This window comes from Williamsia sp. M5A3_1d (assembly GCF_053345315.1).
Genome location: NZ_JBKEZX010000004.1, coordinates 288358 through 403700, shown reverse-complemented (window position 1 = coordinate 403700; position 115343 = coordinate 288358). Strand labels below are relative to the sequence as shown.

Genomic DNA, 115343 nt, shown 5'->3' with positions numbered 1-115343 from the left:
ACGCCGCACGAGGCGCCGTCGAAGCCCTTCGACGACGAGTCGTACCCGATCTCGAGGACCTTGTCTCGCACGATCTTCGGGATGTCGGCGTAGGCCGAGGTGGTGACCTCACCGGCGACGTGGACCTGGCCCGTGGTGACCAGGGTCTCGACGGCGACGCGCGAGTGCTTGTCCTGCGAGAGGAGGGCGTCGAGGATCGAGTCGCTGATGGCGTCACAGATCTTGTCTGGATGCCCCTCGGTGACCGATTCGCTGGTGAAGAGCCTGGATGCTCCGGCAGAACTCATCTTTTCCTCTCGAACCTCGCGACGAGGTGCAGTCGTGGTGTGGTCGCTACAGATTTGTGCAGGCACGCCCGGGCGTGACCTGTCCCCCGTGACAATCGTTCAAGGTACACACCCCCACCGACGGTCGGTGATGGCGCGTACCACCGTTGGGCTACATCGGGTCCCGCCCGAGCAGCTCACCGACGGCGTCCAGTATTCGGCTCGCCATGAGTGTTTTCGAACCGAGCGGCAGTGCGGTCTCGCTGCCGGTGTTCGCCAGCAGCCATCCGGTGTTGTCGTCGGTCCCGAAGGCCTTGCCGTCCCCGACGGCGTTGACCACCAGCAGGTCGCATCCCTTGCGGGCCAGTTTCGCCCTGCCGTGGTCGAGCACCCCGCCCGAGGCGTCGCCCGTCTCGGCCGCGAAGCCCACGATGACGGTCCGGTCACCGAGTTCGCCGCGGTCGCGGGCACCGACGATGCCGCGCAGGATGTCGGGATTGGTGTCGAGTTCGATCGGCGCGGGCCCCGAGGCGCCCTTCTTGATCTTCGACTCCGCCACGCTCACCGGTCGGAAGTCGGCGACAGCCGCGGCCATGATCACCACGTCGGCGTCACCGGAACGTTTGCCGACCTCCTCGGCGAGTTCGGTCGCCGTCACGATCGGTACCACCTCGACGCCGGCGGGAGGCGCGAGTTCGGTTGTGGCGCCGGCGATCAACGTGACCGACGCCCCGCGATGGGTGGCGGCGCGCGCCAGGGCGTACCCCTGCTTCCCGGAACTGCGGTTGCCGAGATAGCGCACCGGATCGAGCGGTTCGCGCGTGCCGCCGGCGGTGATGAGCATCCGCACCCCGGCCATGTCGTGGGGCAGGGCGTCGGGGCGATCGAGGAGTACGTCGCCGAGCAGACCGATCTCGCTGGGTTCGGGGAGACGGCCGGGTCCGGAATCGCGACCGGTGAGCCGTCCCGACGCGGGACGCAGGACGATGGCGCCGTGACCGCGCAGCGCGGCGACGTTCGCGACGGTCGCGGGGTGGTCCCACATCTCGGTGTGCATCGCGGGGGCGTAGACCACCGGGCATCGCGCGGTGAGCAGGGTGGCGGTGAGCAGATCGTCGGCGCGACCGGACGCGGCGCGGGCCATGAGATCGGCGGTCGCCGGTGCGACGACCACGAGGTCGGCGCCCTGGCCGATGCGCACATGCGGCACCTGCTCGACGTCGGCGAACACGTCGGGTGTGACCGGGTTGCCGCTCAGTGCCTCGAACGTGGCGCGGCCGACGAACTCGAGCGCGGCGCGGGTCGGGATCACCCGCACGTCGTGTCCGGCCTCGGTGAAGTGGCGGATGATCGAGCACGCCTTGTAGGCCGCGATCCCGCCGCCGACACCGACGACGATGCGCCGCGACGGGCCGCTCCCGGTCACCGGCATCGCCTCGCGTCGCTGTTCGCGATCGACCTACTCGCCTTCGGTGTGCTCGAGCAGGTCGCTGTGGATCTCGCGCATGGCGATCGACAGCGGCTTCTCCTGCAGACCCGGCTCCACCAGGGGGCCGACGTACTCGAGGATGCCGTCGCCGAGCTGGTTGTAGTAGTCGTTGATCTGGCGTGCGCGCTTGGCGGCGTAGATCACCAGGGCGTACTTCGACGATGCGCGGTCGAGCAGCTCATCGATCGGCGGATTGGTGATACCGAGCGGCGTGTCGTAGGCCGGGGCGTCGACGACGCCTGTCGCCGTGGCGTCGGAGCCGAAGGCTGCACTGCTGGTCGGGTTGCTCACGCAAAGTCCTCACTTCGTTGTCGATCGGGCGCATCAGCGGGCAATCGGATGCAAACGCGCTGTTCAGGGGATTCGGCCGGCGTCCGCAACGTGCAGATCACACCGCGGACGACCGTGAGTCCTCACGCCCGACCAGCAAGGATACCAACTCGTGGGCCACGCGGTCGACTTCGTCGTTGACGATCACGTGGTCGAACTCGTCGGCGATGGCCAGTTCGGCGCGTGCGGTCTGTAGTCGGCGCTCGATCACCTCGGGGCTCTCGGTGCCGCGGCCGGTGAGCCTCTCGACCAGCACCTCCCAGCTCGGCGGGGTGAGGAAGACGGTGATGGCGTCGGGGAGGCGGTCGCGGACGGCGCGCGCGCCGGCGATGTCGACCTCCACGAGGACCGGTAGGCCGGCGTCGAGGGCGTCGAGCACGGGGCGGGCGGGGGTCCCGGATCGTTGCAGGCCCCCGTGGATCTCGGCCCATTCGAGCAGCTCGCCTGCGGCGATCATCGTGTCGAAGCCGTCGGTGCCGACGAAGTGGTAGTCGCGGCCGTCGACCTCACCGGCGCGCGGGGCGCGGGTGGTGGCCGAGACGCTGAACACCAGGTCGGGCATCAGTTCGCGCAGACGTCGCACGACACTGGACTTGCCGACGGCGGAGGGGCCGACCAGTACCACCAGTCGGCCCCTCCGGTCGTGCGATGCCATCTAGTTCTGATCAGTCCTGATCGAACTTGGCGAGCAGCGCCTTGCGCTGCCGATCGCCCAGACCGCGCAGACGGCGGGTGGGGGCGATCTCGAGTTCGGTCATGATCTCCTGCGCCTTGACCTTGCCCACCTTGGGCAGGGCCTCGAGCAGGGCCGAGACCTTCATCTTGCCGAGGATCTCGTCGGTCTCGGCATCCTTCAGCACCTGCGTGAGGTTGGTGCCTCCACGCTTGAGCCGCTCTTTGAGCTCGGCGCGCGCCTTGCGAGCGGCTGCTGCCTTCTCCAGAGCAGCGGCGCGCTGCTCAGCGGTCAACTGGGGAAGGGCCACGGGTTCCTCCGTATTCGTAGAACTGGGTCGAGTCGCCACCGGGTGGGCAGCGGATGCTGTGGTTTGCCACAGCGACTGCGACCGTACCGACGTGAGCTGGGATTTGCGACCCCCACCCCACCATTTCCGCACTAGAGACCGTGTTGTAGAGGTTTCCGCCCCGGTTCGGCGGCGCGAGCGCCGCCGCCCGCCGACCAGACGGATCCGTCGTCGAAAAGCCCTGTAAGACAACACATGACGGCGAACTACCCGTTCGACGCCGGTCGACGACCCTGACGGTGCGCGTGGGGCGGGTGTGACGGATGGTTCGAGCCCGGATCAGCGGTAATCGTCCGACCCCGTCGAGCGTGTCGCTTTGCGGTCCTGAGCTGCGGCGAGAGCGCAGGCGGCTCAGCTGTGCAGGGCCGACTCCACCGCGTCGCGCATCGACTCGGTCGCCGTCACCAGCTCCGCACGCCCGGGTCCGGCACCGAGGATCTCCCGCGACACCGCGGGCAGCACCCAGCGGTGGACGCCGGCGAAGATGCGGGCGACATCCGACGGCGTTCCGCCCTGGGCACCGACCCCCGGCGCCAGGATGGGGCCTTCGAGCGCCTCGAGCGCCAGCCCGTGCGGACGTGTCGCACCGACCACCACGCCAAATGCGGCAGGACCTGCGGCGTTGCGGGCCGCGACGGCATCGATCACCGACTGCGCGACGGTGCTGCCGGTGACGTCGGCGAGTTGTAGCGACGCCCCCTCGGGATTGGAGGTGCGGGCGAGCACGAACACCCCACGACCCGACCCTGCGGCCTCGTCGAACGCGGGATCGAGCGACCCGACCCCCAGATAGGGCGAGACCGTGACGGCGTCGGAGCACAGCGGTGACCCCGGCGACAGCCATGCGTTCGCGTAGGCGGCCATGGTGGAGCCGATGTCGCCGCGTTTGGCGTCGGAGATCACCAGCGCACCGGCGGCACCGATCTCGGCGATGGCCTCCTCGAGAACGGCGAAGCCGCCCGAACCGAACCGCTCGAACAGCGCCACCTGGGGTTTGATCGCCGCTGCGATCGGCGCGACGGCACGCACCACGGTCTCGGTGAACGAGCGCAGCCCGTCGAGGTCGTCGCCCAGTCCCCATGCCGCGAGCAGCGCCGGGTGCGGGTCGACACCCACACACAGTCGACCGCGGCGGGCGACGGCGTCGAGGTGACGGCCGGCGTAGGCGACTCCCCCGCCCCCGTCGGTCACGAGCTGCGCATCACGCGGTGGCGCTCCTGCAGCGACATGACCCCGATGTCGCCACCGAGAGCGGCCTCGATGCCCTGCACGGCGGCGCCTGCCCCCTGCACGGTGGTGATGCAGGGGATGTTCACCGACACCGCGGCGCTACGGATCTCGTAGCCGTCGACGCGCGGTCCGGAGTTGCCGAACGGGGTGTTGATGACCATCGAGACCTCGCCGGCGCGGATGGTGTCGACGATGGTGACCGCACCCTCGGGGAGGCCGGTGTCGGAGTGCTTGAACACCTGGGTGCAGTCGATCCCGTTGCGGCGCAACACCTCCGCGGTCCCCTCGGTGGCCAGGATGTGGAATCCCAGATCGGCCAGGCGCTTCACCGGGAACAACAGGGCCCGCTTGTCCTTGTTGGCGACCGAGACGAAGATGTTGCCCGACAGCGGGAGCGACCCGTAGGCGGCGGTCTGCGACTTCGCGAACGACCGGCCGAAGTCGGCGTCGATGCCCATCACCTCGCCCGTCGACTTCATCTCCGGGCTCAGCAGGGAGTCGACACCGGTGCCGTCGGCGCGACGGAACCGGTTGAACGGCAGCACGGCCTCTTTCACCGCGATGGGCGCACCCACGGGCAGATCGCCGCCGTCGCCGCTCGCCGGCAGCACACCGGAGGTGCGCAGGTCGGCGATGGACTCCCCCAGCATGATCCGGGCGCAGGCCTTGGCCAGCTGCACCGCGGTCGCCTTCGACACGAACGGGACCGTGCGACTGGCGCGCGGGTTGGCCTCCAGCACATAGAGGATGTCGTCCTTGAGGGCGAACTGCACGTTGAGCAGCCCCTTCACGCCGATCCCGTGGGCCAGCGCCTCGGTGGAGCGGCGCACCGCGGCGACATCGGTCTTGCCGAGCGCCACCGGGGGCAGGGCACAGGCCGAGTCGCCGGAGTGGATGCCGGCCTCTTCGATGTGTTCCATGATGCCGCCGATGTAGACCTCGGTGCCGTCGCACAACGCGTCGACGTCGATCTCCACGGCGTCCTCGAGGAACCGGTCGACGAGCACCGGGTGCTCGGGGGTGAGTTCGGTCGCGCGGGAGATGTAGCCCTCCAGCGACGGTTCGTCGTACACGATCTCCATGCCGCGACCGCCGAGCACATAGGACGGCCGCACCAGGACCGGGTAGCCGATGTCGGCGGCGATGGTGCGGGCCTCATCGAACGTCGTCGCCATGCCGTATCTCGCGGCGGGGAGACCCGCGGCGTCGAGGACCTTGCCGAACTCGCCGCGGTCCTCGGCGAGGTCGATGGCGGCGGGGCTGGTGCCGACGATCGGCAGCCCCGCATCCTCGAGGCGTCGGGCGAGCCCGAGCGGGGTCTGCCCACCGAGCTGCACGATCACACCGACGACGGTCCCCGAGGCGGACTCGGCGCGGTACACCTCGACGACGTCCTCGAAGGTGAGGGGTTCGAAGTAGAGGCGGTCGGCGGTGTCGTAGTCGGTCGAGACGGTCTCGGGGTTGCAGTTGACCATCACCGTCTCGTACCCGGCGTCGCTCAGGGTCGTCGCCGCGTGCACGCACGAGTAGTCGAACTCGATGCCCTGACCGATGCGGTTGGGCCCCGATCCGAGGATCAGCACCTTGCCGCGCTCGGTCTGCGGGGCGATCTCGCTCGTGGCGGCGGGATCGATCTCGTAGGTCGAGTAGTGGTACGGCGTCTTCGCCTCGAATTCGGCGGCGCAGGTGTCGACGGTCTTGTAGACCGGGTGGATCCCCAGGGCATCGCGGTGCGCGGCGACGGCGGCGTCGTCGGCGAAATCGGTGCGGAGAGCGGCGATCTGGCGGTCGGACAGGCCGTGGGACTTGGCCTCGCGCAGGAGTTCGGCGTCGAGGGTGTCGGCCGCGCGGACCCGGGCGCCCAGCGCGCCGACGGCCTCGATCTCGGCGAGGAACCAGGGGTCGATCTTCGTCGCGTCGAAGAGCTGTTCCACCGTCGCGCCCCGGTCGAACGCCGCCATGATCCGGTAGAGCCTGCCGTCGCGCGGGGTGGCGATGTCGGCCAGGATCTCCTCGAGCGAGTCCTCGGTGACGGGGTCGGTCCAGAACCCGCCTGCCTTGGTCTCCATCGACCGCATCACCTTGCCCAGGGCCTCGGCGAAACTGCGGCCCAGGCTCATCCCCTCGCCCACCGACTTCATCGTGGTGGTCAATGTGTCGTCGGCACCGGGGAACTTCTCGAACGCGAACCGGGGTGCCTTCACGACCACGTAGTCGAGGGTGGGTTCGAAGCACGCGGGGGTCTCACCGGTGATGTCGTTGACGATCTCGTCGAGGGAGTACCCCACGGCGAGCTTGGCGGCGATCTTCGCGATCGGGAAGCCGGTGGCCTTCGACGCCAACGCCGACGACCGCGAGACCCGGGGGTTCATCTCGATGACGACCAGCCGACCGTCGGACGGATCCATCGCGAACTGGATGTTGCAGCCACCGGTGTCGACACCGACCTCACGGATGATGTCGATGGAGAGATCGCGCATCCGCTGGTACTCGCGGTCGGTCAGCGTCATCGCCGGGGCGACGGTCACCGAGTCACCGGTGTGCACGCCGACCGGGTCGACGTTCTCGATGGAACACACCACCACGACGTTGTCGCGGCCGTCGCGCATCATCTCGAGTTCGTACTCCTTCCACCCGAGGATCGACTCCTCGATGAGGACGTTGGCCGTGGGCGACGCCGCGAGGCCGCCGCCGGCGATGCGGTTCAGGTCGGCCTCGTCGTAGGCCATGCCCGAGCCGAGACCGCCCATGGTGAACGACGGCCGCACGACGACCGGGTACCCCAGTTCGGCGACGGTCTCATGACACTCGGCCATGGTGAAACACACTCGTGAGCGGGCACTCTCGCCGCCGACCTCGGCGACGATGTCCTTGAACTTCTGCCGGTCCTCACCGCGCTGGATGGCGTCGAAATCGGCGCCGATCAACTCGATGTCGTACTTGGTGAGGATCCCCCGCTCGTGGAGTTGGACGGCGGCGTTGAGTGCTGTCTGCCCACCGAGGGTGGCGAGCACCGCGTCGATCGGATGGCCGTTGTCGCGCTCGGTGACGATGACCTTCTCGATGAACTCCGGCGTGATCGGCTCGACGTAGGTGGCGTCGGCGAACTCCGGGTCGGTCATGATCGTCGCCGGGTTCGAGTTCACCAGGCTCACCCGCAGCCCCTCGGCGCGCAACACGCGACAGGCCTGGGTGCCCGAGTAGTCGAACTCGCACGCCTGCCCGATGACGATCGGGCCCGAACCGATCACCAGGACATGGTTCAGATCGCTGCGGCGGGGCATCAGGCACGGACTCCTTGCATCACGGTGACGAAACGGTCGAAGAGGTAGGCGGCGTCATGCGGACCGGCCGCCGCCTCGGGGTGGTACTGCACGGAGAAGGCGCGACCGTCGACGAGCTCGACACCCTCGACGGTGCCGTCGTTGGCGCAGGTGTGGCTCACCCGACCACGCCCGAAGTCGGTGTCGAACTCCTCGCCGGCCTCGCCCTCGAGGGCGAACCCGTGGTTCTGCGCGGTGATCGAGACCAGGCCGGTGGTGTGGTCGATCACCGGGATGTTGATGCCGCGGTGACCGAACTTCATCTTGTAGGTGCCGCGCCCCAGGGCGCGGCCGAGAATCTGGTTGCCGAAACAAATGCCCAGCAACGGGATCCGACGGTCCAGCACGTGTCGGGTGAGGTCGACGGCGGCGTCGGCGGTGGCCGGGTCGCCGGGTCCGTTCGAGAGGAACACCCCGTCGGGCGCGAGGTCGGTGACGACCTGTGGGTCGACCGACGATCCGAACACGTGCACCCGCACACCGCGCTGCGCGAGCATCCTCGGGGTGTTGGTCTTGATCCCGAGATCGATGGCCGCGACGGTGAACCGGTGTTCGCCGACGGCGTCGACGACGTACTCGTCGACGGTGCTGACCTCACCGGCCAGGTCGGCGCCGGCCATCGAGGGCGCCGAGCGCACCCGGTCGAGCAGCACCTCGGTGTCGACTCCGGACGAACCCGTGGGCAGGGCGTCACCGGAGAAGATGCCCGCGCGCATCGACCCGTGGTCGCGCAGCACGCGGGTGACCGCACGGGTGTCGATGCCCGCGATCCCGACGACACCCTGATCGACGAGCGCGTCGTCGAGAGTGCCCGTCGACCGCCAGCTCGACACGCGGCGGGTGGGGTTGCGGACGGCGTACCCGGCGACCCAGATGCGCCCCCCGCGGCTCTCGTCGTCCTCGACGTTCCACCCGGTGTTGCCGATCTGCGGGGCCGTCGCCACCACGATCTGCCGGTGGTAGCTCGGGTCGGTGAGCGTCTCCTGATAACCGGTCATCGCGGTGCAGAACACCGCCTCGCCGAGGGTCTGGCCGGTGGCGCCGAAGGCCGTCCCGGTGAACACCTGCCCGTTCTCGAGCACCAACACCGCTGTGGTCATGATCGTGGCTCCTTCGCCGTGTCGGTCGGCTCGTCGGGGTCGGTCGGGTTGTCGGGGCCGTTCGGGGGCTCATCGGCCGCGGGGCCGGGCGGGTCGGCGGGCGGTCGCGTGCCCGCCGCGGGGTCGAGGTCGACCCAGACCGGGTAGACGCTCTTGTCGTCGGCGCGCACACCGGAGTCGATCTCGGTGCCCGAGGGCAGACGCCAGCGGATCACCAGCACGCCGTCGGCGGTCATCACCTTTCCGGCGAGGCCGCGTTCGGTGCGGACCGCGACGAGTGACTCGCGCGGGATCCAGATGGCGTTCGCGCCGTGGCGACTGAGCAGGATGCCGCTGTCGAAGGCGGAGAACTCCGTCGACGCGCGGTCACCGTAGTCACCGACGGCGACCCGGTCCTGCCAGCTCGGCGCCACCGTCGACCCGACGTAGAGACCGGTGTGCGGACCGAACAGCAGTGCACCCGGGTCGAGGGGGACCTCGGGGAACGCGCCGAGCAGATCCTGTTGTCGCCGTGCGCGATTGCGCCAACCGCGCAGCATCAGTGCGATGACGCCCAGCCAGGCCAGGACGACGATCGCCACCACCAGTACACCGCTCATCGGTATCGCACCTGTCCGTCGTGCGCGGTCACCCGACCGCGCAGGACTGTCGCGACCACCCGTGCGGGCAGCGTCATCGTGTCGAACGGGGTGTTGGCACTGAGACTCGCGAGCTCGCCGCGTGAGACCGTCCACTCCGCGTCGGGGTCGACGACGGTGAGGTTGGCGGGCTCGCCGACCGCGATCGGTCGCCCCTGATCGGGCAGTCCGACGATCTGCGCGGGGCGTTCGCTGAGCACGCGGGCGACGCCACGCCAGTCGAGTCCGTCGGGCCCCACCACGGTGGCCGCGATCACCGACAAGGCGGTCTGCAGGCCGAGCATGCCGGGGCGGGCCACAGCGAACTCGCAGCACTTGTCCTGCTCGGCGTGCGGAGCGTGGTCGGTGGCGACGCAGTCGATCACGCCGTCGACGAGGGCCTGCCGTAGTGCGGCGCAGTCGCTGCTCTCCCGCAGCGGCGGGTTCACCTTGTTGACCGCGTCGTAGGTCTGCAGGCGGGAGTCGTCGAGGAGGAGGTGGTGCGGTGTCACCTCGGCGGTGATGGCGATGCCCTGCCCCTTGGCCCATCGCAGCAACTCGACGGTGCCCGCGGTCGACGCGTGGCAGATGTGTACGCGGGCACCGGCGTCGCGGGCGAGGATCGCGTCGCGGGCGACGATCGACTCCTCGGCCGAGCGCGGCCATCCCGCCAGACCCAGGCGGGCGGCGGTGGGGCCCTCGTGGGCGATGGCGCCGACGGTGAGTCGGGGTTCCTCGGCGTGCTGGGCGATGAGGACGCCCAGGCCGCTCGCGTACTCGAGCGCGCGACGCATCAGCAGCGGGTCGTGGACGCACTTGCCGTCGTCGGAGAACATCTTGACCTGTGCGACACCGTCGGCCATCGCGCCGAGCTCGGCCAGGTGCGTGCCCTCGAGACCCACCGTGACCGCGCCGACCGGGTGGACGTCGACGAGGCCGACCTGCTGACCGCGGGCCCACACGTGATCGGTGAGCACGGCCGAATCGGCGACCGGATCGGTGTTGGCCATCGCGAACACCGCGGTGTAGCCACCCAGAGCCGCTGCCGCAGAACCGGTCTCGATGGTCTCGGTGTCCTCGCGACCGGGCTCGCGGAGGTGGGTGTGCAGGTCGACGAAACCGGGCAGCACGATGCCGCCGCGGCCGTCGACCAGCTCGGCCCCGTCCGCGGAGAGGCCGGCGCCGATCTCGGTGATCACACCGTCGACCACCAGCACGTCGACCGCGTCACCCTCGCCGTACGGACGCACATCGGCGATCAGCAACCGCTCACTCACGACACACCCTCCTCGTCGGTTCCGACCAGGAGTCGGAACAGCACGGCCATCCGCATGTGCACGCCGTTGCTCACCTGCTGCAGGACGGTCGCGCGTGGCGAATCGGCCACCGAGAACCCGATCTCCATGCCGCGCAACATCGGACCCGGGTGCAACACCACGGCGTCGTCGTCGAGCAGGGCCAGTCGTCTCTCGCTGAGTCCGTAGCGGATCGAGTACTCCCGTGCCGAGGGGAAGAACCCACCGTTCATGCGCTCGGCCTGCACCCGCAGCACCATCACCGCGTCGACACCGGGCAGGGTCGCGTCGAGGTGGTGGGACACCTCGACGGGCCATCCCGACACACCGACGGGCAGCAGGGTCGGCGGGGCGACGAGCACCACCTGCGCCCCCAGCGTGCTCAGCAGGTGGGCGTTCGACCGGGCGACCCGCGAGTGCAGGATGTCGCCGACGATCGCGATCCGCCTGCCCTCCAGCGTGCCTAGGCGCTGCCGCAGCGTCAACGCGTCGAGCAGTGCCTGTGTCGGGTGTTCGTGGGTGCCGTCGCCGGCGTTGATCACCGCGGGCCCGTCACCGTCCTCGGAGGTCCACCGCGCGATCTGGTGGGCCGCACCCGAGGCGGGATGTCGCACGATGAGCGCGTCGGCGCCGGCCGCACGCAGGGTCTTGGCGGTGTCGCGCAACGACTCCCCCTTGCCCGCCGAGGAACTCGAGGCACTGACGTTGATGACGTCGGCGCTCATCCACTTGCCCGCGACCTCGAACGACACCCGTGTGCGCGTGGAGTTCTCGTAGAACAGCGTCATCACGGTGCGGCCGCGCAGGGTCGGCAGCTTGCGCACCTCCCGGCCGAGGAGTGCCTGCTCGAACCGCTCGGCCTCGTCGAGGAGTCCGTGCGCGGCGGCTGCGTCGAGGTCGTCGACCGACAGCAGATGTCGCATCAGCGGGCCCGCCTCTCGACACCGGGTGTGCCCGCGGCGAGGACCACCTGATCGATCCCGTCGTGTTCGACGAGCTGCACCGAGACGTCCTCCGAACGCGAGGTGGGGATGTTCTTGCCGACGTAGTCGGCACGCAACGGCAGTTCCCGGTGCCCGCGATCGACGAGGACGGCGAGCTGTACCGCCGACGGACGCCCGAGGTCGCGCAGGGCGTCGAGCGCCGCGCGGACGGTGCGGCCGGAGTACAGGACGTCGTCGACGAGGATCACCAGCGCCGCGTCGACGCCACCGGAGGGGACCGAGGTGCGTTCGAGGGGACGGTGCGGCTTCGCGCGCAGGTCATCGCGATAAAGGGTGATGTCGAGGTATCCGACGCCGGTGTCGACACCGGAGAACTCACGGATGCGGTCGACCAGTCGCCGGGCGAGAGTGGTTCCCCGCGTGGGGATCCCGAGAACCACGACCCGGGGTGAATCAGGGTCGTCGAGCGCGGTCTTCTCGATGATCTGATGGGCCATCCGCGCGATGGTCCGGGTCACGTCACCGGAATCGAGGAGAATCCGCCGATCATCGGGCGCGCCGTCTGCCGGTGTCACCTACCCGACCTCCTTCTCCGCCTCACGGGACGGATCGTTAAAGGATGTCTGCTTTCGTCGAGAACCTTAACAGTCGCTGCGCGGCGATCCCGCTTCGAGCGAGCTGTATCACTCGCCAGCGGTGTCGGGTTCGGATCCGGTGGCGATCGACGCCGCCCGCACCTGCGGGGCCAGCGTGACGATCCGTCCGAGCACGCCGTTGACGAAGGCGGGTGACTCGTCGGTCGACAGCTCCTTCGCGAGCTCGACGGCCTCGTCGACCACGACGACGGGCGGGACGTCGTGGGTGTTGAACAGTTCCCACGCGGCGAGGCGCAGGATCGCGCGGTCGACGGCGGGCAGACGGGGCAGGGTCCACTCCCGCAGATGCGAGGTCAGGACGGCGTCGATCTGCGCACGGTCGGCGGTGAGGCCCTCGATGACCCGCGCGGTGTACGGGTGGATCATTCCGATGCTCTCGTCGTCGACGACGAGTTCACGCCGCTGAGCGATGAGCTCGATCGGCGAGACGTCCTTGGCCTCGGCCTCGAACAGCAGGTCTACGGCGCGCTGGCGCGCCTTGTGGCGGGTACCGGGTTGTTTCACGCGGCCCTCACACGCAGAGCGGACGAACCGAGGTCACGAATTCACGCGACCGAGGTAGTTGCCGTCACGCGAGTCGACCTTGAGCTTGTCGCCGGTGTTGATGAACAGCGGGACGTTGATCTCGGCGCCGGTCTCCAGCGTCGCGGGCTTGGTGCCGCCGGTCGACCGGTCACCCTGCACACCGGGATCGGTCTGGGCGACGAGCACCTCGACGGTGACGGGGAGCTCGACGTACAGCGGGTTGCCGTCGTGCATGGCGACCTGGACCTTCATGTTCTCGAGGAGGAACTTGTGGCCGTCGCCGAGAGTCTGCGGGCTGACGGAGATCTGCTCGTAGTTCTCCGAGTCCATGAAGACGAAGTCGGTGCCGTCCTTGTAGAGGAAGGTCATGTCGCGGCGGTCGACGGTCGCGGTCTCGACCTTCACGCCCGCGTTGAAGGTCTTGTCGACGATCTTGCCCGAGAGCACGTTGCGGATCTTGGTGCGCACGAACGCCGGGCCCTTACCGGGCTTGACGTGCTGGAACTCCTGGATCTGCCACAACTGGTCGTCCATCCGGAGAACGAGCCCGTTCTTGAAATCTGCGGTACTGGCCACGTGTGTGTCGCTTCCTTCCACCCGCGAGCGGGCGCATGGTCACCGTCGTCCTGGGCGCCGGTCGCCCCTAGATGACGGAGAATGATTTGTCGGTGGTGGTCAGCAGCTCGGGAACGCCCTCGCGGACCACCAGCGTGTCCTCGATGCGGACACCGCCTCTGCCGGGCAGGTACACACCGGGTTCCACGGTGACTGCCGCACCGCATGGCAGTGTACCCGTCGCGCTCGCACCGATCGCCGGCGCTTCGTGGATCTGCAGACCCACGCCGTGTCCGAGCCCGTGGACGTAGTTCTCGCCATAGCCCGCGGCGTCGATCACCGCGCGTGCCGCCGCGTCGACCCCACGCGCGTCGGCGTCGGGGGTCAGTGCCTCCCGCCCCACCTGCTGGGCCGCCGCGACGAGGTCGTAGATCTCACGCTGCCAGTCCGCGGCATGGTCCAACACGTAGGTGCGGGTCATGTCGGAGTGGTAGCCGCCCACCACGGCCCCGAAGTCGATCTTGACGAAGTCGCCCGCGGCGAGCACCGCGTCGGTCGGGCGGTGGTGCGGCACCGCGGAGTTGGCCCCGGCCGCGACGATCGTCTCGAAGGAGATGTCGTCGGCCCCGCACGCGTACATCTCCCACTCCAGGGCGCGCGCCACCTGACGCTCGGTCTGTCCGGGCACGATGACGCCGCGTTCGATGATGGTCGCGAGCGCCACGTCGGCGGCCTGACAGGCCTGTCGCAACAGCTCGATCTCGCTCTCGTCCTTCACCATCCGCAACTGCTCCACCTGCGGGCCGAGGGCCACCAGCCCGATCGCGGGGCTCGCGGCCTCGGCGTCGGAGCTCAGCGCACGCCAGGCCGCGACCGTCATCGCGTGCTCCTCCACCGCGACCACCGATCCGCCGGCGAATTCGCCGAGCAGGGTCGCGGGGCAGTTGCGACCGATCACCGGGGACAGGTCGGGCACCTGCTCGGACACCTGTGTCACGTAGCGACCGTCGGTGGCGATCCGGTCGTCGTCGGGACCGCTCACCGACACCGCGACCGCGGCGTTCGAGCCGGTGAACCCCGTCAGGTAGCGGACGTTGACGAGATCGCCGATGAGGGCGTGGTCGGCGCCGAGGGCGGCCAGCGCCTCGCGCAGACGGTCGCGGCGAGCCCGGTGGACGTCGTGCGGATCGGTCACCGACGGGGCCAGGGAGGTCATCGCAGCAACGCTACCGCGCCCGAACTCGTGTGTTGCGGCACACAGTGGTGCGGGCGTTGGGTACGCTTCCGCCCATGGTTGCCTGGATGTTGCGTGGTGTGTCGATGTCGGTGGTCCACGTGGTGGCCAGGGTGCTGCTCGGACTGGCCATCGTCCACGCCCCGCTGCAGGGCACGTACTGGAAGACCCTCGCGGTCGCCGTCGTCGTCCTCATCGCGATCATCTGGGGCGGCATCGACGGTATCGCCGACGGCCGCGCCCACGACGACCCCGAGGACTACGACGACCTCACCATCCGCTGGCTCAAGGCCGGACTGTTCACCGGTGTCGTCTCGGCGATCATCTCGTGGGCACTGAGCAACTACGTCGTCGCCGGTATGGGGCAGAACTCGATCTTCGTCGAGCTGTTCGCGGGCGGCTCGTTCACCACCCTGCTGGTGTTCATCCCCGCGCTCGCCGGTGCCGCGCTCGGTCGCTTCCTCGCCCACCGACAGCGCAACAAGAACGCCAAGCAGCAGAACAACGACACCGGCGCCGAGCAGCGACAGACCGCCGACACCCACTGAGCCCACGCCCCCCGGGGCGCGGCGATCAGAGCAGGATGCCCCCGGGCGACGCCGACCGCGCGATCGCGGAGTAGGCGGCGACCAGCAGCCCGGGATCAGGACCCTCGAGTCGTCCCGGCCGGGCCAGCCCGTCGAGCACCACGAACCGCAGCATCCCCGAACGGTTCTTCTTGTCCCCCGCCATCGTCTCGAGCAGCGCCGGGAAGGCGTCGGCGTCGTACCCCGTGGGCAGCCCGACCGACTCCAGGATGCTGCGGTGCCGATCAGCGGTCGCGTCGTCGAGACGCCCGGCGAGGCGTCCCAGTTCCGCGGCGTACAGCAGACCGACCGACACCGCGGCGCCGTGTCGCCACCGGTACTGCTCGCGGCGCTCGATCGCGTGGGCGAGGGTGTGCCCGTAGTTGAGGATCTCCCGCAGTGACGACTCGCGCAGGTCGGCCGCCACCACATCGGCCTTGACCTGCACCGATCGCCGGATCAGTTCGGGGAGAACCGTTCCCGCGGGGTCGCGCGCGGCGACCGGATCGGCCTCGATCAGGTTCAGGATCTCCGGGTCGGCGATGAACCCGGTCTTGATGACCTCGGCGAGCCCGGCGATGATCTCGTTGGGGGGCACCGTCTCCAGCGTCGCGGTGTCGATGAGCACGGCACGCGGCTCGTGGAACGAACCGACCAGGTTCTTGCCTGCGTCGGTGTTGATACCGGTCTTGCCGCCGACCGCCGCGTCGACCATCCCGAGCAGTGTGGTCGGCAGGTGCACCACGCCGATACCGCGCATCCAGGTGGCGGCGACGAACCCGGCGAGGTCGGTGGCCGCACCGCCGCCGAGTCCGATGACGACGTCGTTGCGCTTCATCCCGATGCGGCCGAACACCTCCCAGCAGAAGGCGGCCACCGACAGGTCCTTGCCGGCCTCGGCGTCGGGGATCTCGATGCGGTGGGCGTCGAACCCGGCCTCGGCAAGCACTTCTCGTACGGCCTCGGCGGTCTTGATCAGCGGCGGCTGGTAGAGGATCGCGATGTGATCGGCTCCACCGGCCGCGGCGACGAGATCGGTCAGCAGGTCGCGTCCGATCACCACGTCGTAGGGGTCGGCCGTGGCGACCCTGATGCGGATCGGGTCGGTGGGTGCGGGGGCGGTGCCGGTGGACTCGGTCACGAGGAAACCTCTCGGGGATCGGGGTGGTGCGGGCGGGAGCGGTCCGATGTCGTCGTCTCGGGGTCGAGCAGCTCGCGGATGCGCCGGGCCACGGTCGACGGGTCGGCGTCGTCGGTGTCGACCCGCACGGTCGCGACCTCGGCGTACACCGCGGCCCGGGCGGCGTGCAGCGCGCCGTAGCGTTCGCGGGGCGAGGGTCCGTCGGAGTCGGCCCGGAGCAGGGGGCGCGACGACCCCTCGACCCGCGCGAAGCCGGCGTCGGGTGCGACGTCGAGATGCACCACCCGATGTCCGGAGAGGACGCGACGCACCTCGGGGCTCACGACGGCGCCGCCGCCGAGGGCGACGACACCACGGTGCGTGGTGAGCACATCGGCGATGACGGCCGATTCGATCTCGCGGAACCGTTCCTCGCCGTCGGTGGCGAAGATGTCGGCGATCGACCGTCCGGTGCGCCGGACGATCTCGTGGTCGGTGTCGAGGTAGTCGACGCCGAGGTGCGCGGCGAGCACCGACCCGACCGTGGACTTCCCCGCTCCCATGAACCCGATCAGGACGACGGGTCCGTTGGTGCGTGCGGGGAGATCGGAGGTCATCCGGCGGCGGGCCGCGCCGACACCGCGCTGTCACCGTGCGCGAGGCGTGCCGCGACACGCTCGCGGTACCGCGCCACGTTGTCGGCGGTCTCGGTCACCGAGTCGCCACCGAACTTGTCTAGCGCGGCCTGGGCGACGACGAGCGCGACCATCGCCTCGGCGACCACGCCGGCGGCGGGGACCGCGCACACATCCGACCGCTGGTGGATGGCGCTGGCCTGTTCCCCGGTGGACATGTCGACGGTCGACAGCGCGCGCGGCACCGTCGAGATCGGCTTCATGGCCACGCGGACGCGCAGGTCCTCACCGTTGGTCATCCCGCCCTCGAGGCCACCCGCGCGGTTCGTCGAGCGCAGCACGCCGTCGGGTCCGGGGACCATCTCGTCGTGGGCCGCGCTGCCGCGGCGGCGGGCCGTGGCGAAACCGTCGCCCACCTCGACACCCTTCATCGCCTGGATGCCCATCAGCGCCGATGCGAGGCGCGCATCGAGTCGGGTCTCACCGCTGACGTGGGAGCCGAGCCCGACCGGCAGGCCGGTCACGATGACCTCGACGACCCCGCCGAGGGTGTCGCCCTCCTTCTTCGCCGCCTCGATCTCGGCGATCATCGACGCCTCGGCGGCCTCGGACGCCGCGCGCACCGGGCTGGCGTCGATCCGGTCGAGATCGTCCGGCGTGGGACTCGGGCCGTCGAACGGATCGGACGCCCCGATCGACACCACATGCGAGAGGACCTCGGCGCCGAGCACCTGACGGAGGAAGTTGCGTGCCACGGTTGCGGCGGCGACCCGTGCCGCGGTCTCCCGGGCGCTCGCGCGCTCGAGCACGGGACGGGCGTCGTCGAAGTCGTACTTCAGCATCCCGGAGTAGTCGGCGTGGCCGGGCCGCGGACGCGTGAGCGGCGCGTTGCGTGCGACATCGGCGAGCTCGGCGGCGTCGACCGGGTCGGCCGCCATCACCGTCTCCCACTTGGGCCATTCGGTGTTGGCGATCTCGATGGCGACGGGACCGCCCTGGGTGAGACCGTGACGGACTCCGCCGACGACGGTGACCTTGTCGGCCTCGAACTTCATCCGGGCACCGCGGCCGTACCCCAGACGCCTGCGGGCGAGTTGGGTGGCGATGTCGTCGGATGTCACCGAGACACCGGCGATCATCCCTTCGACGAGGGCGACCAGGGCGGGGCCGTGGGATTCTCCGGCAGTTATCCAGCGCAACACGAATCGTCATTCTTCCACGTCCCGGTCGCCGTCCCGCCCGCACGTGGGTCACCCACCGGTGAACAGCCCACCCCAGATCATCGCGGCGACCACCAGAGCGGGTCCGTGAGCCTGCGGAACACTCCTGCCACTCCCCCGACCACGCACCGCGGTGACGACGGCCGCGCACAGGCTCAGCACCGATGCGGCCACGACCACCAGGAGCGCGCGACCGGGATCGGCGACGAGTCCCCCGAGCGCGACGGCGAGCTTCACGTCACCGCCGCCGCACCCACCGGCCAGGCAGGTGACCACGTACGGCACCGACAACGCCAGGACCGACAGGGCGACCCCACCGTGAACGGTCGCCGCGGCCAGCACCGCGATCACCGCGGGCACGGTGAGTCGGTTGGGCAGCGTCCGCGAACGCAGGTCGTGGCCGATGAGCATCATCGACCACGCCGGGAGCACCAGCAGGGTCACCGCGCAGGCCGTCGAGGACGAGATCACGAGGTCATCGTCGGCGAGCGCACCGGGGCGTGCACCGCCCGACGCGCTCACCCTGGGGACAACCGGCGGTGTGGTCGTCGATTCCCTGCAACTGTGGATCGGCACGGGTTCGAACAGGGCGGTGCTGCGAGGCAGCGGGACAGCGGAACGCCGATCAGACGGCGAGTGCGGCGGCCATCGCATCTAGCGGGGCCGATCGGCCGGTGAACAGTTCCACCTGGGTGACGGCCTGGTGGAGCAACATCACCAGTCCGCCGGCGACCGCACCCCCGCGGTCGGCGACGGCGGCGGCCAGCGGTGTCGGCCATGGCGCGTAGATGGCGTCGACGAGGCGCGGCGACGCGGACACCGAGGCAGCGAGGGGTGCGGCGGCGTCGGCGGGCACCGTGCTGACGGTGACCGCGGCGTCGGCGCAGCGTGCGGCGAGATCGTCCGACGGCGCGAACGCGACCACCTCGGCGGGCAGCCCCAGCGTGTCGGCCAGCTCGAGAAGTGTTGCGGCGCGCACCGGTTCACGAACCACCACCGTCACCGATCCGGCGCCGGCGGAGCTCAGCGCAGCCAGCGCCGGGCGCGCGGTGCCGCCGGCACCGAGCACCACCGCCGACGCGCCCTCGAGGTCCTCGGCGCCCAGTGCACGCAGGGCTCCGGTCACGCCGTCGATGTCGGTGCAGTCGGCCCACCAGCCCGAGGCTGTGCGCACCAGGGTGTTCGCCGAACCCACCATGGCCGCCCGCTCGGTGACCTCGTCGGCGTGGTCGAGCGCGGCCACCTTCGCGGGCATGGTCACCGACAGCCCGACCCAGCTGTCGTCGAGGCTGTCGACGAGGTCTCCGAGCCCCTCGGCGCGGCACTCGATGCGTTCGTAGGTCCAGGTGTCCAGGCCGAGCGCGCGGTAGGCCGCCAGATGCAGATCGGGTGATCGCGAATGGTCGATCGGCGACCCCAGGACGGCGGCCCTACGTACCGGCGCCGCAGCGGTGGTCACCGGCATCCGACGGCGAGAACCTTGTTGTCGCAGGCCTTCTGCCGGTTGCGGAGGTGCTCGGCGTAGTCCTCGGTGAACAGTGTCGTGCCCTGCGGGTCGACGGCGACGAAGTAGATCCAGTCACCGGCCGGCGGGTTGTCGGTCGCCTGCAGCGGGGCCTTCCCGACCGACCCGATGGGAGTCGCCGGCAGGCCGTTCACCTGATAGGTGTTCCACTTCGTGTCGGCGGTGTAGGCGTCGCCGGAGACGTCGATGTTGACCACGGCCGCGGTGTAGTTCGCGGTCGAGTCCATCTCCAGTTTCTGGTTCTTGCCCAGGCGGTTGAGGATGACGCGCGCGACCTTGCCGTAGTCGTCGGGGTTCGCGACCTCCTTCTCCACCACCGAGGCCGACACCAGGTTCTGATACGGGGTGAGCCCGGTGTCGTTGCCGGCGAGCAGTCCCCACTGGTCGAACAGCGTTGCGCTGGTGGTGATGAGGTACTTCAGCATCGCGGTCGGCGACAGGGTGGGATCGATGGCCTCGAACGCCACGGGCGCGATGAGACCCTCGATACGTCGATGATCACCGTCGAGGCGTTCGACCTCGGCCGTCGCCCACGACGGCACCCCGAGGTCGGCGGGCGAGGCGGTCGCGGCGGCCTGCGCGAGCTGTTCCTGCGTGACACCGGACCGCCGACCGTCGATCGTCACGGTGGTGGCCTGGGCGATCATCGCGAAGATGCCGGTGCTCGGAGAGCCGTCCGCGGTCTGTTTGGTGTCGAGTTGCCGACCGGGCGGGATGACCACGCGACCCACTCTGTTGGCGTCGCCGTCGAGCATCGACACCGCGGTGGCCGCGGGTATGCCGGTCCGGAGTTTGTAGAACCCGGCGGAGATGGAACCCGAGCCCGCGGCGTCGGTGAAGGCACGCACGCTGGCGACCACGCCGCGATCGTGCAGGATCTCGCCGAACTGGGTGAGCGTCGAGTCCTGCGGGATGGAGACGAGCACGTCGCCGGTGCCGGATGCGTTCGAGTAGTCGTCGTCGTCGACGAAGAAGCCGGTCATCCGCAGGCCCACGTACCCCAGCGACCCGATCACCGCGATCATGAAGACCATGGCGAGCGCCAGCACCACGCGGCGCCGCCGCCGACGGGCCTGCATCTGGGCGGTCGCGCGGCGCCCCTGGCCACCCCGTCCCTCGCGGCGCTCACCGCTGCGGCGCCGGGAGCCGCCCTGGGCGCCTTCCCGGGCGTCGTCGGGGGTGTCGATGGGCACCGTGGTCGGTTCGTCGGCCACCGGCGCCCACATCGCCTGATCCGCGTAGGACCGCGGGTCGCGCCCGGTGTCGCCACCGCGGTCGTCGTGGCGGAAACGGTCGTCGGGCGCTGCCCGGTCGGGGGCACCGTCCACCGGCGGGATCGCCCGGGGTCGGGCACGCCGCGGTTCCTGCCAGAGCGGTTCACCTGCGGTGTCGGCACGTGGGGCGCCGGTCGCGGTACGTCGGGGGTCGAGCGGAGGGAGGTCAGGGCGCCGGGCCGGACCTCCGCGGGCGCGACGATGCGGGTGTGCCCCGCCGTTGTCGGCGATCAGCCGACGCAGGCGTGCCGTCTCGGCCGGGTCCTGACCGTCGTCGGCGGCGCGCCGGCGGTGCGGACGCGGGGGTTGGTCGGTCACCGTTCGTCGCCCCCGACCGACTGCAGATCGAGCCACGACTGCAGGATCGCCACGGCAGCGGCCTGATCGATCACCGACCGCTGCTGCTTGGCCGAACGCCCGCTCGCCCGCAGCATCTGGGTCGCCGCCGCGGTGGTGAGCCGCTCGTCGTGGAAGGTGATGGGGACCGGCGCGACACGCGGCGCCAATCGTTCGGCGAACGCGGTCGCGGCTTGCGCGGCGGCGCCGTGTTCGCCTTTCAGGGTCGTCGGCATCCCGACGACGACCTCGACGGCCTCGTACTCGGCGACGATGTCGGAGATCCGAGCGAGGTCGGAGGCGTCCTTGGTTCGGGCGACAGTCTCGATCGGCGTGGCCAACATCCCGTCAGGATCACACGACGCGACCCCGATACGCACGCTTCCCACGTCGACGGCGATTCGCCGTCCACGCGGCCGCAGCGGACTCACCCCTGCGCCCCGACGGTCTCCCGCACCCTGCGCACGGCGGCGTCGATCGCCGAGGCGTCGGTTCCCGAGCCCTGTGCGAGATCGGGTTTGCCGCCGCCACGCCCACCGAGGAGCGGGGCGATGTCGGACACGATCGACCCCGCCGACAGGCCGGCGTCGCGTGCGGCGGCGGTGACCGCGACCGCGAAGGGCACCTTGGCGTCGGACACCGAGAACAGCGCGACGACGGCGGCCTGGGAGCCGAATCGACCGCGGAGGTCGGTCGCCAGACCGCGGAGATCGCCGCCTGCGAGTCCGTCGTCGAGGCGAGCCGCGACGACGAGGGTGTCGCCGACGCGTTCGGCGTCGCCGACAAGCGATGCCGCCGATGCCTTCGCGGCCTCGGCCTTCATCCGCTCGATCTGCTTCTCGGCGTCACGCAGACGCTCCACGAGGTGGGCCACGCGCTCGGGCACCTGGTCGCCGGGCACCTTCAGTGCCGACGACACCGACGACAGCAGCGCGCGTTCACGGGCGAGGTGTCGATAGGAGTCGAGGCCCACGTAGGCCTCCACGCGGCGTACCCCTGAGCCGACCGACTGCTCGCCGAGCAGGGTGACGGGACCGACCTGCGCGGAACTGCCCACATGGGTGCCGCCGCACAGCTCCATGGAGAACGGTCCGCCGATCTCGACCACGCGGACCCGGTCGCCGTAGTTCTCGCCGAAGAGCGCCATCGCGCCCATCGCACGGGCCTCGTCGAGCCCGGTCTCGAACGTGTTCACCGCGTGGTCGGCCTCCACCGCGGAGTTGGTGATCTCCTCGATCTCGGTGCGCTGGGCGTCGGTGACCGGGCCCTGGGCGCGGAAGTCGAAGCGCAAGTATCCGGGGCGGTTGAGCGAACCGGCCTGGGTGGCACCCGATCCCAGCACCTGTCGCAGCGCCGCACCGACGAGGTGGGTGCCCGAGTGGCCCTGCGTCGCGCCGCGACGATGCCCGGCGTCGACCTGTGCGAGGACGACATCGCCGACCACGAACTCGCCGGCGTCGACGGTCACGAGGTGCCGCCAGACCGACTTGCCGATCTTCTGCACGTCGGTGACGCGTGCGCGGGCGCCGGTCGTGGTGCTGAGCGAGCCGACGTCGGCCATCTGCCCACCGGACTCGGCGTAGAGCGGACTGCGGTCGAGGATGATCTCGGCCTCATGTCCCACCCCGACGACCGGTAGCGACGCGCCGTCGCCGACGATGCCGAGAACCGTTGCCTCGCTGACGAGTTCATCGAAACCGGTGAACTTGGTCGGTCCGCGGTCGAGGAACTCGCGGTACACCGAGAGGTCGGCGTGACCGGCCTTGCGGGCGTTCGCATCGGCCTTGGCCCGGCGTCGCTGCTCGCTCATGAGGTCGGCGAAACCCTGCTCGTCGACCTCGAGTCCCGCCTCGGCGGCCATCTCCAGGGTGAGGTCGATCGGGAAGCCGTAGGTGTCGTGCAGGGCGAAGGCGTCGGTGCCCGCGATGACCGTCGCGCCCGACGACCGGGTGGCCGCGGCGGCGTCGTCGAAGAGCTTCGATCCGGCGGCGAGGGTGGCCGAGAACGCGTCCTCCTCGGCGACCGCGGTGGCGCGGATCGACGAGGACTGCTCGGCCAGAACGGGATACGACGGCGACATCGTCGCGATGACGGTGTCGATGTAGTCGCCCATCGTCGGCTGCTGTGCGCCGAGCAGACGTGACGATCGCACGATGCGCCGGAGCAGACGTCGCAGCACGTAACCGCGACCGTCGTTGCCGGGCGTGATCCCGTCGGAGATCAACATGACCGCGGTGCGGGCGTGGTCGGCGATCACACGGAACCGGACGTCGGCCTCGGCGGCGCCCTCACCGCCGGCGCCGTAGCGGCGTCCGGTCAGCCGTTCGGCAGCGTCGATGACGGGCTTGAGGAGGTCGGTCTCGTAGACGTTGTCGACACCCTGCAGGATCGTCGCGACGCGCTCGATGCCCATTCCGGTGTCGATGTTGTTCTGCGGCAGCGGACCCAGGATCTCGTAGTTGTCCTTGCCGATGCCGGGGCCGCGCTGATTCTGCATGAAGACGAGATTCCAGATCTCGATGTAACGGTCCTCGTCGGCCTCGGGCCCGCCTTCGACGCCGTACGCCGGTCCGCGGTCGTAGAAGATCTCCGACGACGGCCCGCACGGTCCGGGGACACCCATCGACCAGTAGTTGTCGGCCATGCCGCGACGTTGGATGCGCTCGGCGGCGACGCCGATCTCGTCGCGCCAGATCCCGGCCGCCTCGTCGTCGTCGACGTAGACCGTCGGCCACAGGCGTGACGGGTCGATACCGAACCCGCCGTCGTCGACCGAACCGGTCAGCAACGACCACGCGAACCCGATGGCCTCACGCTTGAAGTAGTCACCGAAGGAGAAGTTGCCCGCCATCTGGAAGAAGGTGTTGTGGCGTGTGGTGATGCCCACCTCCTCGATGTCGAGGGTGCGCACACATTTCTGGATGCTGGTCGCCCGCGGCGACGGCGGGGTCTGCTCGCCCAGGAAGTACGGCTTGAACGGCACCATGCCGGCGTTGACGAACAGCAGATTGGGGTCGTCGAGGATCAGCGAGGCGCTGGGGATCTCGGTGTGACCTGCGGCGACGAAATGATCGAGGAATCGCTTCCTGATCTCGTGGGTCTGCACCTGATGTCCTCACGCCGATGTGGTCGAAAGCCGGCACCGACCGCACGGGCGGGTCATCAGGTGCACGACACCCCGCGCCAACCGCAGAGCGAGTCCACCCTACCGTTTGCCGGTCCACGCCCCGACGATCGAGCGCAGGCGTCCCACCCGGGCGGAGATCTCGCGCTCGTGCCCGTGGTCGGTGGGCGCGTAGTACTCGACGCTGACGAGTTCGTCGGGCGGGTACTGCTGGGCCACCACCCCGCCGGGCGCGTCGTGCGGGTATCGATAGCCCTGGGCATTGCCGAGTGTCGCCGCACCCGCGTAATGGCCGTCGCGCAGGTGCGGGGGCACCGCACCGGCCTTGCCTGCCGCGACGTCGCCCATCGCGGCGCCGATGGCCGAGACCACCGCCCCCGACTTGGGCGCGGTGGCGAGGTGGATGGTGGCCTGGGTGAGAGCGAGTTTCGCCTCGGGCATCCCGACGAGCGCGACCACCTGGGCGGCGGCGACCGCGGTCTGCAGTGCGGTCGGGTCGGCCATCCCGATGTCCTCGCTGGCATGGACCATCAGCCGCCGCGCGATGAACCGCGGGTCCTCCCCCGCGGTGATCATGCGCGCGAGGTAGTGCACCGCCGCATCGACGTCGGAGCCCCGGATCGACTTGATGAAGGCACTGATGACGTCGTAGTGCTGATCGCCGTCGCGGTCGTAGCGCACCGCGGCGCGATCCATCGCCGACTCGACGTCGGCGAGCTCGATGCGCGGGATGCCTTCTGCACCGGACTCCCCCGTGTCTCTCTCCGCCGCGCCACCGCGCGCGGCTCCCGCGGCGACCTCGAGGGCGGTGAGTCCCCGGCGGGCGTCGCCACCGGCGAGGGCGACGATGTGGTCGAGGGCGTCGTCGGCGATCTCGACCGTCCCGGCGAGCCCCCTGTCGTCGACGACCGCACGGTGCAGCACCTCGCGCAGATCGTCGTCGGTGAGCGGGTGCAGCTGCAGGACCAGCGACCGCGACAGCAGCGGGGAGACCACCGAGAACGACGGGTTCTCGGTGGTGGCGGCGACCAGCAACACGATGCGGTTCTCGACGGCGTCGAGGAGCGCGTCCTGCTGGGTCTTGGAGAAGCGGTGCACCTCGTCGATGAACAGCACGGTCTGCCGGCCGTCGATGAGTGCGCGGCGGGCGACCTCGATCACCGCGCGGACCTCCTTGACCCCCGACGACAGCGCCGAGAGCGCCTCGAAGCGTCCGCCGGTGGCCGTGGAGATCAGCGACGCCATCGTGGTCTTACCGGTCCCGGGCGGCCCGTAGAGCAGCACCGAGGCGGCGCCGGAACCCTCGATGAGCCGGCGCAGGGGTGAACCGGCGGCCAGGAGGTGCTGCTGGCCCACGATCTCGTCGAGGCTGCGCGGGCGCATGCGGACCGCCAGCGGACCCGTGTCGGGACCGAGGGCGGCGGCGCCGGAGGTGACGGGGGCGAGATCGTGTCGCGACTCCGGCGTCGGGGTGTCGAAGAGGGCGTCCTGCGACTCCCCGAACCCGTCTCGGCCGGTCATCGAGGTCACCGTCGACCCGTCGAGATCATTGCCGAGCCATCGGTGTCACCGCAGCCAGGCTGCGTCCAACGCCGAACCGATGGCGTCGGCGGCGGCCGCGATGTCCTGCTCGCCGGCCCGACGGGCGGCCGCCGCGAGATCGGTCCACCGGGCGACGACGACAGCCGGATCGGAGGTGCGCAACGCCAAACCCCGCGCATGGCGGTCGTCGCCGAGATCGACCGGCAGCATCCACACCGTCGCCAGCCACACCCACAGCACCCTGGCCGTCAGGACCTTGCGGTTCAGTTCGCCGTCGTGGCTCAGTGCGGGCCAGATCGCCTGTGTCTCCGAACGCCAGGCGTCGACCATGGCCGTCTCGAGGTCGGCGCGGCGGTCGGCCCAACGGGGGGCCAACTCGGCGGAGAAGGTGACCACGGCGTACCCGATGTCGAGGGTGGCGTCGCGGAACCCGCCCCACTCGTAGTCCATGAACTGCACGCCGTCGTCGTTGATGAGGATGTTGGGCGGTCCGACGTCCGACGGGCTGAACGCCCGGTGCTCCCCCTCGGCGAACAGCATCTGTGCGCGTGTCAGCAGGTCGACGAACCCGTCGGAGACCTCGACACCGAGGTGCTCGCCGAGCACCTCCGGCGCGCGTGACACCGCGATCTGTACCTGCGCGGTGAGCGCCTCGACGTCGCCACGTGCGGGTCCGTGCCGGAGCAACGCCGCGAAGTCGTCCTCGCCCCCGACGGTGGCCGCGTGCATGCGGCCCAGGGCCTGACCCCACGCGCTGATCGCATGGCTCGGGTCGGCGTAGTCGGTGCTGGCCAGCAACGCGCTCATCGACCGACCGTGCCCGAGGTCGCTGAGCACGATCAGCCGTTCGGCGGAATCGGAGGCGATGAGCTGCGGCCCCGGCCGCGACCGCATCGGCAACGCGGTGGCGTACTTGTACGAGGCGAGTTCACGGGCGAAGGCGTCGGCCGGTTCGTCCGCGGGAAGCACCTTGATGACGAGGCTGCGGTCGGGCGACAGGGGGTTCTGGGCGACACGGACGCGGACCACGTCTGTGCGACCGCTCCCGGCCAGGTCGACGGGGTCGGCCAGTGCGACCGGACTCCCGGCCCGCGCGGACAACACTCGTTCGGCCGTACGGACCGCACCTGCGGTGCGCCCCTCGGCGATGACAGTCATTGCTCCCCAACCTACCCAACGCGTCACGTCGGACCACCCACGCGGCGGCGTCCAGCCACCACACGCGTACAGATGTCCTACGGCGAGATCGTCACGTCCTGCGGCCCCGGCGACTCTTCTTGCGACACGGTCGGCAGTTCGAGCGGTGCCACGTCCACCGACACCGAGATCGTGCTCGAGGTCGAATCCGTGTAGATCACTCCACGGAGCGGCGGAACATCATCATAGTCACGTCCCCACGCGACTGTGACATGCCTCTCATCGACGAGCTTGTCGTTGGTGGGGTCGAAGGCGATCCACTCCCCTCCCGGCACCCACACCGCGGCCCACGCGTGACTGGCATCGGCGCCGACGACCCGTTCGCGACCGGGCGGCGGGTCGGTCGCGAGATATCCCGAGACATACCGCGCGGCGAGCCCGTTGGCGCGCAGACAGGCGATCGCGACGCGGGCGAAGTCCTGACAGACGCCCTCGCGACGCTCCATCACCGTCGCGACCCGGGTGCTCACCGCCGTCGACCCGGACTTGTAGGTGAAGTCGCGGTGGATGCGTGTGGTGAGTTCACCGATCACCTCGATCAGCGGTCGACCCGGGGTGAAGACCGTCGATGCGTAGTCACGGACTGCGTCGGTGATCTCGGGTGGGAAGAGATCGAGGACGAACTCCCGCGCGTCGGCGTCGCCGGCCGCGGTGGGCCGGGCCTGCTCCCACGGCGCCACGGCAGGACCGGTCGCGATGAGGTCGGGATCGATCGGGTCGACGTCGACGAGCGACGAGCCGGTGACCTCGAGTCGGTGGTGCGGGGTCCGGACGTGGAAGTAGATGTCGGCGTTGCCGAAGATGTCGGTGCCGGTCGATCGGTCGGCCGGTTCGGGGTCGATGGTGACCTCGGCGGAGAGGACCCGTTGGCCGGGCATCGCCCGCGGCAGCAGGAAGCACCGACCGAACGACGCGCTGACCACGTCGGCGTAGTCGTAGGTGGTGCGATGGGTCACGCGGTAGCGGCGCGTCGACACCGCTTCGACTGTGGGGGTCCTCATGTCGCGTCCACGGTGCCGCCCCACAGGGGCTGGATGTCACGCGGGGGTGCGAAGCGGGTGCGACCCAGTACGTCGGACACCTCGCGGACCCCGCGTGCCAGTGCCGTCATCAGCTCGGCCAGGTCGGCGCGGCGGTCGGAGTCGTCGACGGAGACGAGATCCGCCGGATCGACACGGCGTAGCTCGGCGATGAGGTCCTCCACGGTGCGTTCCACCGCGGCCGACCGGATCTCGTCGGGCAACGACGCGAAGTCGTCGCGCAGGCGATCGAGCTGGTAGATCATCGAGCGCGGGTTCGTCTCGTCGAACAGCGACAGCACCAGCACCGAACGCAGCCGCACCACGCCGCGGTTGCGGCGGCGGTAGATGACGGCCGATTCGTTGGCGACGAGGAACGCCTCGAGCAACGCCTGCTCGATCTCCGGGTCGTGTGCGTCCACCAGGGTCGACCGTGTGAGGTCGGCGAGCACCAGTGCCCGTTCGATGCGTCGTCCGGCGTCCATGAACAGCCACCCCGGGTCGTGCACCATCGATTCGGCCTGCAGACCGGCCAATGCCAGCAGTCCGTGCAGCATCGTCTCGTGAGCGTGCGCGAGGTCGTCGACGTCGACACTGCTGTCGTCGTCGGCGTCGCCGGCGTCGCCTGCGTCGTCGTTCGGGGCGACGGTGTGGGCGAGATCGGCGAGCGCCCGTTCGATCGTGCCCAGCACCATCCATGTGCTCGTCGACATCTGGTCGCGGACGGCGCGGGCGGCGGCCACCAGGCGGTCGACGGCGTGGGCGATCGATCCCGGCATCGACCGCGACATGGTGAGTCGACCCAGGGCGGCGAGCGCCAGGGTCGCGTCGCCGACGGTGGTGTGCCCGGATCCGGCGGGCGGCAGCGTCCCCAGCTGGTCGGCGGTGGCCGTCGTCGTCGCCACACCGGCCAGGAACAGCGGGAGGGCGCCGGTGCCGGGCATCCACGGACGGTGATCGCGCGCCTGGTAGCGCTCGCGGGCCACCGCGGTGAGGCGGACGGTGAGCTCGGCGCGTTCGCCGTAACGGCCGAGCCAGAACAGGTCGGCCAGCACACGCGGCGACGTCGCCGAGCGGTCGACACCGACACCCACGGTCGGAAGCGACAGCGGCTGCACCGATTCCGCGATCCGCGTGGTGTCGCCGACGCCCTCGGGGCTGGTCACCCAGACGTCCTTGGCGGCGACGGCCCGCATCGTCGATCCGGCCGGCCCCGATTCGAGCACCTGCCCGAGCCCGCCGGGCATCACGCTGTACCCCGAACTCGACGACACCGCGAAGGTGCGGATCGCGACCGGTGCGGCGCGCAGGCGCCCCGGAGCTCCCGGTGCGGCCGGGGTCATCGACGGGGCGACCGAGAACCTCTCGGTGCGGCGGGCCACCCACTGCCAGGGATCTGTGTCGATGCGGTCGCGGACCGTCTCACGCGTCGCGGAAGACAGTTCTGGACCCAGGAACTGCTCCCCGGTGCGGACGTTGTCGATCACCAGCTCGGCCAGGTCGGCGCGGATCTTCGACCGATCGAGATCGTCACCGGCCCAGAACGTCTCGACAGGAAGCAGCAGCAGGTCCTCGTCGAGCAGCGCCGAGGCGAGTCGGTCGGCGACGGTGTGCAGCGCGGGGTTCTCGAGCACCCCACTACCCAGGGTGTTGACGACGGTGACGCTGCCGCGCGCTATCGCCTCCACCAGTCCCGCCACGCCCAGCCGAGAGTCGGTACGCAGGTCGAGCGGGTCGCAGAACGCGGCGTCGACGCGACGCAGGATCACGTCGACCCGTTTGAGGCTGCCCAGCGATCGCATGAAGACGACGCCGTTGACGACGAGGAGATCGGCCGATTCCACCAGGGGGAAGCCCAACTGCGACGCGACATAGGCCTGGTCGAACGCGGTCTCCGACAACGACCCCGGGCTGAAGACGACCACCGTCGGGTCGTCGACACCGGGCGGCGCGTGATCGAACAACGCCAACCGCAGCGTCCCGGCGAAGGTCGTCATCGCCCGCGGGCCCACGCGGCCGAACGCCCCCGACAGGGCGCGGGAGGTGAGGCGTCGATCGACGATGGCGTATCCGATACCCGACGGCGCCTGGGTGTGATCGGCCCACACCACCGGTGAGCCGTCGGCGGCTCGACCGATGTCGGTGGCGTGCAGGAACAGCGCGTGCGGGCCGGGGTTGCCCAGGCCCGCGGCCTTGCGGATGTAGCCGGGGTGCCCGAACACCATCTCCGGCGGTACGAGGCCCGAGGTGAGGGTGCGGCGATCGCCGTAGATGTCGACGAGCAGCCGGTCGAGCAGCAGCGCGCGTTGCGCCACAGCGGATTCCAGGCCGGCCCACTCGTCACCGTCGATGACCAGCGGGACACTGTCGAGTTCCCAGAGCTGTGCCGGTTGCGGCGGCGCGGAGGCCGACGGGGACGCCACGCGGTCGCCGGTCGGGGTGTAGGTGATGCCCTCGTCGGCGACCATGGTCCGCAGCCGGGTCGCGGTGCGGGTCAGACCGGCCTCACCGGTGCGGGTGACACCGGCGACGAGCCCCTCCCACTGGGGGCGCACGGCGCCGGCGGCGTCGATGAGCTCGTCGTACGGGATCGACGCATCCACCCCGTCGCCCCGCATGCGATCGGGGTCGAACAGCCCGAAGCGGTCGGACCGGTACCGGTCGACGACGGCAGGGACCTGCGCGGGTTGCCCGGCCGGCGGCGAGGGTGGGTGCACCGAGGTCACCGCAGGACCGTACGCGCCCGCCGCAGGTCGAGGATCGTCGGCACGCCGAGGTCGGTCGCGAGGCGTGCGGCCATCTCGCGCAGCGCCGCGGTGTCGACCGGGCCCGGGGTGTGGCCGATCGCCTCGAACCGGCCGTTGCGCCGAGACTCGGCCTCGACGGCGTTGACCGGCGGTCGTTCGTACGCCCGGCCCCCCGGATGGATGACGTGGTAGGTCGCGCCACCCACCGAGCGGCCCGAGAACGTGTCGACCATGTCGAACACCAGCGGCGAGTCGATTCCCACGGTGGGGTGCAGTGCGCTCGGCGGTTGCCACGCCCGGAACCGGATGCCCGCGACACGTTCGCCGGGGCGACCGGTCGGGGTCAGCGGCAATGGGAAACCGTTGCAGGTGAGGATGAACCGGTCGTCGTCGCTGCCCTGCACCCGCACCTGCACGCGCTCGATCGACGAGTCGACGTAGCGGGCGGTGCCGCCGGCGGTCGACTCCTCGCCGAGGACGTTCCACGGCTCGATCGCGCCGCGCAGCTCGATCTCCTGGTCGCGGATCTGGACCGTCCCCAGGCGCGGGAACCGGAACTCGGTGAACGGATCGAGCCACGCGGTGTCGAACTCGTGGCCCGCCTCACGGAGGTCCTCGGCCACCTGGGCGATGTCGGCGATCACGTAGTGCGGCAGGAGGTGTTTGCCGTGCAGATCGGCGCCGTGACGGATCAGGCGACCGCGGAACGGGTGGTCCCAGAACCAGGCCACGAGACTGCGTACCAGCAGCGACTGCACCATCGCCATCTGATGGTGCGGCGGCATCTCGAACGCCCGCAGTTCCAGCAGTCCGAGGCGTCCGCGCGCGGAATCGGGGCTGTAGAGCTTGTCGATGCAGAACTCGGCGCGGTGGGTGTTGCCGGTGATGTCGGTGAGCAGATGTCGCAGCGCGCGGTCCACCGTCCACGGGTTCGCGTCGCCGTCGTCGCCGGTGAGGCGGTCGATCTCGGCGAACGCGATCTCCATCTCGTAGAGGGCGCTCTCGCGGCCCTCGTCGGCGCGCGGCGCCTGTGAGGTGGTGCCGATGAACCGTCCGGAGAACAGGTACGACAGTGACGGGTGGCGCTGCCAGTAGCTCAGCATCGACACGAGCAGGTCGGGGCGGCGCAGCAGGGGCGACTCCGCCGCGGTGCGTCCACCCAGCGTGATGTGGTTGCCGCCGCCGGTGCCGCCGTGGCTGCCGTCGAGATCGAACGACTCGGTGCCCAGCCGGGCGTGGCGCGCCTCGCGGTAGATCGTCTCCAGGAGGGTCGACTGCTCGGCGAACGACGCCGTCGGCTGGATGTTGACCTCGATGACCCCGGGATCGGGGGTGACGGTGAGCGACTGCAGGCGACCGTCGGAGGGCGGGCCGTATCCCTCGACCACCACGGGTCGATCGATCGCGGTGGCGGCGGTCTCGATCACGCTGATGAGGTCGACGAACTCCTCGAGTCGCTGCGTGGGTGGGAGGAAGACGTAGAGGACGTCGCCGCGGATCTCGGCGACGAGGGCGGTCCGCGGGACCGGACGGTCCGCCCTGTCCTGCTCCTCGGGGGTCTCGTCGGCATCCGAATCCTCGGCGTCGACGTCCTCGTCGTTCTCGTCCTCGTGGTCCGTGCCCTCATCGGTGCTCTCGGAGGGCGGCAGCGGCGGCGCGGTGATGCGCAGGGGCGCGGCCGGCGCCGTCGGATCGGCCTCGAAGGTGACCGGCGCCGGCCCCCACGACAGCGAGTCGAGCGGCAACCGCAGCCCCGCCGGACTCGTGCCCGCGGTGAGGACGAGGCGACCACGGCGGGTCGTCCAGGCCGCGCTCTCCCAGGCGGTGTCGTCGTCGGTGCGACTGATCGGCAGGACGTGCGCGGTGGGCACGGTGACCGGTTCGTCGAGTCGTGCCAGCAACTCCCGACGGGCGGCGGTGCCGTCGTCGGTAGGGGTGAGATCGCGGCCGCGGCCGCGGAAGCCCGCCGTCGGATCGTCGTCGACATCGGCATCTGGTTCGGCGACGTCGGCGGTCGGATCGCCCTCCGGGCTGCGGAGCAGTTCGGCCAGACGCAGCAGCGGGTCCTCGAACGCGGGCCGGACGGCCTCGCGGGTGACGCCGACGGCGTCGGCGACCGCGGACATGAAGGCGCCCGTGACGTCGGCCGAGGCCGCATCGGGGCGGGTGACCGTCGTCGTCATCGACGCGGCCGCCTTCTCCGCGTCGGCCCACGGGTCGGCGAGGAGTTCCGGTCGATGCCACAGCGCCTCACCGTCGGTACGCCACAGCAGACCGATCTGCCAGCGCGGCAACGGTTCTCCCGGATACCACTTGCCCTGACTGCGTTGTACGAGCCCGGTCGGTGCGTAGATCGGGCGCAGGCGATCGGCCAGCACCGACGCGAGGCGACGTTTGTCGGGTCCGTCGGCGGCGGTGGTCCACTCCGGCGCGGTCTGATCGTCGATCGACACGAAGGTCGGTTCGCCACCCATCGTCAGACCGACGCCGCGTTCCCGCATCCGGGTGTCGACCACGGCCCCGAGGTCCACGACCCGACGCCACTGATCGTCGGTGTAGGGCAACGTGACCCGAGGATCCTCATGGAAGCGGGTCACGACGTTGGAGAAGTCCATCGTCGCGTGGCACGGCCCCGTCGCCCCGGTGATGGGTGCCGCGCCGCCGGGCGAGGGTGTCGCGGCCAGCGGGATGTGTCCCTCGCCGGCGAACAGTCCCGACGTGGGGTCCATACCGACCCAGCCCGCGCCGGGCAGATAGACCTCGGTCCACGCGTGCAGATCGGTGAAATCGGCCGACGGTCCCGACGGGCCGTCGATCGACTTGACGTCGGAGGTCAACTGGACGAGGTATCCGGACACGAACCGCGCCGCGAGTCCGAAGCGGCGCAGGATGGCCACCATCAGCCAGGCCGAGTCACGACAGGATCCGATGGCGCTGGTGAGCGTGTACTCCGGGCTCTGCACGCCGGCCTCGAGGCGGACGGTGTAGTTCACGTCGTCGCGCAGTGCACGGTTGACCGCGACGAGGAAGTCGATGATGCGGATCGGGCCGGTCGGCCGGTGATCGGCCACCCATTGCGCGACGGCGGGACTGTCGTCGTCTCCGGCGTCGCCACCGCCGACGCTGTGACGACCGGGCGCGGAGTCGGTGACCGGGCGCAGGTAGGCCTCGAGGTCGGTGCGCATCGCGTCGGGGTAGGAGAACCCGAAGTCCTCGGCCCAGTCCTCGATGAAGAAGTCGAAGGGGTTGATCGAGGTGAGATCGGCGACGAGTCCGACGGTGATGCTCAGCGTCGTCGTGGGCTCCGGGAAGACCAGGCGCGCCTGATAGTTGGCGAACGCGTCCTGTTGCCAGTTCACGAAGTGCTCGGCCGGTTCGATCGCGAGCGTGTACGCCTCGATGGGGGTGCGCGAATGTGGCGCCGGACGGAGCCGGACCACGTGGGGATACACCTTCACCGGCCGGTCGAAGGAGTAACTCGTCCGGTGTTCCAGTGCCACCTTGATGGTCAACGCCGCTTACCCCTGTCCGTCACCGCGGGCGCGCCGCGAACCGACGACCCGCAGTCGATCCCATCACAGATCGGGGGTCGTCGCCGCCCGCCGACGGGCCAGCAGACGGTGTATCGCGAGCACGCAGACGCCGGCGACCACGATGCCGACCATGTTGACCGCGAGCTGTGCTGTCGACTCCGCCGCGACCCGCCACTGGCCCAATGTCGCGGCCACCACCGCGTACCCCGCGGCGGGGACTGTCGTCACCGAGATGAACACCCCCACGAGTGCCGCCGATTTCGCCGACACCAGCGACAGCATCCCCGCGGCACCGGCGAGGATCGCCACCACCAGGGAGAACGGGCCGACCTGATAGATGAAATCGACCTGGTCGGCGGTGGTCACGTCGGTGATGTCGACGGTGCCGGTGGCCTCTCCGAGGACGGCGGCGAGGCCGGTGACGACCATGGCGACAGGGAAACCGATGACCAGCGCGTAGACCGAGCGGCGCGCGAGATCGAAGCGGCGACGGACGAATCCGACCGCGATGCCGGCGAGCGGGCCGAACTCGGGCCCGACGACCATGGCACCGACCACGGTCACCGGCGAGTCGGTGATGACACCGACCGCCGCGAGCAGACACGCCAGGGTCAGGAACGTGACGAAGGTGACGCTCAGCGTCGCGTCCTCACGCGTCCGGCGGGTCAGTTCCTCCCAGATGATGGCGTCGTCGGGGTCGCCCGGTGCGTCCTTCTCGGCGCGCACCGCGGCATCGGAGATCACCGTGTCGAGCGGCTCCATGGTGATTGCGCCGTCGTGCGTGAGGCCGAGCGCGAGCAGATCGTCGAGGACGTCGTTGACCGCCTCGCGGGTGATGTCGGCCTCGATCAGGTCGCCGGCCGGTTCGAGCGCCGCCCCCGGATGGACGATGAGGTGGGTGATACCGACCGCTTCACGCAGCAGGGCGACCACGTCGACACCACAGTGGTCCGGCGCGATGATCCGCAGGTGCAGCACGGTCGGTGGTGGCGATCAGGAGTCGGCGGGGGGCGGCGTCTGTGCCGACGACGGGTTCGCCGCAGCCGCGGGCTTCGGCGGTGGCGCGTCGATCCCGGACTCCTTGCGCTGCGCCGGGGTGATCGCTGCGGGCGCTTCGGTCAGTGGGTCGACACCGCCACCGGACTTCGGGAACGCGATGACCTCGCGGATCGACCCCTCACCGGCCAGCAGCGCGGTGATGCGATCCCATCCGAAGGCGATGCCGCCGTGCGGCGGGGCGCCGAAGGCGAAGGCGTCCAACAGGAATCCGAACTTCTCCTGCGCCTGCGCGTGGTCGATGCCCATGAGCGCGAAAACACGCTCCTGCACGTCGCGGCGATGGATTCGGATGCTGCCGCCACCGATCTCGTTGCCGTTGCAGACGATGTCGTAGGCGTAGGCCAGCGCCGCACCCGGATCGGCTTCGAGGTTGTCGAGCGACTCGGGCTTGGGTGAGGTGAAGGCGTGGTGCACGGCGGTCCAGGCGCCCGAGCCCACGGCGACGTCGCCGGTGGCGGTCGCATCGGCTGTCGGCTCGAACAGCGGGGCGTCGACGATCCACGTGAAGGCCCAGGCGGTGGGATCGATGAGGTCGAGCTTGCGGGCGATCTCTCCCCGCGCTGCGCCGAGCAACGCGCGCGAGGTCTTGGCGCCTCCGGCGGCGAAGAAGACACAGTCGCCGGGCTTCGCACTCACATGGGCGGCGAGTCCCTCGCGCTCGGCGTCGGACAGGTTCTTGGCGACGGGTCCGCCGAGGGTGCCGTCCTCGCCGACGAGGACGTACGCGAGACCCTTCGCACCGCGCTGCTTGGCCCACTCCTGCCAGGCGTCGAGCTGACGACGGGGCTGGCTCGCCCCACCGGGCATCACCACGGCGCCGACGTACTCGGCCTGGAAGACGCGGAACGGGGTGTCGGAGAAGAACTCCGCACACTCGACGAGCTCGAGCTCGAAGCGCAGATCCGGCTTGTCGCTCCCGTAGCGGCGCATCGCCTCGGCGTAGGTCATCCGCGGGATCGGGGTCGGGACGGTGTAGCCGATGAGCTCCCACAGCGACACCAGGATCTCCTCGGCGAGAGCGATCACGTCGTCCTGGTCGACGAAGCTCATCTCCACGTCGAGCTGGGTGAACTCGGGCTGGCGATCGGCGCGGAAATCCTCGTCGCGGTAGCAGCGCGCGATCTGGTAGTACCGCTCGAGGCCACCGACCATGAGCAGCTGCTTGAACAGCTGCGGGCTCTGCGGCAGCGCGTAGAACGAGCCCGGACGCAGTCGCGCGGGCACCAGGAAATCGCGCGCGCCCTCGGGCGTCGAGCGGGTCAGTGTCGGGGTCTCCACCTCGACGAAATCGCGGGCACCGAGCACGGCTCTGGCCGCGGCGTTGACCTTCGAGCGCAGCCGGATCGCGGCGGCGGGGCCCTCACGACGCAGGTCCAGGTAGCGGTACTTGAGGCGTGCCTCCTCGCCGGGTGACTCGTCGAGCTGGAACGGCAGGGCCGCCGACTCGTTGAGCACGGTCAGCTCCGCGGCGTTGATCTCGATGCCGCCGGAGGCGAGGTTGGCGTTCTCGCTGCCCTCGGGGCGCGTCTCGACGACACCGGTGACCTGCACGCAGTACTCGGCGCGGAGCCGGTGGGCGGTGTCGGCGACCTGCTCGTCGCGGAACACGACCTGCACCAGGCCCGAGCTGTCGCGCAGATCGATGAAGATCACCCCGCCGTGATCACGACGACGCGCCACCCATCCGACGACGGTGACGGTGTCGCCATCGTTGTCGGCTCGCAGAGATCCGGCGAAATGGGTGCGCAGCACGGGTGTCCTCTCATGAAAAAGGTGTTCTCGAGGGGAGCCTCGACGGTCTCCGATCCTACGTAGGATGACCCTCCGAACACGAATGCGTTTCGCGCTCGTGCGCAGCGAAGGAGAGCGATGACGTTCCAGGGCGACGGTCCACTCGACACCAGCGGGGTCTCGGGCGGAGGCGGCGGCGGACGCGGCCGCATCGCACTCGGCGGCGGGGCCGGGATCATCGTGGCGATCGTGGCCGTGCTGTTCGGCGTGAACCCCGGCGACATCCTCGGCGGTGACAGCGGTTCCACGTCGAGCGCCACGTCGGGATCGTCGGGTACCAACACCGCCATCCAGAGCCAGATCGACAGCTGCACCATCGCCAAGGCCAACACCGACACCATCTGTCGGATCGTCGCGACCACCAACAGCCTCGACAAGGTGTGGCCGACGCTCGTCGACGGCTACACCACACCGAAGACGGTCATCTTCGCCGACGCGATCACCACCGGCGGCTGCGGTTCGGCCACCTCGGCGGTCGGGCCGTTCTACTGCCCCGGCGACAAGACCGCCTACTTCGACCCGACCTTCTTCACGACGCTGGCCGATCAGCTCGGCGGCAGCAACGCCCCGCTCGCCCAGGAGTACGTCGTCGCCCACGAGTTCGGCCATCACGTGCAGAACCTGCTGGGGACCATGGACCAGGCCCAGCGCCTCGGATCACGGGGCGCCACATCGGGTTCGGTGCGGTTGGAGTTGCAGGCCGACTGCTACGCAGGCGTGTGGGCCGAACACGCCGACAAGGGTCTCGACGCGATGCTCGAACCGCTGACGCAGCAACAGATCGGCGACGTGATCACCACCGCCAAGGCCATCGGCGACGACACCCTCTCGGGCAAGAACGACACCGAGGGATGGACACACGGTTCGGCCGATCAGCGCGTCCGCTGGTTCACCACCGGATACCGCTCGGGCGACCCCTCGAGCTGCGACACCTTCTCCACCAACCGCCTCTAGACCCGCAACTGCGGAGGGTCTGATTGCATGGACCGATGACCGGTACCGAGACGCCTCGCACCCCCACCGAGATCGACGCGATCGCCGAGGATTTCCTCGCCCGCTCGTGCGCCGCCGACCCTGTGTTCGCCTCCGACGTCGGGGTCACCGACCATGACGATCAACTCACCGATCACTCACCCGACGCCGTCGCCGACCGCACCGCGACGGCACGCGAGGCCCTGCGGCGGCTGGCGGCGGCGCGCCCTGTCGACGACGTGGACCGGGTCACCGTCGCGACCATGACCGCACAGATCGGACGGTCGATCGCCGTCGACGACGCGGGGCTGCGGGTGGGTGAGGTGAACGTCATCGCCTCACCGCTGCAGGGTGTGCGCGACGTCTTCGACGTGATGCCGGTCGACACCGCCGAGCAGCGCGAGACGATGCTCACGCGGATGCGTGCGCTGCCCGCGAGCATCGACTCCATCGTCGCCGGCCTGCGACACCGCGTGCAGGCCGGCCCTCCGCTCGCGCGCAGGCAGGTCGAGCTCGTCGCGGCGCAGGCCGGGGACGCCGCGTCGGCGTTGGCATCGAACATCGCCCGCGCCACAGCGACCGGCGCCGACGGTGACGCCGACGCGTTCGGCGCGGCCCACGCCGCGGCCGGTGCGGCGTTCGAGTCACTACGCGAGGTGCTGCTGGCCGAGGTGGCCCCGACCGCCGCCGACGCCGACGGTGTGGGCCGTGACCGCTATCTCCTGCACTCGGCGGAGTTCGTCGGCACCGACATCGACCCCGACGAGGCCTACGCCTGGGGCCTCGATCACCTGCAGTCGATCGTCTCCGAGCAGGAGACACTGGCCGAGCAGATCGCCCCCGGCGCCGGGGTCGCCGGCGCCTTGGCCGCCCTCGACGACGACCCGCGCTACCAGATGACCGACCGCGACGCGTTCGTCGCGTGGATGCAGGAACTGTCCGATCGGGCCACCCTCGGTCTCGCCGGAACCCACTTCGACATCCCGGACGGTCTCACCGCACTCGAGTGCCGTCTGGCCCCGTCGGCGGTCGGGATCATCTACTACACGATGCCCAGCGAGGACCTCACCCGTCCGGGCCGCATGTGGTGGTCGGTGCCGCCGGAGCAGACGGTGTTCCACACCTGGCAGGAGACGACGACGGTCTTCCACGAGGGCGTGCCCGGACACCACCTCCAGCTCGGTCAGGCCATGATCAGCCCCGACCTCAACCGGTGGCGCAAGCTGGCCTCGTTCACCTCCGGTCACGGTGAGGGGTGGGCGCTCTATGCCGAACGACTGATGGACGAGCTCGGTTGGCTGACCGACATCGGCGATCGGATGGGGATGCTCGACTCACAGCGTCTGCGTGCTGCGCGCGTCGTGGTCGACATCGGTGTGCATTGCGGGCTGCGCGCCCCCGATGAGGTCGGCGGGGGCACCTGGGACGCCGACAAGGCGTGGCAGTTCCTGTGCGACGCGGTCGCGATGGACCGCAACGTGCTGCGGTTCGAGTTGAACCGCTACCTCGGCTGGCCGGGCCAGGCCCCCTCGTACGCCCTCGGACAGCGGGTGTGGGAGCGCACCCGCGACGATTATCTTCGTGCCGATCCGGACCGCACGCTGCGCGATTTCCACTCGCGCGCACTGCGGCTCGGCGGCGTGAGCCTCGACGTCCTGCCGGGTGGCGTGGCGGGGACGATCGCCTGACAGACGCTCAGGCGACGGTGGCGGCGATGTCGTCGACGACGGAATCCAGGGCGACGGTGCGCTGCGAACCGTCGGCGAGGTCCTTGATCTCGATCTGACCGGATTCGAGCTCACGGTCGCCGAGCACCAACGCGAGCCGTGCCCCTGAGCGGTCGGCGCCCTTCATGGCGCCCTTGAGTGCGCGACCGCCGTAGGCGATGTCGATGCTGACGCCGCGGGCCCGCAGTTCGCCCGCAAGGACGACGAGACGGTCGAGTGCCGCCTCCCCCATCGGGACGCCGTAGACGCGACACCGCGCCGAGGTGGTGTCCGGGACGGCCTCGGCGTCGAGGGCGAGGACCGTGCGGTCGACGCCGAGCCCGAATCCGATGCCGGACAGTTCCTGTTTGCCGCCGAGCTGACTCATCAACCCGTCGTACCGTCCACCGCCGCCGATCCCCGACTGCGCGCCGAGACCGTCGTGGACGAACTCGAAGGTCGTCTTCGTGTAGTAGTCGAGACCGCGCACCAGGCGCGGATTGACCTCGTAGGCCACGCCCAGTCGATCGAGGTGTCCGCGGACGGCCGTGAAGTTGTCGCGCACCGAATCGGAGAGGAAGTCGATCATCAGCGGTGCGTCGGCGGTGGCCGCTTTGATCTCGGGGCGCTTGTCGTCGAGGACGCGCAGCGGGTTGATCTCCGCCCGCCGACGCGTCTCGGGATCCAGATCGAGCCCGAACAGGAACTGCTGCAACGCCTCCCGATACGCGGGCCGGCAGGTGTCGTCGCCGAGGGTGGTGATCTCCAGGCGGTAGCCGCGCAACCCGCAGCGGCGGAACCCCTCGTCGGCGATGGCGATCACCTCCGCATCGAGGGCCGGGTCGTCGACACCGATGGCCTCGACACCCACCTGCTGCAGCTGCCGATAGCGACCGGTCTGCGGCTTCTCGTAGCGGAAGAACGGGCCGTGATAACTCAGCTTGATCGGCAGCTGACCCCGGTCGAGTCCGTGCTGCAACACCGCCCGCATCACCCCGGCGGTGCCCTCCGGACGCAAGGTCACCGAGCGGTCGCCGCGGTCGGCGAAGGTGTACATCTCCTTCGACACCACGTCGGTCGACTCGCCCACACCGCGCGCGAACAGCGCGGTGTCCTCGAACACCGGCAGCTCGACGTGGGAGTACCCGGCCAGTCGCGCCGCCCGCGTCAGCTCGTCGCGGACGGCGAGGAACCGGCTCGAGTTCGGCGGCAGATAGTCGGGTATGCCACGCGGCGCCTGGAACACAGAGCTCACAGTCCGTGTCGTCCTTTCCTCGGTCCGTTCTCGGCGCTGTCGTCGACACCGGGCAGGCCGGCGAGGAACGGGTTGACCGCCCGCTCGCGACCGACACTGGTCTGCGGCCCGTGTCCGGGCAGCACCTGCGTCTCGTCGCTGCGGGTCAACAGCGTGGTGGCGATGCTGCGGAGCAGCTGCTCGTGATCGCCCCCGGGCAGATCGGTACGCCCGATCGACCCCGCAAACAGTACGTCGCCGGAGAAGCAGACCGGTAACGCGCCGTCGCCGGTGTCGGCGAGGGTCGACAGCAGCACCGATCCCCGCGTGTGGCCGGGCGCCAGATCGACGTCAAAGCCGATCCCTGCCAGGTCGACCGGCTCCCCGTCGGCGAACTCGATCACCTTCTCGGGCTCCCGGAACACGATCCCCCCGATGACCGACGACAGGGCCGGACCGATCCCGGACGCGGGATCGGCCAGCATGTGCCGGTCGGCGGGATGGATGTAGGCCGGGATGGAGTACTCGTCGCACAGCACCGCGGCGTCCCACGTGTGATCGAGGTGACCGTGCGTGAGCAGCACCGCGACCGGTGTCAGGGAGTGCTCGGTGAGCAGTGCCCGCACGCTCGCGGCCGCATCCTGGCCGGGGTCGATGATGACGGCCTCGGCACCGGGACGGTCCGCGACCACGTAACAGTTGGTCGCGAACATCCCCGCGGCGAAACCGGTGATCAACAACGTCTGCTCCTTCAGTTGATCGGTACATCATCGCAAAGGCGGCTGTGAACGGGGTTCTCCCGCCGCACCCATGGGACACGCCCCGCCTCGTTGCCCACCCCTGAGAGGTCTTCACAGGGTCGGCTGGCAGACTCGCAGGCGTCAGAGGTGGCTGGCGTCACCTCCTCACGAGCCGGGCGTCGACTATTCGCCCGGCGTCCCAGTGGTCATCGATGGAGGTATCGCGGCTGTGCCCAGCGACCCAACCGGCAACGGCAACTCTTCGGACAACACGTCGGACGACCCCGGGGTCGGCGGTGAGCAGATGACCAACGAGCAGCGACGGGCCGAGGCCAAGCGCAAGCTCGAGCACCGGCTCACCACCCAGCAGGCCACCGCTCGTCGCCGCAAGATCATCGTGGTCACCACCTCGGTGGTCGTCGCCGTGGCCGTCATCGCCACCGTCGGCACGCTGGTGACCAACAAGGTGCTCGACGACCGCGAGAAGGCCCGCTACACCGCCTGCGCGTACACCCCGACGCCGGCGGATGCGAACCCGTTCTCCCAGCCTCCGCAGATCCCGCCGAACCTCACCGGTGAGCAGCTCACCCGGGCCCGACAGTTCGTCGCCGATTTCACCGCGGGCAAATCCAAGCAGCGCACGGCGACGATCCCGGCCGACCGCCAGCTGAAGAAGGGCGACGAGACCGCGACGCTGACCACCAGCCAGGGCACCATCGGAATCGACCTCGATCGTTCGTCGGCACCCTGCAACGTCGCGGCGGTCGCCTCGCTGATCGAGCAGAAGTACTACGACAACACCGAGTGCCACCGGATGACCGAGGGCGGGACGGGCAAGATCGCGGTCCTGCAGTGCGGCGACCCGACCGCGACCGGTGCCGGTGCGCCCGGGTGGACGAGCCCCGACGAGTTCCCGACCGACCTGAAGGCGGTCCCGCAGGACCCGCAGATGGCGTCGCTCGGTGTGCCGGCCTCGGTGGTCTACCCCCGCGGCACCGTCGCGATCGCCAACAGTTATCAGCCCGGTCAAGGTGGTCAGGCCTCGGGCGCGAACACCGGCTCGGCGCAGATGTTCCTCGTCATCAACGACAGCGAGCTGCCGGCGAACTACAGCGTCATCGGCAAGGTCGACGAGGCGGGCCTCGCGGTGCTCGACAAGGTGTACAAGGGTGGCCTGACGCCGGGCATTCGACCCTCGCAGGATCCCAACACCGGTGCGGTGACCTACGCACCGACACCGGGTGACGGCAAGCCCAAGCTGGCCGTGGAGATCGAGAAGGCCACCGTCAGCTGATCGGCCGCCGGCCCATCGGAATGGGCGTCTACGACGCCGACGTCACGCGGTAGACGTCGTAGACGCCTTCGACGTTGCGCACCACGTTGAGCACGTGTCCCAGGTGCTTCGGGTCGCCCATCTCGAAGGTGAACTTCGAGATGGCCACGCGGTCGCGGCTGGTCGTCACCGACGCCGACAGGATGTTGACCCGCTCGTCGGCGAGCACCCGCGTCACGTCCGACAGCAGTCGGGAACGGTCGAGTGCCTCGACCTGGATGGCGACGAGGAACACCGACGACGGCGAGGGCGCCCAGGTGACGTCGATGATCCGCTCGGACTGCTGTTGCAGCGCATCGGCATTCGTACAGTCGGTGCGGTGGACGCTGATGCCACCGCCGCGGGTCACGAAGCCCAGGATCTCGTCGCCGGGTACCGGGGTGCAACACTTCGCGAGCTTCGCGACGACCCCCTCGGCGCCGGGCACGAGGACGCCGGCGTCGCCGGTCTGCCGCGTGCGGGTGGGCATCGTCGACGGGGTCGACCGTTCGGCCAGCTCCTCCTCGGCGTCGTCGAGGCCGCCGAGTGCGGCGACCAGTCGACCGACGACGTGCCGGGCCGACACGTGGCCCTCACCGATGGCGGTGTAGAGCGCGGAGACGTCGGCGTAGCGCAGCTCGGTGGCGATGGAGCCCACCGATTCGGCACTCATCAACCGCTGCAACGGGAGTCCACCGCGACGGACCTCCTTGGTGATCGCATCCTTGCCCGCCTCGAGCGCCTCCTCGCGACGCTCCTTGGCGAACCACTGCCGGATCTTGGTCTTCGCGCGCGGTGAGACGACGAAACCCTGCCAGTCGCGGGACGGCCCGGCGTTGGGCGCCTTGGAGGTGAACACCTCCACCACCTCGCCGTTCTCCAGCGTGCGTTCGAGCGCCACGAGGCGACCGTTCACGCGGGCGCCGATGCAGCGGTGCCCGACCTCGGTGTGCACCGCGTAGGCGAAATCGACCGGTGTCGAACCGGCGGGCAACGTGATGACGTCACCCTTGGGCGTGAACGCGAAGATCTCCTTGACCGCGAGGTCATAGCGCAGCGACTCCAGGAACTCGCCGGGGTCGGCCGCCTCGCGCTGCCAGTCGAGGAGCTGACGCATCCAGGCCATCTCGTCGATCTCGTTGGCGTCGTCGTGCTTGGCGCCGTTGCGGCCGCGGGTCTCCTTGTAGCGCCAATGCGCGGCGATACCGAACTCGGCGGTGCGGTGCATGTCGCGGGTGCGGATCTGCACCTCCAGCGGCTTGCCCTCCGGGCCGATCACGGTGGTGTGCAGCGACTGGTAGACGCCGTAGCGCGGCTGGGCGATGTAGTCCTTGAACCGGCCCGCCATCGGCTGCCACAGCGAGTGCACGACACCGACGGCGGCGTAGCAGTCGCGGATCTGCTCGCACAGGATGCGCATGCCGACGAGATCGTGAATGTCGTCGAACTCCTTGCCCTTGACGATCATCTTCTGATAGATCGACCAGTAGTGCTTGGGGCGACCCTCCACGGTCGCGTCGATGCGAGAACCGTTGAGGGCCTTGGTGATCTCGGTGCGCACTTTCGCGAGGTAGGTGTCGCGCGACGGTGCCCGGTCGGCGACGAGTCGCACGATCTCCTCGTAGCGCTTGGGGTGCAGGATCGCGAACGAGAGGTCCTCGAGTTCCCACTTCACCGTCGCCATACCGAGCCGATGGGCCAGCGGCGCGATGACCTCGAGAGTCTCGCGGGCCTTGCGGGCCTGCTTCTCCGGGGGCAGGAAGCGCATGGTGCGCATGTTGTGCAGGCGGTCGGCGACCTTGATGACCAGCACGCGCGGGTCGCGCGCCATGGCGATGATCATCTTGCGGATGGTCTCGGCCTCGGCGGCGTTGCCGAGGGCGACCTTGTCGAGTTTGGTGACACCGTCGACGAGATGGGCGACCTCGTCGCCGAATTCGGCGCCCAAGGCCTCGAGGCTGTAGCCGGTGTCCTCGACGGTGTCGTGGAGCAGCGCCGCGACCAGGGTGGTGGTGTCCATGCCCAGGTCGGCCAGGATGGTCGCCACCGCCAGCGGGTGGGTGATGTACGGGTCACCCGATTTGCGGAACTGCCCGTCGTGGTACTGATCGGCGACGTCGTAGGCACGTTGCAACACGGCGACGTCGGCCTTGGGATAGAGATCGCGGTGCAGGGCGACGAGCGGTTCGAGGACCGGGCGGATCGGGTTGCGGGTGGCGGTCATCCGGCGCGCGAGACGCGCACGCACACGGCGCGAGGTCGACGACCCGACCGGCGCGGAGGTGCTCACCGCGGCGTGGGGTTCGGTGTCGGTGGCGACGTCGGGCGACGCCCCGTCGGTCTCGCGCACGTCGGGCTGATCGGTCACACGCACCTCCTCGACTCGCCGACGGCATACCGACGTCCGGTGGTCGCGGCGCTGGTGGCGATGGTAGTCCTCAGCCGGTGGTGAGCGCGGTCAGCGTCAGATCCGGGTGCGCCGAGGCGACCGCGGCGCGCCCGGGCAGACCGTCGATCTCCATGACCACCGCCGCCGACGCGACGACGGCACCGGCGTCGAGCAACAGTCCGATGGCCGCGTTGAGGGTGCCGCCGGTGGCCAGCACGTCGTCGACGACGAACACCCGTCGCCCCCGTAGATCGATGCCGTCGGCGGGGATCTCGAGCGAGGCCGACCCGTATTCCAGGTCGTAGGTGGCCGAGTGGACCGGCGGCGGCAGTTTGCCCGCCTTGCGGACCGCCACCACACCGAGACCGCTGTGCAGGGCGATCGCGCCGCCGAGGAGGAACCCACGGGCATCGATACCGGCGACGAGGTCGACGTCACCGGACACCGAAGCGAGCGCGGCGGTCACCGACGCCAGGCCGGCGGGGTCGGCGAGCACGGGTGTCAGGTCCTTGAACTGGATGCCCGGCGACGGGAAATCGGGCACCAACCGGGTGTGGTCGGCGATCGCCGTCCGCGCCCGTTCGATCGTCTCGCTCATCGCGTCCTGCGACGCTTGCCCGACGGACGCTCGTCGGAGCCCGCAGCCGCCGACCGTGCGCCTGCCGACCGTGGCGAGGCCGACGCGGTGGCCAGTTCCGGCTCGGTGAGACCGGCGTCCATGCGGACACGGCGCGCCAGCACCTTCTCGGTGTGCGTCTTGATCTCGCCGCGACGCTCCTTGAGCGTCACCAGCAGCGGCGTCGCGAAGAAGATCGACGAGTACGCGCCGACCACGACGCCGACGAGCTGGATGAGCCCGAGGTCCTTGAGCGTGCCCACACCCAGCAGCCACACGGCGACGATCATCAGCGAGATGATCGGCAGCACCGAGATGACGGTGGTGTTGATCGATCGCATCAGCGTCTGGTTGACGGCCAGGTTGGCCTGTTCGGCGTAGGTCCGGCGGGTGGTCTTGAGGACCGCCCGTACGTTCTCCTCGACCTTGTCGAACACCACCACCGTGTCGTAGAGCGAGAAACCCAGGATGGTGAGCAGCCCGATGACGGTCGCCGGGGTGACCTCGAAGCCCACCAGCGAGTAGACGCCGGCGGTGCAGACGATGTCGAAGATGAGCGACGCCATGGCCGCCGCCGACATCTCCCGGTCGAAGCGGACCGCGATGTAGATGAGGACGATGACGAGGAACACCGCGAGGGCGATGAGTGCCTTCTCGGTGATCTCACCGCCCCAGGTGGAGCTGACATCGGAGGAGTTGATGTCGTCGGCGGTCAGCTGCGGGCCGAACCGTTCGACGAGCGCGGCGGTGATCTTCTCGGTGTCGGCCTGCGACAGCGTGGAGGTCCGGATCTGCACGGTCTCGCTCGATCCCGATCCGGCGGTCTGCACCGTCTGCGGGTCGGTGCCCATCGCGTTCGAGAACGCCTCCTCGACCGCCGAGGTCGACGTCTGCGGGGTCGAGGAGAACGAGATCTGGGTGCCGCCCTCGAAATCGATGCCGAGGGTGAACCCGCGGAACACGATGCTCAACACGCAGATCAGCATGATGACGGCGCTGACGATGTACCACATCTTGCGCTTGCCGACGATCTCGAACGCACCGGTGCCGGTGTAGAGGCGACTCAGCAGCGAATGCTGCTTGGCGATCTCGTTGTTGCGGGCCTCGCTGGCACGGTCGTCGATCGGGGTGTCGAACCCGGTGGTGTCGTCGCTCATCAGACGCTCTCCTTCTGCGCCGCGGCGGTACCGGCGCCCGAGCGCGCGGCGGCCAGGCGGCGTTCCTTCGCGACCTCGGAGACTCCCCCGAGACCGTTGACCGACGGTTTGGACAGGAACGACGACCGGCTGGCCAGCGCGACCAACGGATGGGTCACGAGGAAGACCACGACGAGGTCGAGGATGGTCGTCAGGCCGAGGGTGAACGCGAACCCGCGGACCTCACCGATGGCCAGGAAGTAGATCGCGGCGGCGGCGATGAAGCTGACCGCGTTGCCCGACCAGACGGTGCGGCGGGCACGGGCCCAACCGCGCGGGACCGCGGACCGGAAACTGCGGCCGTCGCGCATCTCATCTTTTATTCGTTCGAAGTAGACGACGAACGAGTCGGCGGTCATGCCGATACCGATGATGAGGCCGGCGATACCCGACAGGTCGAGGGTGAAGCCGATGTAGCGACCGAGCAGCACCATGATCCCGTAGACCATGAGCCCGGCGACGATCAGCGACAGCATCGTGAGGAATCCGAGCATGCGGTAGTAGAGGAGGGCGTAGAGCAGCACCGCGACGAGACCGATCGCGCCGGCGATGAGACCAGCCCGCAACGACGACAGTCCCAGGGTCGCCGAGACCGTCTGCGCATCAGAGGATTTGAACGACAACGGCAGCGACCCGTACTTGAGGACGTTGGCGAGGTCCTTCGCACCGGACTGTGAGAAGTTGCCGCTGATCTCGGTGGTCGGGGTCGTGATGGCGCCCTGGATCTGCGGCGCGCTGACCACGCGGGAGTCGAGGGTGAATGCGGTCTGCTTGCCGATGTTGGCGCCGGTGTACTTCGGCCAGAAATCGCGCGCGGCGTTGCGGAACTCGACCTGCACGATCCACGCGCCGCCCTGGGAGCTGGTGGTGGCGGTGGCGTCGGCGATGTCGCGGCCGTCGATGATCTGCGGTGCGAGCAGATAGACCTGCGTCCCGTCCTGCGAGCACGCGACGAGGTACTGGCTCGGATCGTCGTTGCCCTGCAGCGGGTCGGTGTTCCGGGGGTTGCAGTCGGTCTTCGCCATCTGCGCGGTCAGCTTCGACACCGCCGCCTGGTTGGCCGCGGCGTCGCCGCCCGCGGCCTGGCGCAGGGCCTTGGCGGCGGCGATCGCCTGGGCCGCGGTCTGACCCTCGGGGACCGGCGCGGCCTGTTGCGGTGTCGCCGGAAGGACGTTCTCGACCGGACGGACGTAGAGACGCGCAGTCTGACCGAGCGTCCGGGCCTGCCGTCCGTCGGTGCCGGGCACGGTGATGACCAGGTTGTTGCCGTCGGTGATCACCTCGGAACCACCCACACCGAGGCCGTTGACGCGCTGCTCGATGATCTGCTTGGCCTTGTCGAGCTGATCCTTCTGCGGCGCACTGCCGTCGGGGGTGCGGGCGGTGAGCGTGACCCGGGTCCCGCCCTGCAGGTCGATGCCGAGTTTCGGTTCGGGCTTGCCGCCGCCGGTGAAGAACACCAGTGCGTAGACGATGACCATCAACAACAGGAAGACGCTCAACAACCGCACAGGCGGGATCTCACGTTTGGACGGTGCCACGGGTGCTACGACTCCTCGGATGGACTGTTTCGCCACCGGTTGTCCCCGGCGGCTCGCTCAGACAGGCTACGTGGCCGGCCGGGGTGGTTTCGATCAGCTGTCGCCGTCGGCCTTCTTGTCGAGCGTGATCGGACGATCGACGTCGCCGTCGAAGCCGGTGTCGTCGTCATCGTCGAGCGCGTCGGCCGGCGTGGTGTCGGCGCCGGGGAACGATCCGGCGAGGTCGTCGGCGTGCACGACCTCGCGCACCGCCAGGCGGTTCCACCGCACCACGACACCGGGCGCCAGTTCGAGGTCGACGACGCCGTCGGCGAGGCCGACCACGGTGCCGTACATGCCCGAGGTGGTCTGCACGCGGGCGCCGGGCTGCAGGGCGTCCTGCATCTCCTGGACCTGCGCGGCGGCCTTCTTCTGGCGCCGGACCGACAGGAACATGAAGCCGACGAGGACGAGCAGGACGATCGGGAAGAGCAGTTCCATGGTGGTGGGTCAATCCTTGGTGTTGTCCGGCTGTGCGGGTGGCAGCGGCCGGGTCCGGAGGGTCACCGCCGCAACTCCCACGTGTGCGTGGGGCGGCGGTGCGCAGGGCGTGGCGGCCGCCACGCTCGGTCACCCAGTGTGCCATCTCGACGGCGGGCCCCGACAATCTTCGCCCGCCCGGCCGATCGTCGGTCCTGCCCGGCCGGTTCGCGCGTCAGAAGTCGGGACCGAAGAGGGAGTCGCCGTCGTCGCGGACGCGGACCCCGAACGAGGCGTTCAGCGCCCCCGCGGGCGGGGTGAGATCGAGATGGTGCCAGGCTGCGGCCGTCGCCACCCGGCCCCGAGGGGTGCGCGCGATCATCCCGGCCCGGACCAGGAAGGGTTCGCACACCTCCTCCACCGTCGCCGGTTCCTCACCCACGGCCACGGCGAGCGTCGACACGCCGACGGGCCCGCCTCCGAATCCCTTGACCAGCGCGCCGAGAACCGCCCGGTCGAGGCGGTCGAAGCCCAGTTCGTCGACGTCGTAGACCCGCAGCGCGGCGCGTGCCACCTCGAGGGTGACGCGTCCGTCGCCGCGGACCTCGGCGTAGTCGCGCACCCGGCGCAGCAGGCGGTTGGCGATACGGGGGGTCCCACGTGAGCGCCCGGCGATCTCGGCGCCCGCCTCGTGGTCGAGGCGCACACCGAGGATCCCCGCCGAGCGGGTGATGACCCGAAGCAGCTCCGAGGGCTCGTAGAACTCCATGTGTGCGGTGAACCCGAACCGGTCGCGCAGCGGGCCGGTCAACGAGCCCGAGCGGGTGGTCGCCCCGACGAGGGTGAACGGGGCGACGTCGAGCGGAATGGACGTGGCGCCGGGACCCTTGCCCACCACCACGTCGACCCGGTAGTCCTCCATCGCGAGGTAGAGCATCTCCTCGGCGGGGCGCGCGATGCGGTGGATCTCGTCGATGAAGAGGACATCGCCCTCGACCAGATTCGACAGCATCGCGGCGAGGTCGCCGGCCCGTTCGAGGGCCGGACCCGAGGTCACCCGGATGGCGGCGCCCATCTCGCCGGCGATGATCATCGCCAGCGAGGTCTTGCCCAGTCCCGGGGGTCCCGACAACAGGATGTGGTCGGGCGTCCCGCCGCGACCACGGGCACCCGCGAGCACCAGTTCGAGCTGCTCGCAGACCCGGGGCTGGCCGATGAAGTCGGTGAGGCTGCGTGGCCGCAGATTGGTGTCGAGGTCTCCGTCGGAGGTGACGGTGAACGGGCTGACGTCGCGGTCGTCGGGGGATTCGACCGGGTCGCCGTCGGGGGTCATCGGGCCCCCCGGCCGAGCGACGCGAGGGCGGTGCGCAGCGTGCGGGCGGAGTCGGCGTCGGGTTCGTCGGCGAGGACGGCGGCCACGGCGCGTTCGGCGGCGGGCGCGGGGAACCCGAGACCGACGAGGGCCTCGACGACCTGATCGCCGACACTCATCGACGCCGTGACCCCGGTGCCCGTGTCGGGCGTGCTGCCCGGCCGGTCGACCTTGTCGCGTAGTTCGACCACCAACCGCTCCCCGACCCGCTTGCCGATCCCCGGGACGGTGCACAGGGCCTTGACGTCGGAATCGGCGAGCGCACGTCGCAACGCGGCGGGTTCGAGCACGGCGAGGGTGGCCATGGCCAGGCGGGGACCCACGCCGGTCACGGTCTGCAACAGCGCGAACAGATCCCGCGCGTCGGGTTCGGTGAACCCGTAGAGGGTCATCGAGTCCTCGCGCACGATCATCGCCGTGAGCAGTGTCGCCTCGCTCCCCCGCTGCAACGACGACAGCGTCGACGGGGTGGCGAGAACGCGGTAACCCACACCGCCGCAATCGATCACGACGTGATCGAGTGCGATGTGCAGGACGGGACCACGCACCGACGCGATCATCGAGGTGTCCTGTTCGCGGCGACCTTCGCCCGACGCTCGGTGTCCGCCGCGGCGGCACGTGCGACAGCGGCCCGGGCCGCGGCCACCTGCACCGCTGCACGGGCCTCGGCGGCGGCGAGCCGCTCGGCGATCGGTCCGCGCCAGCAGTGACAGATGGCCAACGCGAGGGCGTCGGCGGCGTCGGCAGGCTGCGGCTTGGTCTGCATCCCGAGGATGCGGGTCACCATCGTGGTGACCTGCGCCTTGTCGGCGCGACCGCTGCCGGTGACCGCGGCCTTCACTTCGCTGGGGGTGTGGAAGCGCACCGGGATGCCGTGTTGCGCGGCGGCGAGGGCGACGACGCCGCCGGCCTGCGCGGTGCCCATGGCGGTGCTCACCTGGTTCTGCGCGAAGACGCGTTCCACCGCGACGACATCGGGGTGGTGGGTCTCGATCCAGTGGACCGCCGCGGCGTGGATCGCGAGGAGGCGTTCGGCGAGTTCCATGTCCGACGGGGTGCGCACGACGTCGACGTCGAGCGCCGTGACCGCCCGACCACCGCCGGACTCGACGAGTGCGATACCGCATCGGGTCAAGCCGGGATCGACTCCCATCACACGCACGCATTCTCCCGCCGCAGACGAACAACTGTTCGACATGGTAGCGGTCCGGACGGACGGCATCACCGATCGACACGACACAATGGACACCGATGCCCGCGTACCGCTCGACCACCCCCGACGGTCTCGTCGACCTGTGTGTCGAGGTCATCTCGCGGCGCCCCGGGGTGGTCGTGGCCGGGGTCGACGGCGCCGATGCGGCACGTCCGATCGAGCTCGCCGAGCGGATCGCGCAGGCGCTGCGAGCGACGGGACGGGCCGCGGCGGTGGTGGCGGTCGACGATTATGTACGTCCGGCGTCGGTGCGCAAGGAGTTCGGCCACACCGACACCGAGAGCTACCGGACCATGTGGTTCGACTGGGCCGCCCTCGACCGTGAGGTGGTGACAGCGGTGCACGCCGACCGACAGTGGCTGCCGCGACTGTGGGACGCCACCACCGACCGGTCCCCACGCGACCGACCTCGACCGGCCGCGGCCGATCAGGTGGTGCTCGTGGCGGGACCGATGCTGCTCGGCCGAGGACTCGACATCGCCCCGACGGTGCGCCTGGAGATGAGTGCGGCGGCGTTACGGCGCCGGACACCGGCGTCGGACCACTGGACGATCGACGCCCTCGTCGACCACGCCGAGGAGGTCGCCGCGGTCGCCGACATCACCGTCCGCTACGACCATCCCGATCGACCTGCTGTCGGTGGGATCGACTGATCAGTCCTCGTCGAGCTCGGCGAGGACCTCGTCACTGATGTCTGCGTTGCTGTAGACGTTCTGCACGTCGTCGGAGTCCTCGAGCGCGTCGATGAGCTTGAAAACCTTACGTGCGCCCTCGGCGTCGACCGGCACCTCCACCGAGGCGCGGAAACTGGCCTCGGCCGAGTCGTAGTCGATGCCCGACTCCTGCAGCGCGGTGCGCACGGCCACGAGATCGGTGGGCTCGCTGATGATCTCGAACGAGTCACCGAGATCGGTGATCTCCTCGGCCCCGGCCTCGAGCACGGCGTCGAGCACCTGGTCCTCGGTCTGGTCGGCCTTCTCCAGCGTAACCACGCCGCGTCGGGTGAACAGGTACGAGACCGACCCGGGGTCGGCCATGTTCCCGCCGTTGCGCGTCATGGCGGTGCGTACCTCGCCCGCGGCACGGTTGCGGTTGTCGGTGAGGCACTCGATGAGGACGGCGACACCGTTGGGTCCGTACCCCTCGTACATGATGGTCTGCCAGTCCGCGCCGCCGGCTTCCTCGCCGCCACCGCGCTTGCGGGCGCGCTCGATGTTGTCGTTGGGCACCGAGGACTTCTTCGCCTTCTGGATGGCGTCGTAGAGCGTCGGGTTGCCCGACGGGTCGCCGCCACCGGTGCGTGCCGCCACCTCGATGTTCTTCACCAGCTTCGCGAACATCTTGCCGCGCTTGGCGTCGACCACCGCCTTCTTGTGCTTGGTGGTGGCCCACTTGGAATGGCCGCTCATCGCCGGTGCCCCTCTCTCCTGGCCGCGCCGTGCAGTCCGCGCGCGCCGATCGTCATGCTGCGAGAAGCGATGTTACCCGCCGGGCCAGGCCGTTCCGGCGACGTCAGGCGCCTGCGGCGACGATGTCGGTGAAATAGCGGTGGATCCGTAGATCGCCGGTGACCTCGGGGTGGAACGACGTCGCCACCACCTGTCCCTGGCGCACGGCGACGACGCGTCCGGCCGCGGGGCCGTCGGGCACCCGACCGAGGACGGTGACACCGGCTCCGGTCGCCTCCACCCAGGGCGCCCGGATGAACACCGCCCGCATCGGTCCTCCTGGCACGTCGGTGATGTCGATGTCGGTCTCGAACGACTGCACCTGACGCCCGAAGGCGTTGCGCCGCACCGTGATGTCGAGGGCGTCGAGGTGGTGGGCGTCGGGGCGGGTGTCGAGGACGTCGGAGGCCAGCAGGATCATCCCCGCGCAGGAGCCGTAGGCGGGCATGCCCTCGGCGAGGCGGGTCCGCAGCGGCACCAGCAGGTCGAGCAGGTGGAGCAGGCGGCTCATGGTGGTCGACTCGCCGCCCGGGATCACGATGCCGTCGACGGCGTCGAGTTCGCTCGGCCTGCGGACCGTGACGGCGGTGGCGCCGACGGCCTCGAGCGCGGCCACGTGTTCGCGGACGTCACCCTGCAGCGCCAACACGCCGATCGTCGGCCTCCGGTCGGTGCCGGTCACCCCTGTCGGGCGTGCTGATCGGCAGGCATCGTGCGTCCCACCCGGGCCAGACCCTCCTGGGTGACCGCGGCGACCATCCGACCACTCGTGTCGAAGATGCGGCCCTGGGTCAGGGCGCGACCGTCCTCGGCCGACGGCGACGTCTGGTCGTAGAGCAACCATTCGTCGGCGCGGAAGGGGCGCAGGAACCACATCGCATGGTCGAGCGACGCCGACTGGGGATTGGAGTCGGGGTGGGCGACCTTGGCCGAACCGAGCAGCGTCATGTCGCTCATGTAGGCCAGCGTGCAGACGTGGAACACCTGGTCGTCGGGCAGCCGGTGCCGGTATTTGAACCACACCCGCTGCTGGGCGGCGAAGCGTTCGGCGCGGACCATCTGCTCGGCCGGGACGATCCGGATGTCGAAGTTCTCCCACTCCCGGAACACCGACCGCTGCGCCTCGGTGCGGGTGTGGAAGGGGTCGTCGAGGGTCTCCGGATCAGGCGCCGGCGGCATCTCGTCCTGGTGCACCAGGCCCTCGGACGGCACCCCGAAGGATGCCGACATGGTGAAGATCGCCTCTCCCGCCTGCACGCCGGTCACCCGACGCGTACAGAACGACCGGCCGTCGCGGATCCGGTCGACGAGGAAGATCGTCGGCTCGTCGGGGTTGCCCGGACGCAGGAAGTAGCCGTGCAGCGAGTGGACGCGGTACTCGGGTTCGACGGTGTGGGTGGCCGAGACCAACGCCTGCCCGGCGACCTGGCCACCGAAGGTGCGCAGCAGCTGGCTGGTGTAAGCCTTGCCGCGGTAGATGTCGGCGTCGATCGCCTCGAGTTCCAGGATCTCCTCGATCGTGGCCATCAGTCCTCTTCTCCCAGTTGACGAACCGTCGCGACGACGACGGTGACGTTGTCACGCGCGCCCAGGGCCAAGGTCGCCGACACCAGTTCGGAGGCGAGCGAGTCCGGTGTCGCCGACCGCTCGGCGATGATCTCCTCGAGTTCGGAGTCGGGCAACTCACCGGTCAGTCCGTCGGAGCAGATCAGCACCACGTCGCCGGCGACGACCGGGAACACGAAGAAGTCGGCCTGGGCGTCCATCCCGGCGCCCAGCGCGCGCGTGATGACGTTGCGGCGCGGGTCGACCCGGGCCTGCTCGGGGGTGAGATGGCCCGCGTCGATGAGCTCCTGGACCTGCGAGTGGTCGGTGGTCACCTGTTCGATGACGGCATCCGACCATCGGTAGGTGCGCGAGTCACCGATGTTGACCACCAGCCAGTGCGGGGCGCCCTCGTAGTCGACGATGAGCGCGCCGGTCACCGTGGTCCCGGCCCGCCGGCCGTGGGCCGAATCGATGTCGCCGATGTCGTGGGCTGCGGTGCGCAGCGCGACGAGGACGGCGTCGCGGGTGGTCGTCAGATCGGTCGGCTCCACCGCGCCGAGAGCGGCCAGCGCTGCCTCACTGGCGATCTCACCGCAGTCGTGCCCGCCCATGCCGTCGGCGAGCAGGTAGCGCCGATCGGTGACCAGGGCGGCGTCCTCGTTCGCCTCACGGACCAGACCGACGTCGCTGCGCGCGGCCCAGTCGATCCCGAAGCCACCGACCTCGTGTGATCCCGAGGCCGCGGAATCGCGCACTGTCGCCACCGCTGCCATCGTCACCACCCGCCCGTCGTCATCGCCGCCACCCCGCTCGTGCACCCCCGCGCGTACACCGCGGCTACCGGCTACCAGCCTCGTTCGGCGAGTCGGTGGCCGACGGGGAGCTGCTCGACGTTGATGCCGACCATCGCCTCCCCCAGGCCACGCGAGATCTTGGCCAGCACGTCGGCGTCGTCGTGGAAGGTGGTGGCCTGCACGATCGCCGACGCACGCTCGGCCGGGTTCCCGGACTTGAAGATGCCCGATCCGACGAACACGCCGTCGGCGCCGAGCTGCATCATCATCGCCGCGTCGGCGGGCGTCGCGATGCCGCCGGCGGTGAACAGCGTGACCGGGAGCCGTCCGAGACGCGCCACCTCGACCACGAGATCGTAGGGGGCCTGCAGCTCTTTCGCGGCGACGTAGAGCTCGTCGGGCGACAGCGAGGTGAGGCGACGGATCTCGCCGCCGATGGTGCGCATGTGGGTGGTGGCGTTGGAGACGTCGCCGGTGCCTGCCTCGCCCTTCGAGCGGATCATGGCCGCCCCCTCGGAGATACGCCGAAGCGCCTCACCGAGATTGGTCGCGCCGCACACGAACGGGACGGTGAAACGCCACTTGTCGATGTGGTGGGTGTAGTCGGCGGGGGTCAGCACCTCCGACTCGTCGATGTAGTCGACACCGAGGCTCTGCAGGATCTGCGCCTCGACGAAGTGACCGATGCGGGCCTTGGCCATCACCGGGATCGACACCGCGGCGATGATGCCGTCGATCATGTCGGGGTCGCTCATCCGGGAGACGCCGCCCTCGGCGCGGATGTCGGCGGGTACACGCTCGAGTGCCATGACCGCGACCGCGCCGGCGTCCTCGGCGATCTTCGCCTGCTCGGCGTTGACGACATCCATGATGACGCCGCCCTTGAGCATCTCGGCCATGCCGCGCTTGACGCGCGCAGTGCCTGCACCGGTCGGCTGATCGTGCTCGGTGGTTGCCTCGCTGGTCACTGTCATCTCTCCTGACGTACGTGCTGCTCGGTCGCGGCGGCCGCGACCGGTGTCGCCCACAGTGGGGTGTCGGATAATTCTAGGCCCACCACCGGCCGCGTCCCGCCATGGCCTCCGGCGCGGTCACCAGCACCGATGATGATCATGACGGTGGTCACATCCGGTGGCGACAGCCGTGATCAGCCGGCGACGCGTTCGACGATCTCCAGGTACTGCGGCTCGGGGGCCGTCCCGCCCAGGCGGAGCAGGCGCACCGGGCCGCGTCCGCGCAGCGCCAGGGTGTCGCGGACCGCATCGTTGTAGAAGCGGCGCGAGATCATCACCCGGGTGTCGGCGTCGGCGAGCTCGGCGACCAGCTGAGCCCGCAACGTCGACGAGTCGACCTTCGCGAGCTGGGCCGACACCTGGTTCTCGGCGAGGTCGCGGTCGGCGCGATCAGCCCGCTCGGCACGGTCGGCGCTCGCGATCAGTTCGCGGCCGTCGGCGCCGAGACCCGCCCCGATGGTGCGTGCGACCACCGCGCGACGCGCCAGGGCGGCGTCGAGGGCCTGCCATGCGAGGTCGACACGGACGTGCAGTCGGTCGAGTCGGTTCGCCGTCTTGTAGATCCATCCGATGCCGACGGAGACGATCGCCACCACGATGGCAACGATCAGGATCGTCACAGCCGAAATTGTCATCATCTGCCCCTTCGATGAGTGATCGGTCACCTCGCCCGGTACGAGCGGAGCGTGGGTGTCAGTCCTTGACCGACACCTTCCCCGAGCCGACGGTCACCGATTCGTAGACCTGGAGTATCTGATCGGCGATGCGCGACCAGTCGTAGCGACGGGCGCGCTGCTGTGCCCGGGCGACGAGTCGTTCACGTGTGTCGTCGTCTGCGAGGACCTCGATGACGCCCGAGGCCAACGCGGCGGGATCCCCCGCGCGGACCAGTCGTCCCGCGCGTCCGTCGTCGAGCACGCGTCGGAACGCGTCGAGGTCGCTGGCGATGACCGCCGCACCCGCCGCCATCGCCTCGACGAGCACGATGCCGAAGCTCTCGCCACCGAGGTTGGGGGCGCAGTAGACGTCGACCGACGCCAGCGCCCGCGCCTTGGTCGCGTCGTCGACCTGCCCGAGGAACACGAGGTGATCGGCGAGAGCGCCCGCACGTCGGCGCATCGCGCGCTCATGGCCGCTGCCGACGACGAGGACGGTGATGTCGGGGAACGACGAGACGATGCGCGGCAGCGCGCGCATCAGTACGTCGATGCCCTTGCGGGGTTCGTCGTAGCGGCCCAGGAACAGGATCGACCGGCCCTCACGGGGGAAGCCCTCGAGCGGTGTCGCCGAGGCGAAGGAGTCGACGTGGATGCCGTTGGGGATCTCGACGGCATCCGATCCCAGCGACTCCATCTGCCAACGGCGCGCGAGTTCTGACACGGCGATCTTGCCTCTGATCCGCTCGTGGTACGGACGCAGGATGCCCTGGAAGGTGCTCAGCCACAACGACTTCGTGGTCGATGTGTGGAACGTCGTGATGATCGGCCCCTGCGCGACGAACAGCGACAGCATGGAGATGCTCGGCGCGTTCGGCTCGTGGACGTGCAGTACGTCGAAGTCGCCGTCACGGATCCAGGTGCGCAGACGGCGGTAGGCCGTGGGCCCGAAGTTCACCTTCGACACCGACCCGTTGTAGGGGATGGCGAGCGCCGGTCCGACCGACACGACGTAGTCGGGCAGCATCGAGGTGTCGCCGGCCGGGGCCAGGACGCTCACGGTGTGTCCACGCTCGATGAACACCTGTGCGAGTTCCACCACGTGCGCCTGTACGCCGCCCGGGGTGTCGAACGAGTACGGGCAGATCATGCCGATCCTCATCGTGGGCCGGACCCCCCGTGGATCCGGTCGCGGCGTTCCTGCGACCAGTCGGACTCCCAGAGCGGCTGCAGCATGTGCCAGTCCTGCGGGTGGGCCGCGATGTTGCGTTCGAAGACCTCCGCGACCCGCTGCGTCGCGTCGACGACTCCCCCACTGACATCGACCGGCGGGTCACACAGGATCTGCGACGACGCACCGTCGGTGAAGAAGTGGTGGACCGGCATCAGGGCGGCGCCGGTCTCGATCGCCAACTTGGCCGGGCCCGCGGGCATCCGGGTGGGTTCACCGAAGAAGGTGACCGGAACGCCGTGTCGTGCCAGGTCGCGTTCACCGAGCAGGCACACCACGCCGCCGGCGCGCAGCCGGTCGGCGAGGAGGGGGAAGGGGGGCTGCTCGCCTCCGCTGAGCGGGAAGATCTCGAACCCGAGGCTCTCGCGGTAGGCCACGAACTTCTCGAACAGCGACTCGGGCTTGAGTCGTTCGGCCACGGTGGCGAACTGGCCCGTCTGCTGCACCAGCCACACCCCGGCCATGTCCCAGTTACCGCTGTGCGGCAGCGCGAACACGACGCCCTTGCCCTCGGCGTAGGCGGAGGTGAAGTGCGACAGGTCATCCGGAGCCACGTACACCCGCGAGGCCGCGGTCGCGAAGTCCATGGCCGGTAACCGGAACGCCTCGAACCAGTATCGGGCGTAGGACGCCATGGCCTCGCCCATCAGCGAATCGGGGACGGCCTCGGGGGCCACACCCAGCACACGGGAGAGGTTTCGCCGCAGCTGTTCCGGGCCGCCGCGGGATCCGATGCGGGAGCCGGCCGCCTCGAAGGCGCGTCGCGTCCTGGCCTCGGGTAGCCGGCGCACCACCGACCACCCTGCGCCGTACCCGAGGTCGGCGACGCGTTCGCCGAATGTCACGCGGGCGGCTCCGGAGTCGACTGTCCGGGACCGGTCGAGGTCTCGGTGTCGGCGGGACGACCGATGGGCAGCAGATCGCGGGCCCCGGGGCTATTCGAGATCGAGAGCATCCGCTGTCCCACGGTGACGACGCTGCCGACGGCGAGCAGCCAGACCGCGACGTGGATCAGCCATGGCATGCCGAGCTCGCTGAAGCCGGCGCCGACCAGGATGATGATGAGGCGCTCGGGACGCTCGATGAGCCCGCCGTTGCCGTCGAGGCCACTGGCCTCGGCGCGCGCCTTGGCGTACGAGATGACCTGCGAGGTGACCAGGCAGATCATCATCCCGACGAACAGCACCGGATGGTCCTCGGTCTGCAGGCACCACCAGCCCAGCGCCGCGAAGATCGCGCCGTCGGCGATGCGGTCGCATGTCGCGTCGAGGACGGCGCCGAAGCGGGTTCCGCCGCCGCGCTCGCGGGCCATCGCCCCGTCGATCATGTCGAACATGACGAACAGCCAGATCACCAGCGCACCGGCGAGCAGATGGCCCATGGGGAACAGGGTGACCGCCGCCGCGACCGACGCCACGGTCCCGATGACGGTCATCGAGTCGGGGGTGAGACCGGCCTTGAGCAGCACCCGGGCGATCGGCACGGTGATCTTGCTCATCCCGGCGCGACCGGTGATGGAGAGGAATCTGGCCATGTCAGTCCCCGAGAGCCGTCCACGCGTCGGCGAGCAGGACCCGGGTGTCGCGCAGCAGCTGCGGCATCACCTTCGTCTCGCTGATCACGGTGATGAAGTTGGCGTCGCCGCCCCACCGAGGCACCACGTGTTGGTGGAGGTGCTCGGCGAGTGAACCACCTGCCGCGGCACCGAGATTGAGTCCCACGTTGAACGCGTGTGGCCTCGACACCGACTTGATCGCGCGGATCAGGCGTTGCGTGAACGCCATCAGCTCCGCGCTCTCGGCGGGGGTGAGGTCCTCGAGATCGGCGACCTGCCGATAGGGCACGATCATCGAGTGCCCGGGGTTGTACGGGTACAGGTTCAGCACCGCGTAGACGCTCTCACCGCGTGCGACCACCAACCCGTCCTCGTCGGACATCGTGGGGATGTCGATGAACGGGTGCGTCGAGTTCGCCGAACCGGAACTGGGTTCCTTGATCGACGAGGTGATGTAGGACATCCGGTGCGGACTCCACAAGCGCGACAACCGGTCGGGCTCGCCGGCGCCGCTGTCGTGGATCTGCTCGTCGGTCACGACTCGGGGGTACCGGTGTCGGGTGCGAGCGCCGCGAAGAACTCCGCGGTGGGCGATTCGTTGCGCCGGGTGGTGACCCACCCGGCCACCGCGTCGACGGCGGCGTCGACCGGGACCGAGTTGACCTGGGTGCCGTCGCGGAAGCGGAAACTGACAGCACCGGACTGCTGATCGCGGTCGCCGGCGAGCATCATGAACGGGACCTTACCGGTGGTGTGGTTGCGGATCTTCTTCTGCATACGGTCCTCGGAGCGATCGACCTCGGCGCGGATGCCCTGGGCGCGCAGCTTTGCGATCACCCCGTCGAGGTGATCGGCGTAATCCTCGGCCACGGGGATGCCGACGACCTGCACGGGCGACAGCCACGCCGGGAACGCGCCCGCGTAGTGCTCGGTGAGCACACCGAAGAAGCGCTCGATGGAACCGAACAGCGCCCGGTGGATCATGACCGGCCGGTGCTTGGCGCCGTCGTTGCCGGTGTACTCGAGTTCGAAACGCTCCGGCAGGTTGAAGTCGAGCTGGATGGTCGACATCTGCCAGTGCCGCCCAAGGGCGTCTTTGACCTGCACCGAGATCTTCGGACCGTAGAACGCGGCGCCACCGGGGTCGGGAACGAGGTCGAGCCCGGAATTGGCGGCCACCTGCGCCAACGTCGCGGTCGCTTCCTCCCACGCGTCGTCGGACCCCACGGACTTGTCGGGATTGCGGGTCGACAGCTCGAGGTAGAAGTCGTCGAGACCGTAGTCCTTGAGGAGATCGAGGACGAAGGTCAGCAGGGACGTCAGCTCGCCCGCCATCTGCTCACGCGTGCAGTAGATGTGCGCGTCGTCCTGGGTCATGCCGCGCACGCGGGTGAGGCCGTGGATGACGCCGGACTTCTCATAGCGGTAGACCGACCCGAACTCGAACATCCGCAGCGGCAGTTCGCGATACGACCGGCCACGCGACCGGAAGATCAGGTTGTGCATCGGGCAGTTCATGGGCTTGAGGTAGTAGTCCTGGCCCGGTTTGCGCACGGTGCCGTCGGCGTTGAGCTCCTCGTCGACGTGCATCGCCGGGAACATGCCGTCGCGGTACCAGTCGAGGTGGCCCGACACCTCGAACAGGTGCCCCTTGGTGATGTGCGGGGTGTTGACGAACTCGTACCCCGCCGCCGAATGCCGCACCCGCGAGTAGTCCTCGAGTTCCTTGCGGATGATGCCGCCCTTGGGGTGGAACACCGGCAGGCCGGAACCGAGCTCGTCGGGGAAGCTGAACAGGTCGAGCTCGACGCCGAGTCGACGGTGATCGCGCTTCTCCGCCTCGGCGAGCAGCTCGAGGTAGGCGTCCTGGGCCTCCGTCGATTCCCACGCGGTCCCGTAGATGCGCTGCAGACCGGCGTTGGCCTGGTCGCCGCGCCAGTAGGCCGCGGAGCTGCGGGTGATCTTGAACGCGGCGATGTACTTGGTGGTCGGCACGTGGGGACCACGGCACAGGTCGCACCAGATCAGTTCCCCGGTGCGGGGATTGAGGTTGTCGTAGGCGGTGAGCTCTCCCCCGCCGACCTCCATCACCTCGGGGTCGTCGGCCGAGCCTTTGTCGTCGACCAGCTCGAGCTTGTACGGCTCGGAGGCGAGTTCGGCCTTGGCGGCGTCGAGGGAGTCGTAGACGCGGCGCGAGAAGCGTTGGCCCGACTTGATGATCTGCTTCATCTTCTTCTCGAGCGCGACCAGGTCGTCGGGCGTGAAGGGATCCTTCACGTCGAAGTCGTAGTAGAAACCGTCGGTGATCGGCGGGCCGATCCCGAGCTTGGCGTCGGGGAACAGCTCCTGGACGGCCTGCGCCAGCACGTGCGCCGCGGAGTGTCGGATGACGCTGCGTCCGGCCTCGCTGGCGGCGATCACGGGCTCGACGTCGGTGTCGGTGGCCGGTACCCACGAGAGATCGCGCAGCGCACCGTCGGCATCGCGCACCACGACGACGGCCTCGGGTCCCTTGTTCGGGGCGTCCGCCTCACGCAGCGCGGTGCCCGCCGTGGTCCCGGCCGGCACACGGATCGTGGCGGGGCTGGCGACCACAGAATTCTCAGGCACGGACTCGGACTCCTCGACATGGGTGAAGACAGGAACGAACCCCGCGGCCCGGACGGCCACGGGAGGAATGCCTGTAGATGGTATCGGCGATGGGGGGACGGTCAGAAGATCGGGCTGTCCAGCCACGACGGGTCGTAGCCGACCCAGCCTCCGACCAGCGCGAGAGCGCCGAGCAGCCACAGCGTGGCCAGCACGATCGCGAAGGTGAAGATGCCGAAGAGTGCCTGTACCGACCAGTGTTGGACCTTGATCCAGTCGGCGAAGGCGTCGTACTTGCTGCGGGCGAAGATGAGCAGACGGTGCGCCCACGAGAACTCGGTCGCGAGGATGCCGAGGCCGGCGAACACGATCAGCCATCCGGGGCCGGGGTACGGGATCGCGATGATGCCGACCACCAACACGACGGTCCCGATGACGCCGACCGCGATGCGGTAGGCGAGGTTGAGGGTCGGCTTCTCGGCGATCTTGTCGCGTCGACGCTGCAGCGCATCGGGAAGGAGGCCGCCGGGGTCGGAGGAGTCGGTGCGCGTGGCGTCGGCCGACTGGTCGGGTATCGCAGCAGGCTGGTCGGTCATCGCAGCGTCGTCCTCACTGACTTCTCCGGTGTGCACCACATCGGAACGGTGGCGTCGGGGACAACCCTACGGAATCGGACACCGCAGACACCTGGTCCGAAAGAACGAATCGAAAGGGAGTGTGGTCCCGGCTGGGATCGAACCAGCGACCTTCCCGGTGTGAACGGGACGCTCTTCCACTGAGCCACGGGACCGTGATCGGCGCTGTGTTCCGCGCCGACGACCGCAGAACGTTATCACGACAGCATGGTCGTCCCGCCAATCGACGTCGGCCGTCGGATCGAAGCCCCCGGGCGAGGTCCGGCGTCGGGACGCCGTCGACGCCGCGCCCCTGCCACGCTGCCGACTCACCGATGACCAGCGGATTTGTTGGGTCGACCGCGATTCGGATAGTGTTTCGCTTCGCACCGCGAGCCCACAAGGTTTGCGGCGCACGCGGACGTGGCGCAGCTGGTAGCGCACAACCTTGCCAAGGTTGGGGTCGCGGGTTCGAATCCCGTCGTCCGCTCGGAAGAGCGATTGAGTCCACCGTGGCGGTGTGGCCGAGTGGTGAGGCAACGGCCTGCAAAGCCGTGCACACGGGTTCGATTCCCGTCGCCGCCTCCACGAGCGTTTCCCAACTAAATACCCGCGCGATTAGCTCAGTGGGAGAGCGCTTCCCTGACACGGAAGAGGTCACTGGTTCAATCCCAGTATCGCGCACCACAGGCGAACAGGTCAGCCCCGGTACTCCACCGGGGCTTTCTTGGTGTCTGACCTGCCGTGACCTGGTCGACAGTGAGATGATCTGATGCCCTGGCCGGGCTGACGGATGAGGCGACCGGTCTCATCCGCCGAGCCGAGCGCAGCGACCTCCGGAGACCGTCTCTGTCTCACGTGCCGAGAACCTGGCCCGATCCTCGGTCTCGCGCCCCTCTCGTACCGACCTCGCTGCGTCACGCGAGACAGCGCCGGCGAACCGTTCGGCGATGGCCCGCACGTCCCGCTACGGGGTCCTGTCGGCCGCAGCCGTGTCGATGATGCCGTGGTGGACCCGGTTCCGACCGCGGGCGCCCCACCTGCCCGCCGCCGAGACCGCGGCAGTGCGGGGACGTGGCGCCGTGGCCTCGACCAGCCGCTGGGCCCTGGGCGCACGCACAGGACACGGCAGCGCAATCGATTTCGTGAAACGCACATCCAATGATCGAGATGCCACACCCGGCGTCCCGAAACTCTCTGCGCGCCAATCGACTCCAGACGGGAGCCACATTCCAGCCATGGCCGCGGCCACCGCGCCTCGCCACACACAACGGCGCTTCTCGAACTGACGCCCGCCCCCGCCCGGTCACTCGCGTTCTGAAAGAACACGATTCATCACCGGGATCGACGCCAAGGGTGTTCAGCGGCGGAGACATCGTGTGGCGGAAAAAAGTTCCGGCGAGCGTGACGCCCGAATCACCCGCGAGACCGACGACCGCGGAGTCGGTCCTCAAAAACCCTGAAACACAAAGAATCCCGGCGCCTCGGCGGACCACACCGATCGTCCTGCGGACACGACCGTTCTCTGTACCGGCCAGTCTCCTCTCAAAATTTCACGATTACCAGAGGCGGGACAGTATTGCGTGAATCCGGGCTCGTGAACCCTTCCCTTTACCGATCGATGGTGTGATGCTGGACCACGTCCGACAACTTCAAACAGGAGATCCGCCATGGTCAACAAAGCGCTACTGGTCCGACTCGAAGCCAAACCCGGAAAAGAGGGCGCGGTGGAGGATTTCCTTCGATCGGCGCTGCCCCTCGTGGAGCAGGAGCCCGGCACGAAGCCTTGGTTCGCAGTACAGTTCGGTCCCTCGACCTACGGCATCATCGACGCGTTCCCCGACGACGACGCCCGTGACACCCACCTCAACGGACCGGTCGGCAAGGCGCTCGGCGAACGCGCCGAGGAACTCTTCTCCACGCCACCCGACATCAGCTACCTCGACATACTCGCCAGCAAGCTCTGATCTCCGGTGACCGTTCAGGACCCGACGCATCCTCTTGGTCGGTCCTGACCGGGCACCGCAGCCGGTAGGGAGACGCGGAGGATTCGGACTGGCAATTGCGCAGTGCACGAACGAACGTCCGGTCGATCAGCGTGGCGACACCCTCAGGCGACGGAACGCGTCACGGTCCCGTCATCGCGCACCTCGACAAGATCGGCGTCATTGGCCCGGAAGATGGGCTCGATCGTCACCTCGGCGAGCTCGGCGGCAGCGGAGAACAACCGCGCCCATCCGCGATCCCAGGGCGAGATCGTATCCACCCCGGGCCGGGTGATGAGCATCGCGACGCTCACGACGTCGTCTCCGTCGATGACCTCCGAGAGTCGGTAGAACAGCAGGTCGGCCAGGAACGGGTCGGGTGGACCGTCGAGTGGAAGTCGGTTGAGGGCCGGGAGGACATGTCCGGTTGCGTCGACGAACGCGAACCAGAGCAGGGTCTCGGAGAAGCCGAGCGGACCCATCAGGGTGTGCCATCCCTCCCGTAGCTGGTCGGTGTGCAAGGCCTGCGAGGCCGTCGCGACGTCGGGCATCGGGTCGGGGAGCGTGCGTCGTGTCGTCATGCCCTGCACTGTGCGCCGGCGAGGTCGTCTCGCCAAAAGTGTTGTCCACAGCGCCTTTCGCTGTGGACAACGGGATTGACACGGCGGCTCTGAGTGGTACGGACGGACCGCGAAGGCGGGATCGACGGCGCCGTGTGCTGGAATCGGTGACCGTGCCCACCGATGTGATCGTCATGATCGACACCTGCCCCGATCACGCCACCGAACTCGCCGACGTCGCCGCGGTGACGTTCCCGCTTGCCTGTCCCCCCGGCACCACCGACGCCGACACGGCCGATTTCATCAGCAAGAACCTCACGGCGGCTCACTTCCGCGATCATCTCTCCGACGAGAACCGCGACGTGGTGGTCGCCCGGGTCGACGGCGCGATCGTCGGGTACTCCCTCGTTCTGCACGGTGACCCCACCGATCCCGAGGTACGGGCGGTGGTCACGCAACGGCCCGTCTCGGAGCTGTCCAAGATGTACGTGCTGCCGCGGGCGCACGGCGCCGGTGTGGCACACGAGCTGATGTCGACCGCGGTCTCGGCCTGCGCCGAGCGCGGAAGCGTCGCGGTGTGGCTCGGGGTCAGCAACGTCAACCTGCGGGCGCAACGGTTCTACAGCAAGGCGGGGTTCGTCGAGGTGGGCCGTAAGTCGTTCTGGCTCAACGGCGATGAGCAGCGCGACTTCGTGATGGTCCGCGCACTGCGCTGACCGTGTGCAGCGGAGCGGGTGTCAGTTGGTCGATTCGGCGAACCGGGAGAGCGCGAGCAACCGCGACGTCGCGCGCAGGTACTTCTTCTTGTAGCCACCCGCGAGCATCTCCTCGGTGAAGATCTCGTCGAGCTTCGAGCCCGAGACCATCAACGGGATGTTCGCGTCGTAGAGACGGTCGGCGAGCACCACCATGCGCAGGGCGACGGTCTGATCGGGAGCCGGGTGCACACCCGACACGCAGACCAGCGTGACGCCCTCGACCAGCGCCTTGTACTTCGAGGGGTGCAGCGTCGAGAGATGCTTGCACAGCTCGTCGAAGTCGTCGAGGGTCGCGCCCTCGGTCTTGCCCGCCAGCTCGGCGAGTTCGGCATCGGTGTGGGGTTCGGGCGCCGGCGGCAGGTCGCGATGCCGGTAGTCGGGTCCGTCGACGCGCACGGTCTCGAACACCGCCGCGAGCTTGCGGATCTCGCGCAGGAAGTCCTGCGCGGCGAACCGTCCCTCGCCGAGCTGGCCGGGCAGCGTGTTCGACGTCGCGACGATCGACACACCGCGGGCGGTGAGCTCGGTCAGCAGCCGCGACACCAGCATGGTGTCGCCCGGATCATCGAGCTCGAACTCGTCGATGCAGATCACGCTGTGGTCCGCGAGGCGGTCCACTGCGGCGGTGAAGCCGAGCGCGCCGACCACGTGGGTGACCTCGACGAAGGTGGCGAACGCCTTCGGGCCGGGCATCTCGTGGTAGATCGACGCGAGCAGGTGGGTCTTGCCGACGCCGAAGCCGCCGTCGAGGTACAGGCCGATGCCCTGCCCGGGGGTCTTCTTCCCGAACAGCTTCCGCTTGCCCGCCCGTGCACCGCGCGCCCGCTCGACGAACTGCCGGCAGCTCGCCACCGCCGCGGACTGCGACGGCTCGTTCGGGTCGGGGATGTAGCTGTCGAAGCTGACCTCGTCGAACATCGTCGGCGGCACCATCTCGTCCACCAGTTCCTCCGGCGGAACCTGGGGCGAGCGGTCGCTCAGACGTGCGGTCATGCGCCGACACTAGCGACGCCGTAGAAATGACCTGGTGTACCTCTTGCAGAAAGCGACTCAGCTCACAGTTGACCGCGACGTCCTAACCGATCTCTACGCCTATCCCGACACCGACGCATCGGCATCCCGATGCCACGTCCGGGCGAACATGGTGACCTCTCTCGACGGCGCGGCGGCGGCCGACGGTGTGTCGGCCGGGCTCGGCGGCGACGGCGACAAGGAGATCTTCGGACTGCTGCGTGACCTCGCCGACGTCGTCCTCGTCGGTTCGGCGACGGTCACCCAGGAGGGATACGGCCCGATCGATCCCGGCGACGACCCGTCGGCGACCACGCTGGCGATCGTGTCGGGGTCGCTGAACCTCGACGCCGATCAGGACGCGGTCATCGCTGCGAGCACCGTGATCCTCACCCACGAGGGTGCTCCGGCCGACCGGCGCGCCCGCCTCGTCGACGCCGGTGCGACACTGCTGGACTGCGGTTCGAGCGACCTCGACCTGCATCGCGCGCTGGCTCATCTCGCCGATCGCGGCCGGACACGCGTGCTGTGCGAGGGCGGGCCGGGTCTGCTCGCCGCGTTGTTCGCCGCCGACCTCGTCGACGAGCTGTGCCTCACGACCGGCCCGACGCTGATCGGTGGTGACGCCGGGCGCATCACCCACGGCGACACCGGCGGCACGCTTCGCCTACGCCGCCAACACGTGATCGCCGACGACGACGGGTTCCTGTTCACCCGATGGGTCCGCGGCGACGCCCCCGAGAACGCCACCGCGTCCGACGACAACTGAGTGCCGCCGTGGCGATGACTAGGCTCGCCGGTATGCGTCGCGCCCCCCTGCCCCGGTCCCCGCGTGCGGCGACCGTCGCGGTGGTTCTGGCGATCGTGGGAACGCTGCTCGCTGGATGTGCCGTCGGCCCGGACACCGGGCCCGGTCTCGTCATCGACAACGGGGGCGGTGGGGGCGGTCCGGCGGCGAGCACCGAGGCGCCGGCCGCACCGGAACTGATCGCTCCTCGAACCGATCTCGGCTGGCGTGCCTGTCCCACCGACGTGGCCGGTCGCTACGGGTTGTCGGCGCCGGCGGCCGATGTACGCATCGAGTGCGCGGATTTCCAGGCCAGCATCACCCCCGGGGTCGCGACCATCGACGCCGTCGACGTGGCCGCGGTCCGCGTGCGCCTGACCAGTACCCCGGCATCGGCCGCGCCGCTCGTGCTCACCTCGGGCAGCGACATGCCGTCGGCCCTGACCGCCCTCCTCGTCGCGAACAGCCCCGGCCGCAGCCTGCTGACCGCCCATCCCCTCGTCGCGATCGACCGACGTGGCACCGGCGCCAGCTCGCCGCTCGACTGTCTGACCGTCCGTGAACGCAACACCCTGTTGGACAACGGGTTCGACAGCAGCGACGCCGCGAGCGGTGTCGAGGCCCGGGAGACCCGACTGGCGGCCACCGCAGCCGAGGCCTCCGACGGCTGCTCGGAGACCATCAGTCCGCACCAACTCGCCTACACCGCCGCCAACGCCGCCGGCGACCTCGAACGTCTGCGGACGATCTGGGGGGTCGATCGGATCGGCATTCTCGGGGTGGGGGCCGGATCCGACGTCGCCCTGGCCTACGCCGGGCTCTACCGCAACCGGGTCGCGCGGCTGGTGCTCGACACTCCCCCCGCCTATCTGGCGTCGGCACGCGACCGCGCCCAGCAGGTCGCCGCGGGGACCGATTCGGCGGTCACGACCTTCGCCACCGACTGCGCGGCGTCGAACTGTTCGCTCGGCACCGATGCCCGCGCCGCGGTCCTGTCACTGATCGACCGCGCCGCCGCCGGACGCCTCGCCACGCTCTCCGACGCCGACGTCCTGAGCGCGATCACCACCGAACTCGCCGTCACGACCACCGACCGCGCGAGCACCGTCGCCCGGGTGTCACGCCTGCTGTCCTCGGCCGCCGCCGGTGACGTCGGCGGGCTCACCGCGGCCGCCACCCGTGCCCGCGCGTTGCGCGGGACCGACGGACAGCTGCTGTCGCGGTGCAACGACACCTCGCAGCCCGTGGGCCAGAACGAGATCGGCGGCCTCGTGTCGTCGTGGAGCGGGCAGTACCGCTTCACCGGCACCGACACCGCACTGTCGTTGCTGCGCTGCTCGGGGTGGCCGGCCGGACCCGCCGCGCCGCGACCGGAGGGATTCGACGTCCCCGTCCTCCTGCTCACCAGCGGCTACGACACCATCAACGGCGGCACCGGCGCGGGGGCCCTCGAGCCGCTGTTCGTGTCGGCGCGCGCGAAGACCAGCACCGTCACCTGGGACGGGCTCGGCTTCTCGGTGACCGCACACTCCGACTGCGCCGCCGACATCGTCGCGCGATACGCGGAGTCGGGCGCGATCCCCGACACCGGCGCCTGCCCCTCCTGACCCACGGCCCGACGCTGCGACGCGTGTGACCGCGCTCGTCCCCCTGCGCCCTCGGCCGTCGGCGCCGTAGTACGGTTCGTCGGTGCCGGTTGCCCACGAACCCGATCAGACCTCCGGGCGCCTGTTCCCGTCGATGGACACCGCCCGGATCGTCTCGCTGGTGCTGTGGCCCATCACCGTGCTGCTGGTCATCCACCGCTCACTGATCCTCGGCGTCAACGGCGACCGGACCGACGACTTCACCCCGGTGTACAACGCCGCACTGGCGTTCCTCCGCGGCCAGGCGGTCTACGGCGAGAACTACAACACCGTCGACCCGCACTACCTCTACCCGCCGTCGGGCACGTTGCTGATGGCGCCGCTGGCCTACATCGACCCCGAACGTGCCCGCTGGTTGTTCATCCTCGTGTCGGTCCTGGTGCTGATCGCCTCGGCCTACTTCCTCGTGAAGCTGTTCGGTTTCACCGCATCGTCGGTGGCGTTCCCCGCGGTGCTGTTCTTCTTCTTCTGCACCGAGACCGTCTCGCACACACTGATCTTCACGAACTTCAACTCTTTCGTGCTGCTCGGCGAGGTCCTGTTCATGACCCTCGCGCTCAAACGCAAGGACCTCTGGGCCGGTGTGCCCATCGGCATCACCCTGGCGGTGAAGCCGGTGCTCGCCGTCCTCCTGCTGCTGCCCCTGCTCACGCGGCAGTGGAAGGTCTTCGTGGGTGCCGTGGGCATCCCGCTGGTCCTCACCGCCCTGGCGTGGCCCCTCACGTTCGACCCGATGGATTTCGTCAAGCGGACCGTGCCGTATCTCGGTGAGGCCCGCGACTACTACAACAGCTCGATCGCCGGCAACGGCGCGTACTTCGGGGTGCAACCCTGGCCGCTCTACGTCCTGCGGATCGCATTCGTCCTGATGGCTGCGTTCAGCCTGTGGTTCCTCTACAAGCAATACCGACGCACCGACGAGTTGCTGTGGATGGCGACGTCGTCCGGCGTTTTGCTGGCGACGTCGTTCCTGGTGCTGTCACTGGGCCAGGGCTACTACTCGATGCTGCTGTTCCCGCTGCTGATGACCGTGGTCCGACCCGGGTCGGTGATGCGCAACTGGCCTGCGTGGCTCGGTGTCGCCGGGTGCATGACGTTCGACTCGTTCCTCTCGACCCGGTGGGCGGCGTTCGGGCGCGCGATCGAGTACAACAAGGTGACCTGGGGCTGGTCGCTGCTGATGATCGCGGTGTTCTGCGTGCTGCTGTTCCGCTGGCTCGACCTGCGGGAGCAGCGCGCTACCGTGGAGGTATGACCACAGATTCCAACACCGCCGGTTCGACGCCCGTCTCCGATGCCGCGGCGATGACCGACGAGCAGTGGCGCGCGAAGCTCACGCCCGAGGAGTACCGCGTGCTCCGTCAGGCCGGTACCGAGGCCCCGTTCGTGGGCGAGTACACCGACACGAAGACCACTGGCGTCTATCGCTGCCGGGCCTGCGACGCGGAACTGTTCCGCAGTGACCAGAAATTCGAATCCCATTGCGGCTGGCCGTCGTTCTTCAGCCCCCTCGCCGGCGAGGCCATCATCGAGAAGGTCGATCGCTCGATGGGCATGAAGCGCACCGAGGTGCTCTGCGCCAACTGCCACAGTCACCTCGGCCACGTCTTCGAGGGCGAGGGCTACGACACCCCGACCGACCTCCGGTACTGCATCAACAGCATCTCGATGCGGTTCGAAGAGGCCTGATCCGCCGGGCCCTCGGGCTCGGTTGCCCAGGGTCGGGCGCTCAGGGCAGCGCGCTCACGAGCTGCTCGACCGGCACCCGGGGTCCGGTGAAGAACGGGGTCTCCTCGCGGACGTGCATGCGTGCCTCGGTGGCACGCAGATCACGCATCAGGTCGACGATCCGGTGCAACTCGGGCGCCTCGAACGCCAGCAGCCACTCGTAGTCGCCGAGGGCGAACGACGAGACGGTGTTGGCGCGGACGTCCTTGTAGGCACGCGCGGCCATCCCGTGATCGGCGAGCATCTTGCGGCGCTCGTCGTCGGGCAGCAGGTACCACTCGTAGGACCGCACGAACGGGTACACGCAGATGTAGGCGCCCGCCTCCTCGCCGGTGATGAACGCCGGCAGGTGACTCTTGTTGAACTCCGCCGGACGGTGCAGGGCGACATTGCTCCACACCGCGTTGCTGGCCCGACCGAGCGCGGTGGTGCGCCGGAAGTCGGCGTATGCGCGCTGCAGGTCCTCGACGTTCTCGGCGTGCCACCAGATCATGAAGTCGGCGTCGGCGCGCATCCCGGCGATGTCGTACAGGCCCCGGACCACCACGCCGGTCGTCTCGAGCTTCTCCACGAACGTGCGGGTCTCGGCGATCACGTCGGCCCGATCGTCGGGCAGCTCCCCCGGGCGCACGGCGAAGACCGAGAACATCAGGTAGCGGACCGTGGAGTTGAGTTCGGCGTAATCGAGTCGCGTCATGACCCCATCGTGCCACCGCCGCGGGAGCCCCGGTCGGCGAGATGGGTCACCACCTGTGCCGCCGCGACACCCGCGCGCGCGATGCACGCCGGGACGCCCACACCGTCGTAGGTGGAGCCGCAGAACACCAGGCCCGGCGGTACGTCGCCGAGCGCCGAGCGCACCAGGTCGCGGTGGCCCGGAGCGTAGCGGGGCAACCCAACGGGCCACCGCTGCACCGTGGCGTCGACGACGTCGGCGGCGGTGAGCGGGCGCGACGCACCGGACAGCTCGACGACCGTGGACAGGTCCGCGACCGCGGCGTCGACGAGGTGGGTGTCGGAGAGGTGATCGACCGGGTCGCCGTAGCGCCCGAACGACGCCCGCACCAGGCCCGGTCCCCCGTCGACCGCGAGATGGGCCCACTTCTGCGACGACAACGTGATGGCCTTCGCGGACGTCGCCTCGCCGGTGGCCATGAGCACCCCGGAGTGATCGGGCAGCGCCACATCGGGGGCGATCGCCAGCATGACCAGCGCCGTGCTGGCCGTCGCGACGGTGGCGACACCGCGCGCGACCTCCGGGGCCGCGGTCGCCACCACGGCCGCGGCAGCCGGTGCGGGCAGCGCGATGACGACGGCGTCGTGGGAGGTCTGGCGTCCGGCGTCGGTGGTCACCGTCCACGTGGTCGGCTCGGCGTCGACCGATACGACCGGGCAACCGAGGCGCATGGTCGCACCGCAGGCCGCCACCAGGCGCTCGACGAGAACGCGATAGCCCCCGTCCAGCGCGCCGAACACCGGGGCCGTCGACGGCGGCGGCAACAGACCGTGCACCGCCGTGGTGAGATCCGGTGCGCCGGAATCGAGACGGGCGGCCAACGCGGGCAGCGACGCCCGCAGCCCGATGTCGTCGGACCGGCACGAGTACACGCCCGACAGCATCGGGTCGACGCTGCGGTCGACAACCGATCGTCCGAAGCGGTCGGCGACGAGCTCGCCCACCGAGCGGTCGGCGCCGGGGGTCCAGTTCATCGGACGGCCGACCTCGCCGCGCATGCGCTCGACGTCGGCCGGTTCGGCGAGGTCGATGATCTGGGATGCGTTCGCGGGGATGCCCATCAACGTCGGCCGCGGGAGATCGCGCAGCCGGCCCCCGGCCAGGATCGCGGGCCTTAGCGGCGTGGGACTCACCACGCGGTCGGCGAGACCCAGTTCATCGATCAGCCCGACAGCCTCGGGACGTCGCACGATGAACGACTCGGCGCCCGAGTCGAGCAACCGTCCGTCGAGCCGACGCGACGCGAGCAGACCGCCAGGGGTGTCGGATGCGTCGAAGACGTCGATCACCGCGGTGGCGCCGAGCGTCTGCCGCAGCCGGTAGGCGGCCACCAGACCCGAGACGCCAGCCCCGACCACCGCCACACGCACGGCCGCATCGGAGCCCGGGGTGCCGATGGTCGTCGTGGCGCTCACAACGAGTGGACGAGCTCGACGATCCTCGTCAGCACATCCGGATCGGTCGACGGCAGCACACCGTGACCGAGGTTGACGATGTGGCCCGCTGCGCCGGCGGCCACAGCGGCGTCGCCCTCGGCGACGACGCGGCGCACATGGTCTTCCACCACCTCCCACGGCGCGAACAACACCGCGGGATCGATGTTGCCCTGCACCGCTTTCCCGGCCCCGATGCGCCGCGCGGCGACATCGAGCGGGATCCGCCAGTCGACACCGACCACATCGGCGCCCACCTCACCCATCGCGTGGAGCAGCTCCCCCGTGCCGACGCCGAAGTGGATGCGAGGACGGCCGAAATCGGCGACCTCGGCCAGCACCCGCCTGCTGTGCGGGGCGACGAAACGCTCGTAGTCGGCCAGCGAGAGCATGCCCGCCCACGAGTCGAACAGCTGCACCGCGTGCACACCCGCCTCGAGCTGCACACGCAAGAACGCGATGGTGATGTCGGCCAGCGCGCCCACCAGCTCGTTCCACACCTCCGGCTCTCCGTGCATCAGGGCCTTGGTGCGCTCGTAGTTGCGACTCGGTCCACCCTCGACGAGATAGGACGCGAGGGTGAACGGTGCGCCCGCGAACCCGATCAGGGAGGTGTGCTCGGGCAGTTCGCCCAGGATGTTGTCGATCGCGTGCGCCACCGACCCCACCGATCTCGGGTCCAGGCGCGGCAGGGCGCGTACGGCAGCGCGGTCGCGGACCGGGTTGGCGATCACCGGCCCCGTACCCGCCACGATGTCGAGGTCGACGCCCGCCGCACGCAACGGCACCACGATGTCGGAGAAGAGGATCGCCGCGTCGACATCGTGACGACGGACCGGTTGCATGGTGATCTCGGTGACGAGATCGGCATCGAAACAGGACTCGAGCATGCCGCGACCCACCCGCAGCTCCCGGTACTCCGGCAGCGAACGGCCGGCCTGACGCATGAACCAGACCGGCCGGCGCGACGGTCGGTCGCCGGTGGCGGCGGCGATCAACGGCATCCGTCGCACGTGGTCGGGGATCACGGGGCTCATCACCGGATTCATGCTGCCATGAGCGGGCCGAACTCCCCACGGCGCGCCTCCGGCGCGGTGGAGTCCGTTCGGCCTACCTTCGTTCGTGTGACCTCACCCGGGGCTTGCGCGGAGCCTGTCGATTTCCGCAGCGCAGTCGACTCGATGCATGCGGCACGGATCCGTCCCGACATCGAGGTCGGCAGCATCCGTCCGCCCCAGCGCCTTGCTCCGTACAGCCACGCCATCGGCGCCGAGGTCGCCCAACCCGAGCCCGACGGCGAGATCCCGACAGACTCCGACGGCAGCGCGTTCGGACGTCTCATCCTGCTCTACGACCCCGACGGCCAGGACGCCTGGAACGGGACGATGCGTCTCGTGGCGTTCGTCCAGGCCGAGGTCGAGGCCGCGCTGGCCACCGACCCCCTGCTGCCCGAGGTGGCGTGGAGCTGGCTCGCCGACGCCCTCTCGGTCACCGAGATCACCGCACTCGGCGGCACCGTCACCTCCACGACGTCGGTCCGCTACGGCGACATCTCCGGCCCGCCCCGCGCCCACCAGCTCGAACTGCGTGCCTCCTGGACCGCCACCGGGACCGATCTGTCCGCCCACGTCGAGGCCTTCTGCGAGGTGCTGTCATCGGCGGCGGGTCTGCCGCCGACCGGGGTCACCAACCTCGGCGCCGGCGGCGCGGCCACCTGAGTGGTCGTGCCATGAGTGATCCCACCCCGCCCGATCCGAGCCCCGGCTCCGATGCGAGTACGCCCGATGTCGACGCGGAACCGGAGGTCACGCCGCTGACACAACCGGCCGACGGTGTGCCGCCGGTGTTGCGTACCCCGGCCGAGTTCAGCGAGGCGGCGGAGCTGCTCGCCGCGGGCGAGGGCCCGGTCGCTCTCGACACCGAACGTGCATCGGGTTTCCGCTACTCCGGACGGGCCTATCTCGTACAGATCCGCCGGCGTGGGTCGGGATCGTTCCTCATCGACCCCATCGACCACCCCGACGCGCTCGGCGGTGTGATCGCCGCCCTCGACGGGCCGCAGTGGGTCCTGCACGCCGCCGACCAGGACCTCCCCTGCCTGCGCGAACTGGGTTTCGTGTGCGCCGACCTGTTCGACACCGAGCTCGGCGGGCGTCTCCTGGGCCTGCCCCGGGTCAACCTCGCGGCCATGGTGGCCCACCACCTCGGTCTCGGACTGGTGAAAGGCCACGGCGCTGCCGACTGGTCCCGCCGACCGCTGCCCGACGAGTGGTTGAACTACGCCGCCCTCGACGTCGAGGTGCTGATCGAGCTGCGTGACGCCGTCGCCGCCGACCTCGTCGCGGCCGGCAAGGACGAGTGGGCGGCGCAGGAGTTCGAGTACGTGCGCACCAAACCCGAACCGCCACCACGGGTCGACCGGTGGCGTCGCACATCATCGCTGCACACCGTGAAATCGACACGAGCGCTGGCGATCGTGCGCGAACTGTGGTCCTCGCGAGAGGAACTGGCGATCGAACGCGACATCGCCCCGGGACGCGTGCTGCCCGATTCCGCGATCGTCGCCGCCGCGCAGGCCTCCCCCGCCTCCGCCGACGACCTCACCCGACTCCCCGTGTTCGGTGGGCACCGCCAACGTCGCCTCGCGCGCCGGTGGTTCGGCGCGATCGACCGGGCCCGCAGACTCGCCGACGCCGACCTCCCACCGCGCAATGCCGGCGGTGTCGGGCTACCGGCCGTGAATCGCTGGGCCAATCGCAATCCCGAGGCGGCACAACGGTTGTCGGCCACCCGGACCGCCCTGGCCGAACTCTCCGAACGCGTGGAGACCCCCGTGGAGAACCTCCTGCAACCCGATCTGATGCGTCAGATCTGTTGGGATGGGGTCGGTGAGCCGGTGACGCTGGAAGCGATCACCGAACGCCTGACCCGCGGTGGCGCCCGACGCTGGCAGCGCGAACTGTGTACGCCACTGTTGTTCACGGCGTTCACCGCGCCGCCGGAGCCCGAGACGCCCGCGGGCGACGCGGAACCGGCGGTCTGAGCGTTACTTCTCGACCGTCACGTCCTTCTCAGAGGTGACGTCGTCGCCCATCGGCGTCATCGACTGCATCGTCGAGACGGTGGCGGTGATGGTGCGGGCCAGATCCTGTGCGGTGAGCCCGAGGTCGCCGAGGATCTCGTTGCGGCTGCTGTGGGCCAGGAACTCCTGGGTGATGCCACGCTGCTGCACGGGCACATCGAGCCCGGCGTTGCGCAGCCGGTCGCTGATGGCCGACCCGACACCGCCGTGCACCCCGTTGTCCTCGAGAGTGACCACGAGACGGTGCTTGCGGGCCAGATCGACGATGGAGTCGTTGACCGGCAACACCCACCGGGGGTCGACGACGGTGACGTCGATGCCCTGCTGCGCGAGACGACCTGCGGTGTCGACGGCCAGCGCGCAGAACGCCCCGACACCGACCACCAGGACGTCCGCGGGACCGGTGGTCGACGAGCGGTAGAGGACGTCGGTGCCGTCGGCGAGCCGCTCGATCGACCGGATGTCCTCGGGCACTGCGCCTTTGGAGTAACGCAGCGCGGTCGGCCCGTCGGCGGTGTCGAGTGCCTCGCCGAGCTCCTCGCGGAGGCGGACGGCGTCGCGCGGTGCGGCCACGCGCAGCCCGGGGACCAGGGCCATCAGCGACAGATCCCACATGCCGTGGTGACTCGGGCCGTCGGGCCCGGTGACACCGGATCGGTCGAGAACCAGCGTGACGGGCTGTTCGAGCAGCGCCACGTCCATCAGCAGCTGGTCGAACGCGCGGTTGAGGAATGTGGAGTAGATGGCGACCACGGGATGCAGACCACCGAGTGCGAGGCCGGCCGCCGAGGTGAGCGCGTGCTGCTCGGCGATGCCGACGTCGAAGAGGCGGTCGGGGAAACGTGCGCCGAACGGGGCGAGACCGGTGGGCCCGGCCATGGCCGCGGTGATGGCGACGATGTCGTCGCGTCGCGAACCCGCCTCCACGAGTGCCGCGGAGAACACCGATGTCCAGTCCTGCGGCGGGACGCTGGTCGCGCGACCGGTGAGCGGGTCGATGATTCCGATGCCGTGCATCTGGTCGGCCTCGTCGTTCTCGGCGTACGCGTAGCCCATCCCCTTACGGGTGACGGTGTGAACGATCACGGGTCCACCGAACGACTTCGCGCGCGCCAGGGCGCTCTCGAGCGCGGACTGATCGTGGCCGTCGACCGGGCCGACGTATTTGATGCCGAGGTCGGTGAACATGGCCTGGGGTGCGAGGAAGTCCTTGATGCCGCTCTTCATGCCGTGCAGCGCGGCGTAGGCGACCGACCCGACGACCGGCACGCCGGTCAGCATGCGGCGTCCCTCGTCGAGGAACTTCTCGTAGCCGGGCTGCAACCGCAGACCCGCGAGGTGGTCGGCGAGACCGCCGATCGTGGGGGCGTAGGAGCGACCGTTGTCGTTGACGATCACGACCAGCGGTCGATCGCCGGCCGCGATGTTGTTCAGTGCCTCCCAGCACATGCCGCCCGTGAGTGCGCCGTCGCCGACGACGGCGACGACGTGGCGGCGGCGGCCGGTCAGCTCGAACGCTTTGGACAGACCGTCGGCGTACGACAGCGCTGCCGACGCGTGCGACGACTCGACCCAATCGTGTTCGCTCTCGGCGCGCTCCTGGTATCCCGTCAATCCACCGCGCTGACGCAGGGTGTCGAAGGCGTCGCGACGACCGGTGACGATCTTGTGGACGTAGGACTGGTGCCCGGTGTCGAAGATGACCGCGTCCGACGGCGACTCGAAGACACGGTGGATGGCGAGGGTGAGCTCGACCACGCCCAGATTGGGGCCCAGGTGCCCGCCGGTGGCCGAGACCTTGTCGATGAGGAACGCACGGATCTCGGCGGCGAGCTCCTCGAGCTCCGCCGCCGTGAGGCCGGCGAGATCCCGCGGCGAATCGATCCTGTCGAGCACACCCATCGACGCTCCTTCTCCCATGGTGACGTCGAGTCTACGGAAGGAGCGGGTCCGATCGGCCACCATCGTGTGTGGGGTCGGGCACCAGCGCCGCGATCGCCTCGACGTGATGGGTCAGGGGGAATGCGTCGAGCCCCACCAGTTCGACCGGTCGGTAACCGAGTTCGCGGTAGGTGCCCAGATCACGCGCGAACGTCGCGGCGTCGCAGCCGACGTGGACGACCAGCGCGGGCCCGGCCGCGCAGATGCCCTGCACGACCGAGCGACCGGCGCCGCTGCGCGGCGGATCGGCGACCACGACGTCGGGTGCGGGCAGGTTCGCGAGGGCAGCGTCGACGGGGCCGCGGTAGACCGCCACCCGATCGTCGTCGGCGTAGGTGACACGCGCGGCGGCAGCCGCGGAGACGTCGGCTTCGACGACCACCACCGAGGTCAGGGACTCGACGGTGTCGCACAGTGCGCCGGCGAAGACCCCGACACCGCCGTAGAGATCCCACGCCGACTCCGCCGTCGGAGCGTGGCGCGCGGCCATGGCCGCGACGATCTCGCCGTAGCGGGTGGGCGCGGAGCGATGGGCCTGCCAGAAGCCGGTCACCGGCAGCAGCCACGTGCGGCTCCCTACGCGGTGCACGGCGGTGTCGGACCCCGCGACCACGGTCTCCCGCGACACCGCGCGACCGGCGCGGGCGCGCTGTGCCCGCCCTCGGCGGTCGTCACGACGACCCCGTCCGGACCGACCCCGCGGGGGTGTCGCGGGGCTCAGCACGAGTTCGGTCAGGTGCATCACGCCGTCGTCGTCGGCCACCGCGACCACCTCGGCGCCCGGGGTCCACGAGTGGGTGTCGAGTCCGGCGAGCAGCCCGGCGACGGGCTGTGCGCACCGCGCACCGGTCACGACGGCATCCGAGGCCGGGGCGTGCACACCGACGACTCCGTGGGTGTCGACGGGCATCCGCACCCGGGTCCGCCACTGCGTCGGAGCCCCGAGTGACATGACCTCCACGCGGTCGACACCGGCTGCACCCAGTGCGTCCGGCGACCAGCCGCCGAGTCGTTCGAGCTGTTCGCCCAGGACCGTCGCCTTGATGTCGCGGGCGTGGTCGTCGGTGACGAACGAGAGGTCGCAGCACCCGGCTCCGGCGGCCGCGGCCGGGCACACCGGATCGATCCGTTGCGCCGACGGTTCGACGATCTCGACGATCTCGGCGTGGCAGTAGGCGCGGTGGCGGTCGTCGGTCACCTCGACCCGGACGCGTTCACCGGGCAGGGCGCCGCGCACGAACACCGCGCGCCCCTCGTCGCGACCGACCATCGCTCCGCCGTGGGCCGGGCGCAGGTCGGTGAGTTCCCGCCGCGAACCCGTCCAGCCCCCGGACTCCGCAGGCCGGGCGCTCACGGGGTGTCGCTGCCGGATCCGCCGGCACCGGGCGGCGTGCTGCGGGGTTCGACCGCACCCACCATGCCGCGGCGGAGGTCGCCCGGTGCGTTGTAGACCCGATCCTTGTTCTTGCGGCGGTCCGACGAACTGAGCTGCCACGGAACCGATGTCACCATCACGCCGGGCTCGAACAGCAGTCGGCCCTTGAGTCGCAGCGCCGACTGGTTGTGCAGGATCTGTTCCCACCAGTGGCCGACGACGTATTCGGGGATGAACACGGTGATGACGTCGCGCGGCGACTCGCGGCGGAGTCGACGCACGTAATCGATGACCGGCCGGGTGATCTCGCGGTAGGGCGACGCGATCACCTTGAGCGGGATGGTGATGTCGCTGCTCTCCCACTCCGCGACGAGGCGCCGGGTGTCCCGGTCGTCGACGTTGACCGTGATCGCCTCGAGGGTGTCGGGGCGCGTGGCCCTCGCGAACGCCAGGGCCCGCTTGGTCGGCAGGTGCAGCTTGGACACCAACACCACCGAGTGGGTGCGGCTGGGCAGGATCGTCTCGTACTCGCTGTTGTCGAGTTCGGTCTGCACCGACGCGTAGTGCCGGTGGATGAGTTGCATCAACCCGAAGATCGCGACCATCGCCACGATCGCGATCCACGCGCCGGCGAGGAACTTGGTGATGAGGACGATCACGAGCACCGTGCCGGTCATCGCCAGCCCGATGGAGTTGATGATCCGCGACCGCTGCATCCGGCCGCGCGCACCCGGGTCGGTCTCGGTGCGCAGATGGCGGGTCCAGTGCCGCACCATGCCGATCTGGCTCAGCGTGAACGACACGAACACACCCACGATGTAGAGCTGGATGAGGGCGGTGACCTGCGCGCCGAACGCCACGACGAACGCGATCGCGGCGATCGCGAGGAACAGGATGCCGTTGCTGAACGCGAGGCGATCACCGCGGGTGTGCAGCTGGCGCGGCAGGTAGCGGTCCTGTGCGAGCACCGAACCCAGCACGGGGAATCCGTTGAACGCGGTGTTGGCGGCGAGCACGAGGATCAGCGCGGTCACGATGGTGACGAAGTAGAACCCCGGGGTGAAGTTCGAGAACACCGCGTGCGCGAGCTGCGCCACGAGGGACTTCTGCTGGTAGCCCTCGGGTGCGCCGGTGAGGTCGGCGGCCGGGTTCTCCACGTACTTCGCGCCGATCTTCTGCGCGAGCAGGATGATGCCGAGCAGCAGCACGACCGCGATCGCGCCGAGCAGGAACAGCGTCGTGGCGGCGTTGCGCGACTTCGGCTTCTGGAACGCCGGGACACCGTTGCTGATGGCCTCGACACCGGTCAACGCCGCACACCCCGAGGAGAACGCACGGGCGATGAGGAACACGAATGCGATGCCGACGAGGTGGTTGTTCTCGGCCTTCACACCGAAGTCGGCGGTCTCGGAGCTGATGTCGTCACCGAGGACGAAGATCTGCACGAAACCCCAGATCAGCATGACGACCATGCCGGCGATGAACGCGTAGGTCGGGATGGCGAAGGCGGTGCCGCTCTCGCGGATGCCGCGCAGGTTCACGCTGGTGAGGAGCACGATGGCCACCACACAGAACAGCACCCGGTGCTGTTCGACGAACGGGATGGCCGAGCCGATGTTCTCCGCGGCCGAGGAGATCGAGACCGCAACGGTGAGGATGTAGTCGACGAGCAGCGCGCTGCCGACGGTGAGACCGGCCCTGGGGCCGAGATTGACCGTCGCCACCTCGTAGTCGCCGCCGCCGGAGGGATAGGCGTGCACGTTCTGTCGGTAGCTCGCGACCACCACGGCCATCACCACCGCGACGGCGACACCGATCCACGGGGTGTAGGTGTAGGCCGACAGTCCCGCGACCGACAGCACCAGGAAGATCTCCTGCGGCGCGTAGGCGACCGACGACATCGCGTCGGAGGCGAAGACCGGCAACGCGATCCGCTTGGGCAACAGGGTCGCGCCGAGGGTGTCGCTCCGGAACGGACGTCCGAGGACGAGCCGTTTCGCCGCTACGGACAGCTTGGACACCGTGGACACTGGGCAACCATAGGACGTGGTGGTCACCGCGGCGACGTGGGGCGGTAGCGTTTTGACGGTCGCGGGTCCGGTTGTACCGAGGAGGACGCTGGTGCGGGTAGTGATCATGGGGTGCGGCCGGGTCGGTTCGTCCCTCGCCCTCGCCCTGGAGGGCAAGGGCCATGAGGTGGCGGTCGTCGACCGCGACCCCTCGGCGTTCCGCCGTCTGGGCAGCGGGTTCGCCGGCACCACGGTCAAGGGCGTGGGCTTCGACCGGGACGTGTTGCGGACCGCCGGCATCGCCGACGCCGACGCGTTCGCCGCGGTGTCCTCCGGCGACAACTCGAACATCATCGCCGCGCGTGTCGCGCGCGAGACCTTCGGCGTGGAAAAGGTCGTCGCCCGGATCTACGACGCCAAGCGCGCCGCGGTCTACGAACGCCTGGGCATCCCCACCGTCGCGACGGTGCCGTGGACCACGCAGCGCTTCGTCGCCGCCCTCGGTGAAGGCAGCCCGTCGACGGCGTGGCGGGATCCCTCCGGGTCGGTGTTGGTGACGCTGATCCCGTTCCACGAGAGCTGGATCGGGCAGACCGCGGCGGTGTTCCAGGAGGAGACCGGCGCGCGGATCGCGTTCATCAACCGACTCGGCAACGCCCTCCTGCCCGAGCCGCGCACGGTGCTGCAGCAGGACGACAACGTGTTCGTCTCCGTGCTGCGCGACAATCGCGACAACGCCTTCGAGGTCGCGGCGGGCGAACGGGACGCAGGATGACCGGGGCCGCGATGGTCCCCGGTTCCCACGACGGAGGGGGTCGACGGTGAAGGTCGCCATCGCCGGGGCGGGCGCGGTGGGTCGGTCGATCGCCCGCGAACTGCTCCACAACAGCCACGAGGTGATGTTGGTTGAGCGACGCCTCGACAACATCGACGAGGCCTCGGTGCCCGGGGCCACGTGGATCAACGGCGACGCCTGCGAACTCGACAACCTCGAGCAGGCGCAGCTGCACACCTACGACGTGATGGTCGCGGCCACCGGCGACGACAAGGCCAACCTCGTGGTGAGTCTGCTCGCCAAGACCGAGTTCGCGGTGGGCCGGGTGGTGGCCCGCGTGAACGATCCCCGCAACGAGTGGCTCTTCGACGAGGGGTGGGGTGTCGACGTGGCGGTGTCCACGCCGCGCATCCTCGCATCCCTGGTGGAGGAGGCCGTCTCGGTCGGTGATCTGGTGCGGCTCATGACCTTCCGACAGGGTCAGGCGAACCTGGTGGAGATCACCCTGCCGCAGGACACCTCGTTCGCGGGCAAGCCCGTCCGCAAGCTGGTGCTGCCGCGTGACGCCGCCCTGGTGGCCATCCTGCGCGGTGGACGGGTGATCGTGCCCCAGGCCGACGATCCGGTGGAGGGCGGCGACGAACTGGTGTTCATCGCGCCGACCGAGGTGGAAGAGGCCCTGCGCGAGGCGATCCTCAGTCTCTAGGCGCGGTCGTCGGCGCCGGTCCCGTGCCCCTCGTCGGTGCCGGGCACCGCGTGCGCCTCGGTCGCCGCATCGAGCTCGGGCTCGGTCGCCTCCTCGCGCTCGGCCCAGCGGACCAGCAGGACCGTCGCCAACCCCGCCGCGATGGTCAGCGGCCACCCCATCCCGATGCGTGCCGCGGCGAGCAGACCCGTCTGGTCGGAGTCGTAGAGGAACGACTGGACGAGGTACCGCACGCCGAACAGCACCGCCCACACCGCGGTCGCGAGGTCGTACGCGAGCAGGGTCCGCCGGTGCTTGCGCCAGGCGGTCCCGTTGCCGTTCACCACGTTCCAGATGACACCGACCAGCGGCCAGCGCACCAGGATCGACAGCACGAACGCGCCCGCGTAGACGAGCGTCGTCCAGATGCCGACGAGGAAGAAGCCTTTCGCGTCGCCGGTGCGGTGCGCGATGAACACACAGATGGCGACGCCGAACAGGCCCGAGACGGCGGGCTGGATGGGGTCGTGGCGGATGAGCCGGTAGGCGAAGATCGCCACCGACACCGCGACGGCGGCGATGATGCCGGGGGTGAGACCGCCGATGGCGTTGGCCGTGACGAACACGACGATCGGCACGGTCGAGAAGATCAGGCCGGGGATGCCACCCATCTGTTCGAGCAGGGTGGGCGCCGCGGCCGCGGCTGTCGTGACGGTATCCGGGGTGTCGGGTGCGTGATCGGGGTCGGACAGGCCACGCGAGGGATCAGTCGTCACCGAGGAGCTCGTAGTACGGGTTGTAGATCACCTTGGCGCCGTCCTTCTCGCCGAGGCGACCGCGCACGGTGATCTTGCGTCCCGGCTCGATCCCGGGGATGCGGTTGCGCCCGATCCACTTCAGGACGACGACGTCGGTGCCGTCGAAGAACTCCGCGACCACACCGGTCTTCGTCGCCTTCGAACAGGTCTGTACCGACCGCAGCTCACCGAGCATGCTGACCTCCTCGCCACGCGAACAGTCGCATGCGCGCTGGGCACCGGTCGCCTGCGACTGCTCCGAGATCTTCTCGGCGTCAGCCTGCTCGAGATCCTCCGTGAGACGCCGGGTGAGGCGCTTGAGGTATCCGGCTCCTGCGGTCATCGCACCCTTTCCGTACTGCTCGTAGGGGGCGTGGGGACCACCCCTGGATCGCCAGGGTAGACCTCGCCCGAACACCACACCACCCACGGGGCAGGATCATGGGATGGCTGCTGTCACACCCTCGGAAGCCACCGGCCGCGGCACCGCATCGGTACTGGTGGGGCTGCCGGGGACCGGCTCGGACGCCGACTACGCGCGGCGCGCGTTCACCCCACTCGCCGACACGCTGGGGGTGCGTCTGACCGTTGTCGATCCCGGCCCCGACGGCGTCGTGGACACCTACCTACGCGCCCTCGACGACGCGGCCGGCGCCGAGGGTCGCGTCGTGGTCGCAGGGATCTCCATCGGCGCCTGCGTGGGAGTGCGGTGGGCGCTCGGATCCACATCGTGCGTCGGTGTCGTCGCCGCGATGCCGCCCTGGCTGTTCGACGGGGAGACCGCGCCCTCGCCCGCGGCACTGAGTGCGATGGCGACCGTCGACCTCATCGACCGACTCGGGACCGACGGCGCCGTCGCGCAGATGCGGGCGAACACGCCCCCGTGGCTGGGCGCGGAACTGGCGCGGTCGTGGACGTCCATCGGGGCACCGCTGCGATCACATCTCGCCGAGGCCGCGGCGATGCGCACCCCGACCGCAGAGATGGTGTCCGCGCTGGGGGTACCGCTGGCGGTGGTGGGTGTCCGCGACGATCCCGTCCATCCGCACCACTTCGCCGAGCGGTGGACCCACCTCGCCGCACGGTCGGCGATGCGATCAATCACGTTCGACGCCTGGGGCGATGACGCGGCCACCATCGGCCGCGCGGCCGCGGCGGCCTGGGCCGACCTCGCCTGAGCGGACCTACTTCCTGCCCTGCCGTCGGCGCAGACGCTGCAGCGCCGATCCCGACGACCGACGCGACCGATCGGCCTCGGCCTCGGCCTCGGACGACTCCTGCCCGGCGGCGTCCTCCACATCAGGGTGGACGTCGGTCCCCACCGGGTCGTCCTCGCCGATGACGTGTGCTCGTGCGCTCTGGGCGATGGCACCCTCGGGCGCCACATCGGCCTCGGCGACTGTGGGTTCGACGGCGGGCACGGACCCGGCCGGGGCGGTCGGGATCTGCTCGGCGAGGTCCTCGGGCGGCGCCGCGAACTGGTCCATCACTCCGTCGGCCTGCATCTGCTGCTGCGCGGCGAACACCTGTTCGGCGAGCACGGGGGGCAATGAGACAGGCAGCGGATCACGCGGCGGGTGCGGATCGGGGCCACGTCGCACCACCGACTCGCTGAGCACGGCCCGGGCGACGGGCGCGAGGTCGTCTGCGGTCTCCGGTGGACCGCTCGCGACGCATCGGACCATCCAGCGGGGTCCCTCGGCGCCGATGAACCGGTGTACTCCGCCGGGCACGACGGCGACGACCTCGCGACCCCAGTGTCCGTCCTCGGTGGATGCCTCCGCGCCGTCGGTGCGCAGGGTGTCGACCAACTCCCCCACCACTTCTCGCCAGAGACCGGGCGAACGCGGGGCGGCGAACGCAGCGACGCTGATGCGACCGTGCGGGGTCACCAGGTGGACCGCCTGGGGCTGGTGGTCGGCGGTCATCTCGACCGTGACCTGACCACCCTCGACGACCGGCACGAGCACCGACCCCAGATCGAGATGTGAGTTGGTCAGGTCGACGTCGTCGGCCAGATCCTCGATGTCGTACGGTCCCCGCCCGGTACCGATCTCCTCCGTCATGCTCGTCATCCTTCCCGACGCGGGTCGACGAGTGACGCGTGACCACCACTCGAGCCGTGGCCGCCGGTCCCGCGACTGGTCTCGTCGAGGGTGTCGACCTCCACGAACTCGGGCAACTCGACCCGCTGGACCAGCAACTGCGCGATGCGGTCTCCGCGGTTGATGGTGATCGGCTCGGCCGGGTCGAGATTGATCAGACACACCTTGATCTCGCCGCGGTAGCCCGCGTCGACGGTGCCGGGGGTGTTCACGATGGACAGCCCGACACGGGTGGCCAGGCCCGAGCGCGGATGGATCAGGCCCACCGTGCCGACGGGTAGTGCCACCGCGATACCGGTCGGGACGAGTTCGCGTGCCCCGGGGGCCAGAACCGTGTCGACGGTGCTGCACAGATCGACCCCGGCATCAGAGTCGTGCGCGCGGCGCGGAGGGGGGACCGAGGGGTCGAGTCGTCGGAATGCAACCGTCTCGACCTGCGCATCGACTGCCACAGGCGAAGACTACGCTGGCCTGGTGGCATCGTTTTCATCGACCGACGAGCGCGGGTTGTCCCCTGTCGCCGACCGTTTCACCGAGCGTCTGCGGGTCCCGTGGTGGTGGTGGCCGGCGGCTGCGGTGGTGGTCGGGGTGTTCGGTTACGAGATCCAGCTCGCGGCGCGACAGGCGTCGTGGAGCTTCGTCGCCTACCTCGTGGTCGCGGTGCTCGCGGTGTGGATGCTGTGGTCGATGGGCCGGGTCACCGTCCGCGTGACCGCCGACGGCGAGTTGTGGGCCCACAAGGCACATCTGCCCGTCTCGCTGATCTCGCGAGGCGCGACCATCCCGGCGACGGCGAAGAGCGCGGCACTCGGACGGCAGCTCGACCCGGCCGCGTTCATGATGCATCGCGCCTGGGTGAAGACGATGGTGCTGCTCGTCCTCGACGACCCCGACGACCCGACGCCCTACTGGCTGGTCAGCACCCGACACCCCGCCGAGCTGCTCGCCGCCATCGGTCTGACCGACGCCTCGGCCGAACAGACCTGATCCCGGGCCCTGCTGGACATCAGACCCCGCGGGACGACAGGCCCCCCGGAACGACGAGCGCCGACCCGCCTGTTCGGCGGATCGGCGCTCGTGTTCTCGTCGCCGTCATCGGCGACCTCGTTCACTCCCCTTGTCGAGAAGACCCCGATGATCAGGCGCAGTCCACGCAGATCAACGAGTTGCCGTTCTCACGGGCCAGTCGACTGCGGTGATACACGAGAAAACAACTCGTGCAGGTGAACTCGTCGGCCTGCTTGGGAACGACCCGCACGGAGAGTTCTTCTCCGGACAGGTCGGCGCCGGGCAGTTCGAAGGACTCGGCCGTGTCGCTCTCGTCGACGTCGACCGAGGCGGCCTGCGCCTCGCTGCGTCGTGCTTTGAGCTCCTCGAGCGAGTCCTCGCTGAGGTCTTCGGTTTCGGTTCGACGTGGGGCGTCGTAATCAGTAGCCATGTTTCCGCCTTCACTCAATACCTGTTGCCGGCGCTGCTGCGTTCTGCTGGTTTCGCGAGATCGTCGGGCGCCGTGTGTGGTCGACCCGTTTGACTCGAGTCGGCCGGTCCCTCTCGGGTGTGCCATGTAGTAACGACACATCCGTCGGTTTTGTTGCCCTTGCCGGAGTGATGTGTGGTGAGCTTGACCACAGGGGCCGAGTTTCTGAACCACAAGACCAGTTACGTCGAGGCGGCCGAAGCGTAGCTCACCCACCAGGTGTGGTCAACCGCGTATGTCGCACCGGCGTGGCGGCGTGCTCGCCGCCTATGGTGAGGGTCGCCGCCGGGACACCCACCGAACCCCGGCCACCTGCGAAGGGAAGTCAGTCGAGCGTGGTTTCGCAGATCACCATCGGATACCCCACCGACGACCACGGTCGTCCGTTTCGGCGCCGTCGGTTCATCCCGTTCGTCATCGCCGTCGTCGTCCTGCTGGTGCTGGCCCTCATCGTGTGGGTCAGCGCTCTCTCCGGCGAGGACTCGTCGTCGGCGACCACCAGCTGCAATCCCCCGCCGGTGCCGTCCTCGGCCGCGCCCGCCGGCGGCCCGTCGGCGGCGCCGACCACCACGGTCGCCAACAGCGACCTGATCGACGTCGCCCCCGGCGCCTTGTCGACGTTCCAGGTACGTGTCCTCAACGCCTCGGCCGAACGAGGTCAGGCGCGCAGCGTCCTCGACGACCTCACGTCACAGGGCTTCACCCCGGCCACCGACACCCCGTACGCCGACGACACCGTGTACCCGGATCAGAATCTCGACTGCGTCGGTCAGATCCGGTTCGGCCAGGCCAGCCGGGCCGCCGCGGCAGCGCTCTGGGTCGCCGAGCCGTGCGCACAGCTCGTCGACGACGGCCGGTCGGGTTCGGTGGTCGACCTCGTGCTCGGGACCCAGTTCACCGGGCGCGAGCAGTCGCAGGACGCGCAGGCCGTGCTCGAGGCACTCCGCCAGGCCGATCCGTCGAACCCGCGTACCGGCGCCGATCCGGCACTGGTGTCCGCGGTGCACAACGCCTCCTGTTGAGTCCCGCGCGCATCCCGGTCAGCTGATCGGACCCGACGCACCGATCTCGTCGAGCAGCGCCAGGAACTCGCCGGCGATGCCGGGTGCGACGGCGATGGTGACCGGCCCCTCGTCGCCTCGCGACCGCGGCCCCGGCGTGCGGACCACCGCGCCGGCCTCCTCGGCGATGAGGGCGCCGGCGGCCCAGTCCCACGGGTTGAGACCGTGCTCGAAGTGCGCGTCGACCGCGCCGGAGGCCACCATGCACAGGTCCAGAGCCGCCGACCCGACCCGACGGATGTCGCGGATGCGTGGGAGCAACTCGGCGATCACCCGGCCCTGCCTGCGGCGCCTGTCCTCGCCGTAGCCGAAGCCGGTGGCGACGAGCGCGAGCGACACCGACGACACCGCGTTCGCGCGCAGGGGTTGCGGTCCGGTGCCGTCGTCGCGCACCGCGCCGCCACCCCGCGCGGCGGAGTAGACGATCGACCGGGCGACATCGACGACGGCGCCGGCGACCGACACCCCGTCGACCTGCGCGGCGATCGACACCGAGTACGCCGGGATCCCGTAGAGGAAGTTGACCGTGCCGTCGATCGGGTCGACCACCCAGCGCACCCCCGAGGGCACGTCCACCGATCCGCCGTCCTCCTCGCCGAGGAACGCGTCATCGGGGCGCAGCCGGTGCAGGTGGGCGCGGATGGCCGCCTCGGCCTCGGTGTCGACGACGGTCACCGGATCGGTCGGGGTGCTCTTCGTCGACACCGCCGAGGCGTGCATCGGCGCCGCCGCATGATCGATGAGGTCACCGCGGCGGGTCCGGATCAGTTCGGCCGCCTCGCGGGCGACGTCGACGGCGATGGCGGTCAGTTCGGCGGCTGAGGTCACGCCCCCATGTCAGCACACCCGGGCGGGCGGTGCTGCGGTCGCACCCCGGGCGGACATCGGCGTGGCCGGGTCATCGATCCCGCGGCGGATCCGTGAGCCCGCAGCGCGCAATCGCGGTCATGACTAACCTTGAGCGCGAGTCGGAGTCGGCCCTCATCGGCAGCCACCGGCCACCGACCACCGCCGGTCACATCCACGAACCACGCCGGGCGCGAGAGCAGTTCGGACGCCGTCTGCCGAGAGGACCTCGCCATGAGCGACGCGACACCTGCCACCGACCCCGCCGGCCCGTCGACATCGGTGGGCGGCGACGTCCCCCGCGACGGATCGGGCGGCCTCGCGTTCGGCATCGACGTCGGCGGCTCGGGCATCAAGGGGGGCATCGTCGACCTGTCGACCGGTGAGCTCGTCGGCGAGCGGTTCAAGGTGCTCACCCCGCAGCCGTCGACCCCCTCCGCGGTGGCCGACGGTATCGGCGAGGTGACCGAACACTTCTCGTGGACCGGACCGGTGGGCGTCACCCTGCCCAGCGTCGTCTCCGGCGGTGTGGTGCGCAGCGCCGCCAACATCGACAAGTCGTGGATCGGCACCGACCCGTATCCGCTGCTTGCCGGGGCGCTCGGCGACCGCGACTTCTCCGTGCTCAACGACGCCGACGCGGCGGGCATGGCCGAAGACGCGTTCGGCGCGGGCAAGGACGCCGCGGGCATGGTCATGCTCCTGACATTCGGGACCGGCATCGGCTCGGCGATCCTGTTCCACGGGAAGTTGGTACCCAACACCGAGCTCGGCCACATGGAGGTCGGCGGGGTGGAGGCCGAGCACCAGGCGTCGTCGAAGGTGAAAGAGGACAAGGACATGTCCTACGAGAAATGGGCCGGCCACGTGTCGAAGGTGCTGACCGCCTACGAGAACCTCTTCTGGCCCGATCTGTTCATCGCCGGCGGCGGGATCAGCCGCAAGGCGCACAAGTGGATCCCGCACCTCACCAACCGCACCCCGGTGGTCCCGGCGACCCTGCTCAACACCGCCGGGATCGTCGGTGCGGCCATGGCCGTGGAGGCTCGTCTGCGGCCCTGAACGGGGGTGATGGGCCCGTCGGGCGTGGTGTGGCGAACGGTGGGGCCGTCGAATCGTTACAATGGGTCGGTCGGCCATCGAGCCGGCCCATCACGCCCCCGCTCCGCCGAGGTGATCTCTCGGTGTGACGCCACATGATTCCAGTCCCGAAAGGTCGTACGTGGCAGCCACCAAAACTCGCCAGGAAACGGACAGCGACGAGTCCTCGGACGTGACCGCACCGCGAGCAGCAGCGAAGAAGACCACTGCCCGGAAGACGGCCGCCAAGAAGGCACCCGCGAAGAAGGCACCGGCCAAGAAGGCGGCCCGCAAGGCCACCGCGAAGGCCCCGGCCGTCGCCGATCCCGCCACCGACTCCGACGAGACCCCTGAGTCCATCGACGATCTCGACGCCCCCGAGGGGGAGATCGACGAGGAGATCGTCGTCGACGACATCGAGGTCGAGGAGCCGACCGGTGACTCCACCGTCGTCGCCCCCAAGGTGACGAAGCCGGCCAAGGCCGACGCCGAGGAGATCGAGGAGCCCACCGAAGAGGACAAGAAGTCCGGCGACTTCGTGTGGGACGAGGACGAGTCCGAGGCGCTGCGGCAGGCCCGCAAGGACGCCGAGCTCACCGCCTCGGCCGACTCGGTCCGCGCCTACCTCAAGCAGATCGGCAAGGTCGCCCTGCTCAACGCCGAGGAGGAGGTCGAGCTCGCCAAGCGCATCGAGGCCGGACTCTTCGCCACCGAGCGGATGCGTCGTATCGCCGACGCCGGCGAGAAACTGACCGTCGCCCAGCGTCGCGACCTGAGCTGGATCTCCCGCGACGGCAACCGCGCGAAGAACCACCTGCTCGAGGCGAACCTGCGCCTCGTGGTGTCGCTGGCCAAGCGCTACACCGGCCGCGGCATGGCGTTCCTGGACCTCATCCAGGAGGGCAACCTCGGTCTGATCCGCGCGGTCGAGAAGTTCGACTACACCAAGGGCTACAAGTTCTCGACGTACGCCACCTGGTGGATCCGTCAGGCGATCACCCGCGCCATGGCCGATCAGGCCCGCACCATCCGTATCCCGGTGCACATGGTCGAGGTCATCAACAAGCTCGGTCGCATCCAGCGCGAACTCCTGCAGGATCTGGGCCGCGAGCCCACCCCGGAGGAGCTCGCCAAGGAGATGGACATCACGCCGGAGAAGGTGCTGGAGATCCAGCAGTACGCCCGTGAGCCCATCTCGCTGGATCAGACCATCGGCGACGAGGGCGACAGCCAACTCGGCGACTTCATCGAGGACTCCGAGGCCGTCGTCGCCGTCGACGCCGTGTCGTTTACCCTGCTGCAGGACCAGCTGCAGTCGGTGCTCGAGACGCTGTCCGAGCGTGAGGCGGGCGTGGTGCGTCTGCGCTTCGGTCTCACCGACGGCCAGCCGCGCACCCTCGACGAGATCGGCCAGGTCTACGGCGTGACGCGCGAGCGCATCCGTCAGATCGAGTCGAAGACGATGTCGAAGCTGCGTCACCCGTCACGCTCGCAGGTGCTGCGCGACTACCTCGACTAGTCACCCACGTCCTCCCGATTCGGCCGCCCCGGAGTTGCTCCGGGGCGGCCGAGTCGTCTGTCGGGTCACGATCGGACGCGGTTTCTCTGATCGAGCAGCGCCCACGCCGGGCCCGTCGCGAACCAGATCGCGGTGATGATGCCCAGCAACGGGAAGATGCCGTACAGCCCGCGGGTCTGCTCGGAATCGGCGACCGTGAACGCCAGCGCCAGGATGCATCCCCCTGCGACGGCCGCCGCCACCAGCCACCGGCCGAACTCGGTGAACTCGCGTCGCACCGCCTCCGGGCCGTGCTTCACCCGTGGCGGCGGGGGCGGCCCGTCGAAGAACCAGTGCGCGCACCGCACGTCGGCCCACCGGATCATCGCGTGACCGAACGCGACGGTGACGCCGAGATAGATCCCGGCGATGCGGTGGATCTGTCCGACCTGCGCACCGCCGTGCAGATCGAGAGCGACGGCCGCGAGCAACACGAGATCGACCGCGGGCACGAACCTCAGCACGACCATCGAGGCACGCTGCGCCCGCAGGCCGTACCGCACGGCGAGACCCGCGATGACGACGACCCAGAAGCCGATCTCGCAACCGATGATGACGAAGAGCACGGGGGAATCCATGACACCCAGCGTGGTCGACCGACAACCCTGCCCGCGTCGGCCGCAGGCGCGATATCGACGGGCGGGGCTCATCACTTCGGACGATCCGGGTGTCGGGGTGCCCGTGGTGTGATGGGGGTGACCGGGTGATGGAGGCGCGCGACGTGTGGAGTGCACTGGCCGATCGGCCGCGGCAACGGGATCTGTGCGTGAGCCTGGCGTTCCTCGCCCTCGGCGTCGTGCTCTACGCCGCGGACCTCAGTGTCATCGGCGGAAACACCGGCACCCCCTTCGACCTGCCCCGGTGGCTCGGGCTCGTCACCCTGGCCGCGGCCTGCGGAACGCAGTCGCTTCGTTCGACCGCACCGGGGCCGGCACTGGCCCTCTGCCTGGCCGTGGTGGCGATCGACACGGCTGTGGCGCAATCGATCTCGGTGTGGCTGGTGCTGTCGGACGTGGTGTACGCGGTGGCGCTGTACGCCGGGCGCCGCACCGTCCACACCATGTACGCATCTCTCGGCGCGATCACCGTCCTCGCGTTCGCGTCGGTGATCGCGTGCGGGGCGGGCTGGCAGACGGTGTTGCTCGTCGGACTGTGGACGCTGGCCCTGGTGATCGCCCCCATCGGGTACGGACGCGCCATCGCCGAGCACCGACTGGCCGCGGCCGGCGAACGGGAACGGTCGGCGATCCTCGCGCAGCTCGCCGCGCGCGACCGCGCCGACGCCGTCGCCGAGGAACGTCGGCGCATCGCACGCGACCTCCACGACATCGTCGCGGGCCATCTCTCCGGTATCGCCCTGCAATCGGCCGCGGCCATGGCGGCAGGTCCCGCCTCCCCCATCACCACCGAGGTGTTGGCGTCGGTACGCGCCAACAGTGTTGCCGCCCTCGGCGAGATGCGCGCCATGATCGACGTCCTCGACGCTGACGATCACGGCGTGGGCGCCGATGGCATCGATCTCCGCGTCGGCTCGGCGCGCACCGCCTCGCTGTCTCGCATCGACCACTTGGTGACCACGGCGAGGACCGCGGGATCCCCCGTCGCCGTGACACCGGGGATTCCTCCCGACCTGCCGCCGGCGATCGATGTCTGCGCCTACCGGATCGTCGCCGAGGCCGTCACCAATGCCACGAGACATGCGCGGTACCAACCGATCTCGATCGGTCTCGCCGTCGACACGTCCGGGCTGACCGTCACCGTCCGCAACCCGGTGCCCAACGGCGTCACCGCCGCGACCGGGGGTGGCCACGGTGTCGCGAACATGGCCCTGCGGGCGCGTGCGGCCGGCGGCATGTGCACCGCGGGGCGCGTCGACGACGAATGGGTCGTCACCGCACACCTTCCGGTGACCGGGGACCGGGGTGCCGCGTGACGATCTCGGTGGTGATCGCCGATGATCACGCGGCGATCCGAGCCGGACTCACCATGGTCCTCGGGCAGGCCGACGGCGTGCAGGTCGTCGGCGAGGCACGCGACGGCGACGAGGCGGTCCGTCTGGCGCGGTCGCTGCGACCCGAAGTGGTGGTGATGGACATCCGCATGCCCGGCACCGACGGCATCACCGCCACCGCCGAGATCGTGCGGACCGGTCTCGCCGCGGTGTTGGTGCTGACCTCCTTCGACATCGACGACCACGTGTTCGCGGCACTCGACGCAGGCGCCGGTGGTTTCCTGCTCAAGACCGCCGAGACCGAGACCATCGTGGCGGCGATCGAGGCGGTCGCGCGGGGTGACGCGGTGTTGGCGCCCGAGGTGACACGCCGCGTCATCGACCGGTTCGCCCGAGCCGACGCGAGCCACCGATCGTCGTCCGCGGTGGACCTGTCGGTTCTCACCGATCGGGAGAGGGAGGTGCTCGTCTGCATCGGTGACGGCCTGTCGAACGCCGACATCGCCGCGCACCTGTTCGTCAGTCCGACGACGGTGAAAACCCATGTGTCGCATGTCCTGGGCAAGCTCGGCGTGCGGTCACGGGTACAGGCGGCGATCATCGCGCGCGAATCGCGGTGAGGCGGCACCCGTTCGTGGTGCGGATGTACAGCAGGTCATGGTCCACTCTCGGTGTGCTGGGAATCCTGCGACCGTGCGTGTGTGGATCCGACCCCGACGTGGCCGACATGTGGCGTGCGCACATGTGCGGCGCCTGTCTCACGCTGCGCGACCGACACGGGCAGGTGGCCCGAGCCACCCTGAACACCGACGCGATCGCCGCCTCGGTCCTTCTCGAGGCCCAACAGTCCGTCGCGGACACCCGGATACGTGCCGGGCGCTGTGCGCTGAGAGGGATGCGCCCGGCGCAGGTCATCCCGACCGACGCGCTCAGTGTTCGGCTCGCGGCGACGACGTCGTTGACCCTGGCCGCGGCGAAGGCCGCCGACGAGGTCGGTGAAGCGGAGCTGCGCCTGTCCGGACGGTCTCGTCTGCGGGCGTCGGTCGCGCGGGGCGTCGCCGGTCCGCTGCGACGACGTGCTGCCGACGACCGAATGGTGGGCGACGCCCTCGACACCGCCTCGGTCATCACCCACGTCTCCCGGCAGGCAGCCGTGGAACAGAGGTCGACCGACCTCGACGAGATCACGGCCGCGACCGAGCAGGCCTGCGCCGCAGTGTTCTCCGCGACCGCCGTCCTCGCGGGCCGACCGGAGAACGGTCCGGCCCTGGCCCGCGTCGGGGCGGCGTTCGGGCGGTGTGGCCACCTGATCGACGCGGTCGAGGATCTGGCCGCCGACCGGGCTGCGGGCGCGTACAACCTGATCGACGCGACGGGGCTGTCGATCAGCGAGCTGCGGACCGAGTGTCTGCGGTTGCACCGGATGATCCGTGCCGACATCGATCGACTCCGACTGCGTGACGACCGGCTGGTACGCGCGATGCTGGTGCGCGGTCTGCGGCATTCGATCTCCGCGGTCTTCGGCGACGGGGGGAACCCGGCCGCCGGCGGTGTGGGTGCCCGGACGCTGGTCGCCGCCGGTGTGGCGCTCTGTGCGATCGGCCCGCTCGCCGCGGAGCCGGAGTCCGAGGACGGCTGCTGGAAGACCTTCTGCAGGGACTGCCCTGGGGACTGCTGTTGCGACTGTTCCGACTGTTGCGACTGTTCGGATTGCTGCGACTGTTGCGACTGCAGCTGAGGGTTCAGACCGCGTCGAACGCGGTGCGTGGCGCGAAGGTGCCGTCGGGTCGGGGCTGATAGTCGTGCACCCGGATCACGGCGGTGACCGGCAGAGGACCGTAGAGGTGCGGGAAGAGGATCCCATCGGGATGCGGTGGGTCGCCCTCTTCCCACACGATGTCGGCGGGCACACGCTCCGGATCGATCTCGAGGAGCACGAGATCGGTGCGACCGGCGAACACGGCGTCGGCCGGGATGTGGACGTTCGAAAGGTCGGAGAGGTGGATGAAGCCGACGGTCGACAGGGACTCCGGCTCGAGACGTCCGTGGCTGCTCGCGCGGATCCAGTCGGGTTTGGGACACAGGTGTACGACCGGACCGCGGGCGTCGACAGGTGGCGATGTCATCGCCGTCAACGGTGCCACATCGCCGGCGCCGGAGGGCCCTCGATCCGACGATCCGGGCTCCGCCCGTCGTGTTCGGCCGGCCGAGAGCGCGATCGCCGCGATCACCAGCGCGATACCCACGAGCTCGAGCGGGGCCGGTATCTGCGCGAGGGTGATCGCGCCGACGACGACCGCGGTGGCGGGCAACAGCGACAGCATGAGCGCGAAGCGTCCGCGGTCGATCCGGGTGAGGACGATCTGGTCGAGGACGTACGGCACCGCGCTCGAGAGCACACCGACGGCGGCGGCCGCCGCGACGAGGCCGAGGGACAGGTTCGGGGCGCCGGTGACCACACTCACACCGAGGACGAGCGGCGCCGAGAGCACACCGGCGATCGCGAGACCGACGCCGAGATCCTCGACGCCGTGACGCCATCCGCTCACACCGCTCTCGGCGGCGGCGCCTGCCGCGGAGACCCGGGCACCGAACACGATGTAACCGGCCCACATCGCACCCGCGAGCAACGCCCAACCGATACCGATGGCCGACCCCTGCAGCGACACGCCGCTGACCAACACCACGCCGAGAGCCACCGCGACGAGCGCCGCCACCGAGCGTGCTCCCCGCGCGGCGAGCGCGGCGACGGCGATCGGCCCGATGAACTCCACGGCGACCGCGACACCGAGGTCGACCTGGGAGATCGCGAGGTAGAAGGCGATGTTCATGGCCGTGGTGACGAGTCCGAAGACCGTCGCCCGGACGAGGCGGACGCGGTCGCCGAGGATCGCGACCGGTCGGGTCAGGACGACCAACACCAGCCCTCCGGACAGTGTGCGGAGCCAGGCGACGACCTCGGGATCGGTCCGGTCGAACAGCGGGACGGCGACGGCGGCGCCGAGGTACTGGCACACCGCGCCCACCACGAAGAGGACCCAGACGAAGCGTGCCCGGTCGCCGTGGGCCCGCCCGCGGCCGGCCGATGTGCGCCCCATCACCGCGAAACCTTCGTTGTTAACGATGCATGACGACCGATGTACTGCGGCGCGGGAACAATACGGGGAGCTGATTCGTCTGACAGAGTGAGAGAAGCCCACCACTCCTGGTGGGTCAGCTCGCGAAGGGAAGCGTTCGCGCTCGCCCGGGACGGAGGAACCATGTCAGACGTCATCACCACCACCTCGATCTCCATGCCCCTCACCGCTGCCGACCGTTGTGACCGTTGCGGTGCAGCAGCACGTGTACGCGCGACCCTTCCGGCCGGCGGTGAACTGTTGTTCTGCCGCCACCACTACAACGAGCACGAGGCCCGCCTCGCCGACATGGGCGCCACGGTGACCCGTTCCGAGGAAGAGCTGGTCTGATCGTCCGGCCGTCCTGCGGCCCAGAGCGTTCGTCAACGGCATCGTCGCACCGCGGCGATGCCGTTGTCGTGTCCGCACAGTCGTGTCCGCACAGCCGTGCCCGCGCACCTGAGTCGGCACGGTCGTGGTCGCGCCCGTCACTTCCACGTGCGCAGGGCGCTGATCCGTTCCTTGAGTTGATCGGCCGTCGCCATGGCGGTCGGCGGCCCGCCCAGACGGGTGCGCAGCTCGTTGTGCACCATGCCGTGCGGTTTGCCGGTGCGATGGTGGTGCATCGCGACGAGGCTGTTGAGCTCACGGCGCAGCGCCGACAGTTGCTGTCCGGTCGTCTCGGACCTCTCCTTCTCCCGCTGCGGCGCCGGGGGTGCCGCGGTCCGCGTCGCGACCTGGTCGGTCTGGCGCTGACGTAGCAGGTCGCGCACCTGGTCTGCGTTGAGGAGTCCGGGGAGGCCGAGGTAGTCCGATTCCTCGTCGCTGCCGGAAAAGGTGGCCGTGCCGAACGACGAGCCGTCGAAGATGACCTGGTCGAGTTCGGCGTCGGCGTGCAGGGAGATGAACGCCGGGTCGTCGTCTCCGGGTTCGTCCTCGGTCTTGTTCGCCTCGGCGATCAGTGCGTCGTCGAAGCCTTCGGGCTCGCGGTGTGGTTTCCCGAGAACGTGGTCGCGCTGCGCCTCGAGCTCGCTGGCCAGACGCAGCAGCACCGGCACCGACGGCAGGAACACGCTCGCGGTCTCCCCTGGGCGCCGTGAACGCACGAACCGACCGACGGCCTGGGCGAAGTAGAGCGGTGTCGAGGCGCTCGTCGCGTAGACACCGACGGCCAGCCGTGGGACGTCGACGCCCTCGGACACCATCCGCACCGCGACCATCCACCGGTCGTCCGAGGCGGCGAACTCGTCGATCCGGCTCGACGACGACGCCTCGTCGGAGAGCACCAACGTCACCGGCGATCCCGAGATCTCCTCGAGGAGTTCGGCGTAGTCGCGAGCCGTCTTCTGATCGCTGGCGATGACCAGTCCACCGGCGTCGGGGACGCCCGAGATCCGCAGCTGGCCCAGACGCGTGTTGGCTGCGGTCAGCACCGCGGGGATCCAGTCGCCGTGCGGGTCGAGCGCGGTACGCCACGCGCGGGCGGTGTGCTCGGCCGACAGGGGTTCACCGAGTCGTGCCGAGAACTCCTCGCCGGCGCTCGTGCGCCAACTGGCCTGACCCGAGTAGGCGAGGAACACCACCGGTCGCACGACGCCGTCGGCGAGGGCGTCGGCGTACCCGTAGCTGTGATCGGCCTTCGAGCGCAGGGCACCGGTCCCGTCGGGTTCGTAGGTGACGAACGGGATCTGCGCGTCGTCGGATCGGAACGGTGTTCCGGTGAGCGACAGCCGCCGGGTCGCGTCGGAGAACGCCTCGGAGATGGCGTCGCCCCACGTCTTGGCGTCGCCGCCGTGGTGGATCTCGTCGAGGATCACCAGCGTCCGCCGGTTCTCGGTGCGTACGCGATGTCGGGACGGGTGGGCGGCGACCTGGGCGTAGGTCAGCACGACGCCGTCGAAATCGCTGCTCGTGACGCCGACGGTGTTGCGGAAGTTGGCGTCGAGGGCGATCCCGACCCGCGCCGCGGCCTGGGCCCACTGGAACTTCAGGTGCTCGGTGGGGGCGACCACGGTGATCTGGTCGACGGTGCGGTCGCCGAGGAGTTCCCGGGCGATCCGCAGTCCGAAAGTCGTCTTGCCAGCGCCGGGTGTCGCGACGGCGAGGAAGTCGCGTGGCGCGGTCGCCAGATACTTGGTCAGCGCTCGGCGCTGCCAGGTGCGCAGCGACTCGGCGGCCTGCGGAACCATGACCTCGGAAATCTCAGAACTCCTCGACATGCCGAAACGGGGGTGGGCGGTCGTGGTGGGCGGTCGGTCACCGATCGGTTCAGCCGTCCGGGTGGACCGACTGCCGACCGCATCAGATCGTACCCTCGCGGCGGGGCCCGACGTCCCGCCGCCGAGCGGCGACACGGTCGTCACGGCGGCGTCCTGCGCACACTGCGCGGCTCGATCGGGGATGCTGAAGCCATCACCCCCACCGGCGACCACCTCGACCACGAACCGACACGCACCGCGTCGCCGGGGCGTCCGCCTGTGCTGCGGTCGCTGCCCCGGGTCATGTGGCGCGCCATCGTCAAGGCCTGGGACGACTCGATCTTCGGCATGTCGGCGCAGGCCGCGTTCTGGCAGACGTTGTCGCTGCCGCCGCTGCTCCTCGGGTTGCTGGGCAGCATCGGCTACATCGGCGGGTGGTTCGGACCGGGCACCACGGAGATGATCCGCACCCGCATCATCAACTTCGCGGGACAGACTTTCAGCGACAACATCGTCGACGAGATCATCACCCCGACGGTCAACGACGTCCTCGCCCGCGGCCGCGGCGAGCTCATCTCCCTCGGTTTCCTGCTGTCGCTGTGGTCGGGGTCGTCGGCGATGTCGAGTTTCGTCGATTCGATCAACAAGGCGCACGATCAGCACGATGTGCGAAATGCGGTGTGGCAGCGTGTTTTCGCACTCAACCTCTACATCGCGTTCCTGGTGGTCGCGACGTTCGTGCTGCCGCTCGTGGCCCTCGGCCCCACCTACGCCGCCGACATCGCACCCGATTCGTGGAGACCGATCAGTACGCAACTGATCCACATCGGTTACTACCCCGCTGTCGCGATCCTGCTGATCCTGGGCCTGACCACGCTCTACCGGGTGTCGCTGCCCAAACCGCTCCCCTGGCACCGACTGGTCGGGGGCGCGGTGCTCGCCGGCGTGGTGTTCTGGTTCGCCAGCGCCGGTCTGCGGATCTACCTGGGGTCGATCACCAAGACGGGATACTCCTACGGCGCACTGGCGACACCGATCGCGTTCCTGCTGTTCACGTTCTTCCTGGGGTTCGCCATCGTGATCGGCGCGCAGTTCAACGCGGCCGTGCAGGCCACCTGGCCCACCGAGGGCCCGACCCACATCGAACTGGTCAAGGACTGGGTGTCGGCGCAGACCACCGACCTCACCGATCAGCTCAAGGCCGTGCCCAAGCGGATCCAGACCGGTCCGATCCGCCGACAGTCACGACCACCCGACCCCGCTGTGCCCGAGCGAAGCAGCGAGGCCCGTGCGCCCGAGACCGCTGTCACCGAGCGCATCAGACGGCGCTGATCACTCGCCCTTCTTGAGCTTCTCGTAGATCTTCTTGCACTTGGGGCACACGGGTGAGCCCGGTTTGGGTGAACGTGTCACCGGGAACACCTCGCCGCACAGCGCGACGACGTGGTTGCCCATCACCGCACTCTCGGCGATCTTGTTCTTCTTCACGTAGTGGAAGAACTTCGGGGTGTCGTCATCGGTGGTCTCGTCGGTGTCGATGTCGACATCGGGGCGTTCGATGGTCTGCGTTCCCATCCGCTCATTGTGCCCGATTCCCGGAAGTGACATACCTCCGATGTGACCTGCATCGATGCATTGTTGGACAGAAAGTGCAACAGTGGGGAAATGGCACATGACGAGGCACGTGAAGCGATCCTGATCACCCAGGCGCAGGTCTCTCAGGAGGACCAACACAAAGCCCGGGTACGGCGGTACCTGAGTCTCATGGCCTTCCGTGTCCCTGCGCTCGTGATCGCGGGGATCGTCTACGGCGCGACGGGGTCGGGGCTGCTCGCCCTGGCCGTGATCGCGCTGTCCATCCCGATCCCGTGGGTGGCCGTGCTCATCGCGAACGATCGTCCGCCGCGCGAGAAGGGGGAGGTCCCCCGCTACAAGTGGTCCGGTGACGCCAATCCGCCCGCCGTCGCCGCGACGCATTTCCGTCAGCTCAAGGGTCACGACGACTGATCGGATCCCGCGGTTGCCGCTGCAGATGTGACACGGTCGTGCGATGACCCCGACCCCGACCCCGGCGACCGATGTCGCCGATCTGCACACCGTGGCCGCCGATCTGCGTGCCGCGTTCGTCGCCCACCGCTACGACGCCGACGGCGTGCTGGAACTCCTCGGCGACGACGCACACGCCGCGCTCGGTCGAGGCGAACCGGTACCCGTGCGTCGCGCATGCGCCGACGGTGGCGAACTCGGCACCCTGACCCGCCTGTTGTTGGTGGGCGACACCTGTGACCGGTCGGAGGTCGCGGCCGCTCTCGGACCGCTCGACCTCGACACCGCGATCGCGGTGGGACTGCTGCGCCCCGACGGTGACGGGGTCCGCGCCGCGATCGACGTCCGCCCTCTCGACACCGGCCACGGCACGCGGTGGCTGTTCTCCGATCTCGACGGCGCCACCCGCGAGACCACCATCGCCCCCGACCACGTCCTCGGCGTGGGGCAGGCGTCGTTGTCGCTGCTGCGGGCCTCGGTGACCGCGTCGGGGTCGGTGCTCGACCTCGGTACCGGATGCGGCGTGCAGGCGGTACACGCCCTCGACACCGCCGATCACGTGGTCGCCACCGACATCACAGCACGTGCCGCCGCGATGACGCGGGCGGGCATGGCGATCAACGGGATCGGTGCCGATCGCTACGACCTGCGTACGGGGCCGTGGTACGCCCCGGTCGACGGTGAGCGCTTCGACCACGTCGTCGCCAACCCGCCCTTCGTCGTCGGCACACCGACGGTCACCCACAGCTACCGCGACTCCGGACTCGACCTCGACGGCGCGAGCGAACTCGTCGTGTCGAGGGCGGCCGACCATCTCGTCGACGGCGGTACCGCGTGTCTGTTGGCGTCGTGGGTCGTCACCGGCGACGACTGGCGCGACCGGGTCGCCGGGTGGATCCCGGACCACGGGGTCGACGCCTGGGTGGTGCAGCGTGACGTCGCCGACCCCGCGTTGTACGTGGGTACCTGGCTGCGTGACGCGGGACTCGACCCGCGGTCGGGTGTCGGGGCGCGCCGCGCGCAGGAGTGGCTCGAACACCTCGACCGGGCGGGCGTCGCGGGCGTCGGGTTCGGTTTCGTCTTCCTGCGGTCGACGGGCGAGACGACCGACCTGCTGGCCGAGGAGATGTCGCACGCGGTCTCCGATCCCATGGGACCCGAGGCCGACGCCTACCTGGCGCGCGCGGCGTGGCTGCGGACCCACGACATCGCCGACGCCCGACTGCAGCTCGCCCCCGAGGTGGCGCTCGAGCAGATCTCGACGATCGCCGACGACGGCTCCGGGTGGGCGGAGGTGGTGTGTCGACTGCACCGCACCGACGGGCCACGGTGGACCCACGAGATCGACGCGTGGGGTCGTTCCCTGGTCGCCGGCCTCTCCCACGACGGTTTGTCGGTCGCCGACGTTGCCGATTTGCTCGCCGCGGCCACCGGCGAGTCCCTCGATCCGGCGGTTCTGCAGGGTTTCGTGGGCGACCTCGTGCGCCACGGGATCCTCCTGCCACCCGGCTGACCGGCGAGGCAGCAGGTACTCTCAGCAACTTCTCAGACCGTCCTGGACATCGCCACAGGTCACGGGTGTTTGGTCAGGGGACAGCGGGGAACTATTCGCCTACAGCGAACCGTTGAACCCCATGAAGACACACGCTCGCGAGGAGGCCGACATGCCCAGTTCCACCGCCACGACGATCAGGCCCGCAGACACCATCCGCCCGCAGATGACCGACGCGGATCTCGACGCCCAGAGCCCGGCGGCAGATCTCGTCCGGGTGTACCTCAACGGGATCGGCCGCACCGCCCTCCTCAACGCCGAGCAGGAGGTCGATCTGGCCAAGGCCATCGAGGTCGGCCTCTACGCGAAGCACGTGCTCGCGACGAAGAAGCGCCTGTCCCCCACCAAGAAGCGTGATCTCGCGCAGCTGGTGCGTGAGGGCGAGTCGGCACGGTCGCACCTGCTGGAGGCCAACCTGCGCCTGGTGGTGTCGCTGGCCAAGCGGTACACCGGCCGCGGTATGCCGCTGCTCGACCTCATCCAGGAGGGCAACCTCGGATTGATCCGCGCGATGGAGAAGTTCGACTACGCCAAGGGATTCAAGTTCTCGACCTACGCGACATGGTGGATCCGTCAGGCCATCACCCGCGGCATGGCCGATCAGAGCCGCACCATCCGGCTCCCTGTCCACCTGGTGGAGCAGGTCAACAAGCTCGCCCGCATCAAGCGCGAACTGCACCAGCAGCTCGGGCGTGAGGCGACCGACGACGAGCTGGCCGAGGAGTCGGGCATCCCGGCCGAGAAGATCGCCGATCTCCTCGACCACAGCCGCGACCCGGTGAGCCTCGACATGCCGGTCGGCACCGACGAGGAGGCCCCGCTGGGTGACTTCATCGAGGACGCCGAGGCCACCTCGGCAGAGAGTGCTGTCATCGCCGGTCTGCTCCACACCGACGTGCGCACGGTGTTGGCCACCCTCGACGAGCGTGAGCAGCAGGTGATCCGCCTGCGTTTCGGTCTCGATGACGGTCAGCCCCGCACCCTCGACCAGATCGGGCGCCTGTTCGGCCTCTCGCGCGAGCGGGTGCGCCAGATCGAGCGCGAGGTCATGTCGAAGCTGCGTCAGGGTGATCGCGCCGAGCGTCTGCGCGCCTACGCCAGCTGATCTATCACGCCAGTCGTCCGATCGCGGAGCGATCAAGCAAGTCGTCCGATCGCGGAGCGATCAAGCAAGTCGTCTGGGCCCGGTATCCGCTCTGGTGGGTACCGGGCCGACTCGTATCCGCCCGGAGAGGACCTCGGCGCCGTGCTCGGAGCACAGGATCGGGTCGAGGGCGACCTCACGGATCTCGGGAAGGTCGTCGACGAGGGTCGACACCCGGATGAGCAGGGCGGCGAGGGCATCGCGGTCCACCGCGGCCTGACCCCGATAGCCGGTGAGCAGCGGCGCCGATCGCGGCGCGGCGATGAGTTCGTAGGCGTCGGCCTCGGTCAGCGGGATCGCGCGATGGGCGTGGTCGCCGAGAAGGTCGAACGTCGCGCCCGACAGTCCGAACGAGATGAGTGAACCGAACGACGGGTCGTCGCGCACCCTGATGATCGCGGCGACCCCACGAGCCGCCATGCGCTGGACCTGCAGGAAGCGTTCGCCGGTGACCTCGGCGAGCTCGTCGAACGCCGCGCGCACCGTCGCGGCCGTCGAGAGGTCGAGTCGCGCACCCTCGCCATCGAGTCGGCCGCGCCACTTTGTCGAGACCGCCTTCACCGCGACCGGGTAACCGAGTCGGTCGGCGGCTGCGGCCGCCGAGTCGGCGTCGTCGACCTGGACGAATTCCGTGACCCCGATGCCGTAGGCGGCCAACACCTGCGCCGACCGCCGTTCGTCGAGGGCGACGGTGTCCCTGCGGGTGTCGTCGCCGACATCGCGCACCGCCTCGCGGGCGGCGTCGGCATCGACGTCGGCCGGACGGACCACGGGCGACTCGGGACGGGCACGCCACTGCGCGTAGCGCCACGCCTGCCCCAACGCCGTCGCCGCCCGCTCCGGCGCGGGATAGGACGGGATGGAGCCGCGGACGGGCGTCCCGTCACCGTCGCGCACCGTGAGGTTGGCCGGGATGCCCTCGACCGCGAGGAACGTCGAGACGATGGTCTTGGCGCTTCCGGCGGTGGCGTCGGTGAGCGCCCGTGCGTAACTGTCGGCACCCACGGCGACCGGGGGGACGAACACCGCGACGATGGCGTCGACCCCGTCGTCGGCCACCACCTGTCGCAGCGCGGCGGCGAACTCGCCCGCCCCGGCGCCGGCGCCGAGATCGATCTGCTGCACCACACGCAGACCGAAACGCTCCCCCGCGCTGCCCGCCAGCACCCCGAGCACCGTCGAGTTCCCCACGACCGCCACCCGGGGGCCCTGCGGCAGCGGCTGATAGGCCAATACGGTCGCGCAGTCGAAGAGGTCGGCGATCGTGTCGACCTGGATGACGCCGGACTGTTCGAGAACCGCACGCGCACTGGCGTCGTCGAGGGTGGAGTCGCGTCGCTCCTGCGACGGAGACACCGCCGATCGACCAGACTTCACCGCGACGATCGGCTTGTTGCGCGACACCCGGCGCGCGAGACGCGAGAACTTCCGCGGGTTACCGAAGCTCTCGAGGTAGAGCAGGATCACGTCGGTGCGCGGATCGCTGTCCCAGTACTGCAGGAGATCGTTGCCGGAGAGATCGGCGCGGTTGCCGGCCGATACGAAGGTCGAGAGGCCGAGGTGTCGCCGAGCCGCGGCGTCGAGGATCGCGATGCCCAGCGCGCCGGACTGACAGAAGAACCCGACTCGGCCGGGCCCGGGCACGCGGGGCGCGAGGGTCGCGTTCAGGGCGATGTCGGGGTCGGTGTTGATGACGCCCAACGCGTTCGGCCCCACCAGCCGCATCCCGTGCGCACGGATCTCGTGGACCAGGGTGCGTTCGGCCACCGCACCGGCGTCGCCGGACTCGGCGAATCCGGCCGAGACCACGACCATGGTCTTCACGCCCTTGGACAGACAGTCCTGCAGGACGTCACCGACGGTGTCGGCGGGGACCGCGACCACGGCGAGGTCGACCGGGTCGGGGATGTCGCGCACCGAGGCGTAGGCGCGGATGCCGCGCACGGCGCGGGCCTCGGCGTTCACCGGGAACACCGGCCCGTTGAAGCCGCCTTCGATCACGTTGGCCAGCAGGGCGTTACCGACTTTGCGTCGGTCGGCCGAGGCGCCGATGATCGCGACCGAACTCGGCGCGAGAAGGTTCGAGACGCTGCGGGCCTCGGATCCCACCTCGCGCGAGTTGCGCACGGTGAGCAGTGCGTCGGTCGGGTCGATGCGGAACTCGACGTGCACCGTCGAGCCGTCGAAGCTGCGGGAGAGTTGATATCCCGCGTCGCGGAACACCGCCAGCATCGCGCGGTTCTCGGTGAGGACCTCGGCCTCGAAGCGGTCGAACCCGTTCTCGGCGGCCGCCCCGGCGAGGTGTTCGAGCAACACGGTTCCCAGTCCGCGGCCCTGATGATCGTCGGCGACGACGAACGCGACCTCCGCGGCGCGCGGTCGGCCCGCGAAACGGAGGCTCTCGTAGATCCCGATCGCGATGATCCGGCCACCGAGCAGGGCCACGAGGGCCACCCGGTCGTGGTGGTCGACGGTGGTGACGTGACGGACGTCGCGTGCCGACATCTCCGGGTACGGGCCGAACCACCGCATGTACCGGGTCCGTTCGGACAGCGTGGCGTGGAAGGCGACGATTCGGTCGGCGTCGTCGGGGACGATCGGTCGCAGGTGCACCGCTCCCCCGTCTGACGCCAGCACGTCGGCGGTCCAGTGCTGCGGGAAATCCCACGGGCCGTTCCCGGTGCCGGACGAACCGTCGGCCGGCGACACATCGGGGTCGGTCGGCGACACATCTCCTCGGTCAGTCACGCGGATCCTCCGGGTCGAGGCCGCGCAAAGGGAACACCGCGCGGCGACTGGCGAGGATCGCGGCGTCGGTGGCCGAGTGCAGGTGGGCGGAGATCCCGTCGGCGGGTTCCTGACCCCAGTTGCCCTCCCACCGGTCGAAGTCGGTGTCGCCGCCGTCGGACATGGTCTCGGCCGAGACATCGGTCGCGAAGTCCTCGTGGACCGCAGACGCCGCCGCGTGGGCGGACGCGCGCCATGTCTCACCGGTCGGCGTCGTCGGGTCGATGTCGCGGTCGAGGGCCGCGGCGATGAGGTGGGTCCAGATGCGCGGCACCACGTCGACGACGCCGTAGCCTCCGCCGCCCACCGCGAGCCAGCGGCCGTCGCAGTGTCGGTCGGCGAGGTCGCGCATGGCGTGGATCGCCGCGCGCTGCCCGTCGATGGTGAGGGCCAGGTCGGTGAGCGGATCGGCACGATGACTGTCGACCCCGCACTGGCTGACGATGATCTGCGGCCCGAAATCGGCGACGAGACTCGGCACGATCGCGTGGAAGGCACGCAGCCACAACCGATCCGGAGTCCCCGGCGGCAGCGGCACATTCGATGTGGTGCCCGTGCCGTCGCCCTGACCGACATCGCTCGCGTACCCGGTCCCGGGGAACAACGTGGTGGGGTGCTGGTGCAGCGACACCGTCAGGACCCGCGGGTCACCGGCGAAACAGCGCTCGACACCGTCGCCGTGGTGGGCGTCGATGTCGATGTAGGCGACGCGGTCGAAGCCGGCCTCGAGCAGTCGGTGGATGGCGACGGCGCAGTCGTTGTAGATGCAGAACCCCGAGGCGCGCGCCGGCATGGCGTGGTGCATGCCGCCGCCGATGTTCACCGCGCGGCGAGCGGCGCCGCGGGCGATGGCGTCGGCTGCGGCGACGGTTCCGCCGACGAGCAGGGATGCCGCCTCGTGCATCGCGGGGAACACGGGGTTGTCGGCGCCGCCGAGCCCGAAGATCCGTTCGCCGACCGCCGCGGAGTACCCGTGGACCTGTTCTCCCGAGGCGACGGCCCCGGCAGCGCGGACCGCCTCGATGTACTCGGCCCGGTGGACGGTGGCGAGCATGTCCTGCGACGCCGCGTCGGGGACGATCGGCTCGACACCCTCGAGCACGCCGAGGTGGTCGGCCAGCGACATCGTCAGCGCCAGCCGGATCGGGTTCATGGGGTGGCTCGGACTCCACCGATAGCCGAGGAAGTCGTCGGTCCAGACCACGAGCGTGTCGGTGCGTGCACCCGTCCCGATCACGTCGGATAGCCGTTCGCCGCCATGCCCCCAGGCTAGAGCGAGTCTCCTCGGCATGGAGTGACCCGGATGCGGGTAATCTGTCCGATGTGACGATGATGCCCCGAGTGGCGGAGGGATGGGCACCGTGAACGATCTGGTGGACACCACCGAGATGTACCTGCGCACCATCTACGACCTCGAGGAGGAGGGCATCGTGCCCCTCCGGGCGCGGATCGCCGAGCGTCTCGAGCAGAGTGGACCGACGGTCTCGCAGACCGTGGCCCGCATGGAGCGTGACGGCCTTCTGCGTGTCGCGGGAGACCGTCAGCTCGAACTCACCGAACAGGGACGTTCGTTGGCGATCGCGGTCATGCGCAAGCACCGTCTGGCCGAGCGGTTGCTCGTCGACGTGATCGGGATGCCCTGGGAGGAGGTCCACGCCGAGGCGTGCCGCTGGGAGCACGTGATGAGCGAGAACGTCGAGCGTCGTCTGCTCGAGGTGCTCGAGCATCCCACCACCTCGCCGTACGGGAACCCGATCCCCGGGCTCGATCAGCTCGGCGTCGAGGGCGCCACCGTGGATGCCGCGACACGGTTGTCGGATCTGCCCGAGGGTGAGCCGGTCGCCGTCATCGTGCGACGGCTCTCCGAGCATGCCCAGGACGACCGCGATCTCATCAGCAAGCTGCGCGAGGCCGGCGTGGTGCCGAACGCGCGTGTGACCGTCACCAGCGAGCAGGGTGCGGTCGTCATCAACACCCCCGGTCACGGTGGACTGCGCCTGTCGTCGGAGATGGCGCACTCGGTCCACGTGGAGAAGGTGTGACGCGACCGGTGACCGCATGAAGCTGCTCGTGACCGGCGGTGCCGGCTATGTCGGCAGCGTCTGCGCGCGGGTGATGATCGAAGCCGGTCACGAGGTGACCGTCGTCGACAACCTCATCACCGGCAACCGTGACGCGGTGCCCGACGCCGCCGACTTCGTGGAGGGCGATGTCAGTGCCGTCGCCGCCGATGTCCTCGGGGGTTCCCGGTTCGACGGTGTGCTGCATTTCGCGGCGCAGTCGCTGGTCGGCGAGTCGGTCGAACACCCCGAGAAGTACTGGTACGGCAACGTCGTCGAGTCGCTCGACCTCCTCGAGGCGATCAGGACCACGGGGACCCCGCGCCTGGTGTTCTCCTCGACCGCCGCGACCTACGGTGAGCCCGAGTCGGTCCCGATCCTGGAGTCGTCGCCGACCCGTCCGACCAACCCGTACGGCGCGACGAAGTTGGCGATCGACCACGCGATCACCTCCTACACCGGTGCACACGGTCTGGCCGCGGTGAGCCTGCGGTACTTCAACGTCGCGGGCGCCTACGGCGGCGCCGGCGAGAACCGGCGGGTGGAGACGCATCTCATCCCGATCGTGCTGCAGGCCGCGTTGGGTCACCGCGAGTCGGTGAAGATCTTCGGTACCGACTACCACACCGACGACGGAACCGCGGTCCGCGACTACATCCACGTCTACGACCTCGCGCGAGCACATGCCCTGGCCCTCGAGTCGGCCGTCGCCGGGCGCCACGAGATCTACAACCTCGGCAGCGGATCGGGTTTCTCCGTGCGTCAGGTCATCGAGACCTGTTCCGCCGTCACCGGTCTCGACATCCCGGTCGAGGAGGCGCCACGCCGCGCGGGTGACCCCGCGGTGCTCATCGCCTCGAGCGACAAGGCCATCAGCGACCTCGGATGGTCGCCCACGAACACCGCACTGCCGACGATCGTCGCCGACGCCTGGGAGTACACCCGCACTCTCGGCGACCGCGCGCATTCCGCGCCCGGCGCCTGATCCGATCAGGCGCCGCGCCGCATCTGATGGCGTGTCGGGGGCAGGGCGACCCCGAGACGGCGTGCGAGGTCGTGACTCGTCGGCAACAGTTCGGCGAGCACGTCCGGTCGGATCCCGGCGCGTAGCGACTCGTCGAGCAGTCTCGCGAACGAGTGCTCCGGATCGGCGGCCAGTGCTGCGTCGAGTGCGATCCCGGCCATCGCGCCGTCACCGTCGACGTAGTGGAGGTGGGCGAGCAGTGTCGCCGCCGTCGCCCGGCCCCGACCGCGCAACCGTCGGGTGAGATCGGCCCACAGCTGCTGTGCGTCGTCGGCGCGGTCGCTCGAGGCGAGGGCCAACAGCGCGTCGCGGACCTGGAGTGACCGGATCGCGTCGTCGAGGGCGACGACGTCGGCGCACCGCGGATCGGAACCGAGCCCGGAATCGACTGCGGCGAGTACCAGGCGCAGCCGGGCGGTGTCGTCGGGCGTGGGCCCGGGCACGGTCGCATCGGCGGCACAGATCCGTCGCTCGCAGTGCGCCCCGGGTTCGACGGCGGCGGTCATCTCCGTGCGGGAACCGGCCATCACCCGTCCGGTGGTGACGGCATGGGCCACGGCCATCGGCGTGAACCGTGGATCGGCGAGCCGGCCTCCCGCGAGATGGTGATCGGGGTGCCCCCATGCGGTGTACCACCTTGCGCCCGAGGCGATCTCGTCGGTGGCGAAACCGGCGGCGAGCCCCAGACCGGCGAGACCGAGATCGATGACGTCGAACAGTGAGGTCCAGCGCGGATCGTCGCCGGGGAAGCGGTCGTCGACGACGATGGCGAACACCGCCGACACCCGTTCGCGCAGGCACACTCCGCAGAGGTGGTCGACGACGGCACACATCGCCTCGCTCGGTTCGCCGAACGGATCGAGATCGATGTCGTGGCGCATGGTCACCCCGACGCGCGATCCGGGGTCGACGAAGGTGATGAGGACCAGGGAGCGCTGCGGGATGAACCCGAGCATCGCGGGGACGGCTGCGATGAGGTCGCCGGGATCGTGGAGGGTGACGGTGGTGGGTTCGATGCTCATGCGACGACGGTGGCCCAGCACGGCGACACCCTCGGCCGCTCGACCCCCGATCAGGGACGGTTGTGCACAGTTCGTCCCGATCCACAGGTCATCGACCGCGGGAACGCTCCACCGCCGCGGTGAAGACGGCGTCGAGTGCGGCGCCGTCGGGGCGGGCGCCCGAAAACGACAGGTACGACGCGTACACCCGGATCCCGTCGTTCTGCGCGGCGAGGACCGTCGTCGTCTGGGTGAGGGTGACCGGGGCCTGCCCTGAACTCGACACGCGACGGAAGGCGATGGACTGCTGCGAGTCGACGGGTGACGGGGGCAGCGCCTCCTGGGTGACCCGGGACGTGACGCCCCCGATGTCGGCGGTGTAGCTCCCGCACCTCGACACCAGGTCCGACAGCTGGGACAGCGGTGTCTGCGCGCGCGTGGTCACCACGGTGAGGTTGCCCCCGGTGGTCGACATCCCGGTGACGACGACGGAATCGCCTGCGCCCGAGGGGATCTGCGGCGGCAGACACGTCTCGGGGTCGACCGTGCCGCCGAGCGGTCGGCCGGCGAGGTCGGCGAGTGCGTCACCGGCCTGCTCGCTGCGCAGTCGGGTCGCGGGATAACTCGCCGGGAAGTCCGACGGCGACAACGCGAGGCGGTCGATGTCGCCCGCCGCACCCGACGCCGCAGCGCCGGACGCCGCAACCGGGGTGCCGTCGATCGCGGCGGTGCAACCGGTCACCAGGCACAGCGCCGTCACGCCACCGATCACCACGGCACCGAGCGGTCGGCGTGCACGGACGGTGCGCGGGTCGGTCACCGTGACGACTGTGCCACCTCGCCGTGCCACACCCGCGGACCGACACGTCCCGGGGGTCAGCTACCCCGGGCGATCCACTCCTCGAGGTGCGGGGCCTCCTCGCCGACCGACGTCGAGTCACCGTGACCGGTGCGCACCTCGGTGCCCGGGTCGAGGGTGAAGATCCGCTCGCGGATCGACTCGATGATCGTCGGGAAACTCGAGAACGAGCGTCCGGTGGCGCCGGGACCCCCCGAGAACAAGGTGTCGCCGCTGAAGAGCACCGCCGCCTCGGGCATGTAGAGACAGCACGATCCCGGCGAGTGCCCGGGGGTGTTGATGAGCACCAGCTCGGTACCCGCGATCGGGATGCGTTGTCGGTCCTCGATGTCGCCGTGGTCGGCATCGGGATGGGTGGCTCGCCACAGCATGTCGTCGCCGGGGTGCAACAGCACCGGCGCGTCGAGTCGTCGCGACAACTCAGGGGCGGCGGTGATGTGGTCGTTGTGGCCGTGGGTGGCCACGATCGCCCGCACGGTGCGGCCCGCGACGGCGTCGATGATCGGTTCGGCCGTGTGCGCCGCGTCGATGATCACGACCTCGTGCTCGTCGCCGACGATCCAGATGTTGTTGTCGACATCCCAACTGCCGCCGTCGAGTTCGAATTTCCCGGAGGTGACGACGTGGTCGATGCGCAGCGTCACAGCACGACCACCGATCGCAGAACGTCGCCGGACTCCATCTTGTGGAAGGCCGATTCGATGTCGTCGAGCGAGATCCGTTCGGAGACGAACTTCTCCAGCGGCAGACGTCCCTGTCGGTAGAGATCCACGAGCATCGGGAAGTCGCGCTCGGGCAGGCAGTCGCCGTACCAGGAGGATTTCAGCGATCCGCCGCGGGAGAAGAAGTCGACCAGCGGCAGTTCGAGTCTCATCTCCGGGGTGGGTACGCCGACGAGGACCACGGTGCCTGCGAGATCGCGTGCGTAGAAGGCGGTCTCGTAGGTCTCGGGGCGCCCGACGGCGTCGATCACGACATCGGCGCCGTTGCCGTCGGTGAGCTCCTGGATCGCGGCGACGACGTCGTCGACCTCCGACCCGTCGATGGTGTGGGTGGCCCCCAGATCGGTGGCCCACGCCAGTTTGCGGGCGTCGCGGTCGACGGCGATGATCGTCGACGCGCCGGCCAGGCGGGCGCCGGCGATGGCGGCGTCGCCCACGCCACCGCACCCGATCACCGCCACGCTGTCGCCGCGTTCGACGTGCCCGGTGTTCATCGCGGCGCCGAGTCCGGCCATCACGCCGCACCCGAGGAGTCCGGCGACCGCGGGATCGGCCTCGGGGTCGACCTTGGTGCACTGGCCCTCGTGGACGAGGGTCTTGTCGGCGAACGCACCGATGCCCAGCGCGGGTGTGAGCTCGGTGCCGTCCTCGAGGGTCATGGGGGCGCTGGCGTTGTGGGTGTCGAAGCAGTACCAGGGACGTCCACGCTTACAGGCGCGACACTGCCCGCAGACCGCGCGCCAGTTGAGGACGACGTAGTCGCCGACGGCGACGTGGGTGACCTCGTCGCCGATCTGCTCCACGGTGCCGGCGGCCTCGTGACCGAGGAGGAACGGGTATTCGTCGTTGATGCCGCCCTCGCGGTAGGCGAGGTCGGTGTGACACACGCCGCACGCCGCGATCGCGACGACGACGTCACGGGGCCCCGGGTCGGGCAGCGTGATGGTGACGACCTCGGTCGGTGCACCCTTGCTCTTCGCGACTACCCCTCGCACCTGCTGTGGCATGGAACGTCTGACCCTTCGTCGATGGATGTCGTGTTCGTGCTCTCATGCCGATCTTGGCATGAGTGATCGGCGACACGCGATCGCCGGCGCACCCGCCCGCGCGCCGCGGACGGGAATCGGCGGCGGTGTCCCGGTCGTTGAGATCGGTGACACCGGCATCTCCCCCACCCGCCGATCGGCACGCTTGTGACGACCACCGCGGGGATGGGCGACAATGGACACATGCGAGCGAGGGTGGAGCCCTCGTCATCGTGATCACAGGAGGACACCCATGGACGAGAAGTCCACGCTGTACGAGCTCGAGTTCCCCGTGCCCCACGTGGCCGGCGAGGAGGGCACGGGCCCGGTGCTGGTGCACGCCATGGAGGGGTTCGCCGACGCCGGTCACGCTGTCGCCCTCGCCGCGGAACACCTGCGGGACAGCCTCGAGTCCGAGCTGGTCGCGACCTTCTCGGCCGACGAGCTGATCGACTACCGCTCGCGTCGCCCCACCATGACGTTCTCGGGCCAGGAGTTCACCGACGTCGACATGCCCGAGCTGACCATCCACGCGATCCGCGACAACGCCGGGCGCCCGTTCCTGCTGCTCGCCGGCAACGAGCCCGACCTGCGCTGGGAGCGCTTCGTCGAGGCCGTACGCGGCCTGAGCGACCACTTCAACGTGTCATCGGTCGTGGGTCTCAACGCCATCCCGATGGCGATCCCGCACACCCGTCCGTCGACGATCACCGCGCACGGGTCGGACGCATCCCTGCTGGGCGACCTGCCCCGCTGGGGCAGCCCGCTCAAGATCCCCGCGAGCGCGTCGATGCTCGTGGAGCTGCGCCTCGCCGAGCACGGGTACCCCACGGCCGGTCTGTCGGTGCACGTGCCGCACTACCTCTCGCAGGCTCAGTACCCGGGCGCATCGGCCATGCTCATCGAGTCGCTGGCCACCGTCACCGGCCTCGATCTCCCGGTCGCCGCCCT

The 115343-nt window shown here is 69.7% G+C and carries 106 protein-coding genes, 4 tRNA genes and 1 pseudogene (2 of these 111 only partly in view); 34 read left to right on the top strand and 77 right to left on the bottom strand.

Features of this window, described 5'->3' with window-relative positions; translation table 11 throughout:
• The 15 genes from metK to ACLBW1_RS18730 all read right to left on the bottom strand — a co-directional run.
• A protein-coding gene (gene metK / locus ACLBW1_RS18800) for a methionine adenosyltransferase (RefSeq protein WP_045822679.1) crosses the window boundary here: on the bottom strand, positions 1-287 show its beginning. Its footprint begins 928 nt before the window's first position; the window shows 287 of its 1215 coding nt (coding positions 1-287); the start codon lies at positions 285-287; its stop codon lies off the left edge, out of view.
• A gap of 151 nt (positions 288-438) precedes the next feature.
• A complete protein-coding gene (gene coaBC, locus ACLBW1_RS18795) occupies positions 439-1698 on the bottom strand; it encodes a bifunctional phosphopantothenoylcysteine decarboxylase/phosphopantothenate--cysteine ligase CoaBC (RefSeq protein ID WP_447813311.1) in 1260 nt (419 codons plus the stop codon).
• Between the two features lie 27 nt (positions 1699-1725).
• Positions 1726-2046: a DNA-directed RNA polymerase subunit omega gene (gene rpoZ, locus ACLBW1_RS18790; RefSeq protein ID WP_434217807.1), complete on the bottom strand. Its 321-nt coding sequence runs from the start codon at positions 2044-2046 to the stop codon at positions 1726-1728.
• Between the two features lie 97 nt (positions 2047-2143).
• On the bottom strand, positions 2144-2740 hold the full coding sequence (gene gmk / locus ACLBW1_RS18785; RefSeq protein ID WP_447813310.1) for a guanylate kinase: 597 nt from the start codon (positions 2738-2740) through the stop codon (positions 2144-2146).
• A 10-nt stretch (positions 2741-2750) separates the two neighbouring features.
• The gene (gene mihF / locus ACLBW1_RS18780; RefSeq protein ID WP_045822676.1) at positions 2751-3068 is read right to left on the bottom strand and encodes an integration host factor, actinobacterial type; all 318 of its coding nucleotides are present in this window, start codon (positions 3066-3068) and stop codon (positions 2751-2753) included.
• 390 nt (positions 3069-3458) lie between these two features.
• Positions 3459-4298 carry an orotidine-5'-phosphate decarboxylase gene (pyrF, locus tag ACLBW1_RS18775; protein WP_447813309.1) on the bottom strand — a complete coding sequence of 280 codons (840 nt, stop codon included), beginning with the start codon at positions 4296-4298 and terminating at the stop codon, positions 3459-3461.
• Positions 4295-7621 (bottom strand): carbamoyl-phosphate synthase large subunit, encoded by a 3327-nt coding sequence (gene carB / locus ACLBW1_RS18770; RefSeq protein WP_447813308.1) that lies wholly within the window; start codon positions 7619-7621, stop codon positions 4295-4297. The genes pyrF and carB overlap by 4 nt, the downstream gene beginning before the upstream one ends.
• Positions 7621-8760 carry a glutamine-hydrolyzing carbamoyl-phosphate synthase small subunit gene (carA, locus tag ACLBW1_RS18765; RefSeq protein WP_447813307.1) on the bottom strand — a complete coding sequence of 380 codons (1140 nt, stop codon included), beginning with the start codon at positions 8758-8760 and terminating at the stop codon, positions 7621-7623. The genes carB and carA overlap by 1 nt, the downstream gene beginning before the upstream one ends.
• Positions 8757-9359, bottom strand: a complete 603-nt coding sequence (locus ACLBW1_RS18760; RefSeq protein ID WP_447813306.1) for a PH-like domain-containing protein — start codon at positions 9357-9359, stop codon at positions 8757-8759. Before ACLBW1_RS18760 ends, carA begins: the two co-directional genes overlap by 4 nt.
• Positions 9356-10654 (bottom strand): dihydroorotase, encoded by a 1299-nt coding sequence (locus tag ACLBW1_RS18755; RefSeq protein ID WP_447813305.1) that lies wholly within the window; start codon positions 10652-10654, stop codon positions 9356-9358. Before ACLBW1_RS18755 ends, ACLBW1_RS18760 begins: the two co-directional genes overlap by 4 nt.
• Complete coding sequence (locus tag ACLBW1_RS18750; RefSeq protein ID WP_447813304.1) at positions 10651-11595, bottom strand: aspartate carbamoyltransferase catalytic subunit; 945 nt, start codon at positions 11593-11595, stop codon at positions 10651-10653. The genes ACLBW1_RS18755 and ACLBW1_RS18750 overlap by 4 nt, the downstream gene beginning before the upstream one ends.
• Positions 11595-12113, bottom strand: a complete 519-nt coding sequence (gene pyrR, locus ACLBW1_RS18745) for a bifunctional pyr operon transcriptional regulator/uracil phosphoribosyltransferase PyrR (protein ID WP_447813621.1) — start codon at positions 12111-12113, stop codon at positions 11595-11597. The genes ACLBW1_RS18750 and pyrR overlap by 1 nt, the downstream gene beginning before the upstream one ends.
• 186 nt (positions 12114-12299) lie before the next feature.
• Positions 12300-12776, bottom strand: coding sequence for a transcription antitermination factor NusB (gene nusB, locus ACLBW1_RS18740; protein WP_447813303.1), 477 nt, complete (start codon positions 12774-12776; stop codon positions 12300-12302).
• Between the two features lie 33 nt (positions 12777-12809).
• Positions 12810-13373, bottom strand: a complete 564-nt coding sequence (efp, locus tag ACLBW1_RS18735; RefSeq protein WP_434217817.1) for an elongation factor P — start codon at positions 13371-13373, stop codon at positions 12810-12812.
• Between the two features lie 67 nt (positions 13374-13440).
• Entirely contained in the window at positions 13441-14568 is a 1128-nt protein-coding gene (locus ACLBW1_RS18730) for a M24 family metallopeptidase (RefSeq protein ID WP_447813302.1), read from the bottom strand.
• 74 nt (positions 14569-14642) lie between these two features.
• Here ACLBW1_RS18730 and ACLBW1_RS18725 point away from each other — a divergent pair, with 74 nt between their 5' ends.
• Complete coding sequence (locus ACLBW1_RS18725) at positions 14643-15134, top strand: B-4DMT family transporter (protein ID WP_447813301.1); 492 nt, start codon at positions 14643-14645, stop codon at positions 15132-15134.
• A gap of 25 nt (positions 15135-15159) precedes the next feature.
• On the opposite strand, the gene aroB is transcribed toward ACLBW1_RS18725, so the two are convergent.
• The 15 genes from aroB to aspS form a co-directional block, all read right to left on the bottom strand.
• Positions 15160-16293, bottom strand: coding sequence for a 3-dehydroquinate synthase (aroB, locus tag ACLBW1_RS18720; protein WP_447813300.1), 1134 nt, complete (start codon positions 16291-16293; stop codon positions 15160-15162).
• Positions 16290-16889 carry a shikimate kinase gene (locus ACLBW1_RS18715; protein ID WP_447813299.1) on the bottom strand — a complete coding sequence of 200 codons (600 nt, stop codon included), beginning with the start codon at positions 16887-16889 and terminating at the stop codon, positions 16290-16292. Before ACLBW1_RS18715 ends, aroB begins: the two co-directional genes overlap by 4 nt.
• Positions 16886-18109: a chorismate synthase gene (gene aroC / locus ACLBW1_RS18710; RefSeq protein ID WP_447813298.1), complete on the bottom strand. Its 1224-nt coding sequence runs from the start codon at positions 18107-18109 to the stop codon at positions 16886-16888. Before aroC ends, ACLBW1_RS18715 begins: the two co-directional genes overlap by 4 nt.
• Before the next feature lie 48 nt (positions 18110-18157).
• Entirely contained in the window at positions 18158-18649 is a 492-nt protein-coding gene (locus ACLBW1_RS18705) for a prepilin peptidase (RefSeq protein WP_447813297.1), read from the bottom strand.
• Between the two features lie 103 nt (positions 18650-18752).
• Positions 18753-19592, bottom strand: coding sequence for a shikimate dehydrogenase (locus ACLBW1_RS18700; protein ID WP_447813296.1), 840 nt, complete (start codon positions 19590-19592; stop codon positions 18753-18755).
• A complete protein-coding gene (locus ACLBW1_RS18695) occupies positions 19583-21244 on the bottom strand; it encodes an endolytic transglycosylase MltG (protein ID WP_447813295.1) in 1662 nt (553 codons plus the stop codon). The genes ACLBW1_RS18700 and ACLBW1_RS18695 overlap by 10 nt, the downstream gene beginning before the upstream one ends.
• Positions 21241-21693 (bottom strand): Holliday junction resolvase RuvX, encoded by a 453-nt coding sequence (gene ruvX / locus ACLBW1_RS18690; protein WP_447813294.1) that lies wholly within the window; start codon positions 21691-21693, stop codon positions 21241-21243. The genes ACLBW1_RS18695 and ruvX overlap by 4 nt, the downstream gene beginning before the upstream one ends.
• Entirely contained in the window at positions 21690-24368 is a 2679-nt protein-coding gene (gene alaS / locus ACLBW1_RS18685) for an alanine--tRNA ligase (protein ID WP_447813293.1), read from the bottom strand. The genes ruvX and alaS overlap by 4 nt, the downstream gene beginning before the upstream one ends.
• Before the next feature lie 99 nt (positions 24369-24467).
• The gene (locus tag ACLBW1_RS18680) at positions 24468-25769 is read right to left on the bottom strand and encodes a replication-associated recombination protein A (protein ID WP_447813620.1); all 1302 of its coding nucleotides are present in this window, start codon (positions 25767-25769) and stop codon (positions 24468-24470) included.
• A gap of 183 nt (positions 25770-25952) precedes the next feature.
• Positions 25953-27086, bottom strand: coding sequence for a hypothetical protein (locus ACLBW1_RS18675; RefSeq protein WP_447813292.1), 1134 nt, complete (start codon positions 27084-27086; stop codon positions 25953-25955).
• Positions 27087-27163: 77 nt separating this feature from the next.
• Positions 27164-28126, bottom strand: a complete 963-nt coding sequence (locus ACLBW1_RS18670) for a transglutaminase family protein (protein WP_447813291.1) — start codon at positions 28124-28126, stop codon at positions 27164-27166.
• Positions 28123-30762, bottom strand: a complete 2640-nt coding sequence (locus ACLBW1_RS18665; protein WP_447813619.1) for a circularly permuted type 2 ATP-grasp protein — start codon at positions 30760-30762, stop codon at positions 28123-28125. Before ACLBW1_RS18665 ends, ACLBW1_RS18670 begins: the two co-directional genes overlap by 4 nt.
• A 104-nt stretch (positions 30763-30866) precedes the next feature.
• Positions 30867-34403: a transglutaminase family protein gene (locus tag ACLBW1_RS18660; RefSeq protein WP_447813290.1), complete on the bottom strand. Its 3537-nt coding sequence runs from the start codon at positions 34401-34403 to the stop codon at positions 30867-30869.
• 63 nt (positions 34404-34466) lie between these two features.
• On the bottom strand, positions 34467-35402 hold the full coding sequence (locus tag ACLBW1_RS18655) for a DUF389 domain-containing protein (RefSeq protein ID WP_447813289.1): 936 nt from the start codon (positions 35400-35402) through the stop codon (positions 34467-34469).
• 15 nt (positions 35403-35417) lie between these two features.
• Complete coding sequence (gene aspS, locus ACLBW1_RS18650; RefSeq protein WP_447813288.1) at positions 35418-37235, bottom strand: aspartate--tRNA ligase; 1818 nt, start codon at positions 37233-37235, stop codon at positions 35418-35420.
• 117 nt (positions 37236-37352) lie between these two features.
• Between aspS and ypfJ the strand changes: the two genes are divergently transcribed.
• Positions 37353-38228: a KPN_02809 family neutral zinc metallopeptidase gene (ypfJ, locus tag ACLBW1_RS18645; protein WP_447813287.1), complete on the top strand. Its 876-nt coding sequence runs from the start codon at positions 37353-37355 to the stop codon at positions 38226-38228.
• Between the two features lie 35 nt (positions 38229-38263).
• A complete protein-coding gene (locus ACLBW1_RS18640) occupies positions 38264-39934 on the top strand; it encodes a DUF885 domain-containing protein (protein WP_447813286.1) in 1671 nt (556 codons plus the stop codon).
• A 7-nt stretch (positions 39935-39941) separates the two neighbouring features.
• On the opposite strand, the gene hisS is transcribed toward ACLBW1_RS18640, so the two are convergent.
• Positions 39942-41207, bottom strand: coding sequence for a histidine--tRNA ligase (hisS, locus tag ACLBW1_RS18635; RefSeq protein WP_447813285.1), 1266 nt, complete (start codon positions 41205-41207; stop codon positions 39942-39944).
• On the bottom strand, positions 41204-41926 hold the full coding sequence (locus ACLBW1_RS18630) for an MBL fold metallo-hydrolase (RefSeq protein WP_447813284.1): 723 nt from the start codon (positions 41924-41926) through the stop codon (positions 41204-41206). Before ACLBW1_RS18630 ends, hisS begins: the two co-directional genes overlap by 4 nt.
• A 304-nt stretch (positions 41927-42230) precedes the next feature.
• Between ACLBW1_RS18630 and ACLBW1_RS18625 the strand changes: the two genes are divergently transcribed.
• Positions 42231-43220 (top strand): peptidylprolyl isomerase, encoded by a 990-nt coding sequence (locus tag ACLBW1_RS18625; protein ID WP_447813618.1) that lies wholly within the window; start codon positions 42231-42233, stop codon positions 43218-43220.
• 28 nt (positions 43221-43248) lie between these two features.
• Here ACLBW1_RS18625 and ACLBW1_RS18620 read toward each other — a convergent pair whose 3' ends face one another.
• The 8 genes from ACLBW1_RS18620 to ruvC form a co-directional block, all read right to left on the bottom strand.
• Positions 43249-45528, bottom strand: a complete 2280-nt coding sequence (locus ACLBW1_RS18620) for a RelA/SpoT family protein (protein WP_447813617.1) — start codon at positions 45526-45528, stop codon at positions 43249-43251.
• 148 nt (positions 45529-45676) lie between these two features.
• Positions 45677-46225: an adenine phosphoribosyltransferase gene (locus ACLBW1_RS18615; RefSeq protein ID WP_447813283.1), complete on the bottom strand. Its 549-nt coding sequence runs from the start codon at positions 46223-46225 to the stop codon at positions 45677-45679.
• Positions 46222-47400 carry a protein translocase subunit SecF gene (secF, locus tag ACLBW1_RS18610; RefSeq protein WP_447813282.1) on the bottom strand — a complete coding sequence of 393 codons (1179 nt, stop codon included), beginning with the start codon at positions 47398-47400 and terminating at the stop codon, positions 46222-46224. The genes ACLBW1_RS18615 and secF overlap by 4 nt, the downstream gene beginning before the upstream one ends.
• Positions 47400-48920, bottom strand: coding sequence for a protein translocase subunit SecD (gene secD, locus ACLBW1_RS18605; protein WP_447813616.1), 1521 nt, complete (start codon positions 48918-48920; stop codon positions 47400-47402). Before secD ends, secF begins: the two co-directional genes overlap by 1 nt.
• A 153-nt stretch (positions 48921-49073) precedes the next feature.
• A complete protein-coding gene (gene yajC / locus ACLBW1_RS18600; RefSeq protein WP_447813281.1) occupies positions 49074-49460 on the bottom strand; it encodes a preprotein translocase subunit YajC in 387 nt (128 codons plus the stop codon).
• Between the two features lie 214 nt (positions 49461-49674).
• Positions 49675-50772, bottom strand: coding sequence for a Holliday junction branch migration DNA helicase RuvB (gene ruvB / locus ACLBW1_RS18595; protein WP_447813280.1), 1098 nt, complete (start codon positions 50770-50772; stop codon positions 49675-49677).
• Positions 50769-51371 carry a Holliday junction branch migration protein RuvA gene (gene ruvA, locus ACLBW1_RS18590; protein WP_447813279.1) on the bottom strand — a complete coding sequence of 201 codons (603 nt, stop codon included), beginning with the start codon at positions 51369-51371 and terminating at the stop codon, positions 50769-50771. The genes ruvB and ruvA overlap by 4 nt, the downstream gene beginning before the upstream one ends.
• Positions 51368-51973, bottom strand: a complete 606-nt coding sequence (gene ruvC / locus ACLBW1_RS18585) for a crossover junction endodeoxyribonuclease RuvC (RefSeq protein WP_447813278.1) — start codon at positions 51971-51973, stop codon at positions 51368-51370. Before ruvC ends, ruvA begins: the two co-directional genes overlap by 4 nt.
• Before the next feature lie 89 nt (positions 51974-52062).
• Between ruvC and ACLBW1_RS18580 the strand changes: the two genes are divergently transcribed.
• A complete protein-coding gene (locus ACLBW1_RS18580; RefSeq protein WP_447813277.1) occupies positions 52063-52677 on the top strand; it encodes a hypothetical protein in 615 nt (204 codons plus the stop codon).
• Here the strand turns inward: ACLBW1_RS18580 and ACLBW1_RS18575 are convergent, their stop codons facing one another.
• From ACLBW1_RS18575 to ACLBW1_RS18515, 13 genes and pseudogenes are all read right to left on the bottom strand, one after another.
• Entirely contained in the window at positions 52678-53433 is a 756-nt protein-coding gene (locus tag ACLBW1_RS18575; RefSeq protein ID WP_447813276.1) for a YebC/PmpR family DNA-binding transcriptional regulator, read from the bottom strand.
• A 103-nt stretch (positions 53434-53536) separates the two neighbouring features.
• Complete coding sequence (pdxT, locus tag ACLBW1_RS18570; protein WP_447813275.1) at positions 53537-54154, bottom strand: pyridoxal 5'-phosphate synthase glutaminase subunit PdxT; 618 nt, start codon at positions 54152-54154, stop codon at positions 53537-53539.
• Complete coding sequence (locus tag ACLBW1_RS18565; protein WP_447813274.1) at positions 54151-54999, bottom strand: acyl-CoA thioesterase; 849 nt, start codon at positions 54997-54999, stop codon at positions 54151-54153. The genes pdxT and ACLBW1_RS18565 overlap by 4 nt, the downstream gene beginning before the upstream one ends.
• Positions 54999-55793 (bottom strand): PP2C family protein-serine/threonine phosphatase, encoded by a 795-nt coding sequence (locus tag ACLBW1_RS18560; protein ID WP_447813273.1) that lies wholly within the window; start codon positions 55791-55793, stop codon positions 54999-55001. Before ACLBW1_RS18560 ends, ACLBW1_RS18565 begins: the two co-directional genes overlap by 1 nt.
• A gap of 71 nt (positions 55794-55864) precedes the next feature.
• The gene (gene pdxS / locus ACLBW1_RS18555) at positions 55865-56782 is read right to left on the bottom strand and encodes a pyridoxal 5'-phosphate synthase lyase subunit PdxS (RefSeq protein ID WP_447813272.1); all 918 of its coding nucleotides are present in this window, start codon (positions 56780-56782) and stop codon (positions 55865-55867) included.
• Positions 56783-56973: 191 nt separating this feature from the next.
• Positions 56974-57462: pseudogene (locus tag ACLBW1_RS18550) on the bottom strand (exopolyphosphatase); the annotation flags it as partial.
• A gap of 58 nt (positions 57463-57520) precedes the next feature.
• Positions 57521-58645 (bottom strand): glycosyltransferase family 4 protein, encoded by a 1125-nt coding sequence (locus ACLBW1_RS18545; RefSeq protein WP_447813270.1) that lies wholly within the window; start codon positions 58643-58645, stop codon positions 57521-57523.
• Positions 58642-59559, bottom strand: a complete 918-nt coding sequence (locus ACLBW1_RS18540; protein ID WP_447813269.1) for a phosphatidylinositol mannoside acyltransferase — start codon at positions 59557-59559, stop codon at positions 58642-58644. The genes ACLBW1_RS18545 and ACLBW1_RS18540 overlap by 4 nt, the downstream gene beginning before the upstream one ends.
• On the bottom strand, positions 59556-60248 hold the full coding sequence (gene pgsA, locus ACLBW1_RS18535; protein ID WP_447813268.1) for a phosphatidylinositol phosphate synthase: 693 nt from the start codon (positions 60246-60248) through the stop codon (positions 59556-59558). The genes ACLBW1_RS18540 and pgsA overlap by 4 nt, the downstream gene beginning before the upstream one ends.
• A 1-nt stretch (position 60249) precedes the next feature.
• Positions 60250-60807, bottom strand: a complete 558-nt coding sequence (locus tag ACLBW1_RS18530) for an HIT family protein (RefSeq protein WP_447813267.1) — start codon at positions 60805-60807, stop codon at positions 60250-60252.
• On the bottom strand, positions 60804-62879 hold the full coding sequence (thrS, locus tag ACLBW1_RS18525; RefSeq protein WP_447813266.1) for a threonine--tRNA ligase: 2076 nt from the start codon (positions 62877-62879) through the stop codon (positions 60804-60806). The genes ACLBW1_RS18530 and thrS overlap by 4 nt, the downstream gene beginning before the upstream one ends.
• A 101-nt stretch (positions 62880-62980) precedes the next feature.
• Positions 62981-63454 carry a TIGR02611 family protein gene (locus ACLBW1_RS18520; protein ID WP_447813265.1) on the bottom strand — a complete coding sequence of 158 codons (474 nt, stop codon included), beginning with the start codon at positions 63452-63454 and terminating at the stop codon, positions 62981-62983.
• 122 nt (positions 63455-63576) lie between these two features.
• Positions 63577-63648: transfer RNA gene (locus ACLBW1_RS18515), tRNA-Val, on the bottom strand.
• 241 nt (positions 63649-63889) lie between these two features.
• Here ACLBW1_RS18515 and ACLBW1_RS18510 point away from each other — a divergent pair.
• The 4 genes from ACLBW1_RS18510 to ACLBW1_RS18495 all read left to right on the top strand — a co-directional run bounded on the left by ACLBW1_RS18510 (position 63890) and on the right by ACLBW1_RS18495 (position 65439).
• A tRNA-Gly gene (locus ACLBW1_RS18510) sits at positions 63890-63962 on the top strand.
• A 24-nt stretch (positions 63963-63986) separates the two neighbouring features.
• A tRNA-Cys gene (locus ACLBW1_RS18505) sits at positions 63987-64060 on the top strand.
• 24 nt (positions 64061-64084) lie between these two features.
• Positions 64085-64159 (top strand) — tRNA-Val (locus tag ACLBW1_RS18500).
• Between the two features lie 983 nt (positions 64160-65142).
• Positions 65143-65439 carry a putative quinol monooxygenase gene (locus ACLBW1_RS18495; protein ID WP_328857828.1) on the top strand — a complete coding sequence of 99 codons (297 nt, stop codon included), beginning with the start codon at positions 65143-65145 and terminating at the stop codon, positions 65437-65439.
• 143 nt (positions 65440-65582) lie between these two features.
• Here ACLBW1_RS18495 and ACLBW1_RS18490 read toward each other — a convergent pair whose 3' ends face one another.
• Positions 65583-66038, bottom strand: coding sequence for a hypothetical protein (locus ACLBW1_RS18490; RefSeq protein ID WP_447813264.1), 456 nt, complete (start codon positions 66036-66038; stop codon positions 65583-65585).
• A gap of 146 nt (positions 66039-66184) precedes the next feature.
• Between ACLBW1_RS18490 and ACLBW1_RS18485 the strand changes: the two genes are divergently transcribed.
• Positions 66185-66733: a GNAT family N-acetyltransferase gene (locus ACLBW1_RS18485; protein WP_447813263.1), complete on the top strand. Its 549-nt coding sequence runs from the start codon at positions 66185-66187 to the stop codon at positions 66731-66733.
• A gap of 21 nt (positions 66734-66754) precedes the next feature.
• On the opposite strand, the gene zapE is transcribed toward ACLBW1_RS18485, so the two are convergent.
• On the bottom strand, positions 66755-67768 hold the full coding sequence (gene zapE / locus ACLBW1_RS18480) for a cell division protein ZapE (RefSeq protein WP_447813262.1): 1014 nt from the start codon (positions 67766-67768) through the stop codon (positions 66755-66757).
• Between the two features lie 34 nt (positions 67769-67802).
• Here zapE and ACLBW1_RS18475 point away from each other — a divergent pair, with 34 nt between their 5' ends.
• From ACLBW1_RS18475 to msrB, 4 genes are all read left to right on the top strand, one after another.
• A complete protein-coding gene (locus ACLBW1_RS18475) occupies positions 67803-68555 on the top strand; it encodes a dihydrofolate reductase family protein (protein ID WP_447813261.1) in 753 nt (250 codons plus the stop codon).
• Between the two features lie 32 nt (positions 68556-68587).
• Positions 68588-70180 carry an alpha/beta fold hydrolase gene (locus ACLBW1_RS18470; RefSeq protein ID WP_447813259.1) on the top strand — a complete coding sequence of 531 codons (1593 nt, stop codon included), beginning with the start codon at positions 68588-68590 and terminating at the stop codon, positions 70178-70180.
• Positions 70181-70313: 133 nt separating this feature from the next.
• Complete coding sequence (locus tag ACLBW1_RS18465) at positions 70314-71474, top strand: glycosyltransferase family 87 protein (RefSeq protein WP_447813615.1); 1161 nt, start codon at positions 70314-70316, stop codon at positions 71472-71474.
• Positions 71471-71908, top strand: coding sequence for a peptide-methionine (R)-S-oxide reductase MsrB (gene msrB / locus ACLBW1_RS18460; protein WP_447813258.1), 438 nt, complete (start codon positions 71471-71473; stop codon positions 71906-71908). The genes ACLBW1_RS18465 and msrB overlap by 4 nt, the downstream gene beginning before the upstream one ends.
• Before the next feature lie 40 nt (positions 71909-71948).
• On the opposite strand, the gene hemQ is transcribed toward msrB, so the two are convergent.
• Genes hemQ through hemE form a run of 3 tightly spaced genes read right to left on the bottom strand, consistent with a single transcriptional unit; the run spans position 71949 to position 75153 of the window.
• Positions 71949-72644 carry a hydrogen peroxide-dependent heme synthase gene (hemQ, locus tag ACLBW1_RS18455; protein WP_447813257.1) on the bottom strand — a complete coding sequence of 232 codons (696 nt, stop codon included), beginning with the start codon at positions 72642-72644 and terminating at the stop codon, positions 71949-71951.
• Complete coding sequence (hemG, locus tag ACLBW1_RS18450) at positions 72641-74098, bottom strand: protoporphyrinogen oxidase (RefSeq protein ID WP_447813256.1); 1458 nt, start codon at positions 74096-74098, stop codon at positions 72641-72643. The genes hemQ and hemG overlap by 4 nt, the downstream gene beginning before the upstream one ends.
• Positions 74095-75153 carry a uroporphyrinogen decarboxylase gene (hemE, locus tag ACLBW1_RS18445; RefSeq protein WP_447813255.1) on the bottom strand — a complete coding sequence of 353 codons (1059 nt, stop codon included), beginning with the start codon at positions 75151-75153 and terminating at the stop codon, positions 74095-74097. Before hemE ends, hemG begins: the two co-directional genes overlap by 4 nt.
• An 87-nt stretch (positions 75154-75240) precedes the next feature.
• Between hemE and ACLBW1_RS18440 the strand changes: the two genes are divergently transcribed.
• Together ACLBW1_RS18440 and ACLBW1_RS18435 are read left to right on the top strand one after the other, a co-directional pair.
• Positions 75241-75834, top strand: a complete 594-nt coding sequence (locus ACLBW1_RS18440) for a DUF3000 domain-containing protein (protein ID WP_447813254.1) — start codon at positions 75241-75243, stop codon at positions 75832-75834.
• Between the two features lie 11 nt (positions 75835-75845).
• A complete protein-coding gene (locus ACLBW1_RS18435; protein ID WP_447813253.1) occupies positions 75846-77159 on the top strand; it encodes an HRDC domain-containing protein in 1314 nt (437 codons plus the stop codon).
• Between the two features lie 3 nt (positions 77160-77162).
• Here ACLBW1_RS18435 and dxs read toward each other — a convergent pair whose 3' ends face one another.
• From dxs to ACLBW1_RS18420, 3 genes are read right to left on the bottom strand one after another with little or no spacing between them, the layout of a single operon-like run.
• Positions 77163-79100 (bottom strand): 1-deoxy-D-xylulose-5-phosphate synthase, encoded by a 1938-nt coding sequence (gene dxs, locus ACLBW1_RS18430; RefSeq protein ID WP_447813252.1) that lies wholly within the window; start codon positions 79098-79100, stop codon positions 77163-77165.
• Between the two features lie 31 nt (positions 79101-79131).
• A complete protein-coding gene (locus ACLBW1_RS18425; protein WP_447813251.1) occupies positions 79132-80493 on the bottom strand; it encodes a class I SAM-dependent RNA methyltransferase in 1362 nt (453 codons plus the stop codon).
• Positions 80490-82544: an APC family permease gene (locus ACLBW1_RS18420; protein ID WP_447813250.1), complete on the bottom strand. Its 2055-nt coding sequence runs from the start codon at positions 82542-82544 to the stop codon at positions 80490-80492. The genes ACLBW1_RS18425 and ACLBW1_RS18420 overlap by 4 nt, the downstream gene beginning before the upstream one ends.
• A gap of 91 nt (positions 82545-82635) precedes the next feature.
• Here ACLBW1_RS18420 and ACLBW1_RS18415 point away from each other — a divergent pair, with 91 nt between their 5' ends.
• Positions 82636-83298, top strand: coding sequence for a potassium channel family protein (locus tag ACLBW1_RS18415; RefSeq protein WP_447813249.1), 663 nt, complete (start codon positions 82636-82638; stop codon positions 83296-83298).
• A 46-nt stretch (positions 83299-83344) separates the two neighbouring features.
• Positions 83345-84004, top strand: a complete 660-nt coding sequence (locus tag ACLBW1_RS18410) for a potassium channel family protein (RefSeq protein ID WP_447813248.1) — start codon at positions 83345-83347, stop codon at positions 84002-84004.
• On the opposite strand, the gene ACLBW1_RS18405 is transcribed toward ACLBW1_RS18410, so the two are convergent.
• The gene (locus ACLBW1_RS18405; RefSeq protein WP_447813247.1) at positions 84001-84759 is read right to left on the bottom strand and encodes a DUF3159 domain-containing protein; all 759 of its coding nucleotides are present in this window, start codon (positions 84757-84759) and stop codon (positions 84001-84003) included. The genes ACLBW1_RS18410 and ACLBW1_RS18405 overlap by 4 nt on opposite strands.
• A complete protein-coding gene (locus ACLBW1_RS18400) occupies positions 84749-85123 on the bottom strand; it encodes an OB-fold nucleic acid binding domain-containing protein (RefSeq protein ID WP_045822558.1) in 375 nt (124 codons plus the stop codon). The genes ACLBW1_RS18405 and ACLBW1_RS18400 overlap by 11 nt, the downstream gene beginning before the upstream one ends.
• A 103-nt stretch (positions 85124-85226) precedes the next feature.
• On the opposite strand from ACLBW1_RS18400, the gene ACLBW1_RS18395 reads away from it, so the two are divergent.
• Positions 85227-85958, top strand: a complete 732-nt coding sequence (locus ACLBW1_RS18395; protein ID WP_447813246.1) for an alpha/beta hydrolase — start codon at positions 85227-85229, stop codon at positions 85956-85958.
• Between the two features lie 6 nt (positions 85959-85964).
• Here the strand turns inward: ACLBW1_RS18395 and ACLBW1_RS18390 are convergent, their stop codons facing one another.
• Together ACLBW1_RS18390 and dut are read right to left on the bottom strand one after the other, a co-directional pair.
• Positions 85965-86846 (bottom strand): DUF3710 domain-containing protein, encoded by an 882-nt coding sequence (locus tag ACLBW1_RS18390; RefSeq protein WP_447813245.1) that lies wholly within the window; start codon positions 86844-86846, stop codon positions 85965-85967.
• Between the two features lie 5 nt (positions 86847-86851).
• On the bottom strand, positions 86852-87337 hold the full coding sequence (gene dut / locus ACLBW1_RS18385) for a dUTP diphosphatase (RefSeq protein ID WP_447813244.1): 486 nt from the start codon (positions 87335-87337) through the stop codon (positions 86852-86854).
• 22 nt (positions 87338-87359) lie between these two features.
• Here dut and ACLBW1_RS18380 point away from each other — a divergent pair, with 22 nt between their 5' ends.
• A complete protein-coding gene (locus ACLBW1_RS18380) occupies positions 87360-87872 on the top strand; it encodes a DUF3093 domain-containing protein (protein WP_447813243.1) in 513 nt (170 codons plus the stop codon).
• A gap of 151 nt (positions 87873-88023) precedes the next feature.
• Here ACLBW1_RS18380 and ACLBW1_RS18375 read toward each other — a convergent pair whose 3' ends face one another.
• Entirely contained in the window at positions 88024-88323 is a 300-nt protein-coding gene (locus tag ACLBW1_RS18375; protein ID WP_434217879.1) for a DUF4193 domain-containing protein, read from the bottom strand.
• A gap of 374 nt (positions 88324-88697) precedes the next feature.
• Here ACLBW1_RS18375 and cei point away from each other — a divergent pair, with 374 nt between their 5' ends.
• On the top strand, positions 88698-89384 hold the full coding sequence (gene cei, locus ACLBW1_RS18370) for an envelope integrity protein Cei (RefSeq protein WP_447813242.1): 687 nt from the start codon (positions 88698-88700) through the stop codon (positions 89382-89384).
• A gap of 18 nt (positions 89385-89402) precedes the next feature.
• Here the strand turns inward: cei and ACLBW1_RS18365 are convergent, their stop codons facing one another.
• Positions 89403-90251 carry an inositol monophosphatase family protein gene (locus ACLBW1_RS18365; protein WP_447813241.1) on the bottom strand — a complete coding sequence of 283 codons (849 nt, stop codon included), beginning with the start codon at positions 90249-90251 and terminating at the stop codon, positions 89403-89405.
• A gap of 252 nt (positions 90252-90503) precedes the next feature.
• On the opposite strand from ACLBW1_RS18365, the gene ppgK reads away from it, so the two are divergent.
• Together ppgK and ACLBW1_RS18355 are read left to right on the top strand one after the other, a co-directional pair.
• A complete protein-coding gene (ppgK, locus tag ACLBW1_RS18360) occupies positions 90504-91331 on the top strand; it encodes a polyphosphate--glucose phosphotransferase (protein WP_447813240.1) in 828 nt (275 codons plus the stop codon).
• Positions 91332-91491: 160 nt separating this feature from the next.
• Positions 91492-92868, top strand: a complete 1377-nt coding sequence (locus ACLBW1_RS18355; protein ID WP_447813239.1) for an RNA polymerase sigma factor — start codon at positions 91492-91494, stop codon at positions 92866-92868.
• A 65-nt stretch (positions 92869-92933) separates the two neighbouring features.
• Here ACLBW1_RS18355 and ACLBW1_RS18350 read toward each other — a convergent pair whose 3' ends face one another.
• Entirely contained in the window at positions 92934-93485 is a 552-nt protein-coding gene (locus ACLBW1_RS18350) for a hypothetical protein (protein WP_447813238.1), read from the bottom strand.
• A gap of 128 nt (positions 93486-93613) precedes the next feature.
• Between ACLBW1_RS18350 and ACLBW1_RS18345 the strand changes: the two genes are divergently transcribed.
• The 3 genes from ACLBW1_RS18345 to ACLBW1_RS18335 all read left to right on the top strand — a co-directional run bounded on the left by ACLBW1_RS18345 (position 93614) and on the right by ACLBW1_RS18335 (position 96596).
• Positions 93614-94840: a sensor histidine kinase gene (locus ACLBW1_RS18345; RefSeq protein ID WP_447813237.1), complete on the top strand. Its 1227-nt coding sequence runs from the start codon at positions 93614-93616 to the stop codon at positions 94838-94840.
• Positions 94789-95478: a response regulator gene (locus ACLBW1_RS18340; RefSeq protein ID WP_447813236.1), complete on the top strand. Its 690-nt coding sequence runs from the start codon at positions 94789-94791 to the stop codon at positions 95476-95478. The genes ACLBW1_RS18345 and ACLBW1_RS18340 overlap by 52 nt, the downstream gene beginning before the upstream one ends.
• A 107-nt stretch (positions 95479-95585) precedes the next feature.
• A complete protein-coding gene (locus ACLBW1_RS18335) occupies positions 95586-96596 on the top strand; it encodes a DUF5685 family protein (RefSeq protein WP_447813235.1) in 1011 nt (336 codons plus the stop codon).
• 4 nt (positions 96597-96600) lie between these two features.
• Here ACLBW1_RS18335 and ACLBW1_RS18330 read toward each other — a convergent pair whose 3' ends face one another.
• Positions 96601-97956: a DUF952 domain-containing protein gene (locus tag ACLBW1_RS18330; RefSeq protein WP_447813234.1), complete on the bottom strand. Its 1356-nt coding sequence runs from the start codon at positions 97954-97956 to the stop codon at positions 96601-96603.
• Between the two features lie 162 nt (positions 97957-98118).
• On the opposite strand from ACLBW1_RS18330, the gene ACLBW1_RS18325 reads away from it, so the two are divergent.
• Positions 98119-98325, top strand: coding sequence for a DUF7455 domain-containing protein (locus ACLBW1_RS18325; protein WP_055788822.1), 207 nt, complete (start codon positions 98119-98121; stop codon positions 98323-98325).
• A 137-nt stretch (positions 98326-98462) separates the two neighbouring features.
• Here ACLBW1_RS18325 and ACLBW1_RS18320 read toward each other — a convergent pair whose 3' ends face one another.
• Positions 98463-100163 carry a DEAD/DEAH box helicase gene (locus tag ACLBW1_RS18320; protein WP_447813233.1) on the bottom strand — a complete coding sequence of 567 codons (1701 nt, stop codon included), beginning with the start codon at positions 100161-100163 and terminating at the stop codon, positions 98463-98465.
• Between the two features lie 288 nt (positions 100164-100451).
• Between ACLBW1_RS18320 and ACLBW1_RS18315 the strand changes: the two genes are divergently transcribed.
• A complete protein-coding gene (locus ACLBW1_RS18315; protein WP_447813232.1) occupies positions 100452-101504 on the top strand; it encodes a YihY/virulence factor BrkB family protein in 1053 nt (350 codons plus the stop codon).
• Here ACLBW1_RS18315 and ACLBW1_RS18310 read toward each other — a convergent pair whose 3' ends face one another.
• Positions 101505-101747 (bottom strand): DUF3039 domain-containing protein, encoded by a 243-nt coding sequence (locus ACLBW1_RS18310; protein ID WP_045822545.1) that lies wholly within the window; start codon positions 101745-101747, stop codon positions 101505-101507. It abuts the gene before it with no gap.
• A 90-nt stretch (positions 101748-101837) separates the two neighbouring features.
• Between ACLBW1_RS18310 and ACLBW1_RS18305 the strand changes: the two genes are divergently transcribed.
• The 3 genes from ACLBW1_RS18305 (at position 101838) to ACLBW1_RS18295 (ending at position 104875) form a co-directional block, all read left to right on the top strand.
• Complete coding sequence (locus tag ACLBW1_RS18305; RefSeq protein WP_447813231.1) at positions 101838-102179, top strand: DUF3099 domain-containing protein; 342 nt, start codon at positions 101838-101840, stop codon at positions 102177-102179.
• Positions 102180-102222: 43 nt separating this feature from the next.
• Complete coding sequence (locus ACLBW1_RS18300; protein WP_447813230.1) at positions 102223-103731, top strand: DUF7782 domain-containing protein; 1509 nt, start codon at positions 102223-102225, stop codon at positions 103729-103731.
• Positions 103732-103882: 151 nt separating this feature from the next.
• Entirely contained in the window at positions 103883-104875 is a 993-nt protein-coding gene (locus ACLBW1_RS18295; RefSeq protein WP_045822634.1) for a sigma-70 family RNA polymerase sigma factor, read from the top strand.
• A gap of 60 nt (positions 104876-104935) precedes the next feature.
• Here ACLBW1_RS18295 and ACLBW1_RS18290 read toward each other — a convergent pair whose 3' ends face one another.
• Together ACLBW1_RS18290 and ACLBW1_RS18285 are read right to left on the bottom strand one after the other, a co-directional pair.
• Positions 104936-107662, bottom strand: coding sequence for a bifunctional acetate--CoA ligase family protein/GNAT family N-acetyltransferase (locus tag ACLBW1_RS18290; RefSeq protein ID WP_447813229.1), 2727 nt, complete (start codon positions 107660-107662; stop codon positions 104936-104938).
• The gene (locus ACLBW1_RS18285; RefSeq protein ID WP_447813614.1) at positions 107655-108854 is read right to left on the bottom strand and encodes an acetoin utilization protein AcuC; all 1200 of its coding nucleotides are present in this window, start codon (positions 108852-108854) and stop codon (positions 107655-107657) included. Before ACLBW1_RS18285 ends, ACLBW1_RS18290 begins: the two co-directional genes overlap by 8 nt.
• Positions 108855-109062: 208 nt before the next feature.
• Here ACLBW1_RS18285 and ACLBW1_RS18280 point away from each other — a divergent pair, with 208 nt between their 5' ends.
• Positions 109063-109743 (top strand): iron dependent repressor, metal binding and dimerization domain protein, encoded by a 681-nt coding sequence (locus tag ACLBW1_RS18280; protein ID WP_447813228.1) that lies wholly within the window; start codon positions 109063-109065, stop codon positions 109741-109743.
• Positions 109744-109759: 16 nt separating this feature from the next.
• On the top strand, positions 109760-110746 hold the full coding sequence (galE, locus tag ACLBW1_RS18275) for a UDP-glucose 4-epimerase GalE (protein WP_447813227.1): 987 nt from the start codon (positions 109760-109762) through the stop codon (positions 110744-110746).
• 5 nt (positions 110747-110751) lie between these two features.
• Here the strand turns inward: galE and ACLBW1_RS18270 are convergent, their stop codons facing one another.
• The 4 genes from ACLBW1_RS18270 to ACLBW1_RS18255 all read right to left on the bottom strand — a co-directional run bounded on the left by ACLBW1_RS18270 (position 110752) and on the right by ACLBW1_RS18255 (position 114374).
• A complete protein-coding gene (locus ACLBW1_RS18270; protein ID WP_447813226.1) occupies positions 110752-111807 on the bottom strand; it encodes a DUF4192 domain-containing protein in 1056 nt (351 codons plus the stop codon).
• Between the two features lie 88 nt (positions 111808-111895).
• Entirely contained in the window at positions 111896-112606 is a 711-nt protein-coding gene (locus tag ACLBW1_RS18265) for a hypothetical protein (protein ID WP_447813225.1), read from the bottom strand.
• Positions 112607-112662: 56 nt separating this feature from the next.
• Positions 112663-113289, bottom strand: a complete 627-nt coding sequence (locus ACLBW1_RS18260; RefSeq protein ID WP_447813224.1) for an MBL fold metallo-hydrolase — start codon at positions 113287-113289, stop codon at positions 112663-112665.
• Positions 113286-114374, bottom strand: coding sequence for an S-(hydroxymethyl)mycothiol dehydrogenase (locus ACLBW1_RS18255; RefSeq protein ID WP_447813223.1), 1089 nt, complete (start codon positions 114372-114374; stop codon positions 113286-113288). The genes ACLBW1_RS18260 and ACLBW1_RS18255 overlap by 4 nt, the downstream gene beginning before the upstream one ends.
• A 271-nt stretch (positions 114375-114645) precedes the next feature.
• Between ACLBW1_RS18255 and ACLBW1_RS18250 the strand changes: the two genes are divergently transcribed.
• Positions 114646-115343, top strand: the 5' portion of a protein-coding gene (locus ACLBW1_RS18250; RefSeq protein WP_447813222.1) for a proteasome assembly chaperone family protein. It continues 331 nt past the right edge of the window; only the first 698 of its 1029 coding nucleotides appear in the window; it begins with the start codon at positions 114646-114648; its stop codon lies beyond the right edge, outside the window.

Coding starts and splice junctions, on each gene's coding strand:
- coaBC (WP_447813311.1), bottom strand. CDS start 1,698: ATGCCGGTGACCGGGAGCGGCCCGTCGCGGCGCATCGTCGTCGGTGTC.
- gmk (WP_447813310.1), bottom strand. CDS start 2,740: ATGGCATCGCACGACCGGAGGGGCCGACTGGTGGTACTGGTCGGCCCC.
- carB (WP_447813308.1), bottom strand. CDS start 7,621: ATGCCCCGCCGCAGCGATCTGAACCATGTCCTGGTGATCGGTTCGGGC.
- carA (WP_447813307.1), bottom strand. CDS start 8,760: ATGACCACAGCGGTGTTGGTGCTCGAGAACGGGCAGGTGTTCACCGGG.
- ACLBW1_RS18760 (WP_447813306.1), bottom strand. CDS start 9,359: ATGAGCGGTGTACTGGTGGTGGCGATCGTCGTCCTGGCCTGGCTGGGC.
- ACLBW1_RS18750 (WP_447813304.1), bottom strand. CDS start 11,595: ATGCGACATCTGCTGTCGGTCGACGACCTCGACGCAGCCGCCGCGCAC.
- pyrR (WP_447813621.1), bottom strand. CDS start 12,113: ATGGCCCATCAGATCATCGAGAAGACCGCGCTCGACGACCCTGATTCA.
- ACLBW1_RS18730 (WP_447813302.1), bottom strand. CDS start 14,568: ATGACCTCCCTGGCCCCGTCGGTGACCGATCCGCACGACGTCCACCGG.
- ACLBW1_RS18725 (WP_447813301.1), top strand. CDS start 14,643: ATGGTTGCCTGGATGTTGCGTGGTGTGTCGATGTCGGTGGTCCACGTG.
- ACLBW1_RS18715 (WP_447813299.1), bottom strand. CDS start 16,889: ATGACCTCCGATCTCCCCGCACGCACCAACGGACCCGTCGTCCTGATC.
- ACLBW1_RS18700 (WP_447813296.1), bottom strand. CDS start 19,592: ATGCCGGTGACCACCGCTGCGGCGCCGGTACGTAGGGCCGCCGTCCTG.
- ACLBW1_RS18680 (WP_447813620.1), bottom strand. CDS start 25,769: ATGCGCCCGCGCAGCCTCGACGAGATCGTGGGCCAGCAGCACCTCCTG.
- ACLBW1_RS18675 (WP_447813292.1), bottom strand. CDS start 27,086: ATGACTGTCATCGCCGAGGGGCGCACCGCAGGTGCGGTCCGTACGGCC.
- ACLBW1_RS18670 (WP_447813291.1), bottom strand. CDS start 28,126: ATGAGGACCCCCACAGTCGAAGCGGTGTCGACGCGCCGCTACCGCGTG.
- ACLBW1_RS18665 (WP_447813619.1), bottom strand. CDS start 30,762: ATGCGGGGCGACGGGGTGGATGCGTCGATCCCGTACGACGAGCTCATC.
- ypfJ (WP_447813287.1), top strand. CDS start 37,353: ATGACGTTCCAGGGCGACGGTCCACTCGACACCAGCGGGGTCTCGGGC.
- ACLBW1_RS18640 (WP_447813286.1), top strand. CDS start 38,264: ATGACCGGTACCGAGACGCCTCGCACCCCCACCGAGATCGACGCGATC.
- ACLBW1_RS18625 (WP_447813618.1), top strand. CDS start 42,231: ATGACCAACGAGCAGCGACGGGCCGAGGCCAAGCGCAAGCTCGAGCAC.
- ACLBW1_RS18615 (WP_447813283.1), bottom strand. CDS start 46,225: ATGAGCGAGACGATCGAACGGGCGCGGACGGCGATCGCCGACCACACC.
- secF (WP_447813282.1), bottom strand. CDS start 47,400: ATGAGCGACGACACCACCGGGTTCGACACCCCGATCGACGACCGTGCC.
- secD (WP_447813616.1), bottom strand. CDS start 48,920: ATGGTCATCGTCTACGCACTGGTGTTCTTCACCGGCGGCGGCAAGCCC.
- yajC (WP_447813281.1), bottom strand. CDS start 49,460: ATGGAACTGCTCTTCCCGATCGTCCTGCTCGTCCTCGTCGGCTTCATG.
- ruvB (WP_447813280.1), bottom strand. CDS start 50,772: ATGACCCCCGACGGCGACCCGGTCGAATCCCCCGACGACCGCGACGTC.
- ruvA (WP_447813279.1), bottom strand. CDS start 51,371: ATGATCGCGTCGGTGCGTGGTCCCGTCCTGCACATCGCACTCGATCAC.
- ACLBW1_RS18580 (WP_447813277.1), top strand. CDS start 52,063: ATGCCCGCGTACCGCTCGACCACCCCCGACGGTCTCGTCGACCTGTGT.
- ACLBW1_RS18575 (WP_447813276.1), bottom strand. CDS start 53,433: ATGAGCGGCCATTCCAAGTGGGCCACCACCAAGCACAAGAAGGCGGTG.
- ACLBW1_RS18565 (WP_447813274.1), bottom strand. CDS start 54,999: ATGGCCACGATCGAGGAGATCCTGGAACTCGAGGCGATCGACGCCGAC.
- ACLBW1_RS18560 (WP_447813273.1), bottom strand. CDS start 55,793: ATGGCAGCGGTGGCGACAGTGCGCGATTCCGCGGCCTCGGGATCACAC.
- ACLBW1_RS18545 (WP_447813270.1), bottom strand. CDS start 58,645: ATGAGGATCGGCATGATCTGCCCGTACTCGTTCGACACCCCGGGCGGC.
- pgsA (WP_447813268.1), bottom strand. CDS start 60,248: ATGGCCAGATTCCTCTCCATCACCGGTCGCGCCGGGATGAGCAAGATC.
- ACLBW1_RS18520 (WP_447813265.1), bottom strand. CDS start 63,454: ATGACCGACCAGCCTGCTGCGATACCCGACCAGTCGGCCGACGCCACG.
- ACLBW1_RS18495 (WP_328857828.1), top strand. CDS start 65,143: ATGGTCAACAAAGCGCTACTGGTCCGACTCGAAGCCAAACCCGGAAAA.
- ACLBW1_RS18490 (WP_447813264.1), bottom strand. CDS start 66,038: ATGACGACACGACGCACGCTCCCCGACCCGATGCCCGACGTCGCGACG.
- zapE (WP_447813262.1), bottom strand. CDS start 67,768: ATGACCGCACGTCTGAGCGACCGCTCGCCCCAGGTTCCGCCGGAGGAA.
- ACLBW1_RS18470 (WP_447813259.1), top strand. CDS start 68,588: ATGCGTCGCGCCCCCCTGCCCCGGTCCCCGCGTGCGGCGACCGTCGCG.
- ACLBW1_RS18465 (WP_447813615.1), top strand. CDS start 70,314: ATGGACACCGCCCGGATCGTCTCGCTGGTGCTGTGGCCCATCACCGTG.
- msrB (WP_447813258.1), top strand. CDS start 71,471: ATGACCACAGATTCCAACACCGCCGGTTCGACGCCCGTCTCCGATGCC.
- hemQ (WP_447813257.1), bottom strand. CDS start 72,644: ATGACGCGACTCGATTACGCCGAACTCAACTCCACGGTCCGCTACCTG.
- hemE (WP_447813255.1), bottom strand. CDS start 75,153: ATGAGCCCCGTGATCCCCGACCACGTGCGACGGATGCCGTTGATCGCC.
- ACLBW1_RS18435 (WP_447813253.1), top strand. CDS start 75,846: ATGAGTGATCCCACCCCGCCCGATCCGAGCCCCGGCTCCGATGCGAGT.
- dxs (WP_447813252.1), bottom strand. CDS start 79,100: ATGGGTGTGCTCGACAGGATCGATTCGCCGCGGGATCTCGCCGGCCTC.
- ACLBW1_RS18400 (WP_045822558.1), bottom strand. CDS start 85,123: ATGACCGCAGGAGCCGGATACCTCAAGCGCCTCACCCGGCGTCTCACG.
- ACLBW1_RS18395 (WP_447813246.1), top strand. CDS start 85,227: ATGGCTGCTGTCACACCCTCGGAAGCCACCGGCCGCGGCACCGCATCG.
- ACLBW1_RS18390 (WP_447813245.1), bottom strand. CDS start 86,846: ATGACGGAGGAGATCGGTACCGGGCGGGGACCGTACGACATCGAGGAT.
- ACLBW1_RS18375 (WP_434217879.1), bottom strand. CDS start 88,323: ATGGCTACTGATTACGACGCCCCACGTCGAACCGAAACCGAAGACCTC.
- ppgK (WP_447813240.1), top strand. CDS start 90,504: ATGAGCGACGCGACACCTGCCACCGACCCCGCCGGCCCGTCGACATCG.
- ACLBW1_RS18350 (WP_447813238.1), bottom strand. CDS start 93,485: ATGGATTCCCCCGTGCTCTTCGTCATCATCGGTTGCGAGATCGGCTTC.
- ACLBW1_RS18345 (WP_447813237.1), top strand. CDS start 93,614: ATGGAGGCGCGCGACGTGTGGAGTGCACTGGCCGATCGGCCGCGGCAA.
- ACLBW1_RS18340 (WP_447813236.1), top strand. CDS start 94,789: ATGGGTCGTCACCGCACACCTTCCGGTGACCGGGGACCGGGGTGCCGC.
- ACLBW1_RS18335 (WP_447813235.1), top strand. CDS start 95,586: ATGTGGCGTGCGCACATGTGCGGCGCCTGTCTCACGCTGCGCGACCGA.
- ACLBW1_RS18330 (WP_447813234.1), bottom strand. CDS start 97,956: ATGGGGCGCACATCGGCCGGCCGCGGGCGGGCCCACGGCGACCGGGCA.
- ACLBW1_RS18325 (WP_055788822.1), top strand. CDS start 98,119: ATGTCAGACGTCATCACCACCACCTCGATCTCCATGCCCCTCACCGCT.
- ACLBW1_RS18320 (WP_447813233.1), bottom strand. CDS start 100,163: ATGGTTCCGCAGGCCGCCGAGTCGCTGCGCACCTGGCAGCGCCGAGCG.
- ACLBW1_RS18310 (WP_045822545.1), bottom strand. CDS start 101,747: ATGGGAACGCAGACCATCGAACGCCCCGATGTCGACATCGACACCGAC.
- ACLBW1_RS18305 (WP_447813231.1), top strand. CDS start 101,838: ATGGCACATGACGAGGCACGTGAAGCGATCCTGATCACCCAGGCGCAG.
- ACLBW1_RS18300 (WP_447813230.1), top strand. CDS start 102,223: ATGACCCCGACCCCGACCCCGGCGACCGATGTCGCCGATCTGCACACC.
- ACLBW1_RS18295 (WP_045822634.1), top strand. CDS start 103,883: ATGCCCAGTTCCACCGCCACGACGATCAGGCCCGCAGACACCATCCGC.
- ACLBW1_RS18285 (WP_447813614.1), bottom strand. CDS start 108,854: ATGAACCCGATCCGGCTGGCGCTGACGATGTCGCTGGCCGACCACCTC.
- galE (WP_447813227.1), top strand. CDS start 109,760: ATGAAGCTGCTCGTGACCGGCGGTGCCGGCTATGTCGGCAGCGTCTGC.
- ACLBW1_RS18270 (WP_447813226.1), bottom strand. CDS start 111,807: ATGAGCATCGAACCCACCACCGTCACCCTCCACGATCCCGGCGACCTC.
- ACLBW1_RS18255 (WP_447813223.1), bottom strand. CDS start 114,374: ATGCCACAGCAGGTGCGAGGGGTAGTCGCGAAGAGCAAGGGTGCACCG.